This is a genomic window from Providencia sp. (assembly GCF_003533305.1).
In the GTDB taxonomy this organism is placed as follows: Bacteria; Pseudomonadota; Gammaproteobacteria; order Enterobacterales; family Enterobacteriaceae; genus Providencia.
On the sequence record NZ_DOEH01000005.1, the window covers coordinates 1 to 100,990 of the forward strand.

Sequence of the window (100,990 nt, forward strand, 5' to 3'; positions counted from 1 at the left end):
CGGGTGCCCTCAATTGCCGCCTAACTACAGTTCGAACTATTTAGAGCTAAGGTTATGCAAAAAAACATAGTTTGTTTATTATTTGTACTGAATGAAATTGATTAGGTAAAACTACTCGAACCAAATATTAAAAGGGCTTGCTAACGGGTAGGTCCACTTTGAGGAACAGAAATGATTAATAGTACATTAGATAATCAGTTCGATAATTCATTGGTTTCTAACGCTTTTGGTTTTATGCGTTTCCCTCTGAATTTTCAGCCATACAGCTCAGATGCTGATTGGGTCATTACTGGTGTGCCATTTGATATGGCAACTTCAGGACGAGCGGGGAGCCGTCATGGTCCTGCTGCTATCCGTCAAGTTTCCACCAATCTTGCTTGGGAAGAGAAACGTTGGCCGTGGGATTTTTCTGTAACAGATTATTTGAAAGTGGCAGACTGCGGTGATGTAGTATTTGCATTTGGTGATGCACAAGATATGTGTAATAAACTGCAAGCACATATCGAAAAATTACTGGAATCAGGTAAACAATGCTTAACATTTGGTGGTGACCACTTTGTTACTCTACCTTTGTTACGTGCTCATGCTAAACACTTTGGTAAAATGGCATTAGTCCACTTTGATGCACATACCGATACTTACGGCAACGGTAGCAAATTTGACCACGGAACTATGTTTTTTCATGCACCGAATGAAGGTCTGATTGATCCAAAGCATTCTGTTCAAATTGGTATTCGTACAGAACATGATACTGATAATGGTTTCACTGTACTGGATGCTGCTCAGGTTAACGATCGTGGCGTTGAAGACATGATTGCACAAATCAAGCAAATCGTCGGTGATATGCCTGTTTATCTGACATTTGATATAGATTGCCTTGATCCTGCATTTGCACCGGGAACTGGAACGCCAGTTATTGGTGGGTTGACTACCGACAGAGCACTAAAATTGTTGCGTGGCATACAATCATTGAATATCGTTGGAATGGATTTAGTGGAAGTTGCACCAGCTTATGACCAATCTGAGATTACAGCGTTGGCAGCTGCAACTATCGCATTAGAAATGTTATACATTCAAGCAGCTAAAAAAATAGCAAAATAATATTATTTATAACGTAAAGGCCGTCTTAATCCGATGGCCTTTGTTTTAAATATCTTCTGATGTCCTGCCTATTAGTACAATTAATCTACCAAATAAAATAAATCGCACTTTTTGCTTGTTTATATCACCTTAATTATTAACGTTAAATTCTTCTCATTCCGCTCAGATACTGTTTTTCTATCGTGATTAAACAGAGATTAAAATTAATTTAGTTTAATGTTTCATTTTAATTAATAATTATGGTTTAAAATTATTATTTTGTAACTTGTTGTCATTATTGTTAACTTATTATTAAGTATTAATCAGCCGTTTTGGCTATCGCTCAGGTGGAGAGAGAGATGAGATTAAAGAATAAAGTGATTTTAGTGACTGGTGCTGCACAAGGTATTGGCCGTGGTATTGCCTTACGTTTGGCTAAAGAGGGTGCAGATATTGCGTTAGTCGATCTGAATAAAGACAAACTTAGTGATGTAGCTAAAGAAATTGAAGCACTAGGCCGTAAAGTGACAACATTTACCGCCGACATCAGTCAACGAGATGAGGTTTTTGCTGCGGTTGCTCATGCAGAGGCACAACTAGGTGGTTTTGATGTGATGATCAACAACGCAGGGATTGCGCAAGTAAAACCTATCGCAGATGTTCGCCAAGAAGATATGGATTTGATTTTTAGAATTAACGTCGATGGCACCCTGTGGGGGATTCAAGCGGCTAGTGAAAAATTCATACAGCGAAAGCAAAAAGGTAAAATCATTAACGCATCCTCGATTGCGGGTCATGATGGTTTTGCGATGCTTGGCGTTTACTCAGCAACTAAATTTGCTGTCCGTGCATTAACCCAAGCTGCTGCAAAAGAGTACGCAAGCGCAGGTATTACTGTCAACTCCTATTGCCCAGGTATTGTTGGGACAGATATGTGGGTTGAGATTGATGAACGCTTCTCTGAGATCACCGGAACACCAAAAGGTGAAACCTATAAAAAATATGTTGAAGGGATTGCATTAGGACGTGCGCAGACACCAGAAGATGTTGCGGGTCTGGTTACATTCTTAGCTAGTGATGATTCAGACTATATTACAGGGCAATCAATCTTAACGGATGGCGGTATAGTTTACCGTTAATTAAGACGAATATTTATTTTGGTTAATGTTAATAGCCGTATCAAATAGATAAGATACGGCTATATTATTGCAGGCTATCTTTAATAATATGTATGTGTGATATCTGATATCGATATACTAAATTTATTGTTAATCATTATCGCGAAATTAACGATTGCAAAATAGCGTTGGCTTGTGTCCAAAGTAATGAACCGCCTTCATCGGCGAATAAATGGTATTCACAATTAGGGAAGCGTTTTGCCAGTGTTTGACCAAAATCAGGTGAATGAACCGAGCTGACATCTAATTTGCCATACCATAGAGAAACTGGGCAGTGAATATCTTCAGGATCAAATTGCCAAGGTTGAAGTGTGATCAATAAATCTTGTATATAACCTTGATTACCTTGGTTAAATGCATGTTCCATACATTGGCTGTATGCAGGAAGAAAGCTATCTTCGCTATAAATATTTTGGTCAACTTCAGCACTACAATTAAGAATAAAAGCTAATAACCATTGAGATGTGACATTTCTAAGTAGCCAATCAGATAAAGCCTCAGGGGTATTAATTGCTTGCTCTTGCATATTAATGATATCAGATCTAAGTAACGCCTTAGTGGCCGGATATTCAAATTGGTCTTGACCCGAAACAAGCGAAAGGGAAACCGGTGCAGCATAATGGGCCAATGCCATTGCAAAGACCGCCCCTTGTGAAAAACCGATTACTGAAAAGTCTTGAATGTGCTGAGCGGCTAATAAGAGTTGAATTTCATCAGCAAAACTTTTCAGTGATTTTTGTGGATCTTGTGTTGAATAGCCTAATCCTGCTCGTTCAGGAACAATAAGACGAAGATTAAGAGCTTCAAGCAAATCAATGCCGAACCCTAGGGAGCCACTCATACCTGCACCTGTGCAGAAGATAACAGGGAAACCTTTTTTAGGGCCAGACTCATACCAAGACAAATTACGTCCATCTGGAAGACTCATCGATAGTTGTCGTGTATTAGTGAGCTTGTTTTTATACATTGTACATTCCTAAAAATGGGATAACACACTTTCATCACGATGAGTTTTATTTTCTAAATGTCGCGAAAAATGTAAGTCTTATCATTTATCCAAATGATAAGTTGATAGTAGCGATTTTAAATTAATAAAGAAGTAAAATGCAAAATCTAATCTTCATAATAGTAATATTTTATAGATAAAGGTGGTGCTATGGCATTCTCAGAATCTGAAAAGCAAATTTTATTAGCCGTAAAAGGGGTAGGTCCCATGGTTATTAGCCGTCTTGAGCAAATGGGATTTAGTTCATTGCAACAGCTGAGTGAGGCTTCGTATGATGAGATTTTAATCTCAGGCGCAGCATTAACAGGCTCAAGTTGTTGGAAAAATAGCCCTCAAGCTAAAAAAGCGGTAGAAGGTGCTATTGCAGCAGCTAAGCTTTCCGCTAATTAGTTTTATTTTTTGACACTTAATCTCTAGTTTTCCATTTTTTACTGCGCAAAATGTTAAGCACTTGGACTGCCATCGAGAAGAACATAGCAAAATAAATGTAGCCCTTAGAAACATGAACTTGTACGCTTTCTAATATCAACGTAAAACCAACTAAAATTAAAAATGATAATGCCAATATTTTAATAGAAGGGTAGCGATCGACAAAATCCCCAATTGATTTGGCGGCAAACATCATAATTAAAACCGAAATGATCACTGCGGCCATCATGATGAATAGATGGTCAGACAACCCAACGGCAGTGATGACGGAGTCTAAACTAAAAATAATATCGAGCAGCGCAATTTGGAAAATAGCCGCCCAAAATGAGCTTATTGGTTTTTGTATAAAGTTATCTTCTTCTCCTTCGATGGTGTCAAAAATTTCCTGACTAGCCTTCCAGATAAGAAAGATACCTCCGGCACATAAAATTAAATCACGAGCAGAAACCATGTGTTCTGCGATGGTAAATAATGGTGTTGTTAAACGTGCCAGCCAAGCAATAGAGGCAAGTAAAGCAAGGCGCATTGCCATTGCTGCAATCAGTCCTATGCGTCTAGCACTGTGCTGTTGATGGGCGGGGAGTTTACTGACGACAATACTTAAAAAAATAATATTATCGATACCTAATACAATTTCGAGAATAGTTAAGGTTGCTAATGCCATCCAAGCATGAGGATCAAGAAGCCACTCAAACATCTTTGTACCTTTAAAATTAAGTATTTTTAAACAGTGATAGCGATATATTATCGTCTGTTTTGGTACAGGCGGTAATTAGATTCGTTAATTTAAATTAAAATGCCTTGCTAATAATGGTGCTGTAAAATCTTTTTTCAAATAAAAACCGCGGGGTAGGGTCAAAATCGGTTGGCCAAATTCACCAATTGCCTCCGTTAATGCTTTGTTATTCGCCGCTTTTGGGCGAATTTGTAGTACCTGACCATGACGCGCTGTAATTGCTTCAACTTTACCTAGCACAATTAAATCCATCAGTTCTTCCCAGTCTTGTCGCAGTAATTGTTCCTCAAGTGGTGATGGGCTCCAAATTAATGGGTTAGCTACCCGTCGTAGTGCTAAGGGAATTTGCCGTTCTCCTTCGATGGGAAACCAAAGAACGCGAGATAGTTTACGCCTTACATGACTATTTTCCCATGTTAAACCGCTATTTCCTGTTAAAGGAGCGACAGAAACAAACGTCGTTTCAAGTGGAATGCCTTGGCTGTCAATGGGAATTGTTTTTAGTTCAATGCCAATATTGGCAAAGTCTTGTTCTGCTTTACTGCCCGCCGTCGCTCCTAAAAAATATTCAATGAGCATGCCAACCCAGCCTTTATCGCGCTTTAAATTAGGTGGGATAGGAAGCCCTGCCATTTGAGCTAATTCTCCTAATGTATATCCAGCAAGCGCTCGCGCTCTATCCATTAGGATAGATTCATTTTCAGGCGGTAGTGGTGACGTAAATTGCATAATATTTTTAAGTGTTATGTTTTAGGGATAGTTATTTTTTGTGAATTATTTTTGTATGAAAATTAATCAAAAATAATTAACGATGTGGATAGAGTATAACACTTTTTCATTATTATTTTTAATGGCATGATTTATATGAATATAATCTTTATTTTGTTAATGAAAATTTTATTATTTTTCGGGTTATTCAACTTCATCCCGAGATAATCACAGGGTCATGCACTAGGTTATCCACAGGATTTCTGGATAACTGTCAAAAGCAGTGATTACTGTGTGCATTTACAGGCTTGACGGATGCGATTATTTGAACTTTGTCACATAATTTGATTAAGTTAAACCCATTAGTTGTGGATAAATCAGACATTGTTTGATCTTTGTTCAGTTCAAGTCTTGGAGAAAATTCAGGATAAAACTAACAGTGGATAAAAAAGATTTTTTTGTTATATCTTATTGAATTTTAATTATTAATTTTATTATTTGTATCTGTACTAAAAATAGAGGATTGGGATATACCCTGATTACTATCTGGTTGTTAACATAGATATCCACAGAAAAAGTGAATAACATCCTTGTTACGCTCTTTTATTGTTTATAACTATTGCTATTTCTGTTAATTATCCTCAGAGGGCTTAAACCATGCTGATTTAAAGTCAAACCAGCCAAAAGTATTCATTCTCACGCCCCGCATTGTGCGTTGACCTTGAAGTTCTAGCCAGTGATGAAAAATAGGGTGAAAAACGTGCGTATCAATTAAGCTTTTACACCATGATTCAATATCCAATTTTTTGTTACGCCATTGGTTTAGTTCATTTTCTAATGTTTCCCCAAGGCACTTACGTAACAAGGGCATTTCATACAAAGTCGCAAAAATGGAAAACTCAAGTGGTTTGAAAAAATTAGCGGTTGTCAGCCAGATATCACTATCAGCATTACCATTGAACCAATCATTATAATCGATGATGTTAATTTTGAGTTCGACGCCTTGAGTGTACAAAACTCGCTTCATTATTTGGCTGATCGCAATAAATTCATGATGATGGCTATAAAACGTAACGGTAAGCTCGGTTAAATCGGTAGGTTTAGGAAGGGCAGTGAGCATTTTACTGTGATGCCAATGCAGTAGTAATCCATAAGCCGGAGCCCAGTGACGTTGATAATAAGGCTCACAGTGCGCCAATAAATTTACTGGAGTTAAAAAACTACATAACCATTGGCGGATATCCTCTCGTGGAAATAATTTAGAACGTTTATCCATGAGTAAAAAATAACAACCTTCTTCCATGCGACTTTCTAACGAATTATTATTATTTTTATCACTATCCATTTTTAATGTGGAACAAACCATTTGTTCTGCAAGTTCAGGCACAACCCAAATAGTGACTTCATCGAGTAAGGCGCGGTAGCCAAAATAGCGGTCGAAGGCGGTGATCGACAACTTTTGAGGGAGATTTTTTTCGACTTGATAAGGCCCTGTACCAATGGGATATTGACTGAAGTTCTCTATACTTTCCCATTCTTTTGGCAAAATAGCAGCGTGGGGGCTACCTAATAGCCAAAGAAATTGTTTATCAGGCTGACTCAGTTTGATATCAATGACATAAGGTTGTGGGGAAGTCACTGATTCAATATGTGAAAATAACGGCCAACCGTTTTTCAAACGTAGCAATGAGTGGATAACATCATCGACTAGCATTTCACGACCATGATGAAAGTAGATAGCAGGACGTAAATAAAAACGCCATTCACTGTCATTATGATTTTGCCAATGATGCGCTAAGCCATCTTCAACTTCCCCTTTTTCCTCATTTATATGAATTAAACCATTAAAAATTTGGCTGATTAAATGAATTTCAGAGCGTCTAATCGGTATTCCAGGCAGTAAAATAGGGAAATCACGATAATAAATAATACGCAGCAGGTTTTTACCTTGTCGATAACTACGCTCTAACTCAGATAAAACCAGTTGACGAATAGTCTCTTTATCGCCGACTAATGCAACTAATTTATCAATACTTTCATCTTTTAATAAACGTTCTGCTTGGGCTTGTTGTAGTTCTAATCCATTGACATGAAAAAGTAATGCTGAGCGTTTTCCTCGTCCCGATTCCGCTTGCCAGCTCAGCCAGCCTTGTCGCTGCATATTATTAAGCAAGGTACGAACATGGCGCCTAGAGCAAAATAAAGTGTCCGCAATATGCTGCAATGTGGTCTCACTATTTTGCCCCTGAAAATTTTGCCAAAGGCGAATAAATTGTGTCTGTAAACGTGGGCTAGACATAAAAGAGGAACTCCGACAAGTATTACATCAATATTAATTTCCTAGAATCGGGTGATAATAGGTTCCAGTAAGTAGCTCGATTGGTCTACAACTTGTAGGCAACTCCCCCTTTATGAGTAATGGTATATATTACCAAGCCGGCGATAGCCGGTTTTTTTTATCCTCGTCATATATCCTCGTCATATTTTGTTCCACAGCCGTGTTGGCTTCACTCGGCTACTCAGGTCACATACTAGTGTATGCTCCCTGAGATATCCTCGTTTGCCGCCTTGCTGTGAAACAAACTATTTAGAGGATAGATTTAGTATTAATTTGTTTTTGTTTTTGTTTTTTTAAGACAAAGACAATTATACACGAAGAAATTAATAGGGAAGTGATTGTTGGATGGGTTAGATTGAAATCGTGATTAATTCCGCATTTTTGAAGCGAAAGCGCAATAAAATACGTAATAGCTAGGTATTATAGGGAAGTAAAAAGCGTCCATTGAGTATGAACGCTTATATTTGGGATGTATTAATTCATAAAAGTAGGGATCTTCTGCTCATATTCTTTAATCTGTTCGACATGTTGCAGAGTCAAACCAATGCTATCTAAACCATTCATCATGCAGTGGCGGCGGAAGCTATCAATTTCAAAATGATAGGTTTTATCACCGGCGGTGACAGTTTGTGCTTCCAAATCAACGGTGAACTGGCAACCTTCATGGTGGTTGACATAATTGAACATTTCATCAACTTGTTGCTCGTTTAATTTAATCGGCAATAATTGATTATTAAATGAGTTACCATAGAAAATATCAGCAAAACTGGGTGCGATAACGACTTGAATCCCAAAATCGGTTAAAGCCCAAGGCGCATGTTCGCGAGAGGAGCCACAACCAAAGTTTTCACGGGCTAATAAAATACTCGCGCCTTTGAAAACTGGTTTATTCAGTACAAAATCAGGGTTAGGTTTTTGACCTGCTTCATCAAGAAAACGCCAGTCATTAAACAGGTGTTGACCAAAACCGGTACGGGTAACTTTTTGTAAAAATTGCTTTGGAATAATCGCATCAGTATCAACGTTAGCTGCGTCTAAAGGAACCACAATGCCGACATGGGTAATTAACTTTTCCATTATTTATCTCCTTTAAACCTGAATATCACGAACGTCAGCAAAATGGCCATTAATAGCTGCCGCGGCTGCCATTGCAGGGCTGACTAAGTGTGTTCGACCAGCGCGGCCTTGTCGACCTTCAAAGTTACGATTACTCGTTGATGCGCAGCGTTCACCCGGATTTAAACGGTCATTATTCATCGCTAAGCACATTGAGCAGCCTGGTAAGCGCCATTCAAAACCTGCATCGATAAATATTTTGTCCAAACCTTCCTGTTCTGCTTGGGCTTTAACAGGGCCTGATCCCGGAACAACTATCGCCTGAACCCCTGATGCGACTTTTTGCCCTTTGGCAATGACCGCAGCGGCACGTAAATCTTCAATACGTGAGTTAGTACATGAACCGATGAAAACTTTATCAATTTTCACGTCAGATAATTTAATACCTGATTCTAATCCCATATAAGCTAATGCTTTTTCTGCTGAAGCACGTTCTACTGGATCGGTAAACGATTCAGGAGCCGGAATCAATTGGTCAATGGCAATCACTTGTCCTGGATTTGTACCCCAAGTAACTTGCGGGGCAATACTATTCGCTTGGATAGTAATGGTTTTATCAAATTGGGCATCATCATCGGTTTTTAACGTTTTCCAGTATGTGATTGCGTCATCCCATAGCTGATCTTTTGGTGCAAATTGACGACCTTTCATATAATTGAAAGTTGTTTCGTCGGGCGCAATAATACCCGCTTTTGCACCTAATTCGATGGCCATGTTACAGACAGTCATACGGCCTTCCATGCTTAAATTTGTAATCGCTTCACCACAAAATTCAACAATATAGCCCGTACCACCTGCACTACCTGTTGTCCCAATGATCGCCAGAACAATATCTTTCGCGGTAATGCCAACCGCGGTTTTACCGACAACTTCAATTTTCATTGTTTTAGCACGCGCTTGTTTCAGCGTTTGCGTTGCCATTACGTGCTCGACTTCAGAAGTGCCGATACCAAATGCTAATGAGCCGAATGCACCGTGCGTTGCTGTGTGGGAATCACCACAGACAATTGTCATACCCGGCAAAGTGATACCTTGTTCCGGCCCCATAACATGCACAATACCTTGAAATTCATGATTTAAATCATATAAGGTAACACCGAATTCTTGGCAGTTTTTCATCAACTCTTGCATTTGAATACGTGCCATATCACCACATGCATTAATATCTTTAGTTTGCGTCGATACGTTATGATCCATGGTGGCAAAAGTCTTGCCCGGTTGATGTAATGGACGATTTTTAGTTCTTAACCCATCAAATGCCTGAGGGGATGTAACTTCATGAACCAAATGACGGTCGATATAAATCAGTGGAATTTCATTATCAACTTCACGAATAACGTGGGCATCATATAATTTCTGATATAAAGTTTTGGCCATGTTACACCTCTTCTGCAATATAGCGGGCAATGATATCACCCATTTCACTGGTACTGATTGAAACACCATCTCCCGCTAAATCACCGGTGCGATAGCCATTCTCTAAAGCCTTATTTACCGCTCTTTCAATCGCATCAGCAGCATCTGTTTGATTTAAACTAAATCTTAATAACATGGATGCAGATAAAATTTGTGCAATAGGGTTAGCGATGTTTTTGCCTGCAATATCCGGTGCTGAGCCACCTGCGGGTTCATACAAACCGAAACCGTCAGCATTTAAACTTGCAGAAGGTAACATTCCCATAGAACCTGTGATCATGGCGCACTCATCTGAAATAATGTCACCAAATAAGTTTGAACATAAAACCACGTCAAACTGAGAAGGTGCTTTAATCATTTGCATTGCTGCGTTGTCGATATACATATGATTAACTTCAACATCTGGATATTCTTTTGCGATTGTATTAACAACTTCGCGCCATAAAACCGAGCTTTGTAATACGTTTGCTTTATCAATTGAGGTAACTTTATTGCTGCGTTTGCGAGCTGATTCAAAGGCAATACGTGCAATACGTTCAATTTCATAGCGATGATAAATTTCAGTATCAAAAGCATATTCATCGTCACCTTCGCCTTTACGACCTTTCGGTTGTCCGAAATAGATCCCGCCAGTTAATTCACGAACACAAAGGATATCAAAACCTTGTGCAGCAATGTCGGCGCGCAATGGACAAAATGCTTCCAACGCTTTATATAGACGAGCAGGGCGCAGGTTACTAAATAATTTAAAATGTTTACGTAAAGGCAATAATGCGCCACGTTCTGGCTGGCTATCTGGGGGTAAATGTTCCCATTTAGGGCCACCTACTGAACCAAACAATACTGCATCGGCGTTTTCGCAACCTGTTACTGTTTCTTCTGGTAAAGGTTTGCCATGGCGGTCGATAGCGGCTCCGCCAACATCATATTCTTTCGTTTCAATAGATATAGCAAAACGCTTGCTAATAGCATCTAGTACTTTGCTCGCTTGTGCCATAACTTCAGGACCAATTCCATCTCCCGGTAATACGGCGATTTGATAGCTCTTAGACATTGTTAAACAGCTTCCTTTGTAATTGATTGTGATTCTTGTTGGTTTATTTTTTGTTTTTGTTTTTCGACTTGTTCTGAGCGCCAGATACTATTTAATACATGTACCATCGCTTTTGCTGAAGATTCAACGATATCTGTTGCTAAACCCATCCCATGGAAACGACGGTTAAAGCATTCTACAACGATATCTACTTGACCTAATGCATTCTCACCGTGGCCTTTGGCAGACAATTGATAAGAAACTAATTTCATTGGGTAATTGGTTATTTTGCTGATGGCTTGATAAATCGCATCTACAGGACCATTACCGGTAGCCGCTTCGGAGATCTCTTTTTCGCCACAGTGCATTTTAACTGTAGCCGTGGCAACAATACTTGAGCCTGATTGCGTGCTGAAGTAATCCATCACAAAATGGTCAGTTTCATCTTGCTGTTTAGCGAAGAATGCCAAGGCTTCTAAGTCATAGTCAAAAACTTGGCCTTTCTTATCTGCTAAGCTTAAGAATGCAGTATACAATTCATCCAATTTGAAATCTTTGCCTTCGCTGTAGCCCATTTCTTCCATACGATGTTTAACTGCTGCGCGACCTGAGCGTGAAGTTAAATTCAATTGAGCTTCTTTTAAGCCAATGGATTCAGGGGTCATTATTTCGTAAGTTTCACGATTTTTTAACACACCATCTTGGTGGATACCCGATGAGTGAGTAAAGGCGTTACTGCCGACAACTGCTTTATTAGCAGGGATTGGGGTATTACATAATTGGCTAACTAATTGGCTGGTACGGTAAATTTCTTTGTGATTGATATTGGTATGTACGCCTAACATTTGTTCGCGCAATTTAATTGCCATAATCACTTCTTCTAATGCCGTATTACCTGCTCGTTCACCTAAACCGTTAATTGTCCCCTCAACCTGGCGTGCGCCTGCTTGGACTGCGCTAATTGAGTTAGCGACTGACATACCTAAGTCATCATGGCAGTGTACTGAAATAACGGCTTTATCAATATTGGGCACGCGATTAAACAAATCTTTGATAATGCCACCAAATTGATAAGGTGTTGTATAACCAACAGTATCTGGAATATTTACAGTGGTTGCACCTGCTTTAATTGCCGCTTCAACGATGCGGCATAAATGGTCTGGATCAGTACGTCCGGCATCTTCACAAGAAAACTCAACATCATCTGTAAAGCGGCGTGCATGTTTGATAGAGCCTACTGCCATCTCAACAATATCATCAAAAGTTTTGCGTAATTTCTTTTCAACGTGTAAAGCAGATGTCGCTAATACCATATGTAAACGGAAGGCTTCTGCAACTTTTAAAGATTCAGCAGCAACATCGATATCATTGATAACACAACGAGACAGTGCGCAAATACGGCTATTTTTGATTTCACGAGCTATGGTTTGTACAGATTCAAAATCGCCAGGAGAGGAAACAGGGAAACCTGCTTCAATAACATCAACACCGAGGCGCTCCAAAGCAAATGCAATTTGTAATTTTTCTTTAACTGATAAACTTGCCTGTAATGCCTGCTCGCCGTCGCGTAATGTGGTATCGAAGATGATGACTTGGTTGCTCATATTGTGTCCCTCATAGACTGAATATTATTTTTATTGAATCTGGTATGTATCGAGTTTGGTATTTATTTTCCCTTCTAATCCGCAGGCATAAAAAAACCCGCGTTTTGCGCGGGTTTTAATGTTTGTGGACAGTGTCTGTTATTTTCTGTCCATAAGCATACCGCGCATATTGGATGCGAGTAGTAGTAGGCTTAGTAGGCGGATAGAAAATGTCATTTTAACTGTCTCTCACTTAACGTTTAATTAATCTGTATTTATAGATACGTGATCTTAATATTAATGTCAATCTTAGATTTTTATCATAATTTTACAGAACATGAATGACGCCCTTAGCTTAGCGATTGTGACTGATTTTCATAATTTTAATGCTGTTTTCATCTATATTTAACGGTGAAAATAAGGGTAAAATTCTTTTAGTGAAGTAGTGCACGTTATGTATTTATTTAATCTATTGATTTTATTGTGTTTTATTTAATTTGGTTCTTTGGGAAGTTGATGAAAGGTCTCTATAGATTAATTTAGGTAATGGCTTCAATTAAGTTAATTATCTAATAAATGAATAATTAAAAATTAATCCGATAATGAGTATGTTTAGCAAGCTAGAAAGATATTTATTATGATTTATTTCTTAAATTGTTTTATTATTTTACAGTGAGTTGTTATGGCTTAAATACGTTATTATAACTCATTACACTGATGAATGTTTTCGTTTTACGATGGTATCTATACTGTGAATCTAATTAATGGATAAAATAATATAAACGTCGTTTTAATAAATGCAGGGAAAGCGAAATAGCTTATCATCGATAAGCTATCTCAAGAATAATATTTAATGAATTTATCAATTCGTCAATGCTGTATTGATGAATTATTTTTTATTAATCAAAAATGATAAATATATTTAGTGGAGTATGAAATGACTGATTTTGAAACGATTTCAACAGCAAAAAAAGAAAGTAGCGATATTCATCTGCGTAATGTTGATTTAAATTTATTAACGGTTTTTGATGTTGTCATGCAAATGCAAAATGTGACAAGAGCAGCACAAGTGTTGGGAATGTCACAACCCGCCGTAAGTAATGCGGTATCACGTTTGAAATCCATGTTTAATGACGAACTATTTGTACGTTATGGCCGAGGAATTCAGCCAACTTCCCGCGCTAAACAACTTTTTGGGCCCGTTAGGCAAGCACTTCAATTAGTTCATAATGAATTACCGGGGGCCGGTTTTGACCCAAAACAAAGTGAAAGAGCATTTAATTTATCAATTTGTTCACCATTAGATATTCGTTTGGCGGCTATTATTGTTGATAAATTTAAAATAGTATCGCCGAATATTAATGTTTTTATTCATTCATTCTTAGATAACAATATTGCTCATCAATTAAAATACCAAGAGATAGATTTTTTTCTTGGCTATAATCAATTCGAAAAATCCGAGTATCAACATAATGTTTTATTTAATGATGAGTTGGTACTTGTGGTGGCAGATAATCATCCTCGAATTGGAAATACTATAACGCAAGATGAATTAATTAATGAAAGGCATGCAATCATGTCAATGGATAATATGGGATCTTTTAGTAAACCTTATTATTATAATACGGAACTATCACATACAGTCAGTTATCAAGGCACTGATTTAAGTAGTGTCTTAAATATTGTCGCTCAAACTGATTTAATGGCAATCGCACCTAAATGGCTTGTTGACCATCATGCAAACCAACTTCAGTTGCGATCAATTGATTTACCTTGGCAAGATAATACGCGCCCATGTTACTTGACGTGGCATGAGTCAACGGCGCGTGACAAAGGTCATCAGTGGATGAAAACACAGTTTTGTCTGATGATTTCCGCACTTTCTGAACAACAATAACGCTGCTTAGATTTGCAATAAGTTACTCATCATGGTGACGATCATGGTGAGTTTTGTAACTGACATAACATTTGCACAAAATTTACATATTATTTCTTTCCTAGGTTCTCTTAAATGGATACACTCCGGATATTCAGCTAACACATGTAAGCTGAAATAATTAGCTGGTTAAGTTATTTGTGAGTGCACCGAATGGCTTAAGTCAATAATGACCTATAGGAAATATACTTTGATTACTGAAAATCTATATCCATACCACTTGGTTAATCGCTTACGTAGCAGAATTGATGCGAAAGAGTCAGCGATCAGGATAGCTTTCAGTCAATGGGATAAAGGAACTCAGAGCGAACTGACTTGGGAAGAAGTGGGCGTACAGACATCTGCTATTGCCCGTCATCTTCTTGCTTTGAATATCGCGACTCAAGAAAATATAGGACTTTTTGCTCAAAACAGCATGAATTGGTCTTTAGTGGATTTGGCTGCTTTACAAATTAGAGCCGTTACCGTTCCGCTATATGCAACGAGTGGGGTTGAACAGTCCGCGTACATTATTAATGACGCAAACATTAAAGTTCTGTTTGTTGGCGCGCAAGAACAATATAGCGTTGCTTGCCAGTTACAGCCTTTATGCCCACAGCTGACGACTATTGTTGTATTAAATGATGATGTTGAACTTATAGATAGTGCGATTACCTCAATGCATTTATCAACATTTATGTCCTTGACTGAAAATCAATATCAAGCTGAATTTGATGAACGCATCGCAGCGCATAATCTTAGCGATTTATTTACCATCATCTATACATCAGGCACAACAGGTGAACCTAAAGGTGTCATGCTTGATTATTACAACATGGCCGCACAGCTTTACCTTCATGATCATCGACTAAAATTAACGCCTGATGATATTTCCTTAAGCTTTCTTCCGTTGTCCCATGTTTTTGAACGGGCATGGAGTTTCTATGTCATGCATACTGGGGCATTGAACGTTTTTCTAACTGATACCAATTTAGTTAAAGAAGCTTTACTTGATGTTAAACCGACAGTGATGTGTGCGGTTCCTCGTTTTTATGAAAAAGTGTTCAGCGCAGTACAAAATAAAGTCTCAAAAGCCTCATTATTGCGCAGAACATTATTTCAATGGGCAATATCTGTAGGGAAGAACAAAATTAAAGCCCTTTCTAAGGGGCATTCTCCATCATTACTTAACCGTGCTTTTTACCCCATTGCTGATAAGTTAGTTTTGAGTAAAATTCGCCAAGGTCTCGGTGGGCGGATTCGTTTCATGCCAGCGGCTGGCGCTCGCCTTGATGATGATGTGATAGCTTTTTTCCTTGCGGCTGGCGTGAACATAAAGTACGGCTACGGCATGACTGAAACCTGTGCGACAGTTTCTTGCTGGGAAGAGGGGCAATATCCATTAGGTTCTATTGGGACACCGCTTTCGGCAATTTCTGTCCGTATTGGTAAAGACGATGAAATTCAAGTGAAAGGGCCTGTTGTAATGAAAGGCTATTATAATCGTCCACAGGAAACGCTTGATACTTTTACTGCTGACGGTTGGCTGAAAACAGGGGATGCCGGTAAAATTGATGCAAATGGTAATTTATATATTACTGATAGGCTCAAGGATCTGATGAAAACCTCTAACGGTAAATATATTGCGCCACAGGTTATTGAAGGCGTATTAGGTCAAGATAAATTTATTGAACACATAGCCGTTATTGCGGATGCACGTAAATTTGTTTCTGCATTGATTGTGCCGTGTTATGAAAGTCTTGAAGAGTATGCGAACTCAATTAACTTGAAATATCGCGATCGTCTTGAGTTACTGAAAGATTCGAATATTGTCGCATTATTTGAAAGTCGTTTAAAAGAATTACAAAAAAATGTTGAAAATTTTCATCAAGTGAAACGTTTTACGTTGCTTCCAGTTAACTTCTCTATGGAAAAAGGTGAGCTGACACCAACGCTGAAATTGCGCCGGAAAATCATTTCTGAGCGTTATCAAATTGAAATTGAGTCAATGTATCGAGAGTAATTGCATTATAAAAGCCGGATATCACCACTTATCCGGCTTTTATTTGTGCTATTTTTGGCCTTTTAATAGTGATTTACCCTTCCTTTTACTTGATGTTTAGTCAATAAATCCATTTATTATTAATGATAAAGACAATGTGAAAAATTAACACACTTTGTACAGAAATGATGTTTGCGTCGTTTCAGCCAGAGCGATATGTTAATAGCCTTAATTACTGTGTTTAAATGATAAAAATTAAAGAGGAAATTCATACCTCTGTTAACTTGCAAAACTAGTCTGGAGACAAACTCATGGAGATGTTGTCGGGAGCTGAAATGGTCATCAAGTCTTTGATTGACCAAGGAGTAAAGCACGTGTTTGGTTATCCAGGCGGTGCGGTATTAGATATCTATGATGCACTTCATACTGTTGGTGGCGTAGAACATATTTTAGTGCGCCATGAGCAAGCTGCTGTACATATGGCAGATGGCTATGCTCGTTCAACGGGAGATGTTGGTGTAGTACTGGTCACATCGGGCCCTGGTGCAACAAACGCAATTACCGGTATTGCTACAGCCTACATGGACTCAATTCCATTGGTTATCTTATCTGGGCAGGTTGCAAGTTCTTTAATTGGCAATGATGCATTCCAAGAATGCGATATGGTGGGAATATCTCGACCGATTGTTAAACACAGTTTTTTAATTAAAAGTGCTGAAGAAATCCCTGAAACTATTAAAAAGGCATTTTATATTGCGGCGAGTGGTCGCCCAGGACCTGTGGTTATCGATTTCCCAAAGGATACGGTTAATCCTGCGTTTAAATTTCCTTATCGTTACCCTGAATCTATTTCTTTGCGTTCTTATAATCCGACCTTACAGGGACATAAAGGACAGATCAAAAAAGCGTTATCTAAATTAGTCGCGGCAAAAAAACCGGTATTTTATATTGGTGGCGGTGCGATTAATGCAAGTTGTACTGCTGAAATCATTGAACTAGCGGAAAAATTACAACTACCTGTTGTTTCAACTTTAATGGGACTTGGCGCTTTTCCTGAAACCCATAAGCAGTCCGTCGGTATGTTAGGTATGCATGGTACTTTTGAAGCAAATAAGGTCATGCATAATTCGGATGTGATTTTCGCGGTAGGCGTGCGCTTTGATGATCGCACCACTAACAACCTAGAGAAATACTGCCCAAATGCAACTGTTATTCAAATTGATGTCGACCCAACGTCAATTTCGAAAACAGTTAATGCGGATATTCCGATTGTTGGTGATGCTAAATTAGCATTAAAACAAATGATTGGTCAGTTGGATCAATCGTCGTCTTCACAAGATCTGCAAGCGTTGGCAGATTGGTGGAAAGATATTGAAGATTGGCGTCGCCAAAAGTGTTTGAGCTATGAAACAAATCCAACCAAAGTTAAGCCTCAGCAAGCGATAGAAACTATTTATCGTTTAACGAAGGGGGAGGCCTATGTCACCTCCGATGTTGGTCAACATCAAATGTTTGCCGCACTTTACTATCCTTTTGATAAACCGCGTCGTTGGATTAATTCAGGGGGGTTAGGTACGATGGGGTTTGGACTACCCGCTGCGCTTGGGGTTAAATTAGCACACCCAGAATCAACGGTCATTTGCGTGACGGGCGATGGCAGTATCCAAATGAATATTCAAGAGCTCTCAACCGCATTGCAATATGGTTTGCCAGTGGTAGTGCTTAACTTGAACAACGGTTTTCTTGGCATGGTAAAACAATGGCAAGATATGATTTATCAAGGCCGTCATTCTCAATCTTATATGCAATCTTTGCCTAACTTTATTAAACTTGCCGAGGCTTATGGTCATGTAGGGATTTCAATTCAATCTCCTGATGAGCTTGAAGAAAAACTAAAACAAGCTTTGGTTGAAGTGAACGAAAATCAACGTTTGGTATTTGTTGATGTCAATATTGATGAAACAGAACATGTTTATCCAATGCAAATCCGCGGTGGTGCAATGGATGAAATGTGGTTGAGCAAAACACAGAGGACCTGATCATGCGTCGTATTTTATCCGTACTATTAGAAAATGAATCAGGTGCATTGTCTCGTGTTATTGGCCTGTTTTCTCAACGAGGTTACAATATTGAAAGCCTGACGGTAGCACCGACAGATGATCCAACATTGTCACGAATGACCATCCAAACCAAAGGTGATGCTAAGGTTCTTGAGCAAATTGAAAAGCAATTGCATAAATTGGTCGATGTACTGCGCGTCAGCGAATTAACAGCCTCTGCGCACATTGAGCGTGAGATTATGTTAGTGAAGTTACAAGCTTCAGGTTATGGTCGTGATGAGATAAAACGCTGTGCTGATATTTTTCGTGGACAAATCGTTGATGTGACGCCCACGCTTTATACCGTTCAGCTAGCGGGTACAAGCGATAAACTGGATGCTTTCCTTGAAGCTGTTCGTGGCGTTGCTGAAATTGTTGAAGTTGTCCGCTCAGGGATCGTCGGTGTTTCTCGTGGTGATAAAATTATGCGATGAAAAATTTATCATCCAAAGGTAGAATACAGTTGTGTAAAGCCCCGAATGACTCGGGGCTATCCCCAATATGGTAAAGAGGTTAACGTGAAACTGGATGAAATAGCCCGTTTAGCAGGTGTTTCCCGCACAACGGCTAGTTATGTGATCAATGGCAAAGCCAAGCAGTATCGAGTCAGCGATAAAACTGTTGAAAAAGTGATGGCGGTCGTCAGAGAACACAATTACCATCCAAATGCAGTAGCTGCTGGGTTGCGCGCGGGCCGAACTCGTTCTATTGGGTTAGTTATTCCCGATCTTGAAAATACAAGCTATACCCGCATAGCGAATTACCTTGAAAGACAAGCGCGTCAGCGTGGCTATCAGCTTTTGATTGCTTGTTCAGAAGACCAACCTGATAACGAAATTCGCTGCGTTGAACATCTTCTTCAGCGTCAAGTTGACGCGATTATTGTTTCCACTGCATTGCCTCCTGAACATCCGTTTTATCAGCGCTGGGCCAATCGTTCATTACCTATCATTGCACTTGATAGAGCACTTGAAAAAGAACACTTTATTAGTGTTGTGGGTGATGACCAAGAAGATGGATTTATGATTTCAACTGAGTTGCGTAAATTTCCAGCTGAATCTGTATTGTATCTTGGTGCGTTACCTGAGTTGTCAGTCAGTTATTTACGTGAACAAGGTTTTCGTAATGGATGGCAAGGTGATCCGCGGGAAGTCGATTACATTTATGCTAATAGTTATGAGCGTAATTCAGCTGCTGATGTGTTCGCAAATTGGCTGGATAAAGGCAATGAAATGCCGGATGCATTATTTACGACCTCATTTTCTTTATTACAAGGTGTACTCGATGTTGCCTTGAAGCGCAATGGGCGCTTGCCTGAACATATGGTAATAGCAACCTTTGGCGATAATGAGCTACTTGATTTCTTAGGTTGTCCTGTCCTTTCTCTGGCACAACGTCATCGTGATATTGCTGAGCGCATTTTAGAATTGGTTTTAGCAAGTCTTGATGAGAAACAAAAACCAGAACCGGGTATTACTCGCATTCGTCGAGATTTATGCCGCCGCGGAAGTTTAGGTCGAAAACAATAAAAAAATCGACGTAACTTTGTGCATTCAAAAAAAACACGTTGAATAATTAGTGATGTTGATCACGATTATTAGTAATATATCGGCCCCTACTGAGTAGGGGTCTTTTTTTTTCATGCTAAAAATAGGTAAATATTTAACTTTAGGAATTATCTTAATATGTTTATCTGTAATTTTTTAAACGAAACTAAATGAATAAATAAATTTAATTTAAGTTTATTTAACTTACGTGAAAAATAAAATAGATAACTAATAATCCATATAATACTGTCTATTAAAACAGTTAGTTAATCAATTGAAATTTATTGAGTTTATTTTTCTGTGTGGTGTTTTTGATTATTATAGTTAATTAAGTGTAGTTAGTTGATACGTTAAATGTTCAGGACCCCGATGAAATAAGCGAATTAAAAATGAGACTTATATAACATTTAGGCTGGTTTGTGTGTTTTTTGAGCGTTTAAATATATTTGGAGTAATTTTAATGGCACTTAATAAATAAGTTAATTATATCAACTTGTTATTTCTTATTTTACGCTCTAATTGAATATTACCCGATTTTATCTTTTCAAAATTGTTCTGTAAATAAAGCTAAAGCTGAGAGCGTCTGGCTTGACAACGTTTTCATACACTTCGTAAACTTTATAAGTGGTGAATTGTGGGGTAAAGTGGGTAGCTAGGAAATTAAGGGGTAAAATCGGGTATGTTTCGTGGGGCTACACTGGTTAATCTCGACAGCAAAGGGCGACTAACCGTGCCGACTCGTTATCGAGGAATGCTGAGCGAGGAATCGAAAGGGCAAATGGTATGCACCATTGACCTTCACCAGCCATGCCTATTGCTATACACCTTACCTGAGTGGGAAATCATTGAAGAAAAACTATCAAAGCTCTCAACAATGAATCCAGCAGAACGACGAGTACAGCGCCTCTTACTTGGTCACGCCAGTGAATGTCAGATAGATAACGCCGGACGTCTTTTGCTAGCTAACACACTGCGTCAACATGCAGGGCTAACAAAAGAGGTCATGCTGGTAGGCCAAATCAATAAGTTTGAACTTTGGGATGAACAAATGTGGTATCAGCAGGTGGAAAATGACATTGCCGCTGAGCGTCTTACGGAAGAGCCACTATCAGCCCGTTTACAGGATTTATCACTTTAATAATGACACAGCCACAATTTAAACATGTAACAGTTCTGCTCGATGAAGCAGTTAACGGTCTGAATATTAAACCAAATGGTATCTATATAGATGGCACATTTGGACGCGGCGGTCACTCTCGCCTTATTTTAAGCCAATTAAATGAGCATGGAAAACTTATCGCAATAGACCGCGATCCTGAAGCGATTAAAGCTGCTCAGGCTATTGATGACCCTCGTTTTATGATTAAGCATGGCCCATTTTCTGATATCGCTAATTATGTTGAAGAAGAAGGCTTGGTTGGCAAAATTGATGGAGTTTTACTGGATTTAGGCGTGTCTTCACCGCAATTAGATGATCCAGAAAGAGGATTTTCATTCATGCGTGATGGTCCATTAGATATGCGTATGGACCCGACGAAAGGTCAATCAGCCCAGCAATGGCTGATGACAGCAGAAGCCGATGATATTGCTTGGGTGTTAAAAACGTTTGGTGAAGAGCGATTTGCAAGACGTATTGCTCGCGCAATTGTCGAACGTAATCATGATGCTGAAGCTGAGCCATTAACGCGCACGCGCCACCTTGCGGAACTTATTGCGAAAGTGAGCCCAGTGAAAGATAGACATAAGCATCCTGCAACTCGAAGTTTCCAAGCTATTCGAATTTACATTAATAGCGAATTGGAAGAGATAGAAAAAGCACTTAATGGGGCGATGTCAGTCTTAGCACCTGAGGGGCGTTTGTCGGTGATCAGTTTTCACTCTTTGGAAGATAGATTAGTGAAAAGATTTATTCGTCAAAACAGTAAAGGGCCCAGTGTGCCAGCGGGTATTCCATTGACTGAAGCGCAAATTAAACTACTTGGCGCGGCAAAATTGCGTGACCTTGGCAAAATGAAGCCATCAGAGCGTGAAATTGAAGAAAATCCACGCGCTCGTAGCTCTGTTCTACGCTTTGCCGCAAGAGCAGTAGAATAATGACTCCTGAAAGACACAGTCTGGCAAAAGTGATTGGGCGTGATTTATTTCGTTACGGCATTATTCCATTACTTTTGCTTACCGCAATCACAATAAGCGCGGTATTTGTGGTGACGACAGCCCATGAAACGCGCTTATTGACGGCGGCAAAAGACAAGTTATACGAAGAAAAAGATTCGTTAGATATAGAATGGCGAAACTTGATTTTGGAAGAGAATGCGCTAGCGAATCATAGCCGTGTAGAGCGTTTATCAGTTGAAAAATTACAGATGGTTCATGTTGAACCATCTCAAGAAAATATTATTGTTTCGAAACAATAATAAAAGGGTCCTAATGAAAGCACCTAAAACAGCTAAAAACAAGAAACAAGAAGAAACCACCAGCTTTGTTCGCTGGCGCTTTGTTTTGCTGTGCGGATGCATTGTCTTAGCTTTAGTCGGTCTACTGACCCGAGTAGCTTACTTACAAATTATCGCCCCTGAAAAATTAGTTAAAGAAGGGGATATGCGCTCCTTACGTGTACAAGAAGTAGCAACCGCTCGTGGCATGATAAGTGATAGGGAAGGTCGTCAATTAGCGGTGAGCGTACCAGTTAATGCAATTTGGGCTGATCCAAAAGAAATTTTTGAAAAAGGCGGCATTAGCCACGATGAACACTGGAAAGCGCTTGCTGAAGCACTTGATATTCCATTAGAACAAATTACCACCAAAATATCCGCGAACCCAAGAGGTCGCTTTGTTTATATCGCTCGTCAGGTTAATCCAACGATCGGTGACTACGTTCGCAAGCTAAAAATACCGGGTATTTATTTACGTAAAGAATCGCGTCGTTATTACCCATCAGGTCCCGTGACTGCCCACTTACTCGGTGTGACTAATATTGATGGGGAAGGTATTGAAGGGGTTGAAAAAAGCTTTGATCGTTGGTTAAAAGGATTGCCGGGTGAGCGCATTGTGCGTAAAGACCGCAACGGACGAGTGATTGAAACAGTTTCTTCCGTCGATAGCCAAGCGGCGCATAATCTTACATTGAGCATTGATGAAAGAATTCAATCAATTGTATACCGAGAGCTCACTCGCGGTGTTCAGGAAAATAAAGCTGAGTCAGGCGTGGCCATCTTAGTTGATGTGCATACGGGAGAGATTTTAGCGATAGCCAATAGCCCGTCATATAATCCAAATAATCTTGCTGGCACGCCGATGGAATTCATGCGTAACCGCGCTATTACCGATATTTTTGAACCTGGTTCGACAGTAAAACCGATGGTGGTGATGAGTGCGTTACACAATAAGATAGTGACAGAGAATACCGTATTAAATACCTATCCATATCGTATCAGCGGTCATGAAATTAAAGACGTTGCACGTTATGCAGAGCTATCTATTACCGGTATTTTACAGAAATCGAGTAACGTTGGTGTTTCTAAACTGGCGTTAGCGATGCCTGCTACAGAGTTGGTGGATGTGTATGGCCGCTTTGGGTTTGGCAAACCGACCAATCTGGGGTTAGTCGGGGAAAGTAGTGGTATCTTTCCAAGTAAAAAAACACGGTGGTCTGATTTAGAAAGGGCCACCTTTTCTTTCGGGTACGGGCAAATGGTAACACCATTACAATTAGCGCGTGCCTATGCAACGATTGGCAGTTTCGGTATCTATCGTCCACTGTCAATTACTAAAGTTGACCCACCTGTTGCTGGAACGCGCGTTTTTCCTGAGCCGATAATGAGAACGGTTGTTCATATGATGGAAAGTGTTGCTCTACCGGGAGGCGGGGGAACACGTGCAGCAATTAAAGGCTATCGGATTGCAATTAAAACAGGGACCGCGAAAAAAGTCGGACCTGAAGGCCGTTATATTGATAAATATATCGCATATGCCGCAGGTGTTGCTCCAGCAAGCAATCCTCGCTATGCACTTGTGGTGCTTATCAATGAGCCAAGTGCAGGGAAATATTATGGTGGTGCGGTATCTGCACCGGTATTTGGAGCCATTATGGGCGGTGTTTTAAGGCTCACGAATATTGAACCAGATGCATTACCGTCAGGTGACAAAAACGAAATAGTGAACAGTCAAAAAGAGGTTAAAAGTGGCAGATCGTAATCTTTGTGAGCTTCTCTCACCTTTTGGTGTGAGCACGGAAAATATCTCACTGCGTGAGATGACGCTAGACAGTCGAAAGGCTGCCGCGGGTGATCTGTTTATTGCAATAAAAGGCCATGAGTCAGATGGCAGACATTATATCCCTCAAGCGATTGCTCAGGGTGTTTCTGCTGTCATCGCTGAAGCGCAGGGCGAAGCGTCAGAAGGTGAAATACGTTTCAGCCACGGTGTACCCGTTATTTATTTGAATGATTTGAATAATCGTTTATCGGCTTTGGCTGGCGAATTTTATCATCATCCTTCTGCACAAATGAAATTAATCGGTGTGACGGGAACTAATGGCAAAACAACCACAACGCAGCTAATTGCTCAATGGGCGAAAGGTCTAGGCGAAGTCAGCGCGGTGATGGGAACCGTGGGTAATGGGTTATTAGGACAAGTATCGCCAAGTGAGAATACCACGGGTTCAGCGGTCGATATTCAACTTGAGTTAACTCAACTACTGAACAAAAAAGCGACCTTGACGGCAATGGAAGTTTCTTCCCATGGTTTAGTGCAAGGTCGTGTTGCTGCACTGTCATTTGATGCTGCTGTATTTACCAATCTAAGCCGTGATCACCTTGATTACCATGGTGACATGGAGAACTATGAAGCCGCTAAGTGGCTTTTATTTTCAACGCACAATGCAAAAACTCAAATTATAAATGCAGATGATGCCGTTGGATTGAAATGGTTACAACGTTTACCACAAGCTTGTGCAGTTTCAATAGAAAATCGCCTTCCAAGCCATTGGCAAGGGCCTTGGTTACAAGCAACTGATGTTGAATACCACGATAAAGGCGCGACTATTCACTTTGATTCTTCATGGGGAAATGGTTCATTTGAAAGCCCTTTGATGGGCGCATTCAATGTCAGTAATTTACTTTTAGCAATGGCGACATTGTTAATGATGGATTATCCATTGGAACAATTACTTGCAGCGACATCGTCCCTTGAGCCTGTTTGTGGGCGCATGGAAGTGTTTAATGCGCAAGGCAAGCCTACCGTTGTGGTTGATTATGCTCATACACCAGATGCATTGGAAAAAGCCCTTGCAGCCGCACGTTTACATTGTGCAGGCCAATTATGGTGTGTATTTGGTTGCGGTGGTGATAGAGATAAAGGCAAGCGTCCATTGATGGGCGCAGCCGCAGAAGAGTGGGCTGATAAAGTTGTCATCACGGATGACAACCCTCGCAGTGAAGATCCATTAGACATTATTAATGACATCATGGCGGGTATTCTGGACTCAAGTCGCGTATTAGCGATACCGGGTCGCCCTGAAGCGGTTACAAGCACAATCTTACAAGCGGCACCTGATGACGTGATCCTCATCGCGGGTAAAGGTCATGAAGACTATCAAATTATTGGTCATCGTAAGTTAGATTATTCAGATCGCTTAACGGTGGCAAGGTTACTGGGGGTAATCGCATGATCCCAATTACATTAACCCAGCTAGCGCAAGTAACTCAGGGGCGTATTGAAAAAGCGGCTAATAATGAGTTGCAGCTTCATAATGTCAGTACGGATAGCCGTAATATTGGGCAAGATTGCTTATTTATTGCGTTAAAAGGCGAGCGTTTTGATGCACATAATTTCGCTGAACAAGTTGTCCTTGCTGGCGCAAAAGCATTATTAGTTGAAAGGCTTTTAGCGGTAGATTGCCCTCAAGTGATTGTTGAAGATACGCGAATTGCCATGGGGCAGTTAGCCGCTTGGGTTCGCCAAGCAAGTAAAGCAAAAGTTGTTGGTTTAACCGGTTCTTCTGGTAAAACATCGGTCAAAGAAATGACCGCGTCAATTTTGTCTGAACGCGGAAATACCTTGTATACCTCGGGAAATCTGAACAATGATATAGGTGTGCCATTAACGCTATTTAGATTAACTGATGAGTTCGATTATGCAGTGATTGAAATGGGCGCTAATCATCCAAATGAAATTGCGTACACGACAAATATCGTTAAACCAGAAACTGCATTGGTCAATAATTTATTCGGAGCACATCTGGCAGGCTTTGGTTCTCCAGAAGGTGTAGCGAGAGCTAAAGGCGAGATATATCAAGGATTGCCTGATGAAGGTACGGCGATTGTTAACCTTGATAGCTACAGTGAATTATGGCAATTCCAACCACGTCAGACGGTTTGGTATTACTCACTGACAGCGCAAGCTAAAGCGGATTTCTACCCATCTAATATTCAAATCAAACAACTCACGACAGATTTTACTCTGCATACCCCTGTTGGGCAGGTCGAAATTACCTTGCCACTCCCGGGTGTACATAATATTGCCAATGTTTTAGCAGCAAGTGCACTGGCTATTTCTGTGGGTGCCACACTGACTGATATCCAAAGTGGTATCGCGCAGACGCAAGCAGTGCCCGGACGCTTGTATCCAGTACGGTTAAGTGAAAATAAAGTGGTCTTAGATGACACTTACAATGCTAACGATGGCTCAATGATTGCAGCGGTTAATGTATTGGCTAAAATGCCGGGCTATCGTGTATTGGTCGTTGGTGATATGGGAGAGTTAGGTGATTACGCTCATGCATGCCATCAGCGTGTTGGCTTAGCGGCTAAACAAGCTGGATTAGATAAAGTGCTGAGTGTTGGTGAACTCAGTGAAATTATCAGTCAATTTAGTGAGTGCGGTGAGCACTTCGCTCTTAAAGACGCGTTATTAACTCGACTCATTCCTCTAGTGCAGGGAAATGATGTTGTTTCTATTTTAGTGAAAGGTTCACGCAGCTCCGCGATGGAAGATGTTGTGAATGCATTGAAGGAGTGCTTCAAATGTTAGTCTGGCTTGCCGAGATATTGGTACATAAGTTTTCTGTCCTGAACGTCTTTTCTTATTTGACGTTCAGAGCCATTGTCGGTTTGCTGACAGCACTTGCTATCGCATTATGGATGGGGCCACACCTGATTGCTTACTTGCAAAAAATGCAAATCGGTCAAGTTGTGCGCAGTGAAGGTCCTGAGTCTCACTTTAGTAAACGCGGAACCCCGACTATGGGGGGCTTGCTCATCCTATTTTCTATCACAGTTTCCACCTTACTTTGGGCGCGTTTAGATAACCCTTATGTTTGGTGCGTTCTTTTTGTCCTAATTGGATATGGCGTAGTCGGGTTTATCGATGATTATCGTAAAGTCGTCAGAAAAGATACCCGTGGATTAATCGCTCGTTGGAAATATTTTTGGCAGTCAGTTATCGCTTTAGTCATCGCGTTCACTATGTATGCTATCGGTAAAGATACTCCTGCTACCCAGCTAGTTGTGCCTTTTTTCAAAGATGTCATGCCGCAATTAGGTATGCTTTATATTTTACTGGCTTATTTCGTGATCGTTGGAACCAGTAATGCGGTTAACCTCACTGATGGCTTAGATGGCCTTGCTATCATGCCAACCGTATTTGTCGCTGCTGGTTTTGCATTGGTGGCTTGGGCAACAGGTAACGTCAACTTTGCTAGTTATTTGCATATCCCATTCATACCACATGCGGGTGAGCTGGTTATTGTCTGTACCGCTATTGTGGGCGCGGGGCTTGGGTTTTTATGGTTTAACACTTATCCAGCGCAAGTTTTTATGGGCGATGTGGGCTCGTTAGCATTAGGTGGCGCACTTGGAACGATTGCCGTATTACTGCGCCAAGAATTCTTATTAGTTATCATGGGCGGTGTATTTGTTGTCGAAACATTGTCGGTGATTTTGCAAGTTGGCTCATTCAAATTACGTGGGCAAAGAATATTTCGTATGGCACCAATTCACCATCACTATGAATTGAAAGGCTGGCCAGAACCACGCGTCATTGTACGTTTCTGGATCATCTCTTTAATGTTGGTCCTTATTGGACTGGCAACATTGAAGGTGCGTTAACATGAGCATTTATCAGGGAAGTAAACAGCCAGATGAAAAATATCTGGGTAAAAAAGTCATCATTGTAGGCTTAGGATTAACAGGCCTATCTTGTGTTCACTTTTTTCTTACTCGAGGTGTCGTGCCTCGCGTTATGGATACTCGCGCTGTTCCACCTGGTGTAGATAAACTCCCTGAAAATGTTGAATGTCATTGCGGTAGCTTAAATGATGAATGGCTGCAAGAAGCTGATTTAATTGTGGCAAGCCCGGGTATTGCGTTGGCAACCAAACAATTACAGCAAGCCGCTAGTCAGGGTATTGAAATTGTTGGTGACATCGAATTGTTTTGTCGTGAGGCAGATGCGCCTATTATTGCTATTACTGGGTCAAATGGTAAAAGCACAGTGACATCTCTCGTTGGCGAAATGGCAAAAGCTGCCGGTATTTCTGTTGGTGTCGGCGGCAATATAGGTATTCCAGCCCTATCATTACTGAATTCAGGTCATGAATTATATGTTTTAGAGTTATCAAGTTTTCAACTCGAAACGACTTCAAGCTTAAAAGCGATTGCAGCAACGGTACTTAATATCAGTGAAGATCATATGGATAGATATCCATTAGGTCTGCAACAGTATCGTGAAGCTAAATTAAAAATTTATCATAATGCACTGAACTGCATTGTGAATGCACAAGACCCGCTAACATTACCGCAAAACTATTCCGTGAATGAATGTATTAGTTTTGGTCTCAATAGCGGTGATTATTTCTTTGATACCCAAAAGCGAGTTTTAGTCGCTAAAGGGGAAGCCGTGTTGGATGTAGCGCAAATGCACATGACAGGGCAACATAATTATCTGAATGCATTGGCCGCGCTTGCGCTCGCAGATACTGCGGGTATAGCGCGTAGCGCAAGTATTCAAGTGCTCAAAACATATGCAGGTTTAGTTCATCGTTTTCAATTAGTCTTATTTAATAAAGGCGTTCGTTGGATAAACGACTCTAAAGCAACAAATGTAGGTAGCACCGAAGCGGCACTAAACGGTTTGCATGTTGATGGCACTATTTATTTATTGCTAGGCGGTGATGGGAAGTCTGCTGATTTCTCATCATTGAAAAACTATATATCTGCGGATAATTACCGCCTTTATTGTTTTGGCCGAGATGGTAAAGCATTAGCGCAATTAGCACCTGAAAAATCAGTATTAACTGACACTATGGAACAAAGCTTGCGTCAATTAGCCCCAAGTTTGAAGAATGGCGATATGGTGTTGTTGTCGCCGGCTTGTGCAAGTTTGGATCAGTTCAAAAGCTTTGAGCAGCGTGGCGATATATTTGCTCAGTTAGCCAAGGAGTTAGGTTAATGATGATACCCGGTGCAGCGCGCTTAAAAGGTTGGGTCATCGGTGAAAAGCTTGGCGTAATTTCAGGCACGACATTGTACGATCGTACTTTGGTATGGTTAGCATTTGGTTTGGCGACAGTTGGTTTCATTATGGTAACCTCGGCATCAATGCCTGTTGGCCAGCGACTGACTAATGATCCTTTTTACTTTGCTAAACGCGACGTCATGTACCTTGTGGTAGCCTTCATACTGGCTTTAGGTGTGATGCGAATTTCGATGGCGATGTGGGAAAAGTATAATTACATTTTATTGATGCTCTCATTAGCAATGTTAGGTGTGGTATTAGTTGCGGGAAGTTCCGTTAATGGTGCCTCGCGTTGGATTGATATTGGTATTGTTAAAATCCAGCCTGCTGAAATTTCAAAGTTTGCGCTCTTTTGTTATGTTTCTAGTTACTTAGTCCGTAAATCAGAAGAAGTACGCACACGTTTCCTTGGGTTTGTAAAACCCATGTGTATTTTGATAGCAATGGCATTTTTGTTGTTGTTACAACCTGATTTAGGTACTGCAATTGTATTAGTCGTTACGACGTTAGGACTACTTTTTTTAGCCGGTGCTCGGTTAGCTCCTTTTATTATTGGTATTACTGCTTGTGTTGTCGGCGTGCTCGCATTGATTTGGTTTGAGCCGTATCGTTTGCGTCGTGTGACATCATTTTTGAATCCATGGGATGATCCCTTTGGGAGTGGTTATCAATTAACCCAATCATTAATGGCATTTGGTCGAGGGGAATTATTCGGTCAAGGCTTAGGTAATTCAGTTCAAAAACTAGAATATTTGCCCGAAGCGCACACGGACTTTATTTTTTCAATACTCGCTGAAGAGCTTGGTTATATAGGTGTTGTACTTGTTCTGATTATGGTTTTCATGTTGGCATTTAGAGCAATGATGATCGGTCGACGTGCATTACTTTCTAATCAATTATTTGGCGGATACCTTGCTTGTGCCATTGGTATCTGGTTTACCTTCCAAGCGTTGGTTAATGTTGGTGCTGCTGCGGGCATGCTGCCAACTAAAGGATTAACTTTACCTTTAATCAGTTACGGTGGTTCAAGTTTATTAGTCATGTCGGCTGCGATAGCAGTATTACTGCGGATCGATTATGAAACACGTTTAGAAAAAGCTCAGGCCTTTGTAAGGAGTACCAAATGAGTCAGGCAAAAAAATTACTCGTCATGGCTGGCGGAACAGGTGGACATGTTTTTCCTGGCCTAGCGGTAGCACATTATTTGCAGGCTCAAGGCTGGGAAATTCGTTGGTTGGGCACAGCAGACCGTATGGAAGCAACCTTAGTACCGAAGCATGGAATTGAGATTGAATTTATTCAGATATCAGGTTTAAGAGGCAAAGGTATTGCAGCAATGATTGGTGCACCTTGGCGTATTTATAAAGCTATTCGTCAAGCTAAGGCCATCATTGAGCGCTATCAGCCAGATGCAGTATTGGGTATGGGCGGATATGTATCAGGTCCCGGTGGCATTGCGGCATGGCAGTGTGGCGTACCGGTTGTATTGCATGAACAAAACGGTATTGCAGGCTTAACCAATAAATGGTTATCAATAATTGCAAAAAGAGTATTACAGGCATTTCCGGGCGCATTTCCAAATGCGCCTATAGTGGGTAATCCGGTACGTGATGATGTATTAGCTTTACCTGCCCCGCAAGCGCGATTTGCTGGTAGGGAAGGGGCTATGCGAATTTTGGTTGTCGGCGGTAGCCAAGGTGCGCGTATTTTAAATCAAGTTATGCCCAAAGTTGTCGAAAAAACGAACAAACAGTTAAATATATGGCATCAAGCTGGAAAAGGAAGTAAGGAATCGACTGAAGCGTTGTATAATGAACATCTGCAAGTTTCAGGCAATTCTGAACATAAAGTTACTGAATTTATTGACGATATGGCGCAAGCTTATGCATGGGCGGATCTTGTTATCTGTCGTTCAGGAGCTCTAACGGTTAGCGAAGTTGCAGCAGCAGGTTTACCTGCTATTTTTGTCCCTTTTCAGCATAAAGACCGTCAGCAATATTGGAATGCTTTGCCATTAGAAAAGGCTGGTGCTGCAAAAATTATCGAGCAGCCACAATTTACGGCAGAAGCTGTTGCTAGCTTACTAGAACAGTGGGATAGATCAGAATTATTATCGATGGCAGAAAAAGCGTATAGCTGCGCCATTACAGATGCGACGGAGCGTGTAGCAGCTGTGATTTGCGAAGTGGCTAATGCTAAATAAAATGCAGCCATCATGAGTTAAAACCGATACAGAATTTATATAAGAAGCGAAGACATATAGTGAATACACAACAATTAGCGAAATTAAGAACATCAGTGCCAGAAATGAGAAGAGTCAGGCACATCCATTTTGTTGGCATCGGTGGTGCTGGCATGGGTGGTATCGCTGAAGTGTTGGCTAATGAAGGTTATGAAATTAGTGGATCAGATTTGGCACCAAACGCAGTCACTCAGCAATTAACGGATTTAGGCGCAACAATTTATTTTAATCATCGCCCTGAAAATGTTGAAAATGCGAGTGTTGTGGTTGTTTCAACCGCTATTTCTGCAGAAAACCCAGAAATTAAAGCGGCAAATGAATTGCGTATACCTGTTATACGTCGTGCTGAAATGTTAGCTGAACTAATGCGTTACCGCCATGGTATTGCGGTTGCAGGCACTCACGGTAAAACGACAACAACAGCTATGATTTCGGGCATTTATGCGCAAGCAGGGTTAGACCCAACTTTTGTTAACGGTGGACTTGTTAAATCAGCAGGCACACATGCACGTTTAGGTAGTAGCCGCTATTTAATTGCTGAAGCTGATGAAAGTGATGCATCGTTTTTGCATTTACAACCTTTAGTGGCGGTTATTACAAATATTGAAGCCGATCATATGGATACCTATCAGGGTAATTTTGATAACCTGACAGATACCTTCATTAATTTTCTGCATAACTTGCCATTTTATGGCCGCGCAGTGATGTGTGTTGATGATCCCGTGATCCGTTCATTATTGCCACGAGTCGGTCGTTATATCACCACTTATGGTTTTAGCGAAGATGCAGATGTAAGAATTACGCAGTATGAGCAAAAAGGAAATCAAGGATTCTTTACGATAGCGCGTGAAGGTATGCCTGAATTGACCGTGGTACTTAATGCGCCGGGTCGCCACAATGCCCTTAATGCAACAGCAGCGGTCGCCGTTGCAACAGAAGAAGGGATTGATGACCTTCATATTTTGACTGCATTAGTTGAGTTCCAAGGAACGGGGCGTCGTTTTGATTTCCTAGGTAATTACGCTCTTCGACATGTGAATGGTAAAGAAGGTGAGGTGATGCTAGTTGATGATTATGGTCATCACCCAACAGAAGTGGACGCAACAATAAAAGCGGCGAGAGCCGGATGGCCTGATAAACGTATTGTGATGATATTTCAACCACATCGCTATACGCGTACTCGTGATTTATATGATGATTTTGCGCATGTACTGAGTCAGGTCGATGTATTGTTAATGTTAGAAGTTTATGCGGCTGGTGAGAAGCATGTGCCGGGAGCAGATAGCCGTTCATTATGTCGAACAATTCGTGGTCGTGGGCTGGTAGATCCAATATTTATCGCTGATTCAGAACAAGTTAGTCAAATTTTGGCTAAAGCACTTAACGATAACGATTTAATTTTAGTTCAAGGCGCAGGAAATATTGGTAAAATAGCGAAAAACCTCGCAGATACGAAATTACAACCACCGATGGTTGAGGAGTAAGCATGACAGAGAAAGTTGCGGTTCTATTAGGAGGAACGTCCGCTGAACGTGAAGTTTCACTTCAGTCAGGAAGTGCTGTATTGGCTGGTCTTCGCCAAGCAGGCATTGATGCGTATCCTATTGATACCAAAGACTTCCCTGTGGTGACGTTAAAAGAAGCAGGATTTGATAAAGTTTTCATTGCCCTACATGGCCGTGGTGGTGAAGACGGTACAATCCAAGGCATGCTTGAGTTTTTAGAACTTCCTTATACCGGTAGTGGTGTGATGGCATCGGCTTTGAGTATGGATAAACTGCGGACTAAACAGTTGTGGCAAGGTGCCGGACTGAGTGTTTCGCCTTATATTTCATTAACAAAACAACAATATGCAGAAAAAACCAAACAGCAAATCGCAGAACAAGCGATGCATTTGGGTCTTCCACTGATTGTTAAACCAAGTTTAGAAGGTTCGAGTGTTGGCATGAGCAAGGTTGATAGCTTAGAAGCTCTGCCTGCTGCCCTTGAGCTCGCGTTTCGTTTTGATGAAACATTATTGATTGAAAAATGGCTTAGTGGCCCTGAATATACGGTTGCAGTGCTAGGTGATGAAACATTACCTTCAATCCGTATCCAACCACCGGGTATTTTTTATGACTATGAAGCAAAATATCTTTCTGACGAAACGCAGTATTTTTGCCCAAGTGGCTTAAATGCACAATTGGAGTCGGCATTGTCAGAATTGTCAATAAATGCATATAAAACTGTTGGTTGCCGTGGTTGGGGTCGAGTTGACGTAATGCAAGATAGTGATGGTCAATTTTACCTGTTAGAAGTGAATACCTCGCCAGGTATGACTAGCCATAGCTTAGTGCCAATGGCCGCTAATCAAGCAGGATTGAATTTTTCGCAGTTAGTTGTGCGTATTTTGGAATTGGCTCGCTAATATGTCGCAGGCAGCGTTAAACGTTAAGCATCATAAACATAATAATGGGAATGATGAAGACCCCTATTCGGGGCCAAGTAATGGTTCATTTTTGAGTGGATTGTTCTTTTTCTTAGTGGTTGTGAGTACAATCGTTTGGAGTGGTTGGACCGTGATGACTTGGATGAAGGATGCGGATAGGCTACCAATGTCCAAGTTAGTGTTGACAGGTGAGCGCCACTACACAAAGAACGATGATGTCAGAAAGGCGATTTTATCCCTTGGGCAGCCAGGTACTTTTATGACTGTTGATGTGAATGCCATTCAAAATCAAATTAGTATGATGCCATGGATACGCCAAGTCACAGTGCGAAAACAGTGGCCAGATGAATTAAAGATCCATATTGCTGAGTATGTGCCGTTTGCCAGATGGAATGATCAAAACATGGTGGATGGGGAAGGGCGAGTGTTTAGCCTTCCCGTAACAGAAAATGGTAAAGGCGATTACGTCTTACTGTATGGACCTCAAGGAAGCCAGAAAGAAGTACTTAAAGAATATGTCATTTTAAAAGATATTCTGGCGAAGCACGACTTGAAGTTAAAATCGATTTCAATGACAGCGCGAAATGCATGGCAGATAATCTTAGATAATGACGTAAGAATTGAGCTAGGTAAAAAAGAAGTATTAGAGCGGTTAAATAGATTCCTTGAACTTTATCCGCTTTTACAGCAAACAACGGATAAACGAGTTGATTATGTTGATCTTCGTTATACCAGTGGTGCTGCGGTGGGGTGGGCGCCTTTATTGGTCGATGCCCCTCCGGGGTTTCAATAATAAATATTGCTAAGAACTCAAATTAGGCAGAAGCAAATGATAAAAGCAACGGACAGAAAATTAGTGGTAGGCCTTGAGATTGGAACTTCCAAGGTATCGGCCCTTGTAGGCGAAATTCTGCCCGATGGTATGGTTAATATTATCGGGGTGGGAAGTTGCCCATCTCGTGGCATGGATAAAGGCGGCGTGAACGACCTTGAATCGGTTGTGAAATGCGTGCAAAGAGCAATTGATCAGGCTGAATTAATGGCCGATTGCCAAATATCCTCTGTCTACCTTGGGTTATCGGGTAAACATGTTAGCTGCCAGAATGAAATTGGAATGGTGCCAATTTCAGAAGAAGAAGTCACTCAAGAAGATGTTGATAGTGTCGTTCATACCGCAAAATCAGTTAGAGTACGCGATGAACACCGTATTTTGCATGTGATCCCGCAAGAGTTTGCGATTGACTATCAAGAAGGCATTAAAAATCCGGTTGGACTGTCCGGTGTTCGTATGCAAGCAAAAGTCCATTTAATCACCTGTCATAATGATATGGCAAAGAATATTGTTAAAGCGGTAGAGCGTTGTGGTTTAAAAGTTGATCAGCTTATATTTGCAGGTCTAGCCGCGAGTTACGCCGTTTTAACTGAAGATGAACGTGAATTAGGTGTTTGTGTTGTCGATATTGGTGGCGGCACAATGGATATGGCTGTTTATACTGGTGGTGCTTTACGTCATACTAAGGTTATTCCTTACGCAGGTAATGTGGTAACGAGTGACATCGCGTATGCTTTTGGTACACCACCGAGTGACGCAGAGGCCATCAAGGTTCGTCATGGTTGTGCGGTCGGCTCTATTGTGAGTAAAGATGAAACCGTTGAAGTACCGAGTGTGGGCGGACGTCCACCAAGAAGCTTACAGCGGCAAACCTTAGCAGAAGTTATTGAGCCGCGTTATACTGAGTTATTAAATCTAGTAAATGAAGAAATATTAAATTTACAGGAACAGTTACGCCAACAAGGTGTCAAACACCATCTGGCAGCGGGTATTGTTTTGACGGGCGGCGCGGCACAAATCGATGGATTAGTCGAATGTGCACAGAAAGTCTTCCATACACAAGTCAGAATTGGTGCTCCACTTAATATAACTGGATTAACAGATTATGCGCAGGAGCCATACTACTCAACAGCAGTAGGGCTTCTACATTACGGCAAAGAAAGCCATCTTGGCGATGATACCGAGACGGAAAAACGTGCTTCAGTTAGCAATTGGTTTAGTAAAATCACGAGCTGGTTGAGAAAAGAATTTTAATTTTTATTCAGAAGCATATTATTAGCTTCGAAGTAAGCACAAAACGGAGAGAAATTATGTTTGAACCAATGGAGCTAACCAATGATGCGGTGATTAAAGTCATCGGTGTTGGTGGCGGCGGCGGTAATGCCGTAGAACACATGGTGCGTGAGCGTATCGAAGGCGTTGAATTCTTCGCTGTGAACACTGACGCACAAGCCTTGCGCAAAACAGCAGTAGGGCAAACCATTCAGATAGGTACGGGTATTACTAAAGGTCTGGGCGCTGGCGCAAATCCTGAAGTTGGCCGCAATGCTGCTGAAGAAGACCGCGAAGCATTACGTAATGCCCTCGATGGTGCCGATATGGTATTCATCGCAGCTGGTATGGGTGGTGGTACTGGTACTGGTGCAGCGCCAGTGGTTGCTGAAGTTGCCAAAGAATTAGGTATTTTGACTGTTGCTGTCGTGACAAAGCCATTCAATTTTGAAGGCAAAAAACGTATGGCATTTGCAGAGGCTGGTATCACTGAGTTGTCAAAGCATGTTGACTCATTGATCACCATTCCTAATGATAAATTATTAAAAGTACTTGGTCGTGGTATCTCTTTACTTGATGCTTTCGGTGCGGCAAATGACGTACTTAAAGGTGCAGTTCAAGGTATCGCAGAACTAATTACTCGCCCAGGTTTAATGAACGTAGACTTTGCTGACGTGCGTACTGTTATGTCAGAAATGGGCTATGCGATGATGGGTTCCGGTGTCGCTCGTGGTGAAGATAGAGCTGAAGAAGCTGCTGAAATGGCAATTTCTAGCCCACTGCTAGAAGATATCGACTTGTCTGGTGCGCGTGGTGTGTTGGTTAACATTACGGCTGGTTTTGACCTGCGTTTGGATGAGTTTGAAACGGTAGGTAATACTATTCGTGCATTCGCATCTGATAATGCAACGGTTGTAATTGGTACTTCTCTAGACCCAGAAATGCACGAAGAGCTGCGTGTGACTGTTGTTGCTACAGGTATTGGCATGGACAAACGTCCAGAAATTACTTTAGTAAGCAATAAAATGTCTCAGCAAACATCAATGGAGCAACGCTATCAGCAAATGCAAAATAGCATGTCTTCATTAACAGAAGAGAAACCAGCGGCTAAAGCGGTCAATGACCAAAATACGCAAACAAATAAAGAACCGGATTATCTTGATATTCCTGCGTTCTTGCGTAAGCAAGCCGATTAATTTTTAATTATATTGGATTCTCCGCTTTTTGTGCTAAAATTTCCTACTGATTGTCCTGTATGATAATCAGTAGGACTTATAACATTGCGAGAAATATACGATGATCAAACAAAGGACACTTAAACGTATTATTAATGCGACTGGTGTTGGTTTACATACCGGCAAGAAAGTTACGCTTACTTTACGTCCAGCGCCGGCGAATACCGGGGTCATCTACCGTCGTACTGACCTTAATCCACCGGTTGATTTTCCGGCAGATGCGAAATCAGTTCGCGATACCATGTTATGTACTTGCTTAGTCAATGAAGATAACGTGCGTATCTCAACTGTTGAACATTTGAATGCTGCTTTAGCTGGATTAGGTATCGATAACATTGTTATTGAAGTCAATGCGCCTGAAATCCCTATCATGGATGGCAGTGCAGCACCTTTTGTTTTCTTGCTACTTGATGGTGGCATTGAAGAATTAAATTGTGCAAAGAAATTTTTGCGTATTAAAGAAACTGTACGTGTTGAAGATGGCGATAAATGGGCAGAAATGAAACCTTATAATGGTTTTAGCCTTGATTTTACTATCGACTTCCAACATCCGGCAATTGATAGCAGTACTCAAAGTTATTCGCTTGATTTTTCAGCTGAATCATTTGTTAATCAAATTAGCCGTGCACGTACTTTTGGTTTTATGCGTGATATCGAATATCTGCAATCGAAGGGCTTATGCTTAGGCGGTAGTTTTGACTGCGCCATTGTTGTTGATGACTATAAAGTCCTCAATGAAGATGGTTTACGTTTTGAAGATGAATTTGTTCGCCACAAAATGCTTGATGCAATTGGTGACCTATTCATGTGTGGCCATAATATTATTGGTGCATTTACTGCATTCAAATCAGGTCACGCATTGAATAACAAACTTCTACAAGCTGTTCTTGCAAAAGAATCGGCTTGGGATCTGGTTACTTTTGAAGATGAAGCTGAATTGCCAGTGGCATTCAAAGCACCTTCAGCTGTATACGCATAAATTAAGCTTATACAGCAGTGCTATTGCTATCTCTGAAATGATTTAATCAGAGTTAGTCTTTCCTCTGTTGGCTGCACTAGTACTCTCTCCGGCTAGTGCAGCCAACCGCTCAAATTTTTCTTTCAATCCCTTAGGGCTTCTTTTTGCCAGTTTTAATAGCTGATCAGCGGTCTCTAAACTTATTTTTCTTTCATTCTTTTTTTGCTTAAATGGTGCTGTTTGCTTATTGAATGAGCTATTTTGCCTTGTTTTTCGCATTAGATCTGGGTTGATTCTGATGTCGATTGAAGATAAAGATGGTAGAATAGAAGTTCTTAATGCAGAAAGTAGATTTATTTTTTCGTAATTAAGTCGGGTCATCCAACTGGCATTAGCTACTTCGATAACCATAATATTATTACGATAGTTAGCAACTCGGCACATGGGTTTAAGTTCAGTCGGTAGTAAATCACCCACAATGCGATTCAGTTTGATAATGGCTTTTGCATTTTGCTGAATAATTTGTAAGGGGCTCGACGTTTTCGCTAATGAGCCTTCGAGAACATCAAAAAGTGCTTGTGGTTGACTATCTCTCATTGTTAGCTCCGACTTCCGAGTGATGATGATTAAAATCTATGTGCGAATCATGCTACTGTAACAGATAAATTATATAAGAGTTCGATGGGTATTTTAAATTTTTGGCGACAATTAGGAAGAAGATACTTTTGGTCCCACCTTTTACTTGGTGTGGTGGCTACAGGTGTCGGCTTGCCTACAATTTTAAATGCGCTATCTGAATCACAACATACTCAAATCAACTCTTCGCCTGTTAATCGTCAAAGCCAAGCGGTTAATGCTTTCGATAATCTATTTGCACAACAGAATTCCCAGCGTTCTTCCTCATCTTCTTCTTATTCTGTTAATTACTGGCAGCAGCATGCAGTCAGAAATGTGATTAGACAGCTTACATTTGCTTTCTCCACTCAAGAAGATGACGATTCAAATAAACAAGAAGCTCAAAAAGAACCATTACTTGCGCCTCAGTTAATGTTAGATACGCTATATGCCATGTTGGGGCAGCGTTCACTTCAATTGCATGAAAATGTAGCTCAAACAAGCAGTTATGTTTATCCTCTCTTTATTACATATCAACCCGCGATATGGATTGCTCAGGTTCATGGCATCAGGGCTGGCCCTGTTATTGCCTAGTTACTATTAACGCGATTACATCACTTGTTCGTGTGGTATATCGTCGTTCAAATTTATTATTAAATAACTAATTGATTTTCCTGAGATATAAAATATGTTAACAAAATTATTAACGAAAGTTTTTGGTAGCCGTAACGATCGTACGCTGCGTCGTTTACGTAAAGAAGTTGAAAAAATTAATCGCCTTGAGCCTGAATATGAAAAACTCACTGACGAAGAATTAAAAGCAAAAACGGCTGAGTTTCGTGAGCGTTTAAGCAAAAATGAAAGTTTAGACAGTCTTATTCCAGAGGCGTTTGCAACAGTACGTGAAGCTAGCCGACGTGTTTTTGGTATGCGTCACTTCGATGTTCAGTTAATCGGTGGTATGGTTTTGAATGAACGCTGTATCGCAGAAATGCGTACAGGTGAAGGTAAAACGCTGACGGCAACTTTGCCCGCTTACCTCAATGCATTGACTGGTAAGGGCGTTCACGTAGTAACCGTGAATGACTATTTGGCTAAGCGAGATGCGGAAAATAACCGTCCATTATTTGAATTTCTCGGTTTAACTATCGGTATTAACTTATCAGGTATGGCTCCTCCTGCTAAGCGTCAAGCTTATGCAGAAGACATTACTTACGGTACCAATAACGAATTCGGTTTTGACTATTTACGCGACAACATGGCATTTAGTCCTGAAGAGCGCGTTCAACGCAAACTACACTATGCATTGGTGGATGAAGTTGACTCAATCTTAATCGATGAGGCGCGTACACCACTTATCATTTCAGGGCCTGCGGAAGATAGCTCTGAACTGTATCAAAAAGTTGATAAATTAATACCAAAGCTTATTCGCCAAGAGAAAGAAGATTCAGATACTTTCCACGGTGAAGGTCACTTTTCTGTTGATGAAAAAGCGCGTCAAGTTACGATTACAGAGCGTGGTTTAGTATTGGTTGAAGAGTTATTGGCCGAAGAGGGCTTGATGACTGAGGGTGAGTCACTGTATTCGCCTGCGAACATTATGTTAATGCATCATGTTATGGCCGGTCTGCGGGCTCATGCATTGTTTACCCTTGATGTTGACTACATCGTTAAAGATGGCCAAGTTGTTATTGTCGATGAGCATACAGGTCGTACAATGGAAGGCCGTCGTTGGTCTGATGGTCTGCATCAAGCAGTAGAAGCGAAAGAAGGTGTTGAAATTCAAAATGAAAACCAAACACTGGCTTCGATAACATTCCAGAACTATTTCCGTTTATATGAAAAATTAGCGGGTATGACAGGTACTGCTGATACAGAAGCATTCGAGTTTAGCTCAATCTATAAGCTTGATACCATTGTTATTCCAACTAACCGCCCTATGGTACGTAAAGATTTACCTGACTTAGTTTATATGAACGAAGCAGATAAATTTGAGGCTATCATTGAAGATATTCGTGAAAGAACGGCTAATGGTCAACCGGTTCTGGTTGGTACAATTTCAATCGAAAAATCAGAGCTTATTTCTAATGCACTGAAAAAAGCTAAAATTGCGCATAACGTTTTGAATGCAAAGTTCCACGCAATGGAAGCGGAAATTATTGCAAACGCAGGTCAATCTGCTGCGGTAACAATTGCAACTAACATGGCTGGTCGTGGTACCGATATCGTGCTTGGCGGTAGCTGGCAGACAGAAGTCGCCGCATTAGAAGAACCGACTCAAGAACAAATTGATGAAATTAAAGCGCAATGGAAAATTCGCCATGATGCAGTATTAGCATCGGGTGGTTTACATATTATTGGTACAGAGCGCCATGAATCTCGTCGTATTGATAACCAGTTACGTGGTCGTGCCGGTCGTCAAGGGGATGCGGGTTCATCTCGTTTCTATCTTTCAATGGAAGATGCATTAATGCGTATTTTCGCATCAGACCGTGTTACTGGGATGATGAAAAAATTAGGTATGAAACCAGGGGAAGCGATTGAACATCCTTGGGTTACCAAAGCAATTGCTAATGCTCAGCGTAAAGTTGAAAGCCGTAACTTTGATATTCGTAAGCAGCTACTTGAGTACGATGATGTTGCGAGTGACCAGCGTCGTGCAATCTATTCACAGCGTAATGAATTACTTGATGGCGGTGATATTAAAGAAACCGTTGATAGTATTCGTGAAGATGTCTTTACTACGACAATGGATGCCTATATCCCACCACAATCGTTAGAAGAAATGTGGGATATCGACGGATTGCATCAGCGTCTTGTTAACGATTTCGATTTAGATTTACCAATGAAAGAGTGGCTTGATAAAGAGCCAGAGCTGCATGAAGAAACACTTCGTGAGCGCATTATGGAAAAAGCAGTTGAAATTTATCAACGTAAAGAAGAAATTGTTGGCGTTGAAGCTATGCGTAATTTCGAAAAAGGTATCATGCTACAAACTTTAGATACCTTATGGAAAGAACATTTAGCATCAATGGACTACCTGCGCCAAGGTATCCATTTACGTGGTTATGCACAAAAAGATCCTAAGCAAGAGTACAAACGCGAATCGTTTAGCATGTTTGCTAATATGCTTGAAACTTTAAAATATGAAGTGATAAGCACGTTATCTAAAGTTCAAGTTCGCTTACCTGAAGAAGTTGAAGCATTAGAGCAACAGCGCAGAGAAGAAGCTGAACGTTTAGCGAAAAAACAACAGCTAAGTCATGATTCTAGTGCTGAATCTTTAATGACAGAAACGGAAGCTAAGATTGCAACACAAGGTCATAAAATAGGTCGTAATGATCCATGTCCTTGCGGTTCAGGTAAGAAATATAAACAGTGTCATGGCCGATTGAATTAATGTTCAATCTACTGATTAAGTTGAACGATTAAATCGTAAAACGATCAATTATAAAAAATAAGAAAGGCGGGACTTCCCGCCTTTTTAACGAAGAAATTATGGAAAAAAAACATCTGCATATCGCTGCAGGTATTATTCGTAATACAAAGCAGCAAATATTCATAACTGAGCGCCCAGAAGGTACTCATATGGCCGGATTTTGGGAGTTTCCCGGAGGAAAGTTAGAGCAAGGTGAACAGCCTGAAGATGCTTTAATTAGGGAACTTGAGGAAGAAGTTGGTATTATAGTTACAGAAAGCAAATTATTTCACAGGGTTGAGCATGAACTAGACGATAGGTTTATAACACTTTACTTTTTTATCGTATTGGTCTGGCATAATGAGCCTTATGGAAAAGAAGGGCAAAAATCACGTTGGGTAGAGCAGCAAGATTTGATCGCAAGTGAATTTCCGCCTGCTAATCGTATTATTGTGGAAATGCTGACTCAATAATTTCAGCTACCAATGATATTGAAAAATTTTAATAAATAATGGTAAGTGGAAAGCATATCGTATCAACTTATGCTTCCCATTTTAAATTTAAAGATAAGTAGGCAATTAACCATTATTCTCTGGTAGTTCACTCCAATTATCGCTGTCTGATATCTCGCCTTGGCTTTCAATATATTTTTCTTCGCTTGCCCATTCTCCAAGATCAATCAATTGACAGCGTTTACTGCAAAATGGACGAAAGGGACTATCTTCATTCCAAACAACTGTTTTTTGGCAGGTTGGACAATTTACTTCAATATATTCATTCATAAAAATTTTTCACTCGTAAATGTTTGCTTTCATCAGCAGCAAGATAGTTCAAAGGTGATGACTTCGGGTAGTATACCATTCTCACTATCTATGTGGAGAAAACGAAGAGCAAAACGTGTTTTATGGCCTGAAATTTGAGGATAAATAAGATGTTCTGCAGATAACTTAATTCGAAGGAGTTCTTTTCCTTCCACGCTATCTTGAAAAAATCCATTATGTGATGCTTTAGTTTCGAAAGTTCCGGATTGGCGAATTAAGGTTAGAATGGTTTGCAATATGTCTTTTAATGGTTCAATGCTATCAAGCCAGCCTTTAATTGTGTTATCTCTTTGAGATTGAGGGATATTTAACCATAGCTGTAATGTTGGTAAATCGAAGCTACAGCATCCCCCTGGAATACTTAGGCGTTGACGAACCATACTGATGATTTTATCAGATCTTAGCTGATGCCCAGATCGAGATGCTGACATTAATCGGCTGATTTTTTCCGATAGCTCGTTAAGTAAAGAGTTAATTAATTGATTATCAGCATTTGGTGACTCAGCCCAAGTTAATAAACGAGATCGTTGTTTTTCGAGTTCTTTTACAAGCTCAGAGCGGACTTCACCTCTATCAAGTATTTCAATTAATTCAGAAATAGCACGAAAAAAAGCAATACCTGAAGAATAGGAGGTAATATGACTAAGTTCATAAACTTGCGCTAAAAGGGTTTCAAGGCGCAACCAAGAGCGGATTTTTTCATTCATTGGATATTCATAGGTGATGAAGTTTGTTGAAGTTAGTTCGCCCATTAAAATTCCTATTTTTTAGTTTTTGCTTGTGTTAAATATTGTTTGTGAAGTGCTGCAACCTTATTGGCAATACTGGGACCATTTGTATGATTTGTAACTATATCATCTGCATAAGATAAGCGCTTTTCTCTACTGACTTGTGCATTTAATATATTAATAGCTTGTTCACGGCTAATGTTATCTCTTTCAATGGTTCTTAATATTTGCTCTTCTTCAGTTACATCAACTACAAGTACTCGATCCGCTAAGTGAGAAATATTATTTTCTATTAGTAAGGGAACAACCCATATGACATATGGATAATTAACTTGCTGTAATTGTTTTTTTGTTTCTTTCTGAATTAGTGGATGAAGTAATGCATTTAACCATTTCTTTTGTTCAATATTAGAAAAAATAATTTCTCGTAGATAGTTTCTATTCAGGGAGCCATCAACATTAAGGATTGCCTTTCCAAAATGCAATGCAATAGCATCTAAGGCTGGAGTACCGGGTTCCACAACTTGTCGTGCAATGATATCAGCATCGACAACAGGCACGCCAAGCGCCGCAAATTCATTTGCAACGGTTGTTTTACCACTTCCAATACCACCTGTTAAAGCGACTATATAGGACATAATATTTATTCATTTATATATTGTTAATAAAAATAGATTACACTGAAATTTCGAATTTGTCTGCTCTCACTGTAACATATATGACATACAATTTATAACATATAACAAGAGTGGGGGACATATACAAATTACATTCTGTTTATAACATAAAGGTAAAAATTTTATCCCTAGAATAGGTTATTAAACACCGGTAATTACATTACCTAGATTAAATATTGGCAAATACATCGCTAACATTATCACACCGATAAGACTTGAAATTAAAACAAGTAAAATTGGTTCAAGATTTTTAAGTCTTTGCTTTGTTATATCTGCATATTGTTTAGAATAATATTTGAATAAATACTGTGTAAAGTATTGAAGCTTATCTGTTTCTTCGGCGATAGATATAAGTTGAATTGCTAAACTCGGAAAAAAAAGGGTTTGGTTCATCGCACTGGATAATGACTCGCCTTTAATTACAGTACTATGGATGAACTGACTATCTTTATGATAGTGATTATTAGTGATAGTTCCGATTGCACAATTTAAGCATTCAGGCAATGGTAAACCTGCTTTTAATGTCGATGATAATGTTAAAAAATAGATAGATAAATTGTGAAATTGTATTAATTGTCCAAAATAGGGAATGATTGTTGAAAGCTGATGGAGGTGTTTCTTAAATTCTGTTCTAAATTTGATTATACATAATATAAAGAGTGAGATTAATATAAAGAATAGATAAAACTCATCTCTAATTCGGTTAGATATAGTTATCATAATTTGTGTTAAGAATGGAAGTTCATGTTGAAATGTCGAATAAATATTTTCAAATTGAGGAATAACATACAGTAACATAATTGATAAAAGAATAATTGAAAATATTATGAGAGTAATTGGGTATCTCAAGGCTTTCTTAATGATTTGCGTTGTTTCAATGTTATGCTCTAACATAGTCGTTATAATAGTAAAACTATTTTCATACTGTCCTGTTTTTTCAGCAATTATTATTAGGCTTAAAGTGGTGCTGTCAAAGATAGTCGGATGTTGTTTTAGGTTTTTAGCGAAACTTTCACCTTTCTTCAAGTTATTGATTGAACATGAAATAATATAGTTCCAAAGTGGTAGTTGACAGTTGGATTTTAAAATACTCAAACATTGAAGTAAGTTTATTCCTGAAGATGTCAATATACTTAATTGATGAAAGAAATGAATTCGATAATTCAAATTTAATTTATTTAAATTGAAAATGGCTTTTAGCTTTATTTTTAAAGGTATTAGATTATTTTCAATAATAATTAATAGCGCCTGCTTTTTATTTTTAGCAATTAATGTGTCTTTTATTAAATCATTATGGCTATTGATTGCCGTATAGGAGTATATAAACATAATTAATAGTCCCCTTTGCCTACTATGGCGTAAACTTCTTGTAAGCTCGTATTTCCAGACTCTATGAGCTTAAGACCGGATTGAAATAAATTGATAAAATTACTCGAACAAATTTTTTGATTGGCAAAGACATTTTTCAAATTATCATGATGAAGGTATTCATAGATTGCAGTTCTTCCCATAAAGCCGGCAAAACATTGGTCACATCCTGATGATATCGATTCATTAACATGGGTATTTTCATCGATTTCCGTTTGTTTTGTTGTTGGTTGTTTGCAATTAGAGCAGAGTTTTCTAACAAGTCGTTGAGCAATAACCATTTTTAAGCAAGACCTCAATTGTGCTTTATTGACACCTAATTGCTCCATACGCTCTATTGCACTCACAGTGCAATTTGTATGTAGTGTTGAAAGCACTAAATGACCGGTTTGTGCTGCTCTGGTTGCAATTTGAGCTGTTTCTTCATCTCGTATTTCACCAACCATAATAATATCCGGATCCTGCCTTAATAAGGCTCTAAGTGTAAATGCAAAACTTAATCCATATTTTTCGTTAACTTGAATTTGATTTATCCCTTGAAGAGGGATTTCTATAGGATCTTCAATGGTTGAAATATTTCTTGAGGATTGATTTAAATACTCTAGAGCGCTATATAGGGTGACTGTTTTGCCACTCCCCGTTGGTCCTGTGACTAATATTAATCCTTGTGGTTTATGTAAGTTTTCTTTTAATACGTTTAATAGGGTAGAGCACATCCCGATGTGCTCTATGGAATATTTAAGTTGAGTATTGAGTAGTCTTAAAACCAGTTTTTCGCCATATAAGGTGGGAATACTTGATAAGCGTATACTGAAATTGTATCCATCAAAATACCAATTCAATTGTCCATCTTGAGGAAGCCTTTTTTCTGCAATATTCATTTTTGCTAGTATTTTAATCCGAGCAATAATCTCATTATTAATTTCATAAGGAGGAGATGGCATAAAATGTAGTTTCCCATCCACCCTAATACGTATTTTAATGCCTTGCTTAGTTGGTTCTATATGTATGTCTGATGAACGCTTACGAACTGCGGACTTAAGTAATTCCTCAACAAAGTCAATTGCTGGCGAGGATGTATTTAATGATTCGGTTTCTTTTGATTGATAGGTTTTTTCTTCTTCCTGAACTTCGTGAATATCATGATTAAAATAGTGGTCTATTTTTTCTTTTGGCCAAATGTCATAACAGACTGGTACACTAGCAATAAATCTTAGTGTTGAAATAACGTTATCATTAGGTTTTTGCGATACGGCAATTGATAATCTTTTATGGTTGTAATCAATTATTATTATATAATTTTTATCGCATACATTTTTAAGTTCTTTAAAAATATATTGCCTTTCCCTGGTGTAATTCATTTTAGCCCTTATTTAAAAATTGAGTGTTTTTTCACAGAGTGATTTTAAATTATCATCACTGTCGCTTTCACAAACAATTGTCCATTGAAAAGGCATATTATTATTTGTATTTAAAGGTGTTAATGTAGCAGAAAGGCCAGAGAGTGCTTTATCAGCAGTAAAAGTAATGACACCAGCTTTTACATCTATTGCACTAAGGTACTTACCTTTAACATTATTAGGAATATTGTCTTTTCCGCTAGCACATTGAGTTAAACCGCCTTGATTGAAACTACATAATTCAACGCTATTTTTATAAGGAAGTATAGTTTGTAGTACATCGGTCATTGCGGCTTTTTGCATATATCCTTGATAGCCTGGAATGGCTATTGCACTAAGTATAGAAATTATTGCAATAACAACCATTATTTCAATTAACGAAAATCCTTTTTGATTCATGATTAAATCCTTCTATGTTGAGGTGAGTGAATATCATGAACGAGTTTTTACGTTACATTTAGTCATTGCATTATTATATGCGAGCAGTTTTGAAAAATATTTATGATAATAAGTGGGGTTTCATTTTTATTTGGAGCGTACTCGAAAAATATAAATTTATTTTTATATGATCTTGAGAGAATATGATTTTTTGGGGGGGGGGCTTAATTTAAAATACTCGTAATTATATTTTGAAATTTAATTACGAGGGTTAATAAAAGTTGAATTATTTAAATGTTTTTAATTTTTCTTTGTAATGTGACCAATTGAAATAAGGGCCAGGATCTGTTTTTCGATTAGGTGCAATATCACTGTGGCCGGTAATATTGTGTGCAATAAGCGGATATTGAGCGATAAGTAATTTTGTGATTTGAGCTAGTGCTAAATATTGATCTTCTGTAAAAGGTTCGAAATCGGTTCCTTCGAGTTCAATACCAATTGAAAAGTCATTACATTTTTCTCGGCCTTGATAACTTGATTGTCCCGCATGCCAAGCACGCATATTAAAAGGAACATATTGTATTATTTCACCATCACGGCGTATTAGACAATGGGCAGAAACTCGAAGGTGTTTTATCTCGTCAAAAAATGGATGCTCATCAGGATTTAATGTCCCTGTAAAAAGCTGATTAATATACGGGCCACCAAATTGTCCAGGAGGAAGGCTGATATTGTGTATAACTAAAAGCGAAGGAACCGTAGTTTCAGGTCTTTCATCATAATGGGGAGAAGGGATATGAGTCACATTTTTTAGCCAACCATTATGTATTTTCATACCGGTATCCATAGTATTCTCTTTTCTTTTTTAAGCTCTCGTTATCTATAGCTAGAAAGATTAGCATAGATGATATGACACGGGTGGATATTTTTGGAGTTTACTAATGGCTATACGACGTTACGATGAGAAACAAAGACGTGAAGTTCTTCTTGAAAGATTGTCTGTAGATATTCCCTTCATGGTCAGTGTTGCACTGAAAGAAGATTTAGGCCAGTTGGTTGATTATAAACAAGATATTACTGGGCAATTGCTCAATGAAAATACGCTTGCAACAGCTCGAATTATTACAAGAGAACAGGGTGTTTTTTGTGGGCAACAATGGCTTGATGAAGTTTTTCATCAATTAGGTGGCCAGGTTAAAGTTCATTGGCAAGTACGCGACGGCGATACCGTTGCACCAAATCAAATTCTCTGTGAAATGTCTGGGCCATCTCAGGTACTTTTAACCGGAGAACGGACAGCACTTAATTTTATTCAAACATTGTCGTCTGTCTCGACAGTGACAGCTCTATATGTGGAACAGCTCAAAGGGACAAGAGCTAAGCTTCTGGACACAAGAAAAACCATTCCTGGACTAAGAACGGCATTAAAATATGCCGTTTTGATGGGCGGAGGGTTTAATCATCGCCTTGGTTTATCTGATGCCTATCTTATTAAAGAAAATCATATTATTTCAGCGGGTTCCGTAGAACAAGCCGTCAACCTTGCTCGTAAAGCTCACTCTGAAGTCCCTATAGAGGTTGAAGTTGAAAATTTGGATGAGTTACTTCAAGCAATAAAGGCTGATGCAGATATCATCATGTTAGATAATTTTACGACTAAAATGATGAAAGATGCTGTGGTATTAACAGCCGAGAAGGCCGCTTTAGAGGTATCAGGAAACGTAACCTTAAGTACAATCAAAGAGTTTGCTGAAACTGGAATTGATTTTATCTCAGTCGGTGCATTGACTAAACATATTAAAGCAATGGATTTATCCATGCGATTTGTGAATGAGAAATAACGGAAGCTTTGCTAATTATTACGATTAAACAGCAGCGATTGTAAAGTGAAGGACATAATTTGAACAATCTCTGCTGGTTTTTAAATTGACGTCAAATGCTGATGAGGCTATCTGGTTTAGTTCAGTGCTATTTTTTAAATCGAAATTTGATTTAAGTTTGACTTAATGGATATTTTAACGATTTTTTTATGTTAAAGATGGTGTTTTGTATTTCAGTAATCGCTTAGATATATTTATTGAATAATTATGCATTATAATTGACTTTGATTTGCCTTAGTTTGTAACTGTAACGCTTCAGTTGTCGTTATTTTGGCATAAAAAATCGATTTAAATGTTAAATATCAATATGCGTATAAATGTGTTTAGTTATCAAATTATGCTAAATATTAAAATTTTTTGTTAAAATTTGCAGGATTTTATGATTTAGCACAAGGTCTTTATGGACAGATAGTGAATACTTTGTTACTTTATTAACCCATAAATAAATTGGTATTACCAATTAACACTGGGTAATACGTAATCAATAATTACTCACTAATGAACATGGCAGATTATGACTTACGGTAAAATTCGCCAACCAAAGTTATCTGATGTTATAGAGCAACGACTCGAACATCTTATTTTCGAGGGGACTTTACGCCCCGGCGAAAAGCTGCCTCCTGAACGCGAACTGGCTAAACAGTTTGACGTGTCCAGACCATCAGTACGTGAAGCAATTCAAACTTTAGAAACCAAAGGTCTTTTATCTCGCCGTCAAGGTGGTGGAACCTTTGTTCAAAAAAAAATGTGGCAAAGTTTTAGCGACCCACTTGCTGAATTACTTGCTGGTAACCCTGAATCTCAATTTGATCTCCTTGAAACGCGTCATGCACTCGAAGGTATTGCCGCTTATTATGCTGCGCTTCGTGGTACTGAAGAAGATTTAGTGAGAATTCGTCAAAGTTATGAACTAATTGAAGTTGCACAGCAAAATGGCGGGCTTGAAGCTGAATCAGACGCGGTATTACAATATCAACTGATTGTAACAGAAGCTGCTCATAACGTTGTTTTATTGCACCTGTTGCGCTGCATGGTTCCTATGTTGGAACAAAATATTAAGCAAAATTTTGAGTTTTTATACACGCGTAAAGATATGTATAAAGCAGTTAGTGAACATAGAGCTCAAATTTTCTCCGCTATAATGGCAAGAGAACCTGAAAAAGCACGAGAAGCTTCTCATCGCCACTTAGCCTTTATTGAAGACTTGCTTTTGGATATTGGCCGAGAGCAGACAAGACGAGAACGTTCGTTACGTAGGTTACAGCAACATCCTGATTTAAAGTAGTAATATAGAACCTGACTGCTGCATCTATATTACTGTGAATGCTCTATTTGAGCGCTAAACGCAGCAACTACATTAGGGCCTATCTTCCCGTTATTTTTAATGAAATGGGAAAATAACGGGAAGATAGGCTCCACATAAACATCATAAAATAGATAACAGATAAGGAATACACCATGTCAGATATGTTAAAAAATGACGTGGATCCGATTGAAACTCGCGACTGGTTACAGGCGATTGAATCGGTGATCCGTGAAGAAGGTGTTGATCGTGCACAGTTCATTATCGAACAGGTATTGAGCGAAGCACGTAAAGGCGGTGTTAACATTGCTGCTGGTGCATCCGGTCATTTTGATTACATCAACACAATTGCTGTTGAAGATGAACCTGCATACCCTGGTAACATGGATTTAGAGCGCCGTATTCGCTCTGCAATTCGTTGGAACGCAGTTATGACTGTACTGCGTGCTTCTAAAAAGGATTTAGAGTTGGGTGGCCATATGGCCTCATTCCAATCTGCTGCAACCTTATATGAAGTTTGCTTTAACCACTTCTTCCGCGCTCATAATAATAATGATGGCGGCGACTTGGTATTTTTCCAAGGCCATATTTCCCCGGGTATCTATGCTCGTGCTTTCTTAGAAGGCCGCTTAACTGAAGAGCAGATGAATAATTTCCGTCAAGAAATTGGTGGTAAAGGTTTATCTTCTTACCCACACCCTAAATTAATGCCTGATTTCTGGCAGTTCCCAACTGTTTCAATGGGTCTGGGACCAATCAATGCTATCTACCAAGCTAAATTCTTAAAATATTTGGATAACCGTGGTCTGAAAAATACCTCTGCACAGACGGTATATGCTTTCTTAGGCGATGGTGAGATGGATGAGCCTGAATCTAAAGGTGCGATTACTATCGCAACTCGCGATAAGTTAGATAACTTAGTTTTCGTTATTAACTGTAACTTACAGCGTTTAGATGGCCCAGTAACTGGTAATGGTAAAATTGTTAACGAGTTAGAAGGCATCTTTAATGGCGCTGGCTGGCAAGTTATCAAAGTTATGTGGGGCGATCGTTGGGATGAATTGCTGCGCAAAGATACTAGCGGCAAATTAGTTCAATTGATGAACGAAACACTGGATGGCGACTATCAAACATTTAAGTCACGTGATGGTGCTTATGTTCGCGAACATTTCTTTAATCGCTACCCAGAAACTGCTGCATTAGTTAAAGACATGACTGATGATGAAATTTGGGCGTTGAACCGTGGTGGTCACGATCCGAAGAAAGTCTATGCAGCATTTAAGAAAGCAGAAGAAACGAAAGGCAAACCAACTGTCATTTTAGCTCAAACCATCAAAGGTTATGGTATGGGTGAAACGGCTGAAGGTAAAAACATCGCTCACCAAGTGAAGAAAATGAACATGGATGGCGTACGTTACTTCCGTGATCAATTCAATGTGCCAGTTGCCGACGACCAAATTGAAAAACTGCCGTACATTACATTTGAAAAAGATTCAGAAGAGTACAAATATCTACATGAGCGTCGTCAAGCGCTTGGTGGTTATTTGCCAGCTCGTCGTGCTAAGTTTGAAGAGAAACTGGAAATTCCAGCACTGTCAGACTTTAGTCAATTACTTGAAGAGCAATCTAAAGAAATTTCAACCACAATTGCATTCGTTCGTGTTCTGAATGTTATGTTGAAAAACAGCTCTATTAAAGAACGTTTAGTCCCAATTATCGCTGATGAAGCTCGTACCTTTGGTATGGAAGGTCTGTTCCGTCAAATCGGTATTTACAGTGCGAAAGGGCAGCAATATACCCCTCAGGATCGTGAGCAAGTTGCTTACTATAAAGAAGATTCTAAAGGTCAAATTTTGCAAGAAGGTATCAATGAGTTAGGTGCGGGCTCTTCATGGTTAGCTGCGGCGACATCATATAGCACCAATAACCTACCAATGATCCCATTCTATATCTACTACTCAATGTTTGGTTTCCAACGTATTGGTGACTTGATGTGGGCAGCGGGTGACCAACAAGCACGTGGCTTCCTGATTGGTGGTACTTCAGGTCGTACAACACTTAATGGTGAAGGCTTACAACATGAAGATGGTCATAGCCATATCCAGTCACTGACTATTCCTAACTGTATTTCTTATGACCCAGCTTACGCTTATGAAGTTGCTGTCATTATGCACGACGGTTTAGAGCGTATGTATGGCGAGAAACAAGAGAACGTGTATTACTACATCACGACTCTTAATGAAAACTACCATATGCATGCAATGCCAGAAGGCGTTGAAGAAGGTATCCGTAAAGGTATCTACAAGCTGGCTTCTGTTGAAGGTAGCAAAGGTAAAGTTCAGTTATTAGGTTCTGGCTCAATGATGCGCCACGTACGTGAAGCTGCAAATGTGCTGTCAACTGAATATGGAATTGGTTCTGATGTTTATAGCGTAACCTCATTCACTGAATTGGCTCGTGATGGTCAAGACTGTGAGCGTTGGAATATGCTACATCCATCTGCTACGCCACGTGTTCCATATGTTGCTCAAGTCATGAATGACGCACCAGCTGTTGCATCAACTGACTACATGAAACTGTTCGCAGAGCAAATTCGTACCTATGTACCTGCTAGTGAGTATCGTGTACTAGGAACCGATGGTTTCGGTCGTTCAGATAGCCGTGAAAACCTGCGTCACCACTTTGAAGTGGACACAACTTATGTGATAGTTGCAGCGCTAGGTGAATTGGCTAAACGTGGTGAAATTGATGTTCAAATCGTTGAAGAAGCGATTAAAAAATACAACATCAACCCAGATAAAGTTAACCCACGTTTGGCATAAGAGGTAAGAATCAATGTCTATTGAAATCCAAGTGCCTGATATCGGTGCTGATGAAGTTGAAGTCACCGAAGTGATGGTTAAAGTTGGTGATAAAGTAGAAGCAGAACAATCAATTATCACAGTTGAAGGTGATAAAGCTTCTATGGAAGTCCCATCTCCACAAGCGGGTGTGGTTAAAGAAATTAAAATTGCAGTGGGTGACAAAGTCACTACTGGCAAATTAATTATGATTTTTGAAGCAGCAGAAGGCGCAGCAGCGCCAACTGCAGCAGCTTCTGCTCCTGCGGCTACCGCAGCACCAGCTACAGCTGAAGCAAAAGAAGTTGCTGTACCTGATATTGGTGGCGATGAAGTTGAAGTTACTGAAATCATGGTTAAAGTTGGCGATAAAGTCGAAGCTGAACAATCGATCATTACTGTTGAAGGTGATAAAGCCTCAATGGAAGTACCTGCACCATTTGCTGGTACAGTTAAAGAAATTAAGATTGCAACTGGTGATAAAGTTCAAACTGGTTCTTTGATTATGGTATTTGAAGTTGCAGGTTCTGCGGCTCCTACAGCGGCACCGGCGGCAGTTTCTGCGGCACCAGTTGCTGCGACAGCTTCTGCAATCAAAGATGTTAACGTTCCAGATATCGGCGGTGATGAAGTTGAAGTTACCGAGGTTATGGTTAAAGTTGGCGATAAAGTTGCCGCTGAACAGTCAATCATTACTGTTGAAGGCGATAAAGCTTCAATGGAAGTGCCTGCACCATTTGCTGGTACAGTTAAAGAAATTAAAATCGCGACTGGCGACAAAGTTAAAACCGGTTCACTGGTGATGACTTTTGAAGTTGCAGGCTCAGCACCAGCAGCAGCTCCTGTAGTTGCGGCTTCTGCACCAGCACCATCGGCTGCACCTGTTGCATCAGCACCAGTGAAAGCGGCTGATAGCAAAAACGACTTCGTTGAAAATGACGCTTATATTCATGCAACGCCGGTTATTCGTCGTTTAGCGCGTGAGTTTGGTGTTAATTTAGCGAAAGTTAAAGGTACGGGCCGTAAAGGTCGTATTCTTCGTGAAGACGTCCAAGCTTATGTTAAAGATGCTGTGAAACGTGCAGAATCTCCAGCAGCAGCGGGTGGCGGCTTACCGGGTATGTTGCCATGGCCGAAAATTGATTACAGCAAGTTCGGTGAAGTTGAAGAAGTTGAACTGGGCCGTATTCAAAAAATCTCTGGTGCTAACCTAAGCCGTAACTGGGTCATGATCCCACACGTTACACTGATGGAAGATGTTGATACCACTGAAGTTGAAGAGTTCCGTAAACAACAGAATAAAGAAGCTGAGAAGAAACAGCTTGGTGTGAAAATCACACCACTGGTGTTTATCATGAAAGCGGTAGCTCGTGCTCTTGAAGAGATGCCACGTTTCAACAGCTCTATTTCTGAAGATGCACAGCGTTTGTTCCTGAAGAAATATATTAACATCGGTATCGCTGTTGATACCCCTAATGGCCTAGTTGTTCCTGTTTTCAAAGATGTGAACAAAAAAGGCATTATGGAGTTATCTCGCGAGTTAGGTGAAGTGTCTAAGAAGGCTCGTGCAGGTAAATTGACTGCCGCTGATATGCAAGGTGGTTGCTTCACTATTTCGAGTCTTGGTGGTATTGGTACAACCGGTTTTGCTCCGATTGTAAATGCACCAGAAGTTGCCATTATGGGTCTATCACGTTCAGCAATGAAACCAGTGTGGAATGGTAGCGAGTTTGTTCCTCGCCTGATCCTGCCTATGTCACTTTCATTTGACCACCGTGTAATTGATGGCGCTGATGGCGCTCGATTCATCACTTTGGTTGGACAATTGATGAGCGATATTCGCCGTCTAGTGATGTAAATAATAAGACCGGCTTATAGGCCGGTCTGTTTTATTTAGGCTGGGGCAGAGTTTTTTGCTGTTGCTGCCACAGGTTGGGAGTTACATCACGTAATGAGCCTTTTCAGGGTGTTAACAATTCTGTAAACTGCTTTCGGTGTGTACTTTTCCAGTGGAAAATTCGTTTATTCGGCAGCCCCGCTGGACAAAACAAAATGAGGTCATGATGAGTACTGAAATTAAAGCCCAAGTAGTCGTACTTGGTGCAGGCCCTGCAGGATATTCTGCGGCTTTCCGTTGCGCTGACTTAGGTTTAGAAACTGTTTTGGTTGAGCGTTATTCAACTCTAGGTGGAGTTTGTTTAAACGTGGGTTGTATCCCATCTAAAGCTTTGTTGCATGTTGCAAAAGTGATCGAAGAAGCTAAAGCTTTAGCTGAACATGGTATCGTTTTTGGTGAGCCAAAAACTGACATTACCAAAGTTCGTATGTGGAAAGAAAAAGTTATCAATCAGTTAACTGGCGGCTTAGCAGGTATGGCTAAAGGTCGTAAAGTTACCGTGGTTAATGGTTTTGGTAAATTTACAGGTGCAAACACACTGGTAGTTGACGGTGAAAACGGCAGCACAACAATTAATTTTGATAATGCTATTATTGCTGCGGGCTCACGTCCTATTCAGTTGCCATTCATTCCTCATGAAGATTCACGCATTTGGGACTCAACCGATGCGTTAGAGCTGAAAGAAGTTCCAGAGCGTCTGCTAGTTATGGGTGGTGGTATCATCGGTCTAGAAATGGGGACTGTGTACCATGCTCTAGGTTCTCAAATCGATGTTGTTGAAATGTTTGATCAAGTCATCCCTGCGGCTGACAAAGACGTAGTTAAAGTCTTCACCAAGCAAATCAGCAAGAAATTCAATCTGCTATTAGAAACTAAAGTAACAGCTGTTGAAGCAAAAGAAGACGGCATTTATGTTTCTATGGAAGGCAAAAAAGCCTCAGCAGAACCACAACGTTATGATGCGGTATTAGTCGCTATCGGTCGTGTACCTAATGGTAAAAACTTAGATGCAGGTCAAGCAGGCGTTGAAGTTGACGATCGTGGATTTATCCATGTTGACAAACAAATGCGCACTAACGTACCTCATATCTTTGCTATCGGCGATATCGTCGGTCAACCAATGTTGGCTCACAAAGGTGTTCATGAAGGTCACGTGGCAGCAGAAGTTATTTCTGGTCTGAAACATTATTTCGACCCTAAAGTTATTCCATCAATTGCTTACACTGAGCCAGAAGTCGCTTGGGTTGGTTTGACTGAAAAAGAAGCGAAAGAAAAGAATATCAGCTATGAAGTTGCAACATTCCCATGGGCTGCATCTGGCCGTGCGATTGCATCAGATTGTGCTGAAGGTATGACTAAGCTGATTTTCGACAAACAAACTAACCGTGTTATCGGTGGTGCTGTTGTTGGTGTTAACGGTGGTGAATTACTGGGCGAAATCGGCTTAGCAATTGAAATGGGTTGTGATGCTGAAGACCTCGCATTGACTATCCATGCTCACCCGACATTATATGAATCAATCGGTATGGCTGCTGAAATTTATGAAGGTAGCATTACTGATTTACCGAACGCTAAAGCGAAAAAGAAAAAATAATTTTTTTTATTAGCGAATAGTAAACAGCATCTCTAGTGTGTTGTTTATTTATAAAGTGAATAGAAGCCAATGTGGAAACACATTGGCTTTTTTGTATTTATAGCAATAAAAAAGATAAATTCATCTTTATAATTTTATTTAAATTAATCAATTGAAAATAATTGTTTAATTTTTAAGTTAATAACTATTATGAAAACAACGGTTAGTTGACTATAACAGTTTTAAATTCTAATTTGCTTATTCTGTTTTTTATTTATAGCTAATAAGGATATTAGTTTATGGGAATAATGGAACATGTAGAATCGATGACGGTAGTTGGAAGTAATTCTCGGCCTAGTAATGACTATTCATATTTTAATAATTTTTCTGATGATATTCATGATGAAACAGATTTGACTGATCACTATGATAATTTGAAAAATATTTTACATGATAATTATGATGAAAAAGAATCAGCATCGAGTGATGAACGTATTTACTATCATAAGACCAAGCCTTCACAAGATGGGGTAAACTTAAATAAAGACACGCGAAGGTCAAACCAAGAATTACTTGAAGATAAGATTGAAACATTGAAAGGGACAGTTCGTAGTATTGAAAGCTCACATGAATGGAAGTTTTTAACAGATCCTCAAAAATACCCCTGTACATATCAATGGAAATTTCATTCTAAAACAGCCGAAGAAAAGATAGTATCTTTTGGAAAACAATAATAGAGAGGAATACGTTATGTGGCATGATTTAAACATTAAAAATGTGGGCCGTATAGAGAAAACAGTTGCTGAATTCACGATTACGATGATCCCTATTTTGCCTTATTCAAAAATGAAAGTGAAAATTTATGAAAGCCAATCCGGAAATTTTACTGGAATGACTGATTTGGCAATAAAAAGAAAATTTGATGGTTCTCCCGAATGTGCTATTGGATATGGAGATACTATTGAAGAGGCACTAGAAGACACTATCCTCTATTTTAATAAAATGCTAAGTCAAGATGGTTTTACTGAATTAACAGAAGACGACATTAGTTATGCAGAGTGGTCAGATTTTTAAAAGTTAAAAGATCCCAGCTCTGCTCTAGAGGCCCTTTAACTGTCTTACTCCTCTTATCCAGCCGGATATCAGTTGTCCGGCTTAGAGGTAAGCTATAGTTGCTTCCCTCCTCGAACTAAGAATAGATTTGATGTGTCTGGAAATCGAGTATTAGTTCATTATTTTCAAAGATAAAGCGGTAGAGTTATTAATGTAAAAGTAAAATCCGGTTGGAGTAATATTTGATGAAAATTTGCTACAGTATTAATGATAAACATGCAGATAAATTTATAAGTTTTTTAGCTTTGGGTGTATTAACTGCACTAGAAAAAAGTTGATATCAATTGATGAAGCTGAGGGGGATATTTTTAAACCTTATTTAGCCAAGTTATTAGAGCAAGCTGGTTCTACGAAAAAATTGATTGAAATAATCAATCTAGGTTGTGAACTTGAAGATGTAGAAAGTTTATATCCAGAAAATCTTCAAGCACAAATTGAAGACTTATTAAGTAAATCACTAACAGTAATTTCGCAGAGTGAGAATTTTGGCCGGTTAATTGATAGGGAAATTAAAATCGTCGAAGATTGATTTTATAGTAGTTTATAGACGTAATCAGGATTTTTGATAGTCAAGGTTATCTTAAAAATACAGCCCATAATACAGTTAGGAAGCGAGTTATTGATGGGCGTATTAAACATTAAAGAAGAAATTTAAAATATTTGAAAATAATATAAATGAAATTGGAAATGGTAAAGGTTAAAACATGAAAATAGAACTTAGTTTACTGGAAGAGGCTGTAGTAACCATTTTCAAAGAAATGAAAGAGCAGGGAGTAGATGATATTGACCTAGATTTAGATTTTTATTGGAACGTACCTTCAGAGTTTATTTATGATGTTTATAATGAGCCTCCTCGATTAGACATTGGGCAGTTGGAAGATGATTATGAAACTTTATGCAAAGCTAAAGAAAAAGAGCTCCTAGTAAAGTATAACTTAAAAAATATATCTATAATCTTTCGGTATTTAGCTGAGAAAGATTCAGCATAATCTGAATTGATAACCTTAAGTGTGTAAGCCATGACAACTTAGGTCATTATTTACACACTGATTAACTGGTTTTTAATTGTTAACTAAGCTGATCTCTATCGCTATTTTAATTTATGTTTCCAATTTTGTTGAAGGGTTAGCTTTGCATCACGTATGCAGTGGCTGAATCTCTACCTGACTAGAGTGTAGATTATTAAATTAATAGAAATGTTTAAAATTTAAACAGAGATATACAAAAAGTATAAATATTGTTTTTTTGATTTTAACCATCTTAGTTATAATTTAGGAACATTTTTAATAATTTCAATTAACCTCACCTTGAAAATAATTAGTGCTCAATAGAAACAGAATGCACGTGAGCAAGATTTTTTAGTGAAAGGTAAAATTCAGGTAGAGTGATTCGTTGTCTGATAGTCAGTTTTAAACTCACTTCAACACGCTGTTTTTTAACATCACGAATATTAAGATTATCAATTATATCTCGAGTGAGTTTTAGATGGTCTATTAATATAGGAACACCTTGAACGCTGTCAAAAAGCATTCTTACCTTTAATTTCCCTAATCGTTGCCTTTTAAATTGAAATAACACAATTTGTGGCCTTATCATAATGGCAATAAAAAATAGTACGGTGACAATTACAGCTTGTAGATAAAACCCGTTACCACAAGCGATTCCTATCCCAGCTGAAGCCCAGACAATTGCGGCGGTTGTTAGTCCTGAGATAGCATCATCACTTCTGTGCATGATGACTCCGGCGCCTAAAAAGCCGATTCCACTGACAATTTGTGCAGCTAAACGCATTGGGTCACTGCGTATATTGTCAGAAATTCCGGCGTAGTACTCCGCAGATTGGATAGAAACAATAGTTAAAAGACAGCTTGCAACAGAAATGATGACACAGGTCGTGAATCCTACTGGTTTACCTTTAGATTCTCTTTCTAAGCCAAGTAATCCACCCAATATAAATGAGGCAACGAGTTTTATGATAATGGAGACAGAAACTAAATTAGTGCCATTTAAATAGCTCATCATTGTTATCATATTAAATATCTCGTTGCCTCTAGGAATAAATATGGGTTATATGTTTTTGACTTCTTTTAATTTCTTGCTGACATCATCTTTAAAGAAAATGAAGAAGAAAACGGCAACTACAGCGGCAATACCTGCCGGAATGTACCAGAATGACTGCCATTGCGGTAATGCAGCAGAACCTGTTTCAGTGACTGTATTATTGAAAATTGCACCGCAAACAGTAGAGGCAAAGAGCAAACCAATACCATTGGAAACAATGAATCTCAGTCCTTGAGCTTGTGCGCGAATTTCTGGTTTAGCTTTGCGGTCCACATAAATATCGCCTGCTGTGAAGAAGAAATCCCAACATAAACCTTGCAGTACCAAACCAATCACAATATAGACTAAGCTGGCATCAACAGCGGCATGAGCAAAGAATAGTGAGCGTATAATCCAAGAGACTGCACCGAGCAATAAGGTAAATTTAAAGCCAAATTTTAATAAGAAAAATGATAAAACAAACATAAACATGACTTCAAATGCAACACCGATTTGCATAATAGAAGCTGCATTGTTAAAGCCAAGAGCTTTGATAAAAACGGGGATATACGCCGAATATGCAGTTTTAGGGATCATTAACACAAAGATACTTAACATCAGAATAGTAAAATATTTATCTTTAAATAATGAGAGTGCATCAAGGAACAGTAAATCACGTATAGAGAACGGTTTGCCTTTTGCTTTTGGTGGTGTATTTGGCAGTGTAAAACAGTAAAGGCCTAAGATCACAGCGGCACCGGAGGCAATATACCAAGTCATTGTGCTGCCTGAAAAACCCATTTCGCCTAAAATAAAGCCAATCGTCATAAAGCCAAATGTGCCAAATACGCGAATAATAGGGAAGTATTTAACACCATTTATATGGGTGAAGCTGATGCTATTTGATAATGCAGTTGTTGGATAAAATAGTAGGCCGACAATAAAGATCATAAAGAGGGTCATTGTCGTATTTTGCGCTTCAACAAATTGAGGGACGCAGAGGATCACGGCAGCGTTAATTAAGTGAAGAATTGCCATGACTTTTTGTGAAGCAAAGAAACGGTCGGCAATCATACCTATCAATAATGGCGAGATAAGTGTTGCGACACCTAAAAGTGCATAGGCATCACCAATGATTGCAGCCATTCCATAGGTGCTAAGAACTAAGCCCATCGTCATATTCCATGCACCTTGCATAAAATATTGGACGAACATCATGATAAGTAATCTAGGTGTTGTTTTAAAGTCCATGCTTTCGCCCTCTATTGTGACGTCATTGTATATCCGTCGTATGCAACGCGGATATTTTTTGGAGTACAAAACTCTTCCATTGCACTATGAGATAAATTACTCGTATGTGAAATATGGGAAAGTGCGAGTTGGGTATCTTGATTGATACAACCCATATCGATGAGGCGTTGTTGAGCATCAAAGATAGTTTCAAAACTCATATGGTTATCTGAGCGGGAATTACCGTTAAAGCCGTAAGTGCATTCCAATACGATCAAATCTAATTGTTTACCTGATAGCCATTGCCAAGTCAGTTCTGGAAACCATCCAGAATCATGGCCATAAAACAAACTGTGACCCTCTTTTTCAATATGATAAACGTAGCAATGCTCCCACTTGGCATGGTTTGCAAGCAATGGTGTGATGTTATAGCCCTGGTGTTGAACAGTTACAAAAGGCACTAAGCAATGAAAAGCGAAGCGCTCTGGCGTGTAGCCAGGTAATAATGAAATGCACCCGCTAATCGCTTTATCATTACCAAAAATATGCAGAGGATGATTAGCGGTATGGCTAAAGCCTTCCATGCGACTGTATAACTCACCTGCATTGAAGTGATCTGCATGTGTGTGAGTGAATAATAAACTTTCAATACTTGTTGCATCCATTTGTTGCATAAGTAATTGAAGGGTAAATGTAGGCGACAAATCAATTAACATGACATCGTCAATGATTGCCGACGAGTGTGTTCGTATCTCTTTCCCACCAACACTTCTTGCCATTTGACAATGTTCACATCGACAAAATGGGTTTGGAACACTTTCGGATGCTGCCGTCCCTAAGAATTTTATTTTCATATTTTATAATCATCTCTTTTTTGAATCTGGAAATAGCACAATTTTGGTAAATTGAATCGTTCCAATTTAATCTTGTTGTTTAATAATCCCAAGAGAATCATTTTAAAAGAGTGATGATGATCATGATCTTATTTGATGTCAATTATAACTAACTGTAATATATGAGTTATTTTTGTAATTGTTTTTATGTGATTATAAGTGATATTTTTTAATTTAAAATGAATCGTTCCAATTTTTATTTGTTTGATTTTTAAATGCTATTTTTTAGGCAGTGTGATGGTGGGAGTATCTGTTTAATTAATTGTTTTATAAGGCTAAAGTAAGTTTTTAATGCTTATGGTGATTTTAATAAAAGATTTGAAAAAATGTCATTGTGAATTGAGATTGGATCGAATCATTCATTATTATTGATGAATCTATAATATTCGGTATTCTGTTGCAGACGACTTCATGAGGTGGATGTATCGATGGCAAATATAAAAGATATCGCTAAGCTTGCTGGTGTTGCCCATGGCACAGTTTCTAATGTGTTAAATAACAAAGGAAATGTGAGTGTTAAAAAGATGGAAGCAGTTTTGGCTGCGGCAAAGCAGATGGGGTATCAATTAAGCGTAAAAGGGCAGCAGTTACGATCGTCAAATGATCATAAAATTGCTGTTATATTGCCACAGTTAGTGTCTGAAAAATATACCGTGCTTTTTAATGCTATCAGACAAACGCTACTTAATTATCCAGATATCACCTATGATTTATTCATCACCGATGGCTTAGAATTTAACGAGTTAAAAGTATTAGAGCGTGTACAGGCGGGAGAATATAAGCAAGTTATTACTGTGACCTGCTTGGATAATGCCAATATTTATTTCGATGCATTACAGATATCGCCTGATGATATTATTTTTGTTTACCGAAAGCCGATTGATGCACAACGTTTTTTTACCTTAAATTATGACCAACCTATCGACTCTATTGTTGAGTATCTTTTTGATAAACGACTAACAAATATAGGTGTTATTGCAGAAGAAAATCATTGGGTAGGAAATCAAAGCTTTGCTACTAAGTTAGAAGAGAAAATTAGAAAGCAAATATCGAATGCTAAAATTACGATGCAATATTCTTCAGATAATGAAGTGTATAAAGAGGCGTTCAATTTTTTCACCGATTCAACAGCATTGGATGTCATTATTGCTCAGGATACTGAGAGAGCAAAATGCATCACGCAAGCAAGTTTTTATGGTGGGTTAAACTCTTGCCCAGAGGTCGTTTATTTGTCTGATAGCGCATCATTTATTGCGAATGGAATACTCGATTATCCTGTTAATTATGCGCAATTAGGTAAAGAGGTTGTTGAACAATTACTTTCTTCTTCGACAGATGGTAAAACAGAAATCGTCGAAATTTCTAACCTGAATGTTTCTGTTGAACGTCATTCACTGATTACCTTTGATAGAAATGCTAATCAGACTCTGAATTTATTAACATTACCAAGTCCTTCGACCAATGCCTTAATTAAGTTACTACCTCATTTTTATAAGCAAACGGGTATTACGCTTAATGTTAGTATTCGGCCCTATGAGGAAGTTTTAGACATTCTCAATAATATAGAACAATACAGTTATTTCGATTTAGTGCGTATTGATATAGCGAGTTTTCCATGGCTGGCGGAAAAAATACTCACGCCATTAGACCAAATTGGTAACGGTATCGATGACTTACTTAATTATTTTTCAGATGCGGTCAAATTAAAATTTAGTTATGTCAATAATCTTGCCTATGCCACACCGTTTGATACCAGCATTCAACTATTATTTTATCGAAAAGATATTTTCGATTCGCCAATCTTAAAAAGAATGTTTTATGAGAAAAATAATAAAGAGCTTAGTGTTCCTAAAACCTTTGATGAATTTGATTTAATTGCTCGATTTTTTAATGAAATTCATCGTACAGATGATCCGCAAAGACCGGAAGGTGCATCTTCTTCAATCGGCGGTGCTCGGTTAATTGCCACTGAATTTCTACAGCGCTATTACGCAAATGGTGGGCGATTATTATCAACAAAATCAACTCCACAATTAAATGATGAAATAGCGGTAGCATCATTGCAAGCTTATATTAACCAACTGCGATTTAATAAAAATTTTCAGGGTATGTGGTGGGATGAACCCGTTAAAAGCTTTGAAAATAGTGAACTGGCTATGTTGATAACCTATATGAATTTATTTAATGATGTAGCCCATAGCAAACTGTCACCCAATATCGGTTTCGCATCCGTACCAGGTGAAATTCCACAAATTGGGGGCGGGGTCATTGGTTTATCTAAACAAAGTCAAAAAGGCAATATTGCCGAACAATTCTATCGATGGCTATATTCTCCTGATGTAATGGATCATTTAGTGATGTTAGGTGGAAATAGTGTTTATCAAGATTTAAAAGATAACCAACCTATTTGTTATCGCTATCCTTGGTTGTCTCTTGCTTATAATGAGTTAAGTAAAGGTATTAGAGAAAATGTGACCGTGGCAGGAGAAACGATTGATTTGCGAAAAGTGGAACATATTATCGGACAAGGCATTATGAATGCTGTGTATAAAATTATGTCTATTGATGAGGCGATTGAAAATATTAATAAAATGTTGAGGCTGCAATTTAGCTAGTACCTGGTGTATTTACTTAAGACATTCTTGTGGAATGTAATCATTTATGAGTGCTCATCCCGATTTGAATGTTTTAATAATTAAATTGAATCAATTGAAAATATTATGTTAATAAAACCTACCGCGATTTTAATTCATGTTCCCAATGTTGCTGAAGGGGTGGTTTGGTATCAGCAAGCCTTTCCACAAGCTAGGGCTGAGTATTTGCCTGAATTCGATTTTACCTTATTACATGTCGGAGACTTCACGATTGAAGTTGTTCAAGCTGATGAAAAAGTGAGTGAAGGTAAAAAAGGTACCGTTTTATATTGGCAAGTGAAATCGCTAGATGCTGCTCTTGAGTATTTAACATCAATTGGGGCAAAATTGTATCGTGGGCCAATGTTAATCGATGGTAACAATAGAATGTGCCAGCTTGAGGATCCATTCGGTAATTTAATCGGCCTAAAAGGCCAATAAAATCAATTAAATTCATTAAAAAAATTAAAACCAATCGCAATGATTTGCTTTATCAATTAGCAATGTAAATATAATTACGATAATAAATATAATTTGTGAGATCAGAGGAAAAAAGCGACAAAATAGGGTGATTTAAATGTCAAAATGCATTATAAAAAGTATGGTCTTTTAGGCTTTTTATGATTATTTATAGTACCTTAAGCTAAAAAATGACCTGTAATTAAGTGTTAAGGCTTGAAGTTAGTAGATGAATGTTGCTTTCTTGTGAATGAATTAACATTTTATTTAAATTCTGCTATGCTGTGAGCCCGAAGCTGGACATAATTTTAACGCCATTGAGATTATGCGAGCAAATTCCTCTGACCTGGCACCGGATGATTATTTTTCAGCATGGTGCGGACAGCCGGGTATATAAATTACAATGAAGCGAGGAGAACGTCGTGCTAGAAGAATACCGTAAGCACGTAGCCGAGCGTGCCGCACAAGGGATTGTCCCTAAGCCATTAGATGCGTCACAAGTAGCTGCACTAGTCGAGTTACTAAAAAACCCACCCAAAGGTGAAGAAGATTTCTTGTTAGATCTGTTAACCAACCGCGTCCCTCCAGGTGTTGATGAAGCAGCGTACGTAAAAGCTGGATTTTTAGCTGCAATTGCAAAAGGCGAAACTGCCTCCCCTTTAATCTCCCCTGAAAAAGCAATCGAACTACTCGGTACTATGCAGGGTGGATATAATATTCATGCATTGATTGATGCTTTGGATGATACCAAATTAGCCCCAATCGCTGCGAAAGCACTTTCCCATACCTTATTAATGTTCGATAACTTCTATGATGTAGAAGAAAAAGCGAAAGCTGGGAATGTGCATGCAAAACAAGTTATTGAATCATGGGCAAACGCTGAGTGGTTCACTCAACGTCCCGCGCTAGCAGAGAAAATAACTGTCACTGTATTTAAAGTGACAGGAGAAACTAATACCGATGATTTATCGCCTGCACCTGATGCATGGTCGCGCCCAGATATTCCTCTGCATGCATTAGCAATGCTGAAGAATGAGCGTGAAGGTATTGTGCCTGATGAGGTCGGTAATGTTGGCCCAATTAAACAGATTGAAGCATTAAATAAAAAAGGTTTCCCATTAGCTTACGTTGGTGACGTAGTGGGTACCGGTTCTTCACGTAAATCTGCAACTAACTCCGTTTTATGGTTTATGGGTGATGATATTCCATTCGTACCAAATAAACGCGGCGGTGGTGTCGTTCTCGGTAGTAAAATCGCACCAATCTTCTTTAATACTATGGAAGATGCAGGCGCGTTACCGATTGAAGTGGAAGTATCGAAACTAAATATGGGTGATGTAATTGATATCTATCCATTTAAAGGTGAAGTCCGTAACCACGAAACTGGCGAGTTACTTGAGAAATTTGAACTGAAAACGGATGTTCTGATTGATGAAGTTCGTGCAGGCGGTCGTATTCCTCTGATTATCGGTCGTGGACTAACGGCAAAAGCACGTGAGTCATTAGGTTTAGCGATTTCTGATATTTTCCGTCATGCTAAAACAGTTGCACAAAGTAATCGTGGCTATTCATTGGCTCAAAAAATGGTTGGTCGTGCTTGTGGCCATGCGGGTATTCGTCCTGGTGAATATTGTGAACCTAAGATGACGTCTGTGGGTTCTCAAGATACTACGGGTCCGATGACTCGTGATGAGCTAAAAGATTTGGCCTGTCTTGGGTTTTCTGCCGATTTAGTGATGCAGTCTTTCTGCCATACTGCTGCTTATCCAAAACCTGTTGATGTTACAACTCACCATACTTTGCCTGATTTCATTATGAATCGCGGTGGTGTTTCTCTACGTCCGGGAGATGGTATTATTCACTCTTGGTTAAACCGTATGCTGTTGCCTGACACTGTAGGTACTGGTGGCGATTCACATACTCGCTTCCCTATTGGTATCTCTTTCCCTGCAGGCTCCGGGTTAGTCGCATTTGCTGCGGCAACGGGCGTTATGCCATTAGATATGCCTGAATCGGTATTGGTTCGCTTTAAGGGCGAAATGCAACCAGGTATTACTTTACGTGACCTTGTTCATGCCATTCCATTGTATGCAATTAAAGATGGTTTACTGACTGTTGAGAAAAAAGGTAAGAAAAACATTTTCTCAGGTCGCATCTTGGAAATTGAAGGTTTACCTGAGCTCAAAGTTGAGCAAGCATTTGAATTAGCGGATGCTTCTGCTGAGCGTTCTGCTGCTGGCTGTACTATTAAGTTAGATAAAGCGCCGATTACTGAATATCTACAATCAAACATTGTTCTTTTGAAATGGATGATATCGGAAGGTTATGGCGATCGCCGTACCATAGAGCGTCGAATTAAAGGCATGGAAAGCTGGTTAGCTGACCCGCAACTGCTCGAAGGTGACGCAGATGCAGAATATGCGGCTGTGATTGAAATCGATTTGAATGATATCAAACAACCTATTTTGTGTGCGCCTAATGATCCAGATGATGCGCGCTTACTGTCTGATGTACAAAATGCGAAAATTGATGAAGTGTTTATTGGTTCTTGTATGACCAACATCGGCCACTTCCGTGCCGCCGGTAAGTTATTAGATTCACATAAAGGCCAATTACCAACACGTTTATGGGTTGCTCCTCCAACGAAGATGGATGCAGCGCAGTTAACTGAAGAAGGCTATTATAGCGTCTTTGGTAAGAGCGGAGCACGTATTGAAGTGCCTGGCTGTTCACTGTGTATGGGTAACCAAGCGCGTGTTGCCGATGGTGCAACGGTTGTTTCGACTTCAACTCGTAACTTCCCTAACCGCTTAGGCACGGGTGCGAATGTTTACCTCGCTTCTGCTGAGCTAGCTGCTGTGGCTTCTCTATTGGGTCGTCTACCGACGCCAGAAGAGTATTTACAGTATATGAATAAAGTGGATGAAACGGCGGAAGATACCTACCGTTATCTGAACTTTGATCAATTAGCTCAGTACACTGAAAAAGCAGATACTGTTATTTTCCAAACAGCGGTTTAATTGATATTCAAGTAACTTTTTAATACTTGGTATCTAAAAGCACCTCTCCATAAAGGGGTGCTTTTTTATTTTAGGCGCTATATTAAATATATTCTGATATCTCAATTAAATTTAAATCAGGATCGCGAATATAAATAGAGATAATTGCGCCTACCGCTCCAGTACGTTTAATAGGGCCTTCTATAATATCAACACCTTGTTGCAGAATGTGGGCTTGGAATTGTTCTAGGGGCCACTGGCTGATAAAACATAAATCTAATGAGCCCGGTACAGGTAAGTGTGCTTTTGGCTCAAACTCTTTACCATATTGATGAATATTAATTTTTTGTTGACCAAATTGTAATGCGTAGCGTTGTTCACCAAAGGTAATAACCTTCATATTTAAGACTCTTTGATAAAAATCTAGGCAAGAATCTACATTCATTGTAGTGAGGACTAGGTGATCTAAGCGTTCAAGCATAGTGATATTTCCAATAATTATAATTTGGTGCGTGATATTAACTTGGTGATTGTTTTTTAGTGAGACTAGTTCTGCTTTTAATCAATGATAGCGGGTTTTATCTATTGTGTAGTGAATACCTCTCAACAATATTGCTTTTCTCACGTTATAATTAATCATAACGAAGTAACGAGTAGGAGAGAGTATATGGACTACCAATTTTCGCATGATATGGCAGGAAGTGTCAGTGCAAGTTTTTCAATGGATCATGAAGCTGTTGGATATTGGCTCAATGAAGAGGTAAAAGGTGATTTAAGTTTGCTCGATACTATCGAAGAAAATTATGAGCGCTTAAAAGGAAGTGAAAAACAGTGGGAACTGATTGGTCATGAATATACTTTACTGTTAGATGATGAAGAAGTGATGATCCGTGCAAATTTATTATCATTTGAAACGGAAGGCCTAGAAGAAGGCATGAGCTATTATGATAATGAAAGTATTGCGTTTTGTGGTGTCGATGATTTCATTTTAATGCTCAAAGATTATCGAGAATTTGTAATTGAAAATAAATAAGATAACTTTTTTTCATTGATTTATTTTATGTTTTAATACATTTTCGTTATTCTTTGACTAAGATAACTCAAATGCTTACTCATTATCGCTGAGTAATGTGTTTAAAATTGAAATTTATACCCATAAAATAATTTAATTCGAAGGAACAAATATATGAATACTGATGATGTTACAGGCGCGTTGAATGATGCAACGAATTGGTTTGCGGCCAACCAAGATCTGTTAGTCCAGTATGTCGTGAATATAGTTTCAGCGCTTCTTATTTTGATCGTCGGTATGGTGATCGCAAAAGCGGTTGGGCGCGGTCTGCATCGTATAATGACGATGAAAGGTATCGACACAACTGTTAGTGATTTTCTTTCCGCTATCGTACGCTATACCATTGTCGCATTTACCTTAATTGCTGTACTCGGTAAGATTGGTGTTCAAACTGCATCTGTTATTGCAGTGATGGGTGCGGCGGGATTGGCCGTTGGTCTTGCATTACAAAATTCATTGGGTAACTTTGCTGCGGGCGTGTTATTGGTGATTTTTAGACCATTAAAAGCGGGTGAATACGTCACTATTGGTGCAGTAGAAGGGACGGTTCAAAACGTACAAATTTTCTCTACCACGTTAAAAACTGGGGATGATCGTATTATTGTTATCCCAAATGGTAAAATCATTGCTGATAATATCATTAACGTTTCTCGTGAACCGAATCGCCGTACTGACATCACTGTCGGTGTCGATTACAATTCCGATATTGATGTTGTGAAAAAAGTTTTGGGTGACATTGTTGCCGCTGATAACCGTATTCAGCATGATAAAGGCGTAACTATTCGCTTACATGAAATGGCGCCATCTTCATTAAATTATTTAGTCCGTTTTTGGACAACCAATGGCGATGCATGGCCAGTTTATTGGGATTTAATGGAAGAATTTAAGCGTGCTTTAGATAAACATAATATTGGTATCCCATTTCCACAAATGGATGTTCATGTCCATAAGCAAAATTCAGAAGCATCAAAGATCTCAGCAGAGTAAATTTTATTACTGCTGATTATGACTAAAAAAATTGGTGTTATCTTTGGGTAATGCCAATTTTTAATAGCTTTATGATTGTAACCTAGTTTAATCGCTTAAATTGTACCCCTTTCTCTGTTGTCTCGTTATCTTTCTAATAACTATTTCCCTTGAAATGAATAAGTATTGCTTATGAGCTATTAGATTTAATAATTTTAACTAATGGCCTTTTGTCGATAATATTCATTTCATACTAATTGAATAATTATTTGGAAATAGTGCATGTTTACGATTTATTTACAGGGTGTTTTACTCGGCGCTGCAATGATATTACCGTTAGGCCCGCAAAATGCATTTGTTCTACAACAGGGCAGTCGAAAGCAGTTTCATTTGATGAGTGCATTACTATGCGCTTTAAGTGATACGTTATTAATTATTGCCGGCGTGTTTGGTGGCAGTGCGTTATTGAGCCAATCTGAAATTCTCATGCAGTTGATTACTTGGGCTGGTGTGGTCTTTTTGCTTTGGTATGGTTATGGTGCATTTCGTACCGCAATGAGTCCAGATGATATTATTCTTCAAGTTGAAAAGAAAAATTTGACCCGTTGGAAAGTGATTCTGACATTATTTGCAGTTACATGGTTAAATCCGCATGTTTATCTCGATACCTTTGTAGTGTTAGGAAGTGTAGGAAGTCAATTAGAAGACACATTTCGCCCATGGTTTACGGCGGGAGCATTGACGGCATCTTTTGTTTGGTTTTTTGCGCTAGCGGCTTTGGCCGCATGGTTTTCGCCGGTGTTAAATAAACCCCGTTCACAACGCATTATTAATGTATTTGTGGGAACGGTCATGTGGTTTATTGCCTTTCAACTGGCAAAGCAGGGAATAGAATATTTGTAATTTAGCCTTATTCTGAATCGCACTTTCTAGTGAATGTGGTAATGTAAAATAAGTATAAGGGAGAGTTTATGGTGAATTCTCTCTTTTTAGAGTGTAAAAATCCAATTGGGAGGTTCTGTGAAATTAAAATCTTTAGTTCTTGCTGCCATGATGGCAGGTATTGCGGTTCCTACCTTGTCCCTTGCTGATGCACTTCCATCAGGGGCTCATATTACAACATCAGGCAATGCAATTATTAAAGCGTCTCCTGATATGGCAACACTTAATATTAACGTTGAAGTGACCGAAAAAGATGCCGCCGCGGCTAAAGCTGGCGTAGATAAGCGTGTTGCTGAATATTTTGAGTTCTTAAAGAAAAATGGTATTGAAAAGAAAGATATCAATGCTGCTAATGTGCGAACTCAACCTAAATATGAATATAATAATGAAACGCAAAAATCGACTATTGTCGGTTATACCGCAGTGCGTAGCGTTGAAGTTAAAGTGAATAAATTAGATCAACTTAATACATTGCTTGATGGTGCACTTGCATCAGGGCTGAATGAAATTAGTTCGGTTCAATTTGGTGTTATTAACCCGCAGCAATATCGTGATGAAGCGCGCACTAAAGCGATGCAAAATGCAATAGAGCAAGCGAATGCGTTAGCGAAAGGGTTCAATGTGCAATTAGGACCTGTTTATAGCATTAACTATAATGCGCCAAACGCAGTGCCGTTCCCAATATCACCAAGAAATCTTAGTGCTAAAATGAATGCAGCAGGTGCTCAAGATCTCAATGTTAATGAGACCTATGAGCAAGAAAGCATTGATTTTAATGATCAAGTTGACGTTGTATTTGAACTGAAACGTTAGTTTTCAATAGCCATATCATCATCTTGTTTTAACATCTGGCGCCCGGTTTTGAGTAGGGCGTCAGTCACTTTCTTCATTGTTCTGCTTTCAGGGGCAAAACGATGCCAATACAGCATACGTCTTTGACATAAGCCTGGCGTTAAATCGACCAATTCACCATTTTTTAATTCATTCGCAATTTGTAAGTGTGGGATCATACAGCAAGTTGAACCTTGTTTGGCTAGCTGCACAAATGCCTCTGATGAATTAACAATATGGCATGGAACACTGCCTGGAGATAAACCAAAGTTTTGCTGTACGAAGGCCTGATGCATATCATCTAAATGGTCAAAAGCTACTGCCGGCGCTTTAAGTAGGGAAGCGCGAGTTACACCCTCGGGGAAATATTGCGCAGCAAAACCTGGGGAGGCCACAAAGATATAATCTAATGCGCCGAGCTTATCAACTAAGCATCCTGGCAGCGCTTGTGGTTGGATACTGATAGCGCCAACAACTTCACCACGTCTTAATCGTTCCTGAGTGCGAGTTTCATCTTCCACTTGGATATTCAATCGTACAGGGCTATTGATTAATACAGGATTCAGTGCAGGTAAAAACCAAGTTGCTAAACTATCGGCGTTGACTGCAAGTGATAAAAGTAATGGGGTTGAGCCACCGTTTTCATCTCCGAGCCATTGTTCTTCTAATAATTCAACTTGATGAAGTAGTGCTAATAGCTTTTGCCCTTGCTCCGTTGGATGCGGCGGTACTGTTCGAACAAGCAGTGGCTGCCCAAATAGGTTCTCTAACTGTTTGATCCGTTGTGAAACAGCAGATTGAGTGATACAAAGTTTTTGGGCTGCACGTTCAAAACCTCGTTCACGAATGACGGCATCCAGTGCTTGCAACGCGCGGTAATCAGGGCGCTTCATCGAGAAATCTCCTTTTGTTATTCTATTGCGCACTATGCCATAGTTTTACATATAACACCTGAAATTATTATCCACACTCGATAAAACACAAGAACTAGAGCACAAACATCACTAACAAAACTGCAACTGACAACATGTCCGGTATATACTATTGTTTGATAGAACTTAATGACGACTTAATTAAATAGCAAAAGGTACTAGCATGACTCAGGAAGAATTGAAAAAAGCGGTAGGCTGGGCAGCATTGGAATATGTCAAACCGGGCACTATTGTTGGTGTTGGTACAGGTTCAACGGCATCTCATTTTATTGATGCGTTGGCAACAATGAAAGATAAAATTGAAGGCGCAGTATCCAGTTCTGAGGCATCAACACAGAAATTAAAATCACTGGGTATTCCTGTGTTTGATTGCAATGAAGTGGATTCATTGGATGTATACGTTGATGGCGCAGATGAAGTTGACCATCATATGAATATGATCAAAGGCGGTGGCGCGGCATTGACTCGTGAGAAAATTGTTTCTGCTATCGCAAAAACGTTTGTGTGTATTGTTGATCAATCCAAATTAGTTGATGTGCTAGGTAAATTTCCATTACCTATTGAAGTGATACCGATGGCACGTAGTTATGTTGCGCGTGAACTCGTTAAAATGGGCGGAACACCTGAATATCGCCAGAACGTAATAACTGATAACGGCAATGTTATTTTAGATGTTTACAATTTAAATATTGTTAATCCTGTTGCGTTAGAAAATAAAATTAACGGTATTGCAGGGGTGGTAACAGTAGGTTTATTTGCAAATCGTGGTGCTGATGTTGTTTTAATGGGTACTTCAGAAGGCGTGAAAACTATTAAATTATAATTTCAAATTATTGAAATAAAGTTATATAAATCAACTAATAATATGTAAGCCAGCTAATGAATTTATTAGTTGGCTTATTTTTTTATCGTTTGAAAATCAAGCTACTAATTAGTTTTATCGATATGACCTAGTTAAAATTTATTTTAATTTTTTTTATAACAACCTATTTTGGTGAGATATGTCACAGTAATGGGCATTACTTAGGCAAAATCCTTATATTGTGTTACCCCTCCTGATTTTCTGTGGTTTAACTTCTTTTTCCTCGCACTTTTTAGAGAGTACAAGGCAAACGATTGTATTGATACTGCGCCGTTTTTTGTTATGTTGGTACACGGAAGATTCATCTGTTATAAATTTTAAGCACGATAGGGTAGGGGAAATGGTTAAGGTATCTTTGCATAAAGACAAAATTAAATTTTTACTGCTAGAAGGTGTTCATCAAAGCGCAGTTGATAATCTAAAGGCAGCAGGCTACACCAACATCGAATATCATAAAGGCGCATTGTCAGACGAAGAATTAAAAGAAGCGATCAAAGATGCGCGTTTTGTTGGTATTCGTTCTCGTACTCACCTAACAGAAGAAATTTTTGCTGCAGCTGAAAAATTAGTCGCAGTGGGTTGTTTCTGTATTGGAACAAACCAAGTTGAATTAGATGCGGCGGCTAAACGCGGTATTCCTGTTTTCAACGCACCGTTTTCAAATACACGTTCTGTAGCTGAAATGGTGTTGGGGCAATTACTGCTCTTGTTACGTCGTATTCCAGAAGCGAATATGCAAGCTCATCGCGGTATTTGGGACAAGCAAGCAAAAGGCTGTTTTGAAGCACGTGGCAAGCGCTTAGGTATTATCGGTTATGGTCATATTGGTACTCAATTGGGGATATTGGCCGAAGGTATTGGGATGGATGTCTATTTTTATGATATCGAAAACAAGTTACCTTTAGGCAATGCCACTCAAGTGCGCTCATTAACTGAGTTACTCAATATGAGTGATGTAGTTAGTTTGCATGTGCCAGAAACACAAAGCACTAAAAATATGATTGGTAAAGAGCAGTTTGATCGAATGAAGCCGGGCGCAATTTTTATTAATGCCGCTCGCGGTACGGTCGTTGATATCCCTGCTCTCGCCGCTGCTTTAGAAAGTAAACATTTATCAGGTGCCGCTGTGGATGTTTTCCCAACAGAACCTGCGACTAATAAAGATCCTAATGACCCATTCTTGTCTGAACTGATTAAGTTCGACAATGTGATTCTGACGCCACATATCGGTGGTTCAACGGAAGAAGCTCAAGAAAATATTGGATTAGAAGTTGCTAGCAAATTAGCAAAATACTCTGACAACGGCTCAACGCTTTCAGCGGTTAATTTCCCTGAAGTATCGCTGCCAGTACACACTGATGATACTAACCGTTTACTGCATATTCATGAAAACCGTCCTGGTATGATGAATAGCATAAACCAAGTGTTTACGGATAATAATATTAATGTTGTCGGACAATACTTGCGCACAACAGGTAACGTCGGCTATGTCGTCATTGATGTTCTAACTCAGAAACCGAATCAAGCTGATGATGTATTAATTAGATTAAAAGAACTGCCGGGTACTATTCGTGCACGTTTGTTGTTCTAGTATCGGCAATAGTATTAATAAATATTGATGAGTTTGAAATGAATATGGCGCTAAATTACCAGCGCCATATTTTTTGGGGTGTGATAATTTCCGGCAACGGTATATCCCAGTGTGCTACGGGAAGCGTTTCAACTTGCTGGCAATCGTGAGCAAGTCCTATGGGGATAAAACCTTTCTTCTGCCAATTCACCAGCGTTCTGTCGTAAAACCCGCCTCCCATTCCCAATCTTTGACCTTTATTATCAAAAGCAACCAACGGGATCATCATAATATCGAGCTGCTCAAGAGGTAAAACATAGCGAACATCTAAAGGGGGTTCTTCAATATTAAAACGATTTTTAACGAGAGGCGTCTCAGGGGTATATTGTAAAAAGAGTAAATTATGCGCATTGAAAGGGTGTAATACAGGAAGATAGACATTTTTCTGTTGCCGCCACAAGGCATTGATGAGCGGTCTTGTATCAATTTCACCATCAAAAGAGAGAAATAAAGCAATGTTTTTTGCTTGAATGATTTCGGGTTGCTGTAGTGCATTATGCATGACTTGCTGCGCAGCAATGTGTTGCTCATCACGACTGAGTTGTTTTCGGGCGGAACGAACTGATTTTCGTATCTGTTGGCGCATGATGGAAAGTTTATCTTGCATAGCAAAACCTGTCATAAGCTCAATATGAAAATATTAGTTAGAGATGATTATTATAGGATGCTTATGTATACGATGTATATCGTAATTTAAGTAGGATAAAAGCGGTAGGGTAAAAATAGATAATAAGATAATTTCATTAAATGAAATTGGGGATCTCCGAGATGCCGCTGTAGGCTGTAACCCTTGAACCCTTGGTTCAAGGTGAACGCAGCTTAGCTAACCTTTAGGCTTCCTGACGAATCAGGCATGCTCACCAGCGCAACAACCGCATTCTATTTAGTCGAAATATCGGCTCAGGGGACTCGCCCACTTGCAAACATCTCAGAGAAATTTGGTTTGAGTACTTATTGTGACTCAGTGATTTCATTGTACGAAACTGAATTTAAAATGCAACCCTAAAAAATTATTTATTTTTTTCTCTAGTGTATGATTAATAAGCTAATTTACTCTATAGGCAATACGACTCTCTCAGTGATTTTCACCTGATCATGTAATGCTTGCTCTATTGTCTGCTGCAACATTTTTATTTTTTCTTCCATATTATATGCATAATCGCGCGTCTTTGTCTTTTCTTGTGCTAATTCGTGACAAACGTTTAATGCAACAATAAAAATAAGCTGTTCAGTATTCGTTACACCGCTTTTATCTTTTAGATTTCTCAAGCGTTGTTCAAGCTCTTTAGCGGATTCTAACAGTGCTTCTCTTTGTTCTGTTGGGCAGTTAACTCGCATTGAGCGCCCAAAAATCTGAATATCGACAGGTTGTGCGGACATGATACCTCCATACTGAATAGATCTCGCCATAAAATAAATTATGTTTGGCGCAAAGTTATTAATTTTTGCTTCGCTTATGCTATTAGGGGCGATATTGGCGTTAACTTAATCATTATGATAGTTAAGTTAAAAAGCACTATTGATAGCTAAGATAAAAAGCATACTGGTCTAGCGGCTAGACTTGATGGTAGCATATCATGAATCAAAAGCTAACATGACGAATTCAGATGTCTATACAAAAAACTTTACCAAATTATGACGCGTTGGACAAACTGCTCCAACAGCACTCAATAGCACTTACCGCAGCCGAGATCCATGGTCTAATTACAGGGTTGATTTGCGGTGGAAGTCGCGACCAAGGCTGGCAAGCGCTAGTACATGACCTTGCTAACGACGGGTTAGCATTCCCTCAAGCAGTTGCTCAACCATTGCGTGAGCTGTTTGATACAACTTTTGAAGCACTTGATGATACCGAGTTTAATTTTGCTATGCTGTCCCCTGATGAAAATGCATCTATTTTTGATCATGCGGACGCTTTAGCGGGTTGGGTTAACCATTTTTTACTTGGTATAGGTGTTACTCAGCCAAAACTTGCTGATAAAAAAGAAATTACTGAGGTTATTACTGATTTACGAAATATTGGCATGCTTGGCTACGATGAAGATGAAGATCAGGAAGAACTCGAACAAGCACTTGAGGAAGTTATTGAATACGTTAGAGTTGCTGTTCAGTTGTGCTATATAGCATTAGTTGAGCCGAAAAATGGGCCAACTGCGGTTGAGGTTACTAAGCCTATTCTTCACTAGTCAAATCTTTATTAACCAATGTAATTTTAAAAATTACTATCATGACTTTGCTGTATTTTGTTGCGTGAATTCAGTTTGATTAAAATAATATGCAATGAAATGTGTAATTAACCTATTTAGCTCAGATAATAAGGCAAAAACGGTATGAATAAACAGGAATTTGTTTCTCGTCGTAACGCACTATTGGCTCAAATGAAGCCAGCAAGTGCCGCTGTTATTTTTTCTGCGCCACCAGCACAGCGTAATGCTGACTGTGAATACCCATATCGTCAGAATAGTGATTTTCTTTATCTGACTGGATTTAGTGAACCAGAAGCTGTATTAGTGTTAATTAAAAGTGATGAAAAACATAGTCATACTGTTATTTTTAACCGTATTCGTGATTTAACTGCTGAAATTTGGTTTGGTCGTCGTCTTGGTCAAGAAGCCGCTCCTGAGGCATTAGGTATCAATAAAGCACTTCCTTTTGACGAAATAGAGGATCAGCTTTATCAACTGCTTAATGGACTTGATGTGATTTATCATGCGCAAGGTGAATTTCCTTATGCGGATAAATTAGTCTTTGATGCATTGGATATTTTACGTCGTGGTAGTCGTCGTAATCTACGCGCCCCACAAACAATCATTGATTGGCGTCCTATTGTTCATGAGATGCGACTGTTTAAATCAGATGCTGAGATTACCGCTATGCGAAAAGCGGGAGAAATTTCAGCACTCGCACATATCCGAGCAATGAAAACTTGCCAGCCGAATATGTATGAATACCAGCTATGTGGTGAAGTTGAGTATGAATTTACACGTCACGGTGCGCGCTTCCCTTCTTATAATTCGATTGTCGGTAGTGGTGAAAACGCTTGTATTTTGCATTACACCGAGAATGAGAGCCAAATGAAAGATGGCGAATTGGTATTAATTGATGCAGGTGCCGAATTTGAAGGCTACGCGGGTGATATCACTCGAACTTTTCCTGTAAATGGTAAGTTTAGTCCTGCTCAACGTGAGATTTATGACATTGTATTAAAGTCATTAAATACCGCATTAGAGTTATACCGTCCCGGAACAAGTATTCATGAAGTGACCCGCCAAATTTTACGAATTAAAGTTGAAGGGCTTGTCGCATTAGGAATTTTGCAAGGAGATATCGATCAGTTGATCGAAGACAAAGCATATCATCCATTCTTTATGCATGGTTTAAGTCATTGGTTGGGATTAGATGTGCATGATGTCGGAGCCTATGGTATAGAACGAGACCGAATTTTAGAAGTCGGAATGGTTTTAACTATAGAACCAGGGCTTTATATCGCACCGGATGCGGATGTGCCGCAACAATATCGTGGTATTGGTATTCGTATTGAAGATGACATTGTGATCACAGAAAACGGCAATGAAAACCTGACGGCTCTAGTGGTTAAAGATGCCGACGAAATTGAATCACTGATGGCTGAAGCGAAAAAGGCTTAGTAAGTCAATCGTGAAATGCCATCTCAAAAGGTAATAGATAGCGCATGAATGTGATTATTGTTGGTGGTGGAATGGCGGGAGCGACACTAGCTTTAGCCATATCATCACTTAGCCAAGGAAAATTATCGGTTTCGCTCATTGAAGCGGCTTTGCCGGAAGGAAAACATCCGGGTTTTGATGCACGGGCAATCGCATTGGCACAGGGTACTTGCCAATATTTGTCTTCTATCAATATTTGGCCTGCGTTCGCCGATTGTGTCACGCCGATTAATCACGTTCATGTCTCTGACCGAGGCCATGCAGGTTTCGTTAACATTGATGCCAGTGATTATAATATTCCTGAATTAGGTAATGTTATCGAGCTACATAATGCAGGTAGTCGTTTGTTCTCATTACTGCGTAAGGCGCCGGGTGTGAGTCTGCATTGTCCAGCTAAAGTGGTAAATGTTCATCGCTTTCAAGAAGGTGTCACTGTTACATTAGATAATGGTGAACTCATCACGGGTGACTTGTTGGTTGCCGCTGATGGTAGCCATTCAGCAATCGGTCAAGCCTGTAATATGCAATGGCAGCAAGATGATTATGGTCAAGTAGCTATTATTGCCAATGTAAAAACAGCAATTGATCCGAAAGGCCAAGCTTTTGAGCGTTTTACCGAGTTCGGACCATTAGCTTTATTGCCGATGTCTCAAGGTCGTAGTTCATTAGTTTGGTGTCATCAACAAGAACACGTAGATGTTATTAATCAATGGAATGATGAGACTTTTATTCAAAAATTACAGCAGGCGTTTGGTTGGCGATTAGGCCAAATCTTACTTACTGGTAAACGTAATTGTTACCCCTTAGTCTTAAGGAAAGCATTGAATCCAGTCAGTCACCGTGTGGTGCTGGTGGGTAATGCGGCTCAAACCTTACACCCTATCGCTGGACAAGGTTTTAATCTTGGTATCCGCGATGTGATGCAATTAGCTGAGATTGTGGTTAATGCTCATGCTAACAAACAAGATATTGGTAGTTACTCATTATTGAGTCAGTATCAGCAAGCTCGTGCAATTGATAGAGATAAAACGGTCACCATGACGGATGGTTTGGTTCGCCTATTTGCTAACCGTTGTTTACCGCTAGTTGTCAGCCGAAATTTGGGCTTAATGGCAATGGAAATATTGCCACCAGTACGTGATATTTTAGCTCGCCAGACATTGGGTTGGGTTGCGCACCAATAACCACGAAACAAAGAGGAATAAAAAAATATGCAATCGTTTGATGTGGTTATCGCCGGTGGTGGTATGGTGGGGCTCGCACTTGCTTGTGGCCTTGAAGGTAGTGGTTTGCGAGTTGCAGTGATTGAAAATTACCCCCCTAAAATGCCATTTTCAGTCAGTGAACCTTATTCATTGAGAGTCTCTGCAATTAATGCGGCGAGTGAAAAACTATTAACCCATTTAGGTGTTTGGTCTGCTATCAAGTCTATGCGAGCGTCTGCCTATAATGGAATGGAAGTGTGGGATAACGCTAGTTTCGGGCGCATTTCTTTTTCAGCAAAAGAGCGAAATCTTACTCATTTAGGCCATATTATTGAAAATAATGTGGTACGAGATGCCTTATGGCAAAAGGCTTCTGAGCTACGCGATGTCACTTTATTGTCGCCTGCCACCATTAAAAAGGTGGTATGGGGCGAAAATGATGTGTTTGTCACTCTTGATGATGAGAACATGCTAACGGCTCGCTTGATTGTGGGTGCTGATGGGGCTAATTCATGGTTACGAAATCATGCAGATATCCCATTAACTTTTTGGGATTATGAACATACAGCCTTGGTGGCTACCATTAGGACTGAATTTCCTCATGATGGTATTGCCCGTCAAGCATTTAATGGTGAAGGTATTTTAGCTTTCTTACCATTAAGCGATCCGCACCTTTGTTCTATTGTTTGGTCTCAGCCCGCAACTGAAGCTGCAAGGCGTCAAGCACTTGATAAAGCCAGTTTTGAAAAAGAATTAGCGGTAGCATTGGATATGAGCTTAGGCTTATGCCAACTTGAAAGTGATAGGCTCACGATTGCGCTGACAGGTCGCTATGCACGGCAATTCGCAGCGCAACGTCTGGCTTTACTGGGCGATGCAGCTCACACCATTCATCCATTAGCAGGTCAAGGCGTCAATCTTGGCTTCATGGATGTGGCAATGTTGCTAGGCGAAATCAAAAGGTTACATCGTGAAGGTAAAGATTTTGGTCAATACCTTTATCTACGTGATTTTGAACGCAGTCGCAAGCACAGCGCAGCAGTGATGCTCGCGGGTATGCAGGGGTTCCGTGAATTGTTTGAAGGTAATAATCCAGCTAAGAAATTATTACGTGATATTGGATTAGTGCTTGCAGATAGTTTACCGGGCGTTAAACCTCAGCTATTGAACCATGCTATGGGGCTTTTGGATATGCCTAAATGGCTAGAGCAGCTACAAGTGGAAGTGACTAACTAATACACTATTTTTTGCCAAAGGGCTGCAAATGCAGCCCTTTATATTGTTAAGTGTGTTTATCTTGTTACTTTAGGGCTTCCATATATTTTATTAACCACACTGGAGATCACTACAGTTATAGGTTAAATCAGGCAGTTTCGCTTTTTTACCTTCAATCAGCTTTTCAAGAGCTACCCAATCACCATGGACTTGACCACTATGATGTGGGGTGAGTTCTTTTTTCATAGAAAAATTAGGGTCATTTATTAGTGATTTTAATTTATTATCACACTGTTGATAGTGAACTAAGGCTCGAATGTAAGCATCACGGTCAGTGTCAGTATAACCGTCGGACATCCTCCCATAAACGTCATCTGTGCCATTATTTTCTATGGTAAAATAAGTGTCTCTCATCCATTCGATATTATTAGCTAGTTCTTTGGATTTAACTTTTATTTTATCAATTAATGATTCTGATTTTGATTTTGAATCTGTAGTTTTTAAATTATCAATTAATAGCAGCATTGGTTTTTCTTGTATTTCTGTAGGGATGTGATTCGCACTTAGTTCTACCACATACGAGTTTTGATGGAGTGAACTGCGTTGCTTTTGAGTTTCTATGTTTTGAGGATTGTTGTGTCTTGCTACATAAGAATTTGAACTTGTACTGATAGAATACATATTAACTTCCTATTGTTTAATATACCGATTAGGTATTTATCCTTAGTTAATTATGCTGATTTTTTTGTTTTTAAATATCATATTTCGATGGATTAAACCGTCATCTTTATTCCTTTCTTTTTAAAATCTTAATTTCCTCAAGCTCATTGGCATCTAAAAAAATAAAGTTCATTTATAACTGAGAAAAACTAATTACATGCACTTTTCGCATTAGTTTTACTTATATTGTAGGTTTGAATTTTATTAGGCATTTTATTAGTGATCAGTAGCTACTGATGAATTTTTAGTCTGTTCTACCTCTGATGTACGGCTTTTGAGTGATCATTCTCAATTTTTTAACAAAAAGCACTGGTAAAGTCAGAGCGTAATTAGTAATACAGAAGAATAGTTGCCCTATTTTTTTTTATAGAATCGAACCGTAGACAATGGTAGGTTTTTAACAATATTATCGTTTGCGTCAGGTGAAAAGTACCAACAGACTTATTACCAATGGGTATTTTTAATCACGCAATCGCCCTATGGCATAATTTTGCCATATCAATGATGCAAAGAGGGGATTCATGGTAAAGCAAACAACACTATATGAAGAACATATAGCCTGTGGCGCAAAGATGGTGGATTTTCATGGATGGATGATGCCACTGCATTATGGTTCACAAATTAATGAACATAATTTTGTGAGAACTGATGCAGGGATGTTTGATGTTTCCCATATGACAATTGTTGATTTTCATGGGGAAGGTTGTCGTGATTTTCTTCGTTATCTACTCGCCAATGATATCGCAAAATTAACAGATAAAGGTAAAGCCCTGTATACAGGGATGCTTAATGCATCTGGTGGTGTTATTGATGACTTAATTGTTTATTACCTCGAAGATGATTTTTATCGTTTAGTGGTTAACTCGGCAACTCGCGATAAAGATATAGCTTGGATGGAACAACACGCCAAAGGCTATGCTGTCGATATTCAAGTTCGTGATGACCTGGCGTTACTTGCCGTGCAAGGCCCACAAGCGACACAAAAAGTACATTCACTGCTAAGTGATGAACAATGTTTGGCTATCAAAGATATGAAGCCATTCTATGGTGTCCAAACGGGAGATTTGTTTATTGCGACTACAGGTTACACGGGTGAAAAAGGTTATGAAATTGCAATGCCAAAAACGCAGGTGGTTGATTTTTGGCACAAGTTACTAAAAGCGGGTGTTCATCCAGCCGGACTTGGTGCGAGGGATACTTTGCGCCTAGAAGCGGGCATGAATCTCTATGGACAAGATATGGATGAGACTATCTCTCCTCTTGCCGCTAATATGGGGTGGACGATTGCTTGGAAACCCGAAGATCGTCAATTTATTGGGCGCGAAGCGTTAGAAAAACTGCGTGAGCAAGGAACCGAAAAACTCGTCGGTATTGTGATGCGCGATAAAGGTATACTGCGTGCTGAGCAAGTTATTCGTTTTACTGATGAGTTAGGGAAACTACAAGAAGGGATCATTACAAGTGGTTCATTCTCGCCAACCTTAGGTTTCAGTATTGCACTCGCTCGAGTACCTAATAGCATACAAGACAAAGCAATCGTTGAAATTCGCCATCGCGAAATGCCAGTGGAAGTCGTAAAACCCGGTTTTGTTCGTGAAGGTCAACGTTTGGTTTAATTTCGATTTAATTATATTAATAAATATTCAAAATAATAGAGAGGCTAATGATGAGTAATACACCAGCAGAATTAAAATATACCCGTGAACATGAATGGGTGCGTGACGAAGGTAATGGCGAATATACTGTGGGTATTACAGAGCATGCACAAGAAACATTAGGTGATATGGTTTTTGTTGATTTGCCTGACGTCGGTAACGTGGTAGATGCGGGTGATGATTGCGCGGTTGTTGAATCAGTGAAAGCTGCATCAGATATTTATGCACCGTTAAGTGGTGAAATTATTGCAGTAAATGAAGATCTTAATGATTCACCAGAACTGGTAAACGAACAGCCATATCAAGATGGTTGGATTTTCCGCATTAAGATTTCGGATGAAGCGGAGCTGGCGGATTTGATTGATGCTGATGCTTATATTGCGTTGATTACTGAAGAAGACTAAATATTCGTTATATTGCGAGCCGCAGCGTTGTTGGCTGCGTTCGCTAACCCTAGTCACATAGTCATGTATGCTCCTAGGGCTTAGCTTTATATATCCGTCATATTTCGAGCCGCAGCGTTGTTGGCCGCGTTCGCTAACCCTAGTCACATACTTATGTATGCTCCTAGGGCTTAGCTTCACATATCCGTCATATTTCGAGCCGCAGCGTTGTTGGCCGCGTTCGCTAACCCTAGTCACATACTCATGTATGCTCCTAGGGCTTAGCTTTACTTGCCGCCTAGCCGCAACTCGAACTATTTAGGATGCAAGAAAGGTGTTTTTAATGTGAAATTTAAAAATACTTATGTGAATAGATACTAAATTCAGTTATCAGTTATAAAACTCAGTATTACCGCTTAAATGCCCTACAACTTACGCATAGCAGACAAAGGATGGGAACACAGATATGTCGATGTCACTTAGTCAATTAGAAAATCGTTCAGAATTTATTTCACGCCATATTGGTTCATCAGAACAACAAATAAAAACCATGTTGAATACCGTTGGCGCAACGTCACTCGATAGTTTGATGGATAAAATTGTACCCAAAGCAATTTTATTACCGGAGCCACCGAGAGTGGGTGGGGGCGCAACAGAACAAGAAGCTTTGGCAGAGTTAAAAGCTATCGCTTCATTGAATAAACGTTATAAAAGTTATATCGGTATGGGCTATGCACCGACAGTGCTTCCTCCCGTTATTTTGCGTAACTTATTAGAAAATCCAGGTTGGTATACCGCTTACACGCCTTATCAACCTGAAGTATCTCAAGGTCGCCTTGAATCTTTGTTGAATTTTCAACAGCTCACAATTGATTTAACAGGATTAGACTTAGCCTCTGCTTCACTACTTGATGAAGCAACAGCTGCCGCAGAAGCGATGGCGATGGCAAAACGGATTAGTAAGCTCAAAGATGCAGAACGCTTTTTTGTCGCTGATGATATTCACCCTCAAACACTGGATGTTGTGCGCACGCGCGCGGGAACATTTGGATTTGAAGTGATTGTCGATAAAGCCGATAAAGTACTCGAACATGAAGGCGTATTTGGTGCGTTATTGCAGCAAGTGGGTACAACTGGAGAGATCCACGATTATACGGCCCTCTTAACAAAACTAAAAGAACGCAAAATCGTCAGTTGTGTTGCTGCGGAAATGATGGCTTTGGTTTTGTTGGCCGCGCCCGGTAAACAAGGCGCTGATATTGTTTTTGGCTCAGCGCAACGTTTTGGTGTACCAATGGGATATGGTGGGCCTCATGCGGCATTCTTTGCTTGCCGTGATGAGTTCAAACGTGCAATGCCGGGGCGCATTATTGGTGTTTCACGTGATGCGGCAGGTAATACGGCATTACGTATGGCGATGCAAACTCGAGAGCAGCATATTCGTCGTGAAAAAGCTAACTCAAATATTTGTACCTCACAAGTTCTTTTGGCCAATATTGCAGCAATGTACGCGGTATATCACGGTCCTCAAGGCTTAAAAATAATTGCTGAGCGTATTCATCGTTTTAGTTCTATTTTTGCGGCGGCATTAATTGAAGCTGGTGTTTCTGTGCGCCATAAAACGTGGTTTGATACTTTGACAATTGAGGTAACCGATAAAATTGCGGTACTTGCTCGTGCAGATAAAGCCAAAATTAATTTACGTACGGATATTCGTGGTGCAGTGGGCGTGACGTTTAATGAAACCACAACACGTCAAGATCTGAATGACTTGTTTGCTGTTATCACAGGTAATGATACAAAATTAGATTTTGAAAAACTCGATAAACAAGTTTCAGCTTCAGAAAATGCTATTGCGCTATCAATGCAACGAGATGATGAAATTTTGGCACACCCTAATTTTCATCGTTACCACAGTGAAACGGAAATGATGCGTTACATGCATAGTTTGGAGCGAAAAGATTTAGCCCTGAATCAAGCAATGATACCGCTAGGCTCATGTACCATGAAGCTCAATGCGGCAGCGGAAATGATCCCGATTACATGGCCTGAATTTGGTGAGTTACATCCATTTTGTCCACCAGAGCAAGCTCAGGGTTATCATCAGATGATTGAACAGCTCTCTCATTGGTTGGTGCAATTAACTGGCTATGATGCGGTTTGTATGCAGCCAAACTCAGGCGCTCAGGGTGAGTACGCCGGGTTACTGGCAATTCGTCGTTATCATGAAAGCCGTGATGATGGCGCCCGAAATATTTGTTTAATTCCGGCATCAGCTCATGGTACCAATCCAGCTTCTGCCCATATGGCGGGAATGGACGTCGTCGTCGTGCGTTGCGATGATGAAGGTAATATTGATTTAGTTGATCTGCGTGAAAAAGCACAAGAGCACAGCGAAGCGCTATCTTGCGTGATGGTGACTTACCCATCGACTCATGGTGTGTATGAAGAAAGTATTCGTGAAGTTTGTGAAATTATTCATCAGTATGGCGGTCAAGTGTATCTTGATGGTGCAAATATGAATGCACAGGTGGGGCTAACGACTCCGGGCTTTATTGGTGCGGATGTTTCACATTTGAATTTACATAAAACCTTCTGTATTCCTCATGGCGGTGGCGGCCCAGGTATGGGACCGATAGGCGTTAAAAAGCATTTAGCACCGTTTGTACCGGGGCATTCAGTAGTTGAACAGGAAATGATCACTGATCAAGGCGCGGTTTCCGCCGCACCATTTGGTAGTGCATCTATCTTACCGATTAGCTGGATGTATATTCGGATGATGGGCTCTTATGGTCTTCGAAAAGCGAGCCAAGTAGCAATCTTGAATGCAAATTACATTGCTAAGCGTTTGTCTGGTCACTATGACATTTTATATACCGGTCAAGAAGGTTATGTGGCGCATGAGTGTATCGTTGATTTGCGCCCTATCAAGAAAGACACTGGTATTAGTGAATTAGATATCGCAAAAAGACTGATTGATTATGGATTTCATGCACCAACTATGTCATTCCCTGTCGCGGGAACGTTGATGATTGAACCAACTGAATCGGAAAGTATTGTCGAAATTGATCGCTTTATTGATGCGATGCTGGCTATTCATGGTGAGATAGACCAAGTCGTCAAAGGTGAATGGCCACTTGAAGATAATCCATTGGTTAATTCGCCTCATGTCCAAACGGAATTAGCCGATGAATGGGCTCATAGTTATAGCCGCGAACTCGCAGCCTTTCCAACTCACGCGACTCGAGTTAATAAATATTGGCCTGCGGTGAAACGCTTGGATGATGTATATGGCGATCGCCATTTACATTGTTCTTGTGTGCCGATTGCCGACTATATGTAATTTATTAGGTTGAGATATAAAAGCCCGTTTATTGATAAGCGGGCTTTTATTTTAAGGGGAGTCTACAGCAACCAGCCTTTTTGGTGAGCGAGTTCTAATTGAGGTTTAAGTTGTAGCCAAAATTCAGGGAGAATCTGTTCAATGTAGTCACATTTGCTTAGAACTTGGTCAAGGCGAATATTATTTTCAACCCAGCTTTGTCCCTGATTATGTAAGTTCATTAGCATTGGCATCGCTCTATCAATCGCATTCGCAAATTTAGAGTCTTGTGTCTCTAATGCGTCATACTCATTCCACAGAGCTAAAAATGACTCACTTTGTGGACTAGGAAGTAGGGCGAAAATACGTTTTGCTGCTTTGATTTCTTCATCACGAATAGCTTCGCGTGCTGCATTATCAAATACAATCACATCTCCGGCATCAATCTCGACAATGTCGTGAACAAGTGCAAGCTTAATGGCATGTTCTGGATTGACACCTTCAACGTATGGGGCAAAACTCATTGCCGCGACAGCAAATTGCCAGCTATGTTCGGCCGTGTTTTCATGACGTTCACGATTAAGTAGCTTATTTTTACGATAAACACTTTTTAGCTTATCGAGTTCCATTAAAAATTGGACGACTTCGGTAAAAGCCCCAAAATTCATAATATCGAGTGGCTTAGTACCTGTTACTGATGACATAAAAACCTCAATTATTTTTCTTCTTCTAATGAATATGGCAGTGGTGCAATGGTGAGACGACTTTGTTCATCACCAATAACACGAAAGACACTATCGGCTTCCATATCATTATTCATAATGATTTGTACGTTTAACTCATCATTACCTAAACGAACCGCAGCAAGAACAGTGCCTGTACGGCGCCATTTATCACCTAATTGCCACTCTAGCCCATCACCTGCTGCGGGGACTGATGAACCTGTCCCTTTTAGCCAGTACATTGCTCGCTTATTTGCGCCACGGAATTTTGCACGGGCTACCATTTCTTGGCCTGTATAACAGCCTTTTTTAAAGCTAATACCATAAGGTAGTGCTTGCAAGTTAGTCGCTTGAGGCAAATGTTGTGCACTATTTTCTTGGTCGATAATGGCATAGCCCGCTTCAATTTCTAATGATAACCACTGGTCATCGTTAACTTGAATTGCATTCAGGGAACTGGTGACCTGTTGCGCGGTTTGTTCATCTGTAATTAGCAGAAAACGTTCAGCAGGCAGGGCAAAATGTAATAAGGTTGTTGTTCCATGAGTGACGATTTGGTTTTCGTTATCAGGTAGAACATCAAAAAGAGAGGCTAATGCGGCTTTTGCGCCGAGGCCTGCGATAGCAAGTAGTTTTAGGTCTGATTTTTTTTCAAAAGTAACTTTAGAAAAAACGGCATATTTTTTTAGTTCAGTAAGCTCTGCATCAGCGACACTTTTTCTAATTAAATAGGAAAAACCGTCTAAATGATGAAAGAGACGAAGGTCACTCCACATTTTACCTTTCGGGTCACAATGTGCTGTTAATGTATGAACCTGCTGGAGTGTACTTATATCCGCGGTGACCTGCCCTTGTAGATATTTTTCAGCATCAATGCCATGAATATGAATAAGTTCCCAGTTTTCTAGCGAAATCAAAACGAGAGGTAAAGACTGAGAATCAAGAGGGAATTGCGATAAGTTGTCAACATGGGTAGTCATGATTTCACCTGTTGTTCTTTGATAGATAAAGGTGCCTAATGGTAAAATAGCTAGGTAACATTGCAAGCAGTTATTATGCCATTTTATTGAGATAGCCCCTAGCAATCAAAAACGTCTTTAGCATTTTTAGTCTTTTTAATTTTTTTGCATAAGGGGACGTGAAAAATGGTATTTTACTGCTTAAAATGATAACAATGTCGAGTCTGACATGTTTTATTGGCCGCTAATCTGTTAGAATATTTAAAATAATCAATCTTATCAGTTAACTGCAACAGAAAGGTCGTAGTGAAATGGATATAGAAAATAAAGCGCGGATTCATTGGGCTTGTAGACGTGGTATGCGTGAGCTAGATATTTCAATCATGCCTTTTTTTGAATACGAATATGATAGCTTGTCAGATGAAGATAAACACACGTTTGTTCGTTTGTTAGAGTGTGCAGATCCAGATTTATTTAATTGGCTGATGAACCATGGTCGTCCAGACGACGAAAAGTTATTTGCTATGATAAAACTTATTCAGGAAAAAAATAAAAATCGTGGTCCTGTGGAAATCTAATCTCTCCATTTCATGGAAAACTCAATTTTTTTCTACCTGTGTTCATGGGGCGGTTGGCGCTTTTTTGCTGATTGCACCGTGGGCACCGGAGAATTCAATGATATGGCTACCATTATTGGTTGTTGTGGTTGCTAGCTGGGCTAAAAGCCAAAAAAATATCAGTAAAACGAAAGGTGTCGCTGTTCTTGTTAATGGCAATAAAGTCCAGTGGAAGAAAAACGAATGGAGTATCGATAAAACGCCTTGGCGTAGCCGTTTTGGCATACTACTCACTATGAGCGCGCTTCAGGGCAAACCACGAAAAATTCATCTCTGGGTAGCAAGGGATGCAGTATCGGATGAAAACTGGCGAAATCTAAATCAATTATTACTGCAATATCCAGATATTTAATGCTATAGCTAAGATAGCACCGAATAATTTATATTTTTGATACAGTTCTGTTAATTGCAGTAATTTCAAGTCAGAGCGATTCTTCAATTTCTTGTAAGATTTGTATGCACCATTGTGCTATGCGCGCATCGGTTTGTTCGAACTGATGAACTTCATCTATCGCCAAACCCACAAACATATCGCCGTTATCATTTAAGGGTTTCGGGCTTTCAAATTCATATCCTTCTGTAGGCCAAAAACCAATAAAATGAGCGCCAGTAGGTTTAAGTTGATGATAGAGCAAACCTAATGCATCCAGAAACCATTCGCTATAATCGATTTGATCGCCAAGACCGAACAACGCGACAATCTTTCCTTCAAGATTAAGCTTGGGAAGCTGTTCCCAAATTTCTAGCCAATCTTCCTGTATTTCACCGAAATCCCACGTAGGTATTCCTAAAATGAGAACATCATACTGTTCCATCAATGTGGGTGGAGTATCATTGATATTATGCAGTGTGACGAAATCATCGCCGAGAATATCACGTATTTTTTCTGCAACCATTTCGGTATAACAGGTACTAGAACCGTAAAAAAGACCTATTTTCATATATATTGTTACTATGTCCAGCTATGGTTTTTCATCACAAGAGATATATTGTAACAGATGGAGCCATATTCGGGCATAATAGAATCGTGCGGTTTTACTTAAAGGAACGGAATTTGTCGTGGAAACAAAACAACTTAATCCATTAATTGAACAATTTCTTGATACAATTTGGCTAGAACAATCACTTGCTGATAATACATTAGCGTCATATCGTCTTGATTTGCAGTCATTGGATAGGTGGTTAGATGCGCAGCAATTGCATTTGGAAAGTGTTCAATCTTTAGATTTACAGTCTTTTTTAGCTGAACGTATTGATAGCGGTTATAAGGCGGCAAGTTCAGCGCGTTTATTGAGTTCAATTCGTCGGCTTTTCCAGTATTTTTATCGTGAAAAAATACGACTTGATGATCCTTCTGCGGTAATTGCGGCGCCTAAAATACCAAGACGCTTACCCAAAGATTTGAGTGAAAAACAGGTCGAAGATTTACTTAATGCGCCAGCAACAGAAGACGCTCTTGAGTTAAGAGACAAAGCCATGCTTGAAGTTTTATATGCATGTGGTTTACGTGTCTCCGAACTTATTGGGTTAACATTCCCAGATATCAGTTTACGGCAGGGCGTTATACGGGTTGTCGGTAAAGGTGATAAAGAGCGATTGATTCCTTTGGGAGAAGAGGCAATATATTGGCTAGAAAAATATATTGATGAGAGCCGCCCTGAATTATTAAACGGTAAAGCGAGTGACGTTTTATTTCCAAGTAAGCGTGGAACAAAAATGACTCGACAAACATTTTGGTACCGCATTAAATATTATGCAGTTTTGGCGAATATAGACGCTGAATTATTATCGCCACATGTACTGAGGCATGCATTTGCTACGCATTTGCTTAATCATGGTGCAGACTTACGAGTGGTGCAGATGTTGTTGGGGCATAGCGACCTTTCAACAACACAAATTTATACGCATGTTGCTACTGAACGGTTACGTGTATTACATGAGCAACATCATCCAAGGGGATGATGTGCTATTTAAGGATAAATATGAAACGCAAATTGTTATTATTGGTGGCGTGTATTGCGTCTTTTACGGCTTCGGTTTATGGAGCGACAGAAGAAAAAGTAATTAAAGAGACTCTTGCAAAATACGACATGACGGTTGAGTCAATTAAGCCTTCGCCAATTGTGGGGCTAAATGTAGTTGAAACCTCAACAGGTATTGTTTATATCACTGATGACGGTAAGTATTTATTGCAAGGTCCTATCTATGATATGAGCGGCAAAAATCCGGTCAATATCAGCAACCAGCCGTTGATGAAAAAAGTTGAAGCGCTAAAAGATGAAATGATTGTTTTTAAAGCGCCAAAAGAGAAATACGTTGTGACGGTCTTTACGGATATTAGCTGTGGCTATTGTAAAAAACTACATGAAACCGTGGGTGAATTAAACAGTAAAGGCGTAACTGTACGTTATCTGGCTTATCCTCGCCAAGGTTTGGACAGTGACGTGGCTAAAAAAATGGCATCAATATGGTGTAATGCGATGCCACAAAATGCATTAACAAAAGCATTCAAAGGCGATGAAATTGCCATGATTGATGAATGTAAAATTGATTTTAGTAAGCATATGCAAGTAGGTAACTTATTTAAAGTTACAGGAACCCCGGCTATTATTTTACCAAATGGACAAATGTTGCCAGGCTTTTTAACGCCAGATGCTCTTATTCAGTTACTTGAACAAAAATAGTCGCCATTGTGAATATTGAAACTTTTTTACGTCAGCGAGCATTAAGCGATGAAGTGATTCAATTGCCTGATGTTCCAGAGCTTTTACAACGTATTTATGCGTATCGTGGCATTACCAATACGACCCAATTAGAGCGTAAAGCGTCTAACCTTTTGGATTATCGTTCGTTATTCGGTATTGAAAATGCGTTAGCGTTACTTTATAGCGCATTAATTGAGCATGATTCAATCACTATTGTGGGTGATTTTGACGCTGATGGCGCAACAAGTACGGCTTTGGCTATTCGTGCATTAAAGGCGATGGGATATGCAAATATTAATTATATTGTGCCAAATCGTTTTGAAAATGGGTATGGATTAACGCCATTGGTGGTGGAAGAAGCACGTAAGCGCGGTGCTAATCTTATTATTACTGTTGATAATGGTATTTCCTCTCATGAGGGGGTTGCTACAGCAAATGATTACGGTATTAAAGTGATTATTACCGATCACCATTTGCCCGGTGAAACCTTGCCAGATGCAGATGCTATTATTAATCCAAACCTTAACCAATGCCATTTTGCATCTAAATCGCTAGCCGGTGTCGGAGTGACATTTTATTTAATGTCAGCACTTCGTGCTCATTTACGTCAAGAAGGGTGGTTTACCCAACAAGGTCTTAGTGAACCTAATTTGGCTGAATATCTCGATTTAGTCGCTTTAGGTACTGTGGCAGACGTTGTTCCGCTCGATACCAATAATCGAATTTTGGTACATCAAGGCTTACATCGCGTCAGAGCAGGGCGTTGCTGTGCAGGTATTAAGGCATTAATCGAGGTGTCTAAACGAGAAGCCCCTCGGCTTGTTGCTAATGATTTTGGATTTGCACTAGGGCCAAGATTAAATGCGGCGGGTAGGCTTGATGATATGTCCGTCAGTATCGAACTATTGTTGACTGATGATATGGCTTACGCGCGGGAACTTGCTAATGAACTGGATGGATTAAACCAAACTCGGCGTGATATTGAAGCGGGTATGCAGCAAGAAGCGTTAGTGTTATTTAACCAAATAGATTATAGCGATAACCAATTACCCCATGGTTTAGCACTGTATCATCCAGAATGGCATCAGGGGGTCGTTGGTATTCTTGCATCGAGAATTAAAGAACAATATCATCGACCTGTTATTGCATTTGCACCTGCGGGCGATGGTATTTTAAAGGGCTCAGGGCGTTCTGTTCAGGGCGTTCATATGAGAGATGCTTTAGAGCGCTTAAATACTTTACAGCCTGGGTTGATGCAAAAATTTGGTGGTCATGCGATGGCGGCAGGATTGACTCTTGAAGAAGGTAACTTTGAAACGTTTAAACATCACTTTGAGTTGTTAATGGGCGAAATTATTCAACCTGAGCAATTATCAGGGGTAATTTGGAGTGATGGCGAACTGGCTCGCAATGAATTTTCTTTAGAAACTGCTGAACTTATTCGTGAAAGTGGTCCATGGGGGCAATCATTTCCTGAACCTATATTTGATGGACACTTTCAGCTATTACAACAAAAATTAGTTGGCACTAAACATCTTAAGCTGATCTTGGAGCCTATTAATGGTGGGCCGATGTTAGATGCTATTATGTTTAATATTGATGTACGCCGGTGGCCTGATAATAGCGTGAAAAAAGCTAAAATCGCATTTAAACTCGATGTTAACGAGTTCCGTGGACAGCGAAATGTGCAGTTAATGATAGAACACATTTGGCCTGAATAACAAATTAAGCTGTACTCATTAATGATAGATAAAGCAGTTTTTATGGTGCTATAAACCTTGCCGAAGTTCCGGTATACTAAACGGTTTGTAAATACAAAATTTTATCTTCGACCAACCATAAGATATTGAAAATGACGTTTGAAATTAACCCAGTAAAAAATAAGATTCAGGACCTGTCTGAACGGACAGCGGTTCTGAGGGGGTATCTTTGACTATGATGCCAAGAAGGAACGCTTAGAAGAAGTCAATGCAGAGCTTGAGCAGCCTGATGTCTGGAACGAACCAGAAAGAGCTCAAGCACTTGGTAAAGAGCGCTCATCCCTTGAAATTATTGTTGAGACCATCGACCAATTAACTCAAGGTATTGAAGATGTAGAAGGTTTACTTGAACTTGCCATCGAAGCCGATGACGAAGAAACCTTCAACGAAGCGGGTGCCGAGTTAGATGCGCTACAAACTAAGTTAGAAAAACTTGAGTTTCACCGTATGTTCTCTGGTGAGTATGATAGTGCTAACTGCTACATTGACTTGCAAGCGGGTTCTGGCGGTACGGAAGCCCAAGATTGGGCAAGTATGTTATTACGTATGTACTTGCGTTGGGCTGAGTCAAAGGGCTTCAAAACAGAAATTATTGAAGAATCTGATGGTGATGTTGCAGGTTTAAAATCCGCGACAGTAAAAATCATTGGTGACTACGCATATGGCTGGCTGAGAACTGAAACTGGGGTTCACCGTTTGGTTCGTAAAAGCCCGTTTGATTCAGGTGGTCGTCGTCATACATCGTTCAGCTCGGCGTTTATTTACCCGGAAGTTGATGATGATATTGATATAGAAATTAACCCAGCTGATTTGCGCATTGACGTATACCGCGCTTCAGGTGCGGGTGGTCAGCACGTTAATAAAACTGAGTCTGCGGTACGTATCACACATATTCCGACCAATATTGTGACTCAGTGTCAAAATGACCGTTCACAACATAAAAATAAAGATCAAGCGATGCGCCAGTTAAAAGCGAAGCTTTATGAACTGGAAGTCCAGAAGAAAAATGCTGACAAGCAGGTCATGGAAGAGAACAAATCGGATATCGGCTGGGGAAGCCAGATTCGTTCTTATGTACTTGATGATGCAAGAATAAAAGACTTACGTACTGGTGTGGAAACGCGTAACACGCAAGCCGTACTGGATGGTGATTTAGATAAATTCATTGAAGCTAGCTTAAAAGCTGGCCTGTGAGGAAAAAATGTCTCAGGAAAAAATGTCTCAAGAACAACAGGGTGCTGAACACGTACCCGATTTGAATAACGAACTCAAAGCCCGCAAAGAAAAACTTGTAGCGTTACGCGAAAAAGGTATCCCATTTCCAAATGATTTTCGTCGTGAAGATATTTCTGACAAAATTCATGCACAATATGGTGAAAAATCAACGGAAGAACTTGAAGATTTGAATATCGAAGTCTCAATTGCTGGCCGTATGATGACACGTCGTATTATGGGAAAAGCGTCATTTGCAACCCTACAAGATGTGGGTGGTCGCATTCAGATTTACGTTTCACGAGATGATTTAGCTGAAGGCGTATATAACGAGCAATTTAAAAAATGGGATTTAGGTGATATTTTAGGCGTTAAAGGTCGTTTATTTAAAACGAAAACAGGTGAATTGACGGTTCATTGTCATGACGTTCGTTTACTGACTAAAGCACTGCGCCCATTACCAGATAAATTCCATGGTCTGTCTGATCAAGAAACGCGTTACCGTCAACGTTATCTTGATTTGATTGCTAATGATGAGTCACGCCATACGTTTATTATTCGTTCTAAAATTCTAGCCGAAGTTCGTAATTTTATGGTGGCTAGAAGCTTTATGGAAGTTGAAACCCCAATGATGCAAGTGATCCCAGGTGGCGCAACTGCGCGTCCATTTGTTACTCACCATAATGCATTAGATATTGATATGTATCTGCGTGTTGCCCCAGAGCTGTATCTTAAAAGATTAGTCGTGGGTGGCTTTGAACGTGTATTTGAAATAAACCGCAATTTCCGTAATGAGGGATTATCTCCTCGTCACAATCCAGAGTTCACCATGATGGAACTCTATATGGCTTATGCTGACTATCGTGATTTGATCGTTTTAACCGAGGATTTATTCCGTACGTTAACACAAAAAGTATTAGGTCAAACCGTAGTGAAATATGGCGAGCAAGAATTTGATTTTGGTCAGCCTTTCGCTAAGCTAACGATGAAAGAAGCGATTTGTAAATATCGTCCTGAAACGAATGTTGCCGATCTTGATGATATGGAAAAAGCTACCGCAATTGCGCAATCTATCGGAATCAAGATTGAAAAAAGCTGGGGATTAGGTCGTGTTCAGTGCGAAATTTTTGAAGAAGTTGCTGAAAGTCACTTGATCCAACCAACTTTTATAACGCAATATCCAGCAGAAGTTTCACCTCTTGCGCGCCGTAATGATGATAACCCATTCATTACTGACCGTTTTGAATTCTTTATTGGTGGTCGTGAAATCGGTAATGGTTTCTCTGAGCTAAATGATGCTCAAGATCAAGCCGAGCGTTTTGCTGAGCAAGTGCGCCAGAAAGATGAAGGTGACGATGAGGCGATGTTCTATGATGAAGATTATATCACTGCATTAGAGCACGGATTACCGCCGACCGCAGGATTAGGTATTGGTATTGACCGTATGGTTATGTTATTCACAAATAGTCATACTATTCGTGATGTTATTCTTTTCCCTGCACTACGTCCTACCAAAGCATAAATAGGGCTTTTTATGCCCGGTGTAACGCCGGGCATACTATTTATTTTATAAAAACACCCCATAAAATTCTGCAATATAGAGATGCTTATTATTTAGATGACTATTTTGGAATGGCTGTCTTAATAAGATTAGTAAAAATATTATCTTGAACTAAACTCATTAAATCTATTGTAAGTAACGAATAGTATCAATTTAGTATAAGTATTTATGACAGAGAACTGTTATAATTTGTATACTTGGTAGTTATCTATTATGTGATTTTAAAATTAACGTATGCTGTGTGTTTTACCCATAGTAATTCTTAGGTTATGCTATTTTATTGACTAAGATAGAGATGGATTAAATACGCTTTTAAGGCGTGTATTTGTAATCAAAAATTATAACTTTGCAAGTATAAGCTTTTAATAAGATGATGCAGTGTAATCTAACTTGTTAGCAATTATTTCAACTGTCATGGATTCAAATATTATCCTAGATAAGGATGTTATTGTGTTGTTGAAATTATGAGTGACTTACACATATAAAATATGTTGTGGATAATAGACTTAATAAATCAGGATTAGATTTAAAATATAAACACATTAAGCGTATTTTTGAGTGTGATTGTGAAAAAATCAGAAATGTTCGCAAATGTAGAGACAAAACTCGATAAAAACTAAAAAGTAATTAATCTAAATTTATGAGATGACTCTATTTCTACATTCGGGCTTATAGAAAATAGCTACATTTTAGCTTACACTAGGTTTCTCGGGCATCATTATAATAGCGAAGAAAAGTACTGGTAAGGTAACCATATGTTTTTAAAAAATAAATTTTATGTTGCATCTTTGCTTATAGCAAGTACGGCTCTTCTTTCAGGCTGTGCATTTGATTCAGATAGGTACAACACAGCGGTACCAAATAAACCAGCAGCAAGCTCTAGTACTGCAACTCAGCAAGCTACAGCAGAACAACAAGCTGCTCAAGTAAAAGCTAATCAAGTAGATAGCTCTTACCCTGAATCACAAAAAGTATTAAATAGTGCGATGAATCGTCCCCCAGTAGAGTCAACGACTTATAACGCTGATGGAACAGAACAACAATCATTTGCCCATTTAAATACTTGCGTTAAAGAATTAAACGCACTTAAAACACTATCACCAAAAGATTACAACCGTCTGGTCGGTTCTTTTAAAGAAGTGAGCGAAATTAATCGTCTTTATAGGCAAGTAGAAACAACAGCAAGCCCAGATACGATTGAATTATTACAGATGGCAATAGAGTCTAAAACGAAAGTGCTTTGTGCAAAAGTTCGCTATAACTCTGTATTGTCTACCGAATCAACATTGAAGAAAATTAGTGGATTATGAGAACTAACCTAAGGCTTTGTGTGTCACTGGCACTTTTTACAACATTTTGTAGTAGTGTTATAAAAGCAGACAGTTTTAACAATGTTATTGATGATTTTGATACTTACCTTCAATTAGAAAAAGAAGATAAGTTACAACAACAACCGTCAGTGAATACGCAAGCTCAAGGTTATGATGTTTTCTCTTCGTTATCGACTGTTCCTGCGCCGAAAGAAAAAAGTAAATCTGCGGCGAATAAAAAAAGAACAAGTGCGAAGACTACCGCTAAAAGTAAGACAAAAAGTACAGTAGAAGCAAATAATAAAAGTTCTACAGGCGCCAGCCAGTCTGTAGAACCTGAAAAGACGACTCTTTCTGAAGTTTGCACTTTAACTGAAGGCGTGAGCTCTTCTGCACCAATGTTGCTGTCTTCTTATCCCTATCTATTTCAAAGTAATCAGTGGAACCCAAGTTATTTAGCTAATGATTTCGCTAAATACCAAATTGCGCTGAATCCTCTTGGTTTATATTCATCTCAATTTGCTAAATCGCCAATAATGGATAACTCTGTTTATTTGGAGCAATTAGCTAAACTCATTGAGCAGCAACAATTAACAAATTTATATCAATTTGGTATTGCCCAAGGAGTAGGGCAACTAATTGGTTATAATAATCTACTTACTGATGCGCAATTAGTGGAAAAACTTATTAATCATAATAAGAGTATTGCGCAGCTGAGTCATATTATTACCGAAAAGCAATTTGAGATTAATAAATTAACAGATGAAGTGGCTAGAAATAAAGATCAAATCGCACAACTACAATCTTTACTGAATTCATCTGACGATCAATCAATTATTGACTCGTTAAATGCTAAGCTCGCCGCAGCAGAAAAAACTATTGAACAAAAACAAAATAGTCTGACAGAGCTTAGCCAAGAGAATCAACAAACACAGGATACAATTGCACAACTTGAAAAGCAGTTGAATGATAGTGTTGTTGAACAGTCACGAATCAAACAGCAATTAGCCGACAAAGATACACAATTTGCTGCTGCTAATTTAAAAATAGAACAGCTTACAGCTGAAATTGCAGCATTAGAAATTGCGGCTAAAGAGCAATTAAAACTTAATGGTAATACTGATGAGCAAGTTAAATCAGTTACCGCTAGCTTATTGCAGCAACAAGAATTATTAAAACAAAAAGAAGATGAACTGCTATTAGCTCAAAATCAAAAGAACGATATTCAAGTGGTATTGAAAGCGCAACAAGATGCGGCAAAATTACTTGAAACACAAAATCAGCAGTTAACTAAGCAGTTAACTGAAAAAACACAACAAGCTGAGAAAATCGCTCAGTCTTTAGTAGAGCAGACTGCTAACGCTGAGCAAAAAGTGGTATTAGAGCGTGAATTAGCGGCGGCAAAACAGCAATTACAAGCTCATCAAACGGCACAAGACGCGCTGTCTAAACAATATGCTGATAGTCAGAAGCAACAGCAGCAACTTCAATTGGCGTTGACGCAAAATGAACAAAATTATGCGACGGCGCAAAAGCAATTTGAACAAGCGAATACTGATTTACTGAAATTGCAAAAAGATGTTGAAAAACAAACGGCCTTGATGAGCCAAGCTAGCGATGCGCAGGTGAAGGCGTTAACCGCCGATCTGAATCAACAAGTGGCTTTGCTGAAACAAAAAGAAGATGGGCTGAAAAAAGCCGAAGTGGATAGCCAAGCTACCCGCGACGCATTAGCTAAACAGCAAGCAGCGGCGAAATTACTGGAAACACAAAATCAGCAGTTAACCAAGCA

88 protein-coding genes and 1 other RNA gene are annotated in these 100,990 nt (G+C 39.4%); 61 read left to right on the forward strand and 28 right to left on the reverse strand.

Annotated elements, in window-relative coordinates:
* Positions 1 to 171 precede the first annotated feature (171 nt).
* Both speB and DD649_RS01260 read left to right on the forward strand, forming a co-directional pair.
* A complete protein-coding gene (gene speB, locus DD649_RS01255) occupies positions 172 to 1,101 on the forward strand; it encodes an agmatinase (protein ID WP_294102583.1) in 930 nt (309 codons plus the stop codon).
* Between the two features lie 338 nt (positions 1,102 to 1,439).
* Positions 1,440 to 2,219 (forward strand): acetoin reductase, encoded by a 780-nt coding sequence (locus tag DD649_RS01260; protein WP_294102586.1) that lies wholly within the window; start codon positions 1,440 to 1,442, stop codon positions 2,217 to 2,219.
* Positions 2,220 to 2,355: 136 nt separating this feature from the next.
* Here the strand turns inward: DD649_RS01260 and DD649_RS01265 are convergent, their stop codons facing one another.
* Positions 2,356 to 3,225, reverse strand: coding sequence for an alpha/beta hydrolase (locus tag DD649_RS01265; protein WP_294102588.1), 870 nt, complete (start codon positions 3,223 to 3,225; stop codon positions 2,356 to 2,358).
* A gap of 189 nt (positions 3,226 to 3,414) precedes the next feature.
* Here DD649_RS01265 and DD649_RS01270 point away from each other — a divergent pair, with 189 nt between their 5' ends.
* Entirely contained in the window at positions 3,415 to 3,654 is a 240-nt protein-coding gene (locus DD649_RS01270; RefSeq protein ID WP_294102591.1) for a helix-hairpin-helix domain-containing protein, read from the forward strand.
* Positions 3,655 to 3,670: 16 nt separating this feature from the next.
* Here DD649_RS01270 and DD649_RS01275 read toward each other — a convergent pair whose 3' ends face one another.
* The 7 genes from DD649_RS01275 to leuA all read right to left on the reverse strand — a co-directional run bounded on the left by DD649_RS01275 (position 3,671) and on the right by leuA (position 12,644).
* Positions 3,671 to 4,390: a TerC family protein gene (locus tag DD649_RS01275; RefSeq protein WP_294102592.1), complete on the reverse strand. Its 720-nt coding sequence runs from the start codon at positions 4,388 to 4,390 to the stop codon at positions 3,671 to 3,673.
* An 84-nt stretch (positions 4,391 to 4,474) separates the two neighbouring features.
* The gene (gene mutH, locus DD649_RS01280) at positions 4,475 to 5,158 is read right to left on the reverse strand and encodes a DNA mismatch repair endonuclease MutH (RefSeq protein ID WP_294102595.1); all 684 of its coding nucleotides are present in this window, start codon (positions 5,156 to 5,158) and stop codon (positions 4,475 to 4,477) included.
* Positions 5,159 to 5,768: 610 nt separating this feature from the next.
* Positions 5,769 to 7,436, reverse strand: a complete 1,668-nt coding sequence (gene sgrR / locus DD649_RS01285) for an HTH-type transcriptional regulator SgrR (RefSeq protein ID WP_294102596.1) — start codon at positions 7,434 to 7,436, stop codon at positions 5,769 to 5,771.
* Positions 7,437 to 7,949: 513 nt separating this feature from the next.
* Positions 7,950 to 8,552 (reverse strand): 3-isopropylmalate dehydratase small subunit, encoded by a 603-nt coding sequence (leuD, locus tag DD649_RS01290; protein WP_294102598.1) that lies wholly within the window; start codon positions 8,550 to 8,552, stop codon positions 7,950 to 7,952.
* A 12-nt stretch (positions 8,553 to 8,564) separates the two neighbouring features.
* The gene (gene leuC, locus DD649_RS01295; protein ID WP_294102601.1) at positions 8,565 to 9,968 is read right to left on the reverse strand and encodes a 3-isopropylmalate dehydratase large subunit; all 1,404 of its coding nucleotides are present in this window, start codon (positions 9,966 to 9,968) and stop codon (positions 8,565 to 8,567) included.
* 1 nt (position 9,969) lies between these two features.
* Positions 9,970 to 11,061, reverse strand: a complete 1,092-nt coding sequence (leuB, locus tag DD649_RS01300; RefSeq protein WP_294102603.1) for a 3-isopropylmalate dehydrogenase — start codon at positions 11,059 to 11,061, stop codon at positions 9,970 to 9,972.
* 2 nt (positions 11,062 to 11,063) lie between these two features.
* Positions 11,064 to 12,644: a 2-isopropylmalate synthase gene (gene leuA, locus DD649_RS01305; RefSeq protein WP_294102605.1), complete on the reverse strand. Its 1,581-nt coding sequence runs from the start codon at positions 12,642 to 12,644 to the stop codon at positions 11,064 to 11,066.
* Between the two features lie 916 nt (positions 12,645 to 13,560).
* On the opposite strand from leuA, the gene leuO reads away from it, so the two are divergent.
* The 21 genes from leuO to lpxC all read left to right on the forward strand — a co-directional run bounded on the left by leuO (position 13,561) and on the right by lpxC (position 38,687).
* Positions 13,561 to 14,520, forward strand: coding sequence for a transcriptional regulator LeuO (gene leuO, locus DD649_RS01310; protein WP_294102608.1), 960 nt, complete (start codon positions 13,561 to 13,563; stop codon positions 14,518 to 14,520).
* 208 nt (positions 14,521 to 14,728) lie between these two features.
* Positions 14,729 to 16,561: a long-chain fatty acid--CoA ligase gene (locus tag DD649_RS01315; RefSeq protein ID WP_294102610.1), complete on the forward strand. Its 1,833-nt coding sequence runs from the start codon at positions 14,729 to 14,731 to the stop codon at positions 16,559 to 16,561.
* Positions 16,562 to 16,851: 290 nt separating this feature from the next.
* Positions 16,852 to 18,579, forward strand: a complete 1,728-nt coding sequence (gene ilvI / locus DD649_RS01320) for an acetolactate synthase 3 large subunit (RefSeq protein WP_336428697.1) — start codon at positions 16,852 to 16,854, stop codon at positions 18,577 to 18,579.
* A gap of 2 nt (positions 18,580 to 18,581) precedes the next feature.
* Positions 18,582 to 19,073, forward strand: a complete 492-nt coding sequence (gene ilvN, locus DD649_RS01325) for an acetolactate synthase small subunit (RefSeq protein ID WP_336428699.1) — start codon at positions 18,582 to 18,584, stop codon at positions 19,071 to 19,073.
* An 84-nt stretch (positions 19,074 to 19,157) separates the two neighbouring features.
* Positions 19,158 to 20,168, forward strand: a complete 1,011-nt coding sequence (gene cra / locus DD649_RS01330) for a catabolite repressor/activator (protein ID WP_294102857.1) — start codon at positions 19,158 to 19,160, stop codon at positions 20,166 to 20,168.
* 697 nt (positions 20,169 to 20,865) lie between these two features.
* Positions 20,866 to 21,324 carry a division/cell wall cluster transcriptional repressor MraZ gene (gene mraZ, locus DD649_RS01335; RefSeq protein ID WP_294102614.1) on the forward strand — a complete coding sequence of 153 codons (459 nt, stop codon included), beginning with the start codon at positions 20,866 to 20,868 and terminating at the stop codon, positions 21,322 to 21,324.
* Positions 21,325 to 21,326: 2 nt separating this feature from the next.
* Positions 21,327 to 22,280, forward strand: a complete 954-nt coding sequence (gene rsmH, locus DD649_RS01340; RefSeq protein WP_294102616.1) for a 16S rRNA (cytosine(1402)-N(4))-methyltransferase RsmH — start codon at positions 21,327 to 21,329, stop codon at positions 22,278 to 22,280.
* Positions 22,280 to 22,600 (forward strand): cell division protein FtsL, encoded by a 321-nt coding sequence (gene ftsL, locus DD649_RS01345; RefSeq protein WP_294102617.1) that lies wholly within the window; start codon positions 22,280 to 22,282, stop codon positions 22,598 to 22,600. The genes rsmH and ftsL overlap by 1 nt, the downstream gene beginning before the upstream one ends.
* A 13-nt stretch (positions 22,601 to 22,613) precedes the next feature.
* Positions 22,614 to 24,380, forward strand: coding sequence for a peptidoglycan glycosyltransferase FtsI (gene ftsI / locus DD649_RS01350; RefSeq protein WP_294102619.1), 1,767 nt, complete (start codon positions 22,614 to 22,616; stop codon positions 24,378 to 24,380).
* A complete protein-coding gene (gene murE / locus DD649_RS01355) occupies positions 24,367 to 25,854 on the forward strand; it encodes a UDP-N-acetylmuramoyl-L-alanyl-D-glutamate--2,6-diaminopimelate ligase (RefSeq protein ID WP_336428704.1) in 1,488 nt (495 codons plus the stop codon). Before ftsI ends, murE begins: the two co-directional genes overlap by 14 nt.
* Positions 25,851 to 27,215 carry a UDP-N-acetylmuramoyl-tripeptide--D-alanyl-D-alanine ligase gene (gene murF / locus DD649_RS01360; RefSeq protein ID WP_294102625.1) on the forward strand — a complete coding sequence of 455 codons (1,365 nt, stop codon included), beginning with the start codon at positions 25,851 to 25,853 and terminating at the stop codon, positions 27,213 to 27,215. The genes murE and murF overlap by 4 nt, the downstream gene beginning before the upstream one ends.
* A complete protein-coding gene (gene mraY / locus DD649_RS01365; protein WP_294102627.1) occupies positions 27,209 to 28,291 on the forward strand; it encodes a phospho-N-acetylmuramoyl-pentapeptide-transferase in 1,083 nt (360 codons plus the stop codon). Before murF ends, mraY begins: the two co-directional genes overlap by 7 nt.
* Position 28,292: 1 nt before the next feature.
* Positions 28,293 to 29,633 carry a UDP-N-acetylmuramoyl-L-alanine--D-glutamate ligase gene (gene murD, locus DD649_RS01370; protein WP_294102629.1) on the forward strand — a complete coding sequence of 447 codons (1,341 nt, stop codon included), beginning with the start codon at positions 28,293 to 28,295 and terminating at the stop codon, positions 29,631 to 29,633.
* Positions 29,633 to 30,826 (forward strand): cell division protein FtsW, encoded by a 1,194-nt coding sequence (ftsW, locus tag DD649_RS01375; protein WP_336428707.1) that lies wholly within the window; start codon positions 29,633 to 29,635, stop codon positions 30,824 to 30,826. The genes murD and ftsW overlap by 1 nt, the downstream gene beginning before the upstream one ends.
* Positions 30,823 to 31,902 (forward strand): undecaprenyldiphospho-muramoylpentapeptide beta-N-acetylglucosaminyltransferase, encoded by a 1,080-nt coding sequence (gene murG, locus DD649_RS01380; protein ID WP_294102634.1) that lies wholly within the window; start codon positions 30,823 to 30,825, stop codon positions 31,900 to 31,902. Before ftsW ends, murG begins: the two co-directional genes overlap by 4 nt.
* A gap of 104 nt (positions 31,903 to 32,006) precedes the next feature.
* Positions 32,007 to 33,425 carry a UDP-N-acetylmuramate--L-alanine ligase gene (murC, locus tag DD649_RS01385; RefSeq protein ID WP_294102860.1) on the forward strand — a complete coding sequence of 473 codons (1,419 nt, stop codon included), beginning with the start codon at positions 32,007 to 32,009 and terminating at the stop codon, positions 33,423 to 33,425.
* Positions 33,426 to 33,427: 2 nt separating this feature from the next.
* Positions 33,428 to 34,348: a D-alanine--D-alanine ligase gene (locus DD649_RS01390; protein ID WP_294102639.1), complete on the forward strand. Its 921-nt coding sequence runs from the start codon at positions 33,428 to 33,430 to the stop codon at positions 34,346 to 34,348.
* 1 nt (position 34,349) lies between these two features.
* On the forward strand, positions 34,350 to 35,162 hold the full coding sequence (ftsQ, locus tag DD649_RS01395; RefSeq protein WP_294102641.1) for a cell division protein FtsQ: 813 nt from the start codon (positions 34,350 to 34,352) through the stop codon (positions 35,160 to 35,162).
* A gap of 36 nt (positions 35,163 to 35,198) precedes the next feature.
* Positions 35,199 to 36,455: a cell division protein FtsA gene (gene ftsA, locus DD649_RS01400; protein WP_294102643.1), complete on the forward strand. Its 1,257-nt coding sequence runs from the start codon at positions 35,199 to 35,201 to the stop codon at positions 36,453 to 36,455.
* Between the two features lie 56 nt (positions 36,456 to 36,511).
* Positions 36,512 to 37,669, forward strand: a complete 1,158-nt coding sequence (ftsZ, locus tag DD649_RS01405; protein WP_042845111.1) for a cell division protein FtsZ — start codon at positions 36,512 to 36,514, stop codon at positions 37,667 to 37,669.
* Between the two features lie 100 nt (positions 37,670 to 37,769).
* The gene (gene lpxC, locus DD649_RS01410; protein ID WP_294102701.1) at positions 37,770 to 38,687 is read left to right on the forward strand and encodes a UDP-3-O-acyl-N-acetylglucosamine deacetylase; all 918 of its coding nucleotides are present in this window, start codon (positions 37,770 to 37,772) and stop codon (positions 38,685 to 38,687) included.
* Between the two features lie 42 nt (positions 38,688 to 38,729).
* Here the strand turns inward: lpxC and DD649_RS01415 are convergent, their stop codons facing one another.
* The gene (locus tag DD649_RS01415; RefSeq protein WP_294102704.1) at positions 38,730 to 39,263 is read right to left on the reverse strand and encodes a DciA family protein; all 534 of its coding nucleotides are present in this window, start codon (positions 39,261 to 39,263) and stop codon (positions 38,730 to 38,732) included.
* An 84-nt stretch (positions 39,264 to 39,347) separates the two neighbouring features.
* Here DD649_RS01415 and secM point away from each other — a divergent pair, with 84 nt between their 5' ends.
* The 3 genes from secM (at position 39,348) to mutT (ending at position 43,172) form a co-directional block, all read left to right on the forward strand.
* Positions 39,348 to 39,875 (forward strand): secA translation cis-regulator SecM, encoded by a 528-nt coding sequence (secM, locus tag DD649_RS01420; protein WP_294102711.1) that lies wholly within the window; start codon positions 39,348 to 39,350, stop codon positions 39,873 to 39,875.
* Positions 39,876 to 39,969: 94 nt separating this feature from the next.
* A complete protein-coding gene (gene secA, locus DD649_RS01425; protein WP_294102714.1) occupies positions 39,970 to 42,681 on the forward strand; it encodes a preprotein translocase subunit SecA in 2,712 nt (903 codons plus the stop codon).
* Between the two features lie 98 nt (positions 42,682 to 42,779).
* Entirely contained in the window at positions 42,780 to 43,172 is a 393-nt protein-coding gene (gene mutT / locus DD649_RS01430; protein WP_294102716.1) for an 8-oxo-dGTP diphosphatase MutT, read from the forward strand.
* 105 nt (positions 43,173 to 43,277) lie between these two features.
* Here the strand turns inward: mutT and yacG are convergent, their stop codons facing one another.
* From yacG to ampD, 7 genes are all read right to left on the reverse strand, one after another.
* Positions 43,278 to 43,481, reverse strand: coding sequence for a DNA gyrase inhibitor YacG (gene yacG, locus DD649_RS01435; RefSeq protein WP_294102718.1), 204 nt, complete (start codon positions 43,479 to 43,481; stop codon positions 43,278 to 43,280).
* A gap of 32 nt (positions 43,482 to 43,513) precedes the next feature.
* On the reverse strand, positions 43,514 to 44,272 hold the full coding sequence (zapD, locus tag DD649_RS01440; protein ID WP_336428725.1) for a cell division protein ZapD: 759 nt from the start codon (positions 44,270 to 44,272) through the stop codon (positions 43,514 to 43,516).
* An 8-nt stretch (positions 44,273 to 44,280) separates the two neighbouring features.
* Positions 44,281 to 44,886, reverse strand: coding sequence for a dephospho-CoA kinase (coaE, locus tag DD649_RS01445; RefSeq protein WP_294102722.1), 606 nt, complete (start codon positions 44,884 to 44,886; stop codon positions 44,281 to 44,283).
* Positions 44,887 to 45,066: 180 nt separating this feature from the next.
* A complete protein-coding gene (locus tag DD649_RS01450; protein ID WP_294102725.1) occupies positions 45,067 to 46,254 on the reverse strand; it encodes a type II secretion system F family protein in 1,188 nt (395 codons plus the stop codon).
* 2 nt (positions 46,255 to 46,256) lie between these two features.
* Positions 46,257 to 47,654 carry an ATPase, T2SS/T4P/T4SS family gene (locus tag DD649_RS01455; protein ID WP_294102729.1) on the reverse strand — a complete coding sequence of 466 codons (1,398 nt, stop codon included), beginning with the start codon at positions 47,652 to 47,654 and terminating at the stop codon, positions 46,257 to 46,259.
* A gap of 12 nt (positions 47,655 to 47,666) precedes the next feature.
* Positions 47,667 to 48,092, reverse strand: coding sequence for a prepilin peptidase-dependent pilin (gene ppdD, locus DD649_RS01460; RefSeq protein WP_294102732.1), 426 nt, complete (start codon positions 48,090 to 48,092; stop codon positions 47,667 to 47,669).
* 265 nt (positions 48,093 to 48,357) lie between these two features.
* Positions 48,358 to 48,906 (reverse strand): 1,6-anhydro-N-acetylmuramyl-L-alanine amidase AmpD, encoded by a 549-nt coding sequence (gene ampD / locus DD649_RS01465; RefSeq protein WP_294102734.1) that lies wholly within the window; start codon positions 48,904 to 48,906, stop codon positions 48,358 to 48,360.
* Between the two features lie 106 nt (positions 48,907 to 49,012).
* On the opposite strand from ampD, the gene nadC reads away from it, so the two are divergent.
* The 9 genes from nadC (at position 49,013) to DD649_RS01510 (ending at position 59,666) form a co-directional block, all read left to right on the forward strand.
* Entirely contained in the window at positions 49,013 to 49,912 is a 900-nt protein-coding gene (gene nadC / locus DD649_RS01470) for a carboxylating nicotinate-nucleotide diphosphorylase (RefSeq protein ID WP_294102737.1), read from the forward strand.
* A 553-nt stretch (positions 49,913 to 50,465) separates the two neighbouring features.
* Positions 50,466 to 51,236, forward strand: a complete 771-nt coding sequence (gene pdhR / locus DD649_RS01475; RefSeq protein ID WP_294102742.1) for a pyruvate dehydrogenase complex transcriptional repressor PdhR — start codon at positions 50,466 to 50,468, stop codon at positions 51,234 to 51,236.
* 173 nt (positions 51,237 to 51,409) lie between these two features.
* Positions 51,410 to 54,076 carry a pyruvate dehydrogenase (acetyl-transferring), homodimeric type gene (gene aceE, locus DD649_RS01480; RefSeq protein WP_294102744.1) on the forward strand — a complete coding sequence of 889 codons (2,667 nt, stop codon included), beginning with the start codon at positions 51,410 to 51,412 and terminating at the stop codon, positions 54,074 to 54,076.
* Positions 54,077 to 54,089: 13 nt separating this feature from the next.
* The gene (aceF, locus tag DD649_RS01485; protein ID WP_294102746.1) at positions 54,090 to 55,952 is read left to right on the forward strand and encodes a pyruvate dehydrogenase complex dihydrolipoyllysine-residue acetyltransferase; all 1,863 of its coding nucleotides are present in this window, start codon (positions 54,090 to 54,092) and stop codon (positions 55,950 to 55,952) included.
* 205 nt (positions 55,953 to 56,157) lie between these two features.
* A complete protein-coding gene (gene lpdA / locus DD649_RS01490) occupies positions 56,158 to 57,585 on the forward strand; it encodes a dihydrolipoyl dehydrogenase (protein ID WP_294102748.1) in 1,428 nt (475 codons plus the stop codon).
* Positions 57,586 to 57,863: 278 nt separating this feature from the next.
* Positions 57,864 to 58,298 (forward strand): hypothetical protein, encoded by a 435-nt coding sequence (locus DD649_RS01495; RefSeq protein WP_294102750.1) that lies wholly within the window; start codon positions 57,864 to 57,866, stop codon positions 58,296 to 58,298.
* A gap of 16 nt (positions 58,299 to 58,314) precedes the next feature.
* Positions 58,315 to 58,638, forward strand: coding sequence for a hypothetical protein (locus tag DD649_RS01500; protein WP_294102753.1), 324 nt, complete (start codon positions 58,315 to 58,317; stop codon positions 58,636 to 58,638).
* Between the two features lie 313 nt (positions 58,639 to 58,951).
* Positions 58,952 to 59,206: a DUF3969 family protein gene (locus DD649_RS01505; RefSeq protein WP_336428734.1), complete on the forward strand. Its 255-nt coding sequence runs from the start codon at positions 58,952 to 58,954 to the stop codon at positions 59,204 to 59,206.
* A gap of 175 nt (positions 59,207 to 59,381) precedes the next feature.
* On the forward strand, positions 59,382 to 59,666 hold the full coding sequence (locus tag DD649_RS01510; protein ID WP_294102757.1) for a hypothetical protein: 285 nt from the start codon (positions 59,382 to 59,384) through the stop codon (positions 59,664 to 59,666).
* 328 nt (positions 59,667 to 59,994) lie between these two features.
* Here the strand turns inward: DD649_RS01510 and DD649_RS01515 are convergent, their stop codons facing one another.
* Genes DD649_RS01515 through DD649_RS01525 form a run of 3 tightly spaced genes read right to left on the reverse strand, consistent with a single transcriptional unit; the run spans position 59,995 to position 62,801 of the window.
* The gene (locus tag DD649_RS01515) at positions 59,995 to 60,708 is read right to left on the reverse strand and encodes an MgtC/SapB family protein (RefSeq protein ID WP_294102758.1); all 714 of its coding nucleotides are present in this window, start codon (positions 60,706 to 60,708) and stop codon (positions 59,995 to 59,997) included.
* 36 nt (positions 60,709 to 60,744) lie between these two features.
* Positions 60,745 to 61,968, reverse strand: coding sequence for an MFS transporter (locus DD649_RS01520; RefSeq protein ID WP_294102759.1), 1,224 nt, complete (start codon positions 61,966 to 61,968; stop codon positions 60,745 to 60,747).
* 11 nt (positions 61,969 to 61,979) lie between these two features.
* Positions 61,980 to 62,801, reverse strand: a complete 822-nt coding sequence (locus tag DD649_RS01525; protein WP_294102761.1) for an MBL fold metallo-hydrolase — start codon at positions 62,799 to 62,801, stop codon at positions 61,980 to 61,982.
* Positions 62,802 to 63,268: 467 nt separating this feature from the next.
* Between DD649_RS01525 and DD649_RS01530 the strand changes: the two genes are divergently transcribed.
* From DD649_RS01530 to acnB, 3 genes are all read left to right on the forward strand, one after another.
* Positions 63,269 to 65,455, forward strand: coding sequence for an extracellular solute-binding protein (locus DD649_RS01530; protein WP_294102763.1), 2,187 nt, complete (start codon positions 63,269 to 63,271; stop codon positions 65,453 to 65,455).
* Between the two features lie 105 nt (positions 65,456 to 65,560).
* A complete protein-coding gene (locus tag DD649_RS01535) occupies positions 65,561 to 65,914 on the forward strand; it encodes a VOC family protein (protein ID WP_294102766.1) in 354 nt (117 codons plus the stop codon).
* A 440-nt stretch (positions 65,915 to 66,354) separates the two neighbouring features.
* Complete coding sequence (gene acnB / locus DD649_RS01540; protein WP_294102769.1) at positions 66,355 to 68,952, forward strand: bifunctional aconitate hydratase 2/2-methylisocitrate dehydratase; 2,598 nt, start codon at positions 66,355 to 66,357, stop codon at positions 68,950 to 68,952.
* A gap of 82 nt (positions 68,953 to 69,034) precedes the next feature.
* On the opposite strand, the gene DD649_RS01545 is transcribed toward acnB, so the two are convergent.
* Positions 69,035 to 69,412: a VOC family protein gene (locus tag DD649_RS01545; protein ID WP_294102771.1), complete on the reverse strand. Its 378-nt coding sequence runs from the start codon at positions 69,410 to 69,412 to the stop codon at positions 69,035 to 69,037.
* 186 nt (positions 69,413 to 69,598) lie between these two features.
* On the opposite strand from DD649_RS01545, the gene DD649_RS01550 reads away from it, so the two are divergent.
* The 4 genes from DD649_RS01550 to DD649_RS01565 all read left to right on the forward strand — a co-directional run bounded on the left by DD649_RS01550 (position 69,599) and on the right by DD649_RS01565 (position 72,724).
* The gene (locus tag DD649_RS01550) at positions 69,599 to 69,964 is read left to right on the forward strand and encodes a YacL family protein (protein WP_294102774.1); all 366 of its coding nucleotides are present in this window, start codon (positions 69,599 to 69,601) and stop codon (positions 69,962 to 69,964) included.
* Positions 69,965 to 70,117: 153 nt separating this feature from the next.
* Positions 70,118 to 70,990, forward strand: a complete 873-nt coding sequence (gene mscS, locus DD649_RS01555; protein WP_294102779.1) for a small-conductance mechanosensitive channel MscS — start codon at positions 70,118 to 70,120, stop codon at positions 70,988 to 70,990.
* Between the two features lie 261 nt (positions 70,991 to 71,251).
* Positions 71,252 to 71,872 (forward strand): arginine exporter ArgO, encoded by a 621-nt coding sequence (argO, locus tag DD649_RS01560; RefSeq protein WP_294102784.1) that lies wholly within the window; start codon positions 71,252 to 71,254, stop codon positions 71,870 to 71,872.
* Positions 71,873 to 71,989: 117 nt separating this feature from the next.
* Positions 71,990 to 72,724 (forward strand): oxidative stress defense protein, encoded by a 735-nt coding sequence (locus tag DD649_RS01565; protein ID WP_294102787.1) that lies wholly within the window; start codon positions 71,990 to 71,992, stop codon positions 72,722 to 72,724.
* Here the strand turns inward: DD649_RS01565 and DD649_RS01570 are convergent.
* The gene (locus DD649_RS01570; protein WP_294102789.1) at positions 72,721 to 73,635 is read right to left on the reverse strand and encodes a LysR family transcriptional regulator ArgP; all 915 of its coding nucleotides are present in this window, start codon (positions 73,633 to 73,635) and stop codon (positions 72,721 to 72,723) included. The two genes, DD649_RS01565 and DD649_RS01570, sit on opposite strands and share 4 nt — an antisense overlap.
* Positions 73,636 to 73,837: 202 nt before the next feature.
* On the opposite strand from DD649_RS01570, the gene rpiA reads away from it, so the two are divergent.
* Both rpiA and serA read left to right on the forward strand, forming a co-directional pair.
* On the forward strand, positions 73,838 to 74,497 hold the full coding sequence (gene rpiA / locus DD649_RS01575; protein WP_294102792.1) for a ribose-5-phosphate isomerase RpiA: 660 nt from the start codon (positions 73,838 to 73,840) through the stop codon (positions 74,495 to 74,497).
* 379 nt (positions 74,498 to 74,876) lie between these two features.
* A complete protein-coding gene (serA, locus tag DD649_RS01580) occupies positions 74,877 to 76,127 on the forward strand; it encodes a phosphoglycerate dehydrogenase (protein WP_294102795.1) in 1,251 nt (416 codons plus the stop codon).
* A 55-nt stretch (positions 76,128 to 76,182) separates the two neighbouring features.
* Here serA and DD649_RS01585 read toward each other — a convergent pair whose 3' ends face one another.
* From DD649_RS01585 to zapA, 3 genes are all read right to left on the reverse strand, one after another.
* A complete protein-coding gene (locus DD649_RS01585; protein ID WP_294102798.1) occupies positions 76,183 to 76,773 on the reverse strand; it encodes a 5-formyltetrahydrofolate cyclo-ligase in 591 nt (196 codons plus the stop codon).
* Positions 76,774 to 76,922: 149 nt separating this feature from the next.
* Positions 76,923 to 77,104: non-coding RNA, 6S RNA (ssrS, locus tag DD649_RS01590), on the reverse strand.
* A 112-nt stretch (positions 77,105 to 77,216) separates the two neighbouring features.
* Positions 77,217 to 77,546: a cell division protein ZapA gene (zapA, locus tag DD649_RS01595; protein WP_294102801.1), complete on the reverse strand. Its 330-nt coding sequence runs from the start codon at positions 77,544 to 77,546 to the stop codon at positions 77,217 to 77,219.
* A gap of 227 nt (positions 77,547 to 77,773) precedes the next feature.
* Between zapA and DD649_RS01600 the strand changes: the two genes are divergently transcribed.
* The 4 genes from DD649_RS01600 (at position 77,774) to ubiI (ending at position 82,293) form a co-directional block, all read left to right on the forward strand.
* Positions 77,774 to 78,352 carry a YecA family protein gene (locus DD649_RS01600; RefSeq protein WP_294102804.1) on the forward strand — a complete coding sequence of 193 codons (579 nt, stop codon included), beginning with the start codon at positions 77,774 to 77,776 and terminating at the stop codon, positions 78,350 to 78,352.
* A gap of 144 nt (positions 78,353 to 78,496) precedes the next feature.
* Complete coding sequence (gene pepP, locus DD649_RS01605; RefSeq protein ID WP_294102807.1) at positions 78,497 to 79,813, forward strand: Xaa-Pro aminopeptidase; 1,317 nt, start codon at positions 78,497 to 78,499, stop codon at positions 79,811 to 79,813.
* 44 nt (positions 79,814 to 79,857) lie between these two features.
* On the forward strand, positions 79,858 to 81,036 hold the full coding sequence (gene ubiH, locus DD649_RS01610; RefSeq protein ID WP_294102812.1) for a 2-octaprenyl-6-methoxyphenyl hydroxylase: 1,179 nt from the start codon (positions 79,858 to 79,860) through the stop codon (positions 81,034 to 81,036).
* 27 nt (positions 81,037 to 81,063) lie between these two features.
* Positions 81,064 to 82,293 carry an FAD-dependent 2-octaprenylphenol hydroxylase gene (gene ubiI, locus DD649_RS01615; protein WP_294102815.1) on the forward strand — a complete coding sequence of 410 codons (1,230 nt, stop codon included), beginning with the start codon at positions 81,064 to 81,066 and terminating at the stop codon, positions 82,291 to 82,293.
* 90 nt (positions 82,294 to 82,383) lie between these two features.
* Here ubiI and DD649_RS01620 read toward each other — a convergent pair whose 3' ends face one another.
* Positions 82,384 to 82,953 (reverse strand): NleF caspase inhibitor, encoded by a 570-nt coding sequence (locus DD649_RS01620; protein ID WP_294102817.1) that lies wholly within the window; start codon positions 82,951 to 82,953, stop codon positions 82,384 to 82,386.
* Positions 82,954 to 83,513: 560 nt separating this feature from the next.
* On the opposite strand from DD649_RS01620, the gene gcvT reads away from it, so the two are divergent.
* From gcvT to gcvP, 3 genes are all read left to right on the forward strand, one after another.
* Positions 83,514 to 84,608 carry a glycine cleavage system aminomethyltransferase GcvT gene (gcvT, locus tag DD649_RS01625; RefSeq protein ID WP_294102820.1) on the forward strand — a complete coding sequence of 365 codons (1,095 nt, stop codon included), beginning with the start codon at positions 83,514 to 83,516 and terminating at the stop codon, positions 84,606 to 84,608.
* 50 nt (positions 84,609 to 84,658) lie between these two features.
* Positions 84,659 to 85,051 carry a glycine cleavage system protein GcvH gene (gene gcvH / locus DD649_RS01630; RefSeq protein WP_294102823.1) on the forward strand — a complete coding sequence of 131 codons (393 nt, stop codon included), beginning with the start codon at positions 84,659 to 84,661 and terminating at the stop codon, positions 85,049 to 85,051.
* A 445-nt stretch (positions 85,052 to 85,496) separates the two neighbouring features.
* On the forward strand, positions 85,497 to 88,373 hold the full coding sequence (gene gcvP, locus DD649_RS01635; protein ID WP_294102826.1) for an aminomethyl-transferring glycine dehydrogenase: 2,877 nt from the start codon (positions 85,497 to 85,499) through the stop codon (positions 88,371 to 88,373).
* 62 nt (positions 88,374 to 88,435) lie between these two features.
* Here gcvP and DD649_RS01640 read toward each other — a convergent pair whose 3' ends face one another.
* Entirely contained in the window at positions 88,436 to 89,056 is a 621-nt protein-coding gene (locus tag DD649_RS01640) for an HD domain-containing protein (RefSeq protein ID WP_294102830.1), read from the reverse strand.
* Between the two features lie 11 nt (positions 89,057 to 89,067).
* Positions 89,068 to 90,054, reverse strand: coding sequence for a tRNA-modifying protein YgfZ (gene ygfZ / locus DD649_RS01645; RefSeq protein WP_294102833.1), 987 nt, complete (start codon positions 90,052 to 90,054; stop codon positions 89,068 to 89,070).
* 290 nt (positions 90,055 to 90,344) lie between these two features.
* On the opposite strand from ygfZ, the gene sdhE reads away from it, so the two are divergent.
* Together sdhE and DD649_RS01655 are read left to right on the forward strand one after the other, a co-directional pair.
* Entirely contained in the window at positions 90,345 to 90,611 is a 267-nt protein-coding gene (gene sdhE / locus DD649_RS01650; RefSeq protein ID WP_294102836.1) for an FAD assembly factor SdhE, read from the forward strand.
* A complete protein-coding gene (locus DD649_RS01655; protein ID WP_294102839.1) occupies positions 90,592 to 91,002 on the forward strand; it encodes a protein YgfX in 411 nt (136 codons plus the stop codon). Before sdhE ends, DD649_RS01655 begins: the two co-directional genes overlap by 20 nt.
* Positions 91,003 to 91,072: 70 nt before the next feature.
* On the opposite strand, the gene fldB is transcribed toward DD649_RS01655, so the two are convergent.
* Complete coding sequence (fldB, locus tag DD649_RS01660; RefSeq protein ID WP_336428753.1) at positions 91,073 to 91,591, reverse strand: flavodoxin FldB; 519 nt, start codon at positions 91,589 to 91,591, stop codon at positions 91,073 to 91,075.
* A gap of 118 nt (positions 91,592 to 91,709) precedes the next feature.
* Between fldB and xerD the strand changes: the two genes are divergently transcribed.
* The 7 genes from xerD to DD649_RS01695 form a co-directional block, all read left to right on the forward strand.
* A complete protein-coding gene (gene xerD, locus DD649_RS01665) occupies positions 91,710 to 92,612 on the forward strand; it encodes a site-specific tyrosine recombinase XerD (protein WP_336428755.1) in 903 nt (300 codons plus the stop codon).
* A 20-nt stretch (positions 92,613 to 92,632) separates the two neighbouring features.
* Complete coding sequence (gene dsbC / locus DD649_RS01670; RefSeq protein WP_294102847.1) at positions 92,633 to 93,334, forward strand: bifunctional protein-disulfide isomerase/oxidoreductase DsbC; 702 nt, start codon at positions 92,633 to 92,635, stop codon at positions 93,332 to 93,334.
* Positions 93,335 to 93,342: 8 nt separating this feature from the next.
* Positions 93,343 to 95,076 carry a single-stranded-DNA-specific exonuclease RecJ gene (recJ, locus tag DD649_RS01675; RefSeq protein WP_294102850.1) on the forward strand — a complete coding sequence of 578 codons (1,734 nt, stop codon included), beginning with the start codon at positions 93,343 to 93,345 and terminating at the stop codon, positions 95,074 to 95,076.
* A 131-nt stretch (positions 95,077 to 95,207) separates the two neighbouring features.
* Positions 95,208 to 96,309, forward strand: a protein-coding gene (gene prfB, locus DD649_RS01680; protein ID WP_336428758.1) for a peptide chain release factor 2 whose coding sequence is annotated in 2 segments (ribosomal slippage) — positions 95,208 to 95,285 and positions 95,287 to 96,309 — 1,101 coding nt in all. Because the reading frame shifts where the segments join, the coding sequence is not laid out codon by codon here.
* 22 nt (positions 96,310 to 96,331) lie between these two features.
* Positions 96,332 to 97,849, forward strand: coding sequence for a lysine--tRNA ligase (gene lysS, locus DD649_RS01685; protein ID WP_294102863.1), 1,518 nt, complete (start codon positions 96,332 to 96,334; stop codon positions 97,847 to 97,849).
* Between the two features lie 794 nt (positions 97,850 to 98,643).
* The gene (locus DD649_RS01690; RefSeq protein ID WP_336428760.1) at positions 98,644 to 99,198 is read left to right on the forward strand and encodes a hypothetical protein; all 555 of its coding nucleotides are present in this window, start codon (positions 98,644 to 98,646) and stop codon (positions 99,196 to 99,198) included.
* A gap of 20 nt (positions 99,199 to 99,218) precedes the next feature.
* On the forward strand, positions 99,219 to 100,990 hold a 1,772-nt coding region (locus DD649_RS01695; RefSeq protein WP_294102855.1), incomplete at its 3' end, for a hypothetical protein.

Bases quoted from the DNA above. Each gene is read 5' to 3' on its own strand.
- DD649_RS01260 (WP_294102586.1), top strand. From the start codon at position 1,440: ATGAGATTAAAGAATAAAGTGATTTTAGTGACTGGTGCTGCACAAGGT.
- mutT (WP_294102716.1), top strand. From the start codon at position 42,780: ATGGAAAAAAAACATCTGCATATCGCTGCAGGTATTATTCGTAATACA.
- pepP (WP_294102807.1), top strand. From the start codon at position 78,497: ATGAATAAACAGGAATTTGTTTCTCGTCGTAACGCACTATTGGCTCAA.
- DD649_RS01390 (WP_294102639.1), top strand. From the start codon at position 33,428: ATGACAGAGAAAGTTGCGGTTCTATTAGGAGGAACGTCCGCTGAACGT.
- ubiI (WP_294102815.1), top strand. From the start codon at position 81,064: ATGCAATCGTTTGATGTGGTTATCGCCGGTGGTGGTATGGTGGGGCTC.
- leuC (WP_294102601.1), bottom strand. From the start codon at position 9,968: ATGGCCAAAACTTTATATCAGAAATTATATGATGCCCACGTTATTCGT.
- mscS (WP_294102779.1), top strand. From the start codon at position 70,118: ATGAATACTGATGATGTTACAGGCGCGTTGAATGATGCAACGAATTGG.
- zapA (WP_294102801.1), bottom strand. From the start codon at position 77,546: ATGTCCGCACAACCTGTCGATATTCAGATTTTTGGGCGCTCAATGCGA.
- leuA (WP_294102605.1), bottom strand. From the start codon at position 12,644: ATGAGCAACCAAGTCATCATCTTCGATACCACATTACGCGACGGCGAG.
- argO (WP_294102784.1), top strand. From the start codon at position 71,252: ATGTTTACGATTTATTTACAGGGTGTTTTACTCGGCGCTGCAATGATA.
- serA (WP_294102795.1), top strand. From the start codon at position 74,877: ATGGTTAAGGTATCTTTGCATAAAGACAAAATTAAATTTTTACTGCTA.
- aceE (WP_294102744.1), top strand. From the start codon at position 51,410: ATGTCAGATATGTTAAAAAATGACGTGGATCCGATTGAAACTCGCGAC.
- DD649_RS01495 (WP_294102750.1), top strand. From the start codon at position 57,864: ATGGGAATAATGGAACATGTAGAATCGATGACGGTAGTTGGAAGTAAT.
- DD649_RS01690 (WP_336428760.1), top strand. From the start codon at position 98,644: ATGTTTTTAAAAAATAAATTTTATGTTGCATCTTTGCTTATAGCAAGT.
- DD649_RS01315 (WP_294102610.1), top strand. From the start codon at position 14,729: ATGACCTATAGGAAATATACTTTGATTACTGAAAATCTATATCCATAC.
- ftsQ (WP_294102641.1), top strand. From the start codon at position 34,350: ATGTCGCAGGCAGCGTTAAACGTTAAGCATCATAAACATAATAATGGG.
- ftsA (WP_294102643.1), top strand. From the start codon at position 35,199: ATGATAAAAGCAACGGACAGAAAATTAGTGGTAGGCCTTGAGATTGGA.
- DD649_RS01515 (WP_294102758.1), bottom strand. From the start codon at position 60,708: ATGATAACAATGATGAGCTATTTAAATGGCACTAATTTAGTTTCTGTC.
- DD649_RS01535 (WP_294102766.1), top strand. From the start codon at position 65,561: ATGTTAATAAAACCTACCGCGATTTTAATTCATGTTCCCAATGTTGCT.
- DD649_RS01455 (WP_294102729.1), bottom strand. From the start codon at position 47,654: ATGAATTACACCAGGGAAAGGCAATATATTTTTAAAGAACTTAAAAAT.
- DD649_RS01510 (WP_294102757.1), top strand. From the start codon at position 59,382: ATGAAAATAGAACTTAGTTTACTGGAAGAGGCTGTAGTAACCATTTTC.
- DD649_RS01270 (WP_294102591.1), top strand. From the start codon at position 3,415: ATGGCATTCTCAGAATCTGAAAAGCAAATTTTATTAGCCGTAAAAGGG.
- ftsI (WP_294102619.1), top strand. From the start codon at position 22,614: ATGAAAGCACCTAAAACAGCTAAAAACAAGAAACAAGAAGAAACCACC.
- lpxC (WP_294102701.1), top strand. From the start codon at position 37,770: ATGATCAAACAAAGGACACTTAAACGTATTATTAATGCGACTGGTGTT.
- secA (WP_294102714.1), top strand. From the start codon at position 39,970: ATGTTAACAAAATTATTAACGAAAGTTTTTGGTAGCCGTAACGATCGT.
- DD649_RS01600 (WP_294102804.1), top strand. From the start codon at position 77,774: ATGTCTATACAAAAAACTTTACCAAATTATGACGCGTTGGACAAACTG.
- DD649_RS01545 (WP_294102771.1), bottom strand. From the start codon at position 69,412: ATGCTTGAACGCTTAGATCACCTAGTCCTCACTACAATGAATGTAGAT.
- ftsW (WP_336428707.1), top strand. From the start codon at position 29,633: ATGATGATACCCGGTGCAGCGCGCTTAAAAGGTTGGGTCATCGGTGAA.
- sgrR (WP_294102596.1), bottom strand. From the start codon at position 7,436: ATGTCTAGCCCACGTTTACAGACACAATTTATTCGCCTTTGGCAAAAT.
- DD649_RS01500 (WP_294102753.1), top strand. From the start codon at position 58,315: ATGTGGCATGATTTAAACATTAAAAATGTGGGCCGTATAGAGAAAACA.
- leuO (WP_294102608.1), top strand. From the start codon at position 13,561: ATGACTGATTTTGAAACGATTTCAACAGCAAAAAAAGAAAGTAGCGAT.
- ilvI (WP_336428697.1), top strand. From the start codon at position 16,852: ATGGAGATGTTGTCGGGAGCTGAAATGGTCATCAAGTCTTTGATTGAC.
- speB (WP_294102583.1), top strand. From the start codon at position 172: ATGATTAATAGTACATTAGATAATCAGTTCGATAATTCATTGGTTTCT.
- leuD (WP_294102598.1), bottom strand. From the start codon at position 8,552: ATGGAAAAGTTAATTACCCATGTCGGCATTGTGGTTCCTTTAGACGCA.
- DD649_RS01570 (WP_294102789.1), bottom strand. From the start codon at position 73,635: ATGAAGCGCCCTGATTACCGCGCGTTGCAAGCACTGGATGCCGTCATT.
- coaE (WP_294102722.1), bottom strand. From the start codon at position 44,886: ATGTCCTATATAGTCGCTTTAACAGGTGGTATTGGAAGTGGTAAAACA.
- pdhR (WP_294102742.1), top strand. From the start codon at position 50,466: ATGACTTACGGTAAAATTCGCCAACCAAAGTTATCTGATGTTATAGAG.
- ubiH (WP_294102812.1), top strand. From the start codon at position 79,858: ATGAATGTGATTATTGTTGGTGGTGGAATGGCGGGAGCGACACTAGCT.
- yacG (WP_294102718.1), bottom strand. From the start codon at position 43,481: ATGAATGAATATATTGAAGTAAATTGTCCAACCTGCCAAAAAACAGTT.
- ampD (WP_294102734.1), bottom strand. From the start codon at position 48,906: ATGAAAATACATAATGGTTGGCTAAAAAATGTGACTCATATCCCTTCT.
- DD649_RS01530 (WP_294102763.1), top strand. From the start codon at position 63,269: ATGGCAAATATAAAAGATATCGCTAAGCTTGCTGGTGTTGCCCATGGC.
- gcvH (WP_294102823.1), top strand. From the start codon at position 84,659: ATGAGTAATACACCAGCAGAATTAAAATATACCCGTGAACATGAATGG.
- ftsL (WP_294102617.1), top strand. From the start codon at position 22,280: ATGACTCCTGAAAGACACAGTCTGGCAAAAGTGATTGGGCGTGATTTA.
- lysS (WP_294102863.1), top strand. From the start codon at position 96,332: ATGTCTCAAGAACAACAGGGTGCTGAACACGTACCCGATTTGAATAAC.
- gcvT (WP_294102820.1), top strand. From the start codon at position 83,514: ATGGTAAAGCAAACAACACTATATGAAGAACATATAGCCTGTGGCGCA.
- ppdD (WP_294102732.1), bottom strand. From the start codon at position 48,092: ATGAATCAAAAAGGATTTTCGTTAATTGAAATAATGGTTGTTATTGCA.
- leuB (WP_294102603.1), bottom strand. From the start codon at position 11,061: ATGTCTAAGAGCTATCAAATCGCCGTATTACCGGGAGATGGAATTGGT.
- DD649_RS01520 (WP_294102759.1), bottom strand. From the start codon at position 61,968: ATGGACTTTAAAACAACACCTAGATTACTTATCATGATGTTCGTCCAA.
- mraY (WP_294102627.1), top strand. From the start codon at position 27,209: ATGTTAGTCTGGCTTGCCGAGATATTGGTACATAAGTTTTCTGTCCTG.
- ftsZ (WP_042845111.1), top strand. From the start codon at position 36,512: ATGTTTGAACCAATGGAGCTAACCAATGATGCGGTGATTAAAGTCATC.
- nadC (WP_294102737.1), top strand. From the start codon at position 49,013: ATGGCTATACGACGTTACGATGAGAAACAAAGACGTGAAGTTCTTCTT.
- rsmH (WP_294102616.1), top strand. From the start codon at position 21,327: ATGACACAGCCACAATTTAAACATGTAACAGTTCTGCTCGATGAAGCA.
- dsbC (WP_294102847.1), top strand. From the start codon at position 92,633: ATGAAACGCAAATTGTTATTATTGGTGGCGTGTATTGCGTCTTTTACG.
- zapD (WP_336428725.1), bottom strand. From the start codon at position 44,272: ATGGGCGAACTAACTTCAACAAACTTCATCACCTATGAATATCCAATG.
- murD (WP_294102629.1), top strand. From the start codon at position 28,293: ATGAGCATTTATCAGGGAAGTAAACAGCCAGATGAAAAATATCTGGGT.
- DD649_RS01265 (WP_294102588.1), bottom strand. From the start codon at position 3,225: ATGTATAAAAACAAGCTCACTAATACACGACAACTATCGATGAGTCTT.
- DD649_RS01585 (WP_294102798.1), bottom strand. From the start codon at position 76,773: ATGCAAGATAAACTTTCCATCATGCGCCAACAGATACGAAAATCAGTT.
- secM (WP_294102711.1), top strand. From the start codon at position 39,348: ATGGGTATTTTAAATTTTTGGCGACAATTAGGAAGAAGATACTTTTGG.
- DD649_RS01450 (WP_294102725.1), bottom strand. From the start codon at position 46,254: ATGTTTATATACTCCTATACGGCAATCAATAGCCATAATGATTTAATA.
- murC (WP_294102860.1), top strand. From the start codon at position 32,007: ATGAGAAGAGTCAGGCACATCCATTTTGTTGGCATCGGTGGTGCTGGC.
- mraZ (WP_294102614.1), top strand. From the start codon at position 20,866: ATGTTTCGTGGGGCTACACTGGTTAATCTCGACAGCAAAGGGCGACTA.
- gcvP (WP_294102826.1), top strand. From the start codon at position 85,497: ATGTCGATGTCACTTAGTCAATTAGAAAATCGTTCAGAATTTATTTCA.
- sdhE (WP_294102836.1), top strand. From the start codon at position 90,345: ATGGATATAGAAAATAAAGCGCGGATTCATTGGGCTTGTAGACGTGGT.
- aceF (WP_294102746.1), top strand. From the start codon at position 54,090: ATGTCTATTGAAATCCAAGTGCCTGATATCGGTGCTGATGAAGTTGAA.
- murG (WP_294102634.1), top strand. From the start codon at position 30,823: ATGAGTCAGGCAAAAAAATTACTCGTCATGGCTGGCGGAACAGGTGGA.
- fldB (WP_336428753.1), bottom strand. From the start codon at position 91,591: ATGAAAATAGGTCTTTTTTACGGTTCTAGTACCTGTTATACCGAAATG.
- DD649_RS01275 (WP_294102592.1), bottom strand. From the start codon at position 4,390: ATGTTTGAGTGGCTTCTTGATCCTCATGCTTGGATGGCATTAGCAACC.
- ygfZ (WP_294102833.1), bottom strand. From the start codon at position 90,054: ATGACTACCCATGTTGACAACTTATCGCAATTCCCTCTTGATTCTCAG.
- DD649_RS01525 (WP_294102761.1), bottom strand. From the start codon at position 62,801: ATGAAAATAAAATTCTTAGGGACGGCAGCATCCGAAAGTGTTCCAAAC.
- mutH (WP_294102595.1), bottom strand. From the start codon at position 5,158: ATGCAATTTACGTCACCACTACCGCCTGAAAATGAATCTATCCTAATG.
- DD649_RS01640 (WP_294102830.1), bottom strand. From the start codon at position 89,056: ATGTCATCAGTAACAGGTACTAAGCCACTCGATATTATGAATTTTGGG.
- DD649_RS01415 (WP_294102704.1), bottom strand. From the start codon at position 39,263: ATGAGAGATAGTCAACCACAAGCACTTTTTGATGTTCTCGAAGGCTCA.
- ilvN (WP_336428699.1), top strand. From the start codon at position 18,582: ATGCGTCGTATTTTATCCGTACTATTAGAAAATGAATCAGGTGCATTG.
- DD649_RS01620 (WP_294102817.1), bottom strand. From the start codon at position 82,953: ATGTATTCTATCAGTACAAGTTCAAATTCTTATGTAGCAAGACACAAC.
- murF (WP_294102625.1), top strand. From the start codon at position 25,851: ATGATCCCAATTACATTAACCCAGCTAGCGCAAGTAACTCAGGGGCGT.
- rpiA (WP_294102792.1), top strand. From the start codon at position 73,838: ATGACTCAGGAAGAATTGAAAAAAGCGGTAGGCTGGGCAGCATTGGAA.
- lpdA (WP_294102748.1), top strand. From the start codon at position 56,158: ATGAGTACTGAAATTAAAGCCCAAGTAGTCGTACTTGGTGCAGGCCCT.
- DD649_RS01550 (WP_294102774.1), top strand. From the start codon at position 69,599: ATGGACTACCAATTTTCGCATGATATGGCAGGAAGTGTCAGTGCAAGT.